The sequence below is a fragment of the Paenibacillus sp. J31R122 genome (assembly GCF_056269185.1).
This window is the reverse complement of the sequence record NZ_JBWDNM010000007.1, coordinates 1-115,343: the sequence shown is the minus strand read 5'-3', so window position 1 is coordinate 115,343 and position 115,343 is coordinate 1. Positions and strand designations below refer to the sequence as shown.

Sequence of the window (115,343 nt, the reverse complement as noted above, 5' to 3'; positions counted from 1 at the left end):
TCACCTTAGCATTGGTTCTTTCTAGCAATTCAGTCCGCATGGTGTCCTCCAGTGTACGCTCTGTAAGATTAGCTGCTTCTAACTCCTGCTTTTCTTTCAAACGTTCGGCGTCGTCTTGTATTTGATTAAGACTCGTCATTTGCGCGCCCTTATTTGTAGTCATTTCACTCCACTGCTCCATTCCCGAATCCAGCTTGGTGCTAATATCGCCTTGAATCAGTCTAAGAATCGGTGAAAGGATAGTCAGTAAAATAAATAATCCGACAACGAGCCGAGCATATCTCTGCATCGCTTTGTTCGGCAGAAGCAGTTCTACGAGCACCGCCAGCAGAATGACCGCGATGATATCCCTCAGCCAGTCGCTTAACCAAGCAACCACAGCTTACACATCTCCTTCCTTACCTCACCTAACCATTAATGACGCATTTCCCGCCGTCAAAATAATCGTTACTGCGAGGAAAAACATGAGGCTGACGGCTGCCAGTGCAGCAAATACGTAAATCATCGTCTTGCCGATCGTCTGAAGACAATTCACAATAGGCGATTCTCCGAGCGGCTGCATAACCGCGGCGGATACGTTGTATATAAGTGCTAAAGTCAATATTTTGATTACTGGAAAAGCGCTTATGAAGAGCAATACGATAACGCCAGCCAATCCAATCGCGTTTTTGGCTAACATTGAGGCTGAAATGACAGTGTCTGCTGCATCCGAAAACATTTTGCCTACAACAGGTACGAAATTGCCGGTAACGAATTTAGCTGTTCGCAGCGTTACGCCGTCTGTCACCGCTCCCGTCACCCCCTGTACGGAAATGACCCCCAGAAAGACGGTTAGAAGCACACCCAATATACCAACGCCAATATTTCTCAGCAGGTTTGCAAGCTGTGTCACTTTAAACTTTTCTGTCAATGCACTGGCTATATGGAGCACCGCTGAGAAAAACAAAAGCGGGAAGACAACGGTATAAATAGTCGTTCCAACGGCATTGATCATAAAAATAATTAACGGATGGAGAACAGATACAGTAACTACATTTCCCATCGAAGCAAGCAGGGTGAGCAGCAGCGGCACCATCGCCAGCATGAATTGGATCATGCTCTCAATTGCCCCTCTAGCATAGCCAATGGCCACATGGAAGCTGTTCACCGCAATAATGATCATTACCATGTAAGTAATGGAGTAAGCTACTTTGCTAACCGCATTTCGCTCAAAGGCATTTTGCAAGGTTTCAAGCACCATACTAAATACGGTTAGCATGACGATTGTTACGAGCAGCTTGCCGTTATAAAGCACTTCATGCAGCATGTAACGAAGCAAACCCTTCAGCATATCGGTTAGTTTTAGACCATCACCTCCAGGAAGAATCATTTCCATGAAAGTCGGAATCTTTTGTTCTGGAAAAAAACCGCCATATTCACTGCGAAGCATGTTCCAATATGACTCAACCGCTTGCGTATCCAATCCGCCCACTTGCTCTGATGTAAGCTGCTTTCTTAATTGTTCTGGGCTTAGTTGTTGTTCAATCTTGCTAGGCTCTTCTCCGCTCGCGCTTCCCGCGTAACCAATGACTGGAACATAAGTGAGCAAAAATGACGCAACAAGAAGAAACAACAATAGCTTGACCCGTTTGTGAGCAAGAGCAGTGTCTAACATATGCGTCAACTCCCGTCCGGCAGCAAGCTTATTACCGTCTCAACGATAACGCTAATTATTGGAACGGCCATGACGAGAATCAACACCTTGCCGGCAAACTCAATTTTTGAAGCCATTCCCTCTTGACCTGCATCCCTTACGATTTGCGCCCCGAACTCGGCGATGTAGGCAATACCAATTATTTTCAGTATCGTCTTTAGATAAATGGACGGGATGCCCGCTCTAGTAGCCAAATCCTCAAGCACGGATATGACGATTTCGATTTTGCCAATTACGTACAGGAATATAAACAACCCTGTAAACGCTGCGAGCAAAAAAGCAAACATCGGCTTCTGCTCTTTAATGACAAGTATGAGTATAGTAGTCATCAGTCCAAGTCCGACGATTTGAATCATTTCCAAGTGTACTCACCTACTTGCTTGCATCCATCTGTAAATATCTACTGAAATAAAAAAATCGACTTTATTTCTTGGAACAATTCATTAAGAAGACGAACGACCATAAACAGTACGACAACAAAACCGATAACAGTTACCCAATGCGCCATATCTTCCTTTCCCATCTGCTTCAGAACCGAATGGATCATTGCGATTACAATTCCGATTCCAGCAATTTGGAAAATGGCGCTCACATCCATGTTCATCTGTGCGGCACCCCATTACACCATCAAAATGACGATCAGCACAGCGATCAAAATACCGAGACTTTTCCACATTTTCTCGTAACGCCCTTGATCGTCTCTCGCTGCGTCCTCCTCTGTCTTCAACTGTATTAACGCAAGGTGCAAATGTTTGATTTGATCTTCCTTGTCACTAATGCCAAGTGTTGAACCAAGCCTTATCAGCACCGATTGCTCATTGCTTCGCATGGACGTTGTTCCCCAGTGTGATTTAACAGCCTGCTCCCAGCTCTCGCGAAAGGAAAGGCCTTCTGTCTCCCATATGCCATTCGCCGCTTTGCGAAACAAAGTAGATAGCGGCTCAGGCGTTGCATCCGCTGTTCTCACAAACGCTTCTGGGAGTGGAGTTTGTCCATAGCTTATCTCTGTTTCTAGCCGCTGAAGAGCATGAGCTAGCTGACGCAGCTGACGGGGACGAAGGGCAAGTCTTGACGCCTGCTGAAAGCCAATCATCGTTCCCGCAAACAAAATGAGTACCGCACCTAGCAGCTTAATCATGGATCATCCGCTCTTAACCGACCAGAGTATGCTGACGCCGTGTCTGCAGTTATTGGGTGCAAGGCAATTGAGGGATCACGCGCTGCTGCAGATCGTAAAGCAGAATCAGCCGATACAACACGATGCATCGTACCTTCGGCTGTTCGCTTCAGCTCCACAACGTATGTGAATGCTCCATCATCGAGCAGCTTCCGCAGAACAGGCCTGCCTCTCGCTTCTTGTAAATCATAGGCGTGAGCGGTTGCTACTACACTTATCCCAGCATGACTAGCTTCACGAATGGCTTCCCCATCCTCAGGCCGACCGATTTCATCGGCGATCAACACCTCGGGAGACATGGAACGAAGCAGCATCATCATCCCTTCCGCTTTTGGGCAAGCATCCATGACATCCGTCCGCGGACCAACATCGAATGTTGGTATCCCTCGAACACAAGCGGCGATTTCAGATCGCTCATCAACAATACCTACCTTTCTGCCTTGCCAGCCTGGCCCTTCATGCATCGGCCATAATCCATAGCTAACGGATCTTGCGATGTCGCGAACCAATGTCGTTTTCCCTTGCTGGGGCGGTGCTAAAATGAGGGTAGAATGCAAGGTTTTCCTTGCGCGATCGACCAGCTTCGGCAGTAGGAGAGCACTAGCCCCGATCACCTCTCTAGCAACCCGAATATTAAAAGCGCCGATATCGCGTATTCCTCGTACAGACCCACTGTCTAATATCGTTCTCCCGGCAAGACCAATTCGATGACCTCCCGATACGGTAATAAAGCCTCTTCGCAGCTCTTCTTCCATCGCATATAAGGAGTAGTTGGTTATCCGCTCGAGCAGCTTGCGACATACATCGGACGAGGGCTTGTATGCTCCATCAGCTGATTGACGCAAAGTACCGTCGCTAGCCATAAAACGAGACTGACTGCGAAAACCAATCTCAAGAGGTCGTCCTTCCCGAACTCGGATCTCCTCAAGCTGCTCCTGCATCTGATCAGGAAGGCGCTCCAGCAGCGTCTTCAGCTCCAATGGCAATAAGTGAATAATGCGTGCCAGCATGCTAATCTCACTCCCTGATGTTTGTCCTTCGTAGTTCCATTTGTATGCGTCCATCGTGAAAATATGACTCCATAGCTGTCAAAATACTAGAGTTGCAATCTATTATTTTTTTAGAATTCCGATCATTAAGCATATGATGCCTCCCGCGACCCAAAGAAATTTAGTAGGCGACAGCTTATCTGACAGCCCTACCAGTCCTATTGTTGTTGTTGCTATTAGAATCAGAGGCCCAACAAGGGCAAGTGATGAATTGACGACCAGAGCTTTATCAATCTGATTCAAACGCAGCATAAGCAGCGCCGCTAAAATCTCGATCGTGCCGGACATGAGTCGAAGTGATGCCATACTTAAAACAATTTTGTTTAACATAGACGAACTACCTCCCTTCAATAAAATATCATATTGTTATTCTATGCACGCTTGTCTACATTTCATGCCGTACACCTGCCTACCTATTGCCGCATATAGTGAAGAATTGAATGAAGCCAAACTTGATTAGACGCAAAATTTTATTTTTGTGATTGAATGAGGAGAAAGGCGGAAGAATAATGTTTCAAGTGCAAATCATTTCCAGTGTAAATGAAGCTAGCTCAGCCAAATTTCATCATAAAACGGCCATAATCATTGATGTATTACGAGCGACTAGCACCATAAGCACTGCACTTGCCGCAGGGGCATTGTGCGTAATACCCGCAGAAACGGTTATGGAGGCACGTGCCCTGCAACGGCCCGGAGACGTTCTAGGTGGTGAACGGTTCTGCCGAAAAATTGCCGGCTTTGATTTAGGCAATTCACCAGAGGAATATACAGAGCAAGCAGTAGGCGGACGAAGAGTCATTCTGACTACGACCAATGGCACTAGGGCCATTCATAAATCAATGCGGGCTGATTATGTGCTGACGGCCTCCTTGCTAAATGCGGCGGCTTGCGCAAAGACAGCGATTGAGCTTAAGAGGGATGTCGTCATTTTATGTGCGGGGAGCAATGATGAATTTGCGATTGAGGATGGGCTTTGCGCGGGTCTTATACTCGATAAAATGCTTTCTCTAAGCTCTCAAGCGATTGAATCGGATGATTTCGGCACAGCTATGCTGGCTCTCTATCGGAATCGTGCAGATCATTTGGGTGAAACGCTGAGCTGTGGTTTGTCTGGGAAAAAACTAATAAAGCTTGGGTTAAAGCGTGATATCGAGGTTTGCTCTATGCTAGATATTTACCAAGATGTTCCACGATTGAATGGTGAGTTGTTAACGCGATTTTAAAAGGATATTTCGATAATAGGTAATGGGATGGTCATAACTATAAATAAGTTGAACTAGAGTTCTATTTAATTTCAAATTTTGCAATTAATTGATTACACAAATGAATAATCTAAGTTTTAGTGTCATAGGATGAACCTAATTGTCCGGTTAGCATGAATGCGCCCCACTTTTTGGATATTTAAATAACTATTTTGAAACTATTTCAACTATATCTTCCTGATGACTCTCGTTAGTTTCACAATTTGAAATTATTTCACACCTAGCCTCATAGGCTCAGTTTACATCTAACCCCGTTCAAGGCGATAAAATCGACAAATGAATGGATACTCCTGTCGTGAGCGATCGTGTAACCTTGTTTTACTTAAAAAATCAAAACAAAAAAAGGCTCGTTCCAATAATTCGGAACGAGCCTTATGTTATAATTGCCTATTAACGACGATCCTGCGGTCCGCCTACAAATACTTGCTCAGCCGTATCAAGATCATAAGCTGTATGAAGCGCGCGTACAACTTCTGTTAAAAGCTCTGATGAAATGACACAGGAGCATTTAATTTCAGATGTACTAACCATTTTAATGCTAACACCAAGTGAAGAAATAGTAGCGAACATTTTCGCTGCGACGCCTGGATTACTCACCATGCCAGCTCCAACAATCGACACTTTTACCAAATCGTACTCAGAGGTTGCTTCACGGAAAGGAACTCTGCTGCGAAGGCCTTCAATTACTGCAATCGCTTTGTCCTTATCATCACGCGATATGGTGAAGGAGAAATCGGCTTTGCCGTCCAACACACCGCTTTGCACAATAATATCAACATCGATACCATTGTCTGCCAATGCGCCAAATACATCAGCAAGCACACCTGGAACATCTTCAACGCCCATAATGCTAATTCTAGCTACGTTTTTGTCAAACGCGATGCCGCGAACGACCACGCCTTGCTCCATGACCGCTTCCTCCTTTACACTCGTACCTTCGTTTTGGGTAAAGCTTGAACGAACTACAAGCCTTACATTGTTATGCTTTGCATACTCCACCGCGCGTGGATGCAATACAGCAGCACCTAAATGAGCAAGCTCAAGCATTTCGTCATACGAAATCTCATTAAGCTTACGCGCATTTTTCACTACACGAGGATCTGTCGAATAAATACCGTCCACATCCGTATAAATTTCACATACATCGGCGTTCATTGCAGCCGCAAGAGCCACAGCTGTCGTGTCGGAGCCGCCTCGACCAAGCGTCGTTATTTCTCCGTCCTCGCTCATTCCTTGAAAGCCGGCAACGATGGCAACATTACCTTCCTTTAACGCTTTAAACACGCGCTCAGGCTGAATATCTGTCATCTTCGCTTTACCATGCACCGCTTCTGTCCGAATGCCTGCCTGCCAACCGGTGAAAGAAACAGCGCCCTGACCAAGCTGGTGGATTGTCATTGAAAGCAAAGCTATCGATATTTGTTCACCTACGCTTAGCAGCATATCCATTTCCCGCGCCGGCGGGTTAAGATTAAGCTGCTTCGACTGATCGATTAAATCGTCGGTCGTATCTCCCATAGCAGAAACGACAACAACGATATCGTTGCCCTCTTTCTGCCTCTCAATTATGCGTTTTGCAACGCGCTGCATCCGCTCCGGCGTTCCCACGGAGCTGCCGCCAAACTTCATCACTATCAACGACAAAGCTGATTCACTCCCAACCTTGACATATACATACAAGTCAATATTATACCACAACTGAATTGTTTGTGGGTATATCCTTTTGTAAGTGTAAACGGCTGTCGCCGTCCTATGGCGGCATAAGCTCGTTTCACGGTGAAATATAGTCATTGGTATAAGTGTGAAACTTATACTTTCCTATATTTTAAGAAGAAACGACTTCGTCGTCCTTGTCTAAGGACAAACGGTTTCTCGTAAAAGTATAAGCCGAGTATAAGGTAATACTTATACTTTCTTATACTTCAAAAAAACCGTCCGAATTCATTCGGACGGTTCTTGAATGCTGCATATTAAGCGCGTGAAATGTATTTACCTTCACGTGTATCGACAAGCAATACGTCGCCTTCATTAATGAATAAAGGCACTTGTACGTTAAGGCCAGTTTCTACTTTAGCCATTTTCGTTGCTCCTTGAGCTGTATTGCCTTTAACGCCTGGCTCTGTTTCAACGACTTTAAGCTCTACGCTGTTTTGCATTTGAATACCAAGAATTTCGCCTTGATAGCTCGAAATATTAACATTCATGTTTTCTTTAAGGAAGTTTAACTCCCATTCGAGCTGCTTCTTATCCAAGTTGAACTGGTCGAACGTTTCATTATCCATAAACGTGTATTCAGAACCGGAATTGTACAAATATTGTACTTCACGGTTTTCAATGATTGCACGTCCAATACTTTCACCTGCACGGAATGTTTTCTCAACAACGTTACCGTTACGCAAGTTTTTAAGTTTGGAACGAACGAATGCCGCACCTTTACCTGGTTTTACGTGTTGAAAATCAAGAACGCTGAAAATATCGGAGTCTACTTGTACGGTTAAGCCTGTCTTAAAATCGTTTACTGAAATCATTACTGATTCCCTCCTGAGTGATAATTCCTTAACCCAAAATGATCAAGTCTTTCGGGGATGAGGTTAATATTTTAATACCGGTTTCCGTAATTACAATATCGTCCTCAATACGTACCCCGCCAAAGCCGGGTACATAAATGCCAGGCTCTACCGTAACAGTCATGCCGGGCGTTAAAATCGTTTCACTTAACTTTGAAAGCCTTGGCGCTTCATGAATTTCCATTCCGAGACCATGTCCCGTACCGTGTCCAAACAGATCGCCATAGCCGTATTTCGTAATAACGTCACGCGCTAGCGCGTCCGCTTCTCGTCCACTCATACCTGGCTTGATATGCTCAAGCGCATGTAGTTGTGCTTCGAGCACGATATTGTAAATCTCGTGATGCTTATCAGTAGGCGTTCCAACAACTACCGTCCGTGTAATATCCGAACAATAACCATTATAATACGCGCCAAAATCGAGCTTTACAAACTCGTTTGTGCCAATAACACGCTCGCTCGCTACACCGTGAGGCAGTGCAGATCTCTCGCCAGAAGCAACAATTGTCTCAAATGAAGACGAAGTTGCACCATGGCTGCGCATGTATACTTCCATCTCAAGCGCGATGTCAGTTTCTCGCACGCCTGGGCGGATTAGCTTCAAAATATGTTTAAAAGTGTCATCAGCTAAATCTGCAGCTTCCTGCATAATTAGCAGTTCTGCAGCATCTTTAGTCATGCGAAGCTTTTCAACAAGTCCCGATACAGGCGTAAGTGTTATACCTTGCAGCGTCTTGCCCCATGCGACAAAATCGCTATATACGACATGATCCTGCTCGAACGCAAGCTTATTAAGCTTTTGCGCCTGTAAGAGCTCTCGAATATCGTTCATAGGGTTCGGTCCATGCTCAACAATTTGAAACCCGACCGCTTGCTGTGGAGCTTGTGTGCGATAGCGGAAATCGGTTAATAAATAACAGTCACTGCTTGTAATGAGGACCATACCTGAGGAGCCAGTGAAGCCGCTAATATAACGACGGTTATACTCGCTTCCAATTACAATAGCTTCAAAGCTCTGTTCCTCAAGCAGCTGGCGAAGCCGCCTAACTCTTTCATTTGGCATAATGATCTCTCCTCTCATTGTCTCCTTACTTTGCACGCTGCAAATGACGCACTAGTGCTGTAAGACCAAGCTCGTAGCTGTGAGATCCGAAGCCAGCAATTTGACCGACCGCAATAGCCGCAATGACTGATACATGACGGAACGTTTCTCGCTGATGAATATTAGACATATGCACCTCAATTATCGGCAGTGCGATCGTGCTAAGCGCATCACGAAGCGCATAGCTGTAATGCGTCCAAGCACCCGGATTGATAACAATTCCGTCTGCTTTGCCATATGCGCTATGTATCCGATCAATCATTTCGCCCTCATGATTCGTTTGGAAAAATTCAACTTCAACACCAAGTGCCTCGGCCTTATCCTTCAAGAGCGATTCGATGAATGCAAGTGTTTCTGTCCCGTATACGCCTGGCTCGCGAATACCGAGCATATTCAGGTTCGGGCCGTTCAGAATAACAATTTTGTGCATAAACGCACCTCCCAAGCGTAAACGGCTGTCGTCCTCTGCGGCAAAAGCGCTCGTTTCGCGGAGATATATAAACATATTTATAAGGTTTAAATTTATAAATGGTTATATATCAGACAAACCAATCCTTCGTAACATCAAAGATCATTAGCCATTTTACCACAAATGTCCTCTGCTTGAGAAGTAGAAGTCATTACCCTGCTTTGATTGGCTCTCTTGTTGTTTCATCTGTGAACTCAAAGGCAATCGAATAGCCAATAAATACGCCCCATAACAGAAAGACACACAATTCTGTCCATAACGTATTCCAGCCCGCTTTTCTAATATTTTCAGTAACCCCTAGCAGCGGACCCGCAATTACGAATATAATGATCCACCATATCAGCCCGTAGCCGATTCCAGGCCATGGACCTCGCAAACGCCCCAATAAAACCTTATAGAGCACAGCTGCGATAATGGATAGAATGATGTAGCTTGCGAGACCAACAACTATGCCCCACCACGTATTCAGAAAGGCTGAACGAAAAAATGGATCAGCCGCAAAGCTGGGCAGCTCTATTGTGAATTTTATTTGATAAAAAAACCAACGAATCGAGCCCCAAATTAACCCTGCAAAAAAACCGATTTTAATTGAGTAAAGCCATGGATTTGTAATATGTTCCTGATATTCCTGTTTATTGTCTGCTTTACTCTTCTTTTTATTTGTCAACGCTGACTTCCCCTCTCTTTTATAACTTTACAAGACCAGCTTAGTATGTGAAAAAAAGCGATGCCGTAACCACTAGCTTCATAATAAGCTTATCTACAATGGCTGATGCCGAGCGTTGGCAATTGTACCCGAGATCAAGTACAATAGAATTACAAATTTATAGACCATTCGTCGCATTATCTCAGGCGATACCCCACTCAAGGAAGGTGAAAAGCTCTTGCCGCAAGATTCCCGAAGTATATATGGCGGACAAGCGGTTATAGAAGGCGTTATGTTTGCAGGCAAACATGTTAACGTAACCGCGGTCCGACGCAAAAATGATGAAATCGTATTTTATGAGGTGCCCCGCACCACTCAGAGCTGGGTTCAACACTTAAAAAAAATCCCGCTCATTCGCGGTGTTGTTGGTATCGTTGAATCAAGCGCAAAAGGCTCTCAGCATTTAAACTTCTCTGTGGAAGCCTATGCTGAAGATGAGTCAGCCGAGGACAAGGATTCGACAAAGGAATCCCAGGCGTTGGAAAAGGAAGAGAAAAAGTCCGGAGGCTTTAGTCTCAGTATGATCGTTGGCGTTGCAGTTGCAGGCGTATTGTCATTTATTTTCGGAAAGCTTATATTTACAGCAGTTCCGGCTGCTTTGGAAGAATTACTGTTCTCAGGGGTATTTGAGAACAAGATCGGTCATAATCTTTTAGAAGGACTAATAAAAATTATATTGCTGCTTGCTTATTTGTACTTTATGTCGATGACGCCGATTATTAAACGGCTGTTTCAATATCATGGCGCAGAGCATAAAGTAATTAGCGCCTACGAAGCGGGAGCAGAATTAACGGTCAAGAATGTACAGAAATATAGCAGACTTCACTACCGCTGCGGTTCCAGCTTTATTATTTTTACTGTTATTGTAGGAGTTATAATCTACTCATTGCCTATCTTTACATGGGATTCCATTTGGGAACGGATCTACATCCGAATATTGCTGTTACCTCTTGTTCTTGGCCTATCATATGAGGTACTTCGCTGGACTAATGCATTGCGCGACACACCTGTGCTTAGTTATCTTGGCTACCCGGGTTTATGGCTTCAGCTGCTAACAACGAAAGAGCCGCTTGATGATCAAGTTGCTGTATCGATAGCTTCCTTTAATCGGATGCATGAGCTGGATCAACAAATGTCAAAATCTTAACGAAATTAGGAAAGGCGGAAGCTGCAATGAGCAAAATGCCACGCAGATGGAACGGCATTACAATCGCGATCTTGGCATTAATGTGTATTGGTCTTGTATACGGCTTTATTTCAAGCCCTCTTACATTTCTTATTCCAATCATTGTGCTGGGAGGGATTTATCTCTTATACAAGTATCCGCCCTCCTTTCTTGGTGGTGCACGTTCAAATGCAAGCCGAACGCAGGTAAAGCAAAGCCGTTTTACCGCTGCTAAAGGTAAAACAAAAAGGCCTCGTTCGAAGACATCGCCTTTTCGCGTGATCGAAGGTGGCAAGGACGACGACGATTTACCGAAATACCACTAGTATTTAGATTCATATGAATTAACAAAGAAAAGGTCTGCCGGCAAATGTGCCGGCAGACCTTTTCTTTGTTGATAGATTCAATATCTATTATTCACTTTCCATATCCGCTCGCACTGCTCGCAGCTCGTCCAATCTTTGACCGTCACGCTTGAAGTATTCAACCAGCGTCTCAATGCATGTAATTGAATCCCAGCTCAGATGATGCTCGATTCCCTCAACATCGCGATAAATGTTATCATCGTGAACACCAATCGTTGTCAGAAAGGACTCTAGCAATTGGTGACGATCAACAAGTCTTTTCCCCATTTTCTTGCCTTTATTTGTAAGGACAAGCCCGCGGTACTTTTCATAAATCAAATAATTATCTTTGTCGAGCTTCTGAATCATCTTCGTGACCGATGAAGGATGTACCTCAAGTCCTTCCGCTATATCCGAGACACGCGCATATCCTTTTTCATCAATGAGCTTATAAATTCTTTCCAAGTAGTCTTCCATGCTCGGCGTCGGCATTGAAGAACCCCCTAACCTTACTTCTTCACCCAGTTTCCTCGGCGTTACTCTATGTATCATACACTTTTCGTTACGGTCACTGCAACCCGTAGTAAATAGACGAAGTTTTCGCTCTTTTCTTAAAACTTCAGCCATTCAGGCGTAATGACATTCAACCAGATTGTAATTTTGACCATCTGATCGGTAAACAAAAGTAAACCCATCACAATCATAACTCCCCCGCCAATTTTCATAACAAGCGTGGAATATTTTAAAATCCATCTTGCAGTTCCTAGGAAAAAGGCTAGCACAAAAAATGGAATAGCAAAGCCTAACGCATACGCAGTCGTTAATTGAAACCATGTTCCTGGTGAGGTTGCGGCCAAACCCAATATCGCGGTCAATGCCGGGCCTATGCATGGCGTCCAGCCAGCAGAAAACCCAATCCCAAAAATAAAGGAGCTGATATAGTTCGCTTTTTTCGGAATAAGATTCATCCGTCGTTCCTTCATAAGCAGTTGCGGTTTAAACAGCCCAATAAGAAAGAGTCCCATTAATATGATCAAAATAGCCGAAAGCTGACGAATGAGCTCCCTGTATTCACTAAAGAACTCTGCAAAAACGTTTGTGCTGTAACCAAGCGCGTAATATACGGTACAAAAACCCAAAATAAAAAACAAGGTGTGCGACATGGTTCGCATCCTTATTTGTCTTGAAGGTTGATTTTGCTTTAGATCAGTTACTGAAATACCCGTTATGTACGATAGGTATGATGGATATAATGGCAAGCAGCAGGGAGAAATAAATGATGCAAAGCCTGCGCCAAACGCCAGCCAAATATTAATATCTGTCAAACTCATTCCCCCCAAATCAAATTAATTTCCTGTACCCACCCCGCGACGAATGCCAAGCAGCAAAAGAAGAATCGCAATAAGTAGCATTACGATTGTACCACCAGGCGCTAGGTTCCAAATACCGGCAATGAGTAATCCTGCTACAACAGCAAGCTCACCAATAATGATCACCGTAATTATACTTTGACGAAAGCTGCGCGCCACTACCAAGCTGCAGGCGGCTGGAATCGTAAGTAATGCTGACACAAGCAAAGCACCTACAATTTTAATGGATACGCTAATTACAAGTGCGGTAAGCACGCTAATCATAACATTATAAAATTTGACGGGCAAGCCGCTAACTGCTGCTGCATCCTCATCAAATGTTAACAGGAATAGTTCTTTTATCTGGGAACGTATCGCAATCAGAATGATAATGGTCACAACGCCTATTACATACAAGTCAGTGTTGTTTAATGTATAGATGCTTCCGAATAAATAGCTGTTCACATTGACATTAAAGCCTTTTCCCATCGTAAAAAGAATAGAAGCCAATGCGACGCCGCCAGACATTATTATCGCGATCGACAACTCCGCGTACGATTTATACGCTTTGCGGAGCTTCTCTATCGCAAATGATGCTGCAATCGCAAATATAAAACCTACTGCAATCGGATATACGCCAATTAGAAAGCCTAGCGCGACACCTGCAATTGATACATGGGATAACGTGTCTCCAATCATAGACAGCCTTCGCAGCACAAGAAATAAGCCCATCAGCGGGGCAGTTATGCCAATAAGCAGTCCGCCGATAAGAGCTCGTTGAAAAAATTCACTAGTTACGATCTCCAATCAAAACAACCTCTTTCCTGCTCTCCATTTGCTCCCTTAGCCCTTTTAAACTGTGAGCTAAGTTATTTTCCACGCAATCCTGCGTTTCGTGAGAATGTTTAATGTGAAACTTTAGCTTCCCGTTCTCGGCGGCAGGCTGTTGTCCCAAATAGGAACGAATTCTATCCAAATCATGAGAAACCATCAAAAACGTCATGTTATGATGCTGATGCATATGCTCAATCATATGGAAAAAGCTATCCTGCGTCTCCGTATCTATGCCAACAGTTGGTTCATCCAATATGAGCAAGGATGGATTATTAATAAGCGCTCTAGCGAGAAACACGCGCTGTTGTTGTCCACCTGAGAGCTGACCAATACGTTTATCGCTTAAATCCTCAATTCCCATAGCGTGAAGCGCATCTTCGCATTTCGTATAATCTGCCTGGGTCACTTTTTTAAATATTTTATTCCGTCCAAAAACCCCTGATAAGACAACCTCGCGAACAGTAGCTGGAAATAATGGATTAAAGGAGTTCTTCTGCGGTACATAGCCTATCCGATCCCACTGCTTAAACTTGCCAACTGGCTCTCCAAACAAACGGATTGTCCCGCTGGTAGGCTTTAGCAATCCAACGATCATTCGAAGCAGCGTTGTTTTGCCCGCGCCATTCGTACCGATTAACCCGATAAAGTCACGTTCCTTTACCGCGAAGCTAAGATCCGAAATAACGGTCTGCTGCTGATAAGAAAATGAGACATTCGACAATGAAATAACCTCTTGGTGACAACTCACATCGGCGCTTGGTATTTTATTTGGTTGTTGCATATTCTTTCTCCTCACAGCAATACGGAGCTGAGACCAGCTCCGTATTCACGCCTTTTGTCTCTATTGTAATGCTTGCAGCAGATTTTGCAAGTTTCGTTCCATTAGTGTAAGGTAGGTTTCTCCTGCTTTCTCCTGATCCGGTGTCAATCCTTCAAGCGGGTTCAGAACCATTGTATCGACATCGGCCTCGTCAGCCAATGTCTTTGCAAGCTGATCCGATACGAGCTCTTCAAAGAAGATATATTTTACATCATTCTTCTTAACAAACTTCGTGATTTTTAATAAGTCCTGACCGCGAGGCTCCGCATCTGGATTAAGGCCCATGATTGCAATCTGGTTTAACCCGTAGTCTCTTGCTAAATAACCGAAAGCATGGTGAGAGACGACAATGTCTTTACGCTTTGTCTGAGCAAGCTTAGTCGTGTAATCAGAATCTATTGCTTCCAGCTTCAACTTAAGTGCATTATAGTTTTTCTCGTATACCGCTTGGTTGGCTGCATCAGCCTCTATTAAGCTTTTTTTCACATTTTCAGCTAATATGAGTGCAGATTTAGGACTAACCCATGTGTGGGGATCCACCCCTACTTCATGTTCATGCTCATGGCTTTCTTCTTCGGCATGCTCTTCTTCTGTCCCGGTAATCAGTGGAATGCCATCGCTAATTTCTTTCGTAACCACCTCGCTATCCTTAGACAAGCCTTTAAGGAAGCCATCAACCCATCCCTCTAGTCCTGCTCCATGATAGAGAAACAATTGAGCCTTCGAAGCTGTGTCCAAATCACGACTCTTTGGTGTCCAATCATGTGGTTCAACACCGGAAGCTACTAAATTAACGACCTTCACATGATCCCCGCCAATTTCTGAAGCCAAATAATATAAGGGATAAAAGCTAGTCACAACGCTTAGCTGTTGCTTCTTTGCCGGACTATCGACATCATTGCTTACATTAGATTCAGCTGGGTCTTTAACATTATTAGTAGTATTATTTCCGCATGCGGCTGTGAAAATTAGAGTTGCTGCTATGAGCAAACTAAGCGCTGAAAAACGGAAGGTCTGGCTTGAACCTCTCATTTGGTATACTCTCCATTTCTTCTTACTAGTCTTGTTCGTAATCGTTATGATTACGCTTTGTATTATACGATGCGAGTTATGGGCTGTCAATATAAACAATTATTCTAATTTGAATGTATTCATAAGTATGGACTAAGAAGTTTGAAATATGACCTATCCCAGCAAAAAAAGGTACAAATGATGGAGGTGTCATTTGCTATTCACTTTTGAAAGTCCATCCCATTTGTTGCAGCTAGCCATAGTATTATTAAAAAAAAGCTGTAAGCACCATTAAGTGCTTACAGCTCATTTTCTTGTTAATTTGCACCTTTAAACTGCTTTCCCGCTAGCAGCTACTACTGTTGCCGTAGTTACTCTGCTATTTCACGATAGCACCATTCGGCATCTCTTCTGGCACAGTTGCAAGCGTTAGCTGGTCTCCGTGCGACGCTGCCAGAATCATTCCTTGTGACCATTCACCGCGCAGCTTAACAGGCTTCAGATTCGTTACGCAAATCACCTTGCGTCCAACCATTTGTTCTGGCGTATAAAACTTCGCAATACCGGATACAACTTGTCGCTGCTCATATCCAAGATCAAGCTGCAGCTTAAGCAGTTTATCTGCCTTATTTACCGGCTCTGCTGCTATAACCTGCGCCACTCTAAGCTCTACCTTAGCAAAGTCGTCTATCGCAATCTCTTCTTTACTTTCCGGCTCGGGCTGTTTAGCCGCACTGGTTGAGTTATTCTCTGTACTCGCAGCCTCCGTTATCTGAGGCTGCGCACCTCCGCTCATTTCAGCGGCAATAAAAGCAACCTCGTCTGCTGTTTCCAGGCGCGGGAACAAAGGCAAGCCCTTGCTCACTTTAGTACCCTCAGCTAACCGTCCAAACTGCTTCATACTCTCCCAAGCTGTCAGTTCGCCTTGCTCTAAACCAAGCTGCTTCCACATTTCGCGAGGCGCGTGCGTCAAGAACGGCTGCAAAGCAATAGAAATGATACGGAGTGACTCTGCCAAATGGTACATAACTGACGCAAGCTCTCCGCGCTTTGATTCATCCTTAGCAAGTGTCCAAGGCTGAGTTTCATCAATATATTTATTCGTACGGCTAACAAGCTGCCATAATGAAGCCAAAGCTACGGAGAACTCCATCCGCTCCATAGAAGCTTCTACTTGGATAATGGTTTCTCCCGCAAGTGTCTGCAAAGACTCATCGAATGCCGTAACCGAGCCTGCAAATGCTGGAATAACACCGTCAAAATATTTATCGATCATCGCAACTGTACGATTCAGCAAATTGCCAAGATCATTAGCTAAATCAAAGTTAATGCGCTCTACAAAATTTTCCGGCGTGAACGTACCATCTGCTCCAAACGGTACTTCTCTCAACAAGTAATAACGAAGTGCATCCAGCCCGTAACGGTCAATCAGCATAACCGGATCAACGACATTGCCTTTAGACTTCGACATCTTGCCATCTTTCATTAACAGCCAGCCGTGCGCGAACACCTTCTTCGGTAGAGGCAAGTCCAACGCCATCAGCATAATAGGCCAATAGATCGTATGGAAGCGTACTATCTCTTTACCAACCAAATGGACATCAGCCGGCCAGAAATTGCGGTATTTCTCATCAGAACCATCTTTGCCGTAGCCGAGTGCCGTAATATAGTTTGACAATGCATCGATCCATACATATATGACATGCTTAGGATCACCAGGCACTTTAATTCCCCAATCGAATGTCGTACGTGAGACTGCAAGATCCTCCAGACCTGGCTTAATGAAATTATTGATCATCTCATTTTTACGTGATTCAGGTTGTATGAATCCCGCATTGTCCTCATAATGCTTCAGCAATCGATCCGCGTACTTGCTCATGCGGAAGAAATAGCTTTCTTCTTTAACGAGCTCAACCGGACGGCCGCAGTCTGGACAATTACCGTTTTCCAGCTGACGCTCCAAGAAAAACGACTCACAAGGCGTACAATACCAGCCCTCATATTCACCCTTATAAATGTCATCCTGCTTCAAAAGCTGATCAAAAATTCGCTCAACAGACAGCTTGTGTCGCTCTTCTGTCGTACGAATGAAATCATCATTAGATATTTCAAGCTTCGCCCACAGCTCTTTAATTCCGACGACGATATCGTCAACGAATTGCTGCGGTGTTAGATCCTTCTCCTTCGCCTTACGTTCAATTTTTTGTCCATGCTCATCCGTACCGGTCAAGTACCATACATCGTAGCCGCGAAGTCTCTTATAGCGAGCCATCGCATCGCCGGCAACTGTCGTATAAGCATGACCAATATGCAGCTTATCGCTTGGATAATAGATCGGTGTTGTAATATAAAACGTATCTTTTTTTGTCATCCCAAAAGACCTCCCAAAGTTTAGTGAAGCAAAACACATTTCGATAGTATAAGTCGTCACCCGCAAAACTCAATCGTAAACGGCTGTCTCCGACCATTTTTTACGGGAAAAGCATTCGTTTCGTTGAAATATATAAGCACATTTATAGGTAAAAACCTATAAATTCTTATATATAAAAAAACGCAAAAAACTCCCGTCCATCATGGGACGAGAGCTAATACTCACGCGGTACCACCCAAATTTCTATCATGACATTCGCAAAGATATTATCCGAACGAGCCATGAAAGCTTCGTGTGCCGCCCTTATTGGCGGCAGTCGCCGTTAACGCAGCGCTGCGTCGCTCCCTTACTCAGTCGTAAAAACACTAAGCTTGAAAGTGAATCCTCCCGGACCATTTTCCAATCGTATCCCTTGCCGGATTTCAGCAACTTTACCGGCTCTCTGCTAAGGGCATTCCATTGTACTTATCCGTTCATCAGATATATGGATGTATCTATGACAAAATATACCGAAACAACGCCCTAGTTGTCAAGCTAATAAGCGCCTAGCTGTCTTTAATCGGGGGAACTGGATCAAACCCCCCGGGGTTAAAAGGATGGCAACGAGCAATCCGCTTAGCCGCGAGCCAGGAACCTCTTGCCGCCCCATGCATCTCAATTGCTTCAAGCGCGTACATCGAGCATGTCGGATAAAAACGACAAGTGGGCGGTTTAAGCGGCGATATTACTTTTCTATAAAAATGGATCGGTGACTGCAAAACCCGTCGTATTACAAGCTTTTTATCCATTACGGCTGACTTGTAGCCGGTTCATCCTGCACGCACTCCTTGCAGTATCCGAACACCTCGAATTTATGTTTCACAACACGGAATTCCTCTGGAACAACGGTCTGCTCCATCGGGCAAAATGTAATCGGATAAGTGCGACCGCATTGCAAGCAAATCATATGATGGTGATGATCATTCTCTTTGCAGTGCAGCTTGAACTTGCCGCCCTCCTCGAAGATAACCTGTTCGAGCACACCAAGCTCTTCCATCACTCGCAAATTACGATATACCGTATCAAAGCTTAGTCCTGTATATGATCTACCCATATACTCGTAAACCTCTTTTGGAGCTAAATATCCCGTAGTTTCCGAAAATAGCTTGGCCAGCGTCTTTCGTTGATCTGTTATTCTTAGTCCTTGACTAGCCAACCGTCGTATAATGTCTTCCATCGTATGCAATTGTCTAACCCCCGAGCCTAAAAGTTTCTATCTCCATAATGACGAAAAAAAAAGCTCTCGTCAATGAGAGCTTACTAGCCATTTACTTTCATATTGATAACAAAGCTAGCCGCCATCGCCGCGAACATGATGATGGATAACAAACCAACTAGCTTCCGCCTGCGATTTAAACGCGAAATGTGCTCTGCATTATTCAATTTGCCCTTCGCTACCGAATAAGAACGATGTATAAACAGGAAGATAATAATCGAAACAACAAATCCTATATTAAATAAAAACCACATGAGCGTCCAGATCAAGCTAATTCCCCCGGTCTTATTCGACTACAAATTTACTATAAAAACCACTTGTTTAATATAAGCATGAAAGCGACAAAACTAATAACCGCAGCTCCGAAACAAAACCAGCCTGCGCGAAACCGTTGCTGAAACATCCGCAAAATACCAAAGCTGAGCAAACCGAAAATAACTAAAATAAAAATGGCACCTAGTATGAATAACGAAGCAGACACGCTGCTTACATCGACTAACGACACCTCATACACTCCCTTTTTTTGCAATATGTACACGTCAATAGACATTATAAAGGATTATAGACGCATTAGCCAGTTGCAAGAACAGTCAATTTCGTGACAAAAGAGAGTACATATCGTCAGATACGCACCCTTCTTAACCCAAGAACCGCCTCTACCATCTAATGATCGCTTCATGATAGGAACGAAGTGGCGGTCTTTTTTTCAGCTTGACCTTTAACACATCATCCTTGATAAGGGTTTGACAAACTCGCGGCTTAACCAACTTAGGAAGCTTGATCGTTTCTGTCTTCCCATCGGGTAGCCCCTCTAGTCGTAGTTGGTCCTCACGCACAAATAATTTCAATTGCTCCCGCTCAAAGCCGTCCGGTAAATTTATTTTCACATGGACAAAATGGCGAGTCTCCGTAAAGCTCGCAGAACCTGAGCCGATCATTGCACCCGCAGCTTCCGGTAAGGCCTTGGTCATCATTTTGCGCACATATTGTTCCACCCAATTCGGCTCTCGCAGCAGCTCAAACCCCTTTGGCAGCTGTTGCCTCTCCATCCACCGTTCCAGATCATCCCATTTTGATGCCACAAGTAAACACCCGCCTTCCAGCACTCCTGCCAGTATATGCGCCTGCATTCATTTGGGCTACTTCTATCCGCGGAACCTCTAGGCGAATGCCGCATAAGATGTAACAAGTAATACTTACGCATTCAATCATCATGTACTCATCAAAATAAAGGGGGATGCTTATGCCAGCTGTCGTCGGTTTTGTCAAAATTATTAGCATTGGCTCCGGCTCAATCGTCCAATTCGGTGATGCTCTAGAGGTCTCACCATCCAGCAACTCTAAGACGTACGCGGGATCTGGTTCATTCTTAACGGGAAGCTTAACAAACTCTAATAGCGCTGTCAGCGCTACAAATACGCTTGATCCGGATTTGCAAGATAACGCGGTAAATGAAGCAAGTGTGCTATGAGTTGGACCATTCATCAGCAAATAACCATTCACGTGCTCCGCGTAGACAGTGTGGCCAATAGCTCCGTCCTTCAAGTCGGCAGCGCTGGTTCAATCCGTTCGTTATCTCAGCTCTATAATACAGGCGGGTTCCAAGGTCCTGCCCCACAGCTTGGAGTAGAAAATCCGCTTTCCTTCGTACCTCTTCCAAATCCGACATAGTCAGAACAATAGTCGTATAACCGTAGAAGGAGGAATGCCATTATGCAGCAGCCAGCACCCTTATCGCCGTGGCAAGCCTGGTCGCTTGAAATACAGCAGAAAGTGACATCACAGCAAGAACAAATTGACAATTTACAAAATCAAGTTTCTGTATTGTGCGATAAGCTGAAGCAATTTGAAAATCGCCCTACTTATCACATAGATAAAATTGAATATAGTTTTGACCAATTAAAAGTAGAAAAACTTGACGGCACGCTCAATATCGGAATGACTGCACCTGGTGCTGGGGCCGGCGGGGGTGACTCTTTTCCAGATAACATCGAGCAGTTATCTTTACCAACGCAGCAAGCATACCCTATCGCCAGTCCGGCCATAACACCAGCATCCGGCCCTTACAATGATATTCATGCCAAAATGAATCAGTATTTAGATATGCGGGCTCCGCAGAAGCTGCTTACCTATGAGAAGGAGCTTGGCATTCCTTTAGACCCCTATCATCGCCGCATCGTTATCGAGGATATCCGCAAGCAAGTGCCTTCGCGTATTCAATATTATATGCAGCGAACCAATGACCCAAATGATCAACAAGTTTCACATGAAGGCGAAGAGTTAGTTGATTTTGTACTTAACAAAACAACCAGAGATACCGATTCAGCTTTACTTGCTTATATGCGACAGCTGCAAAACGGTAATCAGCAATAAGCAATGCCCCGCTATTGAAGAGTTACAACTTTTTCTGAGGAGTGCAGCTAATGTTCCATTTCCACGTCGTTAACCACTCATTATCTGTTGGACAGATTGACATACTCGGCGTATCAAGCGCCTCGATGCTGCAGGTTGGAGACACCGATTGCGTTAATTTATACTCGATGTTTGATACACCCCCTGAATCTGTCATTATCGGTCCTTTAGCGCCGTTTCCACTGCCCGAGGACGAGAGTGTTGTAGTTGAGGAAACGTAACATGACAATCTGTGTTCGTACGGCGAGTATAGGTTCTATTTACGTAATAAGCTTAGCTCAGTCTGGAATTTTACAGATCGGTGACCGTTATGAAACGAATGCCAAACTGCGAGCTTTAGCCGTTCAGCGTCAAGAGAGTCATGCAACCGCAGGCGAAGTTTTTTTTGAATCCTATCGAATGTTCTCTCTTGATCTTCCCGAATTGACAAAAATGAATGTCGGAGAAGGTGAGGTCGTTCGAATGATCCGCACCTTATGCGATCCAAGAATTATCGTCGGATCAATTCATGTCACTGCAGCTGGTTCTTCAGCAAGCATTCTAGCAGGCAACGGCAAATGTTATCATGCTGATTCTCGTATTAAGCATATTCGGCAATATCCGAAGCCTCAACCAACTCCAACTATCGGTTGTTAGGGGACTATCATGTCCCCCTCCCTCCTCGATATTTCCTCACAATTGACACGATCATCTAGAAAAAAAACAACAAAACTCATTTTTTTGAGTTCATTATACCGGGACAAGCTATATCTCCGACTTTCAATCCCCTATTCAGCATATACATGAAGCAACTACTGAAGCAAAGGATGGACGCTGCTTATGGATATGAAACGGATCCACGAACAAATCGAACGTTTGACTGCTGACTTAGAGCGGCAGCAGTCACCTGACGGAGCATGGCGAATGTGCTTGGATTCTGGGACGATGACCGATAGCTATTTCATCATTATTTTAAGACTGCTTGGCCGAACAGATGAATCGTTCATTCATATGCTCGCTTCCCGCATTGCTTCTAAACAACAGCCAAATGGTTCTTGGAAAATATACCCTGATGAAATGGATGGAAACCTTGAGGCTACTTCTGAGGCTTGCTTCGCACTCTTGTATGCCGGATATTATGCGGCGTCTGATCCGCGAATACTGCTAGCTAAGCAATTTATAAAAGACAAAGGCGGCTTATCCGAAATACGCAACCTATTTACGCAAGTATTGTTTTCCGCAACAGGACAGGCAGAATGGCCCTATTTACTGCGTATACCATTAGAAGCGTTTTTTTCAAATCTAGGTATTGGCCTGGATCTGTTCTCTCTCTCCGGTCACGCGCGCGTACATCTTATTCCAATCCTTATCATGTCAAACAAATCATTCAAACTTCGAACTCAATCGATGCCCGATCTATCTGATCTGTTCCTTGGCAGTACTCATACGTTCACGAATGACACGACATGGATTTCCGCTCTTAGTGAAATTATTGGTTCTTTGCCATTGAACAGCCTTCTCCCTTTAAACTCTCCCTCTGCAGTAGAGCAAGCAGAAACGTTCCTTTTCGAGAGAATCGAACCTAACGGTACTTTACTTACTTATACTACGGCAACAATGCTCATGATACTAGCGCTGCTAGCATTAAACTATGATAACAACTCCTCTGTCATTAATCGTTTAGTACTTGGTGTTCGCTCGCTCCTTTGCAGTGATAGGTTCCATATTCAGATTGCTTCATCCGAAATTTGGGATACAGGCATGCTCAGTTATGCGCTAAGTGAGTCAGGGGTTTCTCCTCAGAGTCCTGCTTTGGAACGCGCTGGGGGCTATTTAATGTCGAAGCAGCAAAATCGTTCAGGAGACTGGGCCATTCGAAATCCAAACACGCCTCCAGGAGGCTGGGGTTTTTCCGATGTGAATACGATATATCCCGACGTCGATTGCAGCGCGTCCGCTCTGCGAGCAATAAAACCTTACGTATCACACTCCGACAGCTCCTATGCGGACTGGCAAAGAGGATTGAACTGGGTGTTGTCATTGCGCAATGATGACGGAGGATGGCCTGCATTTGAACGCAAAGGAAAGCAGCTGCCTGCAAGCTTTTTCACATTTGAAGGAGCGGCAGATATTGCGACAGACCCTTCGACAGTCGATCTAACCGGGCGAGTATTAAACTTTCTAGGAAATGAACTCGAAATGACCATCGCACACCGATGGATTGATGAATGTGTGCAGTGGATACTATCTCAGCAGACTAAAGATGGGAGCTGGTATGGACGCTGGGGAATTTCTTACATTCATGGAACAGGTGCAGCCGTTCAAGGAATGATAGCTGTCGGAGTGGCCGAAGACCATCCAGCGATCGTGAAGGCGGTCAATTGGCTGCTCGATATTCAAAACGAGGATGGGGGTTGGGGAGAATCTTGTCTCAGCGATCAAGTGAAACGATACGTCCCTCTTCACTACAGCACACCCTCTCAGACCGCATGGGCGCTTGATGCGCTGATCGCAGTACACTCGAAGCCAATTTCTGCGCTAGAAAAAGGCGTAGACGCACTGCTGCAAGCACTTGACAGGAGAGATTGGACTTATACTTATCCCACAGGAGCCGGCCTGCCTGGCAGTGTATATGTACATTATCCAAGCAATAACTACATTTGGCCGATGCTTACTTTGGCCGATGCTGTGAAGAAATACGGCAATTAAATATGACATCCAAAAAAAAAGAAACAACCATTTCCAGGCTGTTTCTTTTGTTATGAATACTTACTATCAAAACCAATCGACTAGCAGTTGTCTCTAAGCTGCTTATACTTCTCCGCATACTTGCTTACACTGTGTACGACCGTAGCATGCGACCAGGTAAGCGGCGCTACTGACATCGGCGTACCATCGTAAGGATTAAGCTGCTCAGGTAGTAAACCGCTTTGCAGCGCATGGTCAGAAACCCATTGCAAAGTGCGACGAGGTCCTTCCAGCTCTTCCAAGGTTTTCGCTGAATCGATCTCGAAATTAGCGACCCATAGGGTACAAATGATCCATGGATTACCGGGAATTTTATCGATGTCTCCGGATTGCTGGAAGTAATAATCGTTCGTGTAACGCGCGATGCCCCCGATATCGGTTTTAATTTGCAAGCCTTCCTTAATAGAAAGCATGGTCTGTATAACACGATAGTCATCGACAGGAAGCACGCCAAACTCAAGAACACCGAACACGCTGCTTTCAAGCGTCATATCCTTGACCCAACGATTGTCTTTCTGGATAAGACCTCGTGCGAATCGACCCGAGTCTTCGTCCCACAAGTGAGTAATGATACCGTGCTTAATCGCTTCTGCTGTATTTTTGTAATGATCGCTTCGCTCGTAATCACCAAATAATTCAGTGAAGTAAGATGCTGCCATTAGACCGCCATAGACTGAAGCAGCCGTATACGTCCAAATCCCGTAACGCTCCTCCCAGAGGTCGTAGCTGGGTTTTGGCAGCGAAAGGGAATGCTCCATGTATGAGCTGAGAAAGGTTGCAGCTTTGCGAATTAAGTTGCTGTACAAGGACTGCGGAAGCTCTATTACCTGATTGCGCGAATAATCCTTCCATAACGCGAACAGAACTAGCGCCGTTTCATCCTCCTGAATAGGCAGTCTTCTACTTCCTTGTACAATATATGGGTGCCAGCTAGAACCTACTGTTCCATCCGGATTGTACTTGTGATAGAGATATCCTTCCGGCGAGAGGGCTTGAGCACAGAACTGGAAGAAAGGCGCAATTACGCTCTGATAACCAGCCATCGACATGGCATCCGCAATTAGCGCACCATCGCGCGGCCACATATAGCTGTAATGATCGCGATTATATTGCAAAATATCTGTATCATTCGCTGCCAGTATCGCACCGCGCTCATCAACTTGAGTTCGTACAAGCAGAAGACTTTGCTTGAACATTTTCACCACATCATGCGGCAAATCGCCTAAGTCCGTCTCCGCTCTGCGCAGCCAGTGCTTCCAGTAAACGACCACGCGACTAAGAAGCTTCTCCGGATGATTCTCGTGCACATATTGATTCAATTCTTTCACTTCTTCTAAGTTTTTGCCGATTGACATCCAATAGTAAATAGTCTTTTCCTTGCCAGCTGGGATAATCGTACGAAAGCTGATCGTGCTGTCCACGGAGCCTTGAGCAATTGAATTACCCATAAGTACCCCGTCCTCTGCATCACGCCATGTCCCTTCAGCAGATTGAAATCTCTTAATCCCTGTCGAATACTGCATCATGCCGCCTTCATCAGAGAAACCATTAAACATAAAGTAATTAGACCGTTTATAATGATACAGCGTATGATTCTCAGGATAATATACCGCTGTATCTCCAACCTCTGAGCCGTCAATCATTAGGTCCTGATGGAAAAACAGCCTTACTTCTTTTTGCTCATAACCTTTGTTCCTAATCGCGACGCTTTTAATATAGATGCATTCCCGCTGATGGATACCGTCATTCATGTGAAGCTCAATACCTAGACCGTCGTGAGTAGCCGTTATATTCGTTACCAATGAATCCTCGATATAATCGAGATCAAATCTCCATGCCGGGTCATCAAGCCATGAAAAGACACCTTCTACCCACACGCCTAGACGACAATAATGACCTCCTACATGGTTCAATTGACCAACATAGGGATAATAGATATCTCGGATATAACAATGCTGATCTAAATTCAGAAGCATTTTGCCGTTGCCGATTACAAGATGACGGGCCATGGCTGTTTCTCCTTTCGATCCGGCAGAAGTTGAGAATACACCGAGAGATAGGCTTTTGCGGAACGATTCCAACTGTAATCTTCTTTGGATCCGTTCATCACAATTTGTTTCCATGCTTCTTCGTTCCGGTATACAGCTAACGCTCTCTGGACTGTATACAAATATTCATGCGCATTGTAATTGGTGAAGCTAAAGCCGTTGCCTTCGCCTGTATATTCGTTGTACGACTGCACGGTGTCCTTAAGACCTCCGGTCTCACGAACGATCGGAACTGAACGATACCGCAGCGCTAGAAGCTGACTGAGGCCGCATGGCTCGAACTTAGAGGGCATCGCGAACATATCCGAACCCGCATAAATTCGGCGTGCCATTCGGTCACTATAGCCGAGCCAAATCGCCACTTTTTCAGGATGCCTACTCGCTGCATCCTGAAAAAATTGCTCGTATTGCGGCTCGCCTGCTCCTAGTATAACGAGCTGTACATCTTCAGCAAGCAGTTCTTCCAACGTAGCCGCAATAAGATCAAAGCCCTTCTGCTCTACAAGCCGTGATACGACTCCAATGAGTGGAATCTCTTCCGACTCCGGCAAGCCCAACTCACGCTGCAGCTCCAGCTTGTTTTTCCTTTTACGGCTCAGAGAATTACGATATGGCGTATAGAGCGCCAAATCATTCATTGGATCAAAGAGCTCATCGTCGATACCGTTAACAATACCGATTAAATCGCCAGATCGGTAGCGAAGTAAGGAATCAAGCCGCTCTCCAAAATATTCACTTTGAATTTCTTGCGCATAAGTACCGCTTACTGTCGTCAGCTTGTCTGCATAGACGAGTCCACCTTTCATACAGCTGGCCGCACCATAAAACTCAAGACTATCCGCCGCAAACATTTCATCGCCCGCACCAATTAATTCTTTTAGCAAATCAATGCCGAACAATCCTTGATATTTTAAATTATGGATTGTAAAAACGGATTTCGCATAGGACCATGCTGGATCAAAGGCATACCTCGTCTTCAGAAGAAACGGTATAAGCCCGGTTTGCCAATCATGGCAATGTACTAAATCCGGTTTGAAGCCCATATAACGAACAGCCTCCATGACTGCAAAGCAGAAAAATACGAATCGCTCAGCGTCATCGCCATAGCCATAGAGCCCTTTTCTCTTAAAATATAATTCGTTATCGATCAAATAATAAGTGACACCGTCCAATTCACCCTTAAATAATCCGCAATATTGATTACGCCATCCAAATGACACCGTAAATGTCGCTATCAGTTCAAACTGTTGTGAAAGCTCCACTGGAATTTCTTCATACTTCGGCAGCACAATTCTTGTATCAACGCCTCGTTTATTCAGTGCTTTCGGCAATGCCCCAGCTACATCTGCAAGACCGCCCGTCTTAGCAAGCGGAACCGCTTCAGAGGTTGCGAACAAAATATTCATAGGCTCTTCCTCTCCTAATTACATTCTCTATCTCCATCTTTATTAAATGATTTTGCGTTTAGCCGCCAAGAAAGGCGAGCTCGTAGCACCGCGGATATCTCGATCCTCTTCAACTCTTACATCTTTATCAAGAATGCTATGTTGAATAAAGCTATTTTCACCGATGATTCCATTTTGCATAATAATGCTGTTTTTTACGATCGCACCCTTCTGTACATGCACCCCGCGGAACAAAATACTGTTCTCCACAGTTCCTTCGATACGGCAGCCGTTTGCAATTAGTGAGTTTGTCGCTTTGGAGCCAATCAAATATCGAGCGGGCGGCTCATCCTTTACCTTTGTATATATTGGACCAGGCTGATAAAACAATTCTTTCCATACTTCCGGCTTAAGTAGATTCATATTATTTTGATAATAGCTGCTCATTGTATTAACAACACCTAAATAGCCTTCATACATGTAGCCATATATATTCAGCTTATCCAGCCTTGAGAAAATAGCATGCCGCACAAGATGATCTTGACCCTGCGCCAACGAGGTTTCTACCAGTTCAAGCAACAGCTCCTTGCGCATAATATACATTTCCATAGAATTGATGTCGCTTGCCATACGACCGTAATGATCCTGTATGGCAGTGATTCTTCCGTCATCATCCATCTTCACCTTACGAGCTTTGCCCGTCAGCAAATTTTCCTGCTGCTTGCAAACTATCGTAATATCTGCTTCGCGATCAATATGAAATTGAATAACCGGCTCAAAGTCAATATTGCAAACCATATGACTGCGTGTAATGACTACATAGTCCAGCGTAGAGCGATTAAAGTAATCACGCTGCTGATAGAAGTGATAAAGATCACCGCGGCTAACTTCTTGAATATCATCCGATGCTGGCGGCAGGACAAACAATCCGCCTTGACGATGATGCAAATCCCAATTTTTACCGGATCCAAGATGATCCATTAATGATCGATATTTCGTATGAGCAAATACGGCAACCTTTGAAATGCCAGAATTGACCATACTTGACAATACAAAATCAATTAATCGATATCTTGCGCCAAACGGCACGGTTGCAAGGCAGCGTCCTTGTGTGAGACTCTCAAGTTCGTCAGTCTCATGAATCAGATTAATAACGCCCATTACTTTATGCTTCATGAGTGCTCCACCTCCCGCAGCAAATGATCATTTGTAACAAACTGATCCACGGCAACGATTGTAATTGCTTCGTCATCCGGATTTCCAATCGTAACTCCAGCCTGAATGACAGCACCTTCACCAATAATGGCTCTATATATGCGCGCGCCCTCTCCGATACGAACATTCGGCATAATAACAGACTCCGATATGTAGCTGTTTCTTGCAGCCTGCACACCATAGAACAATACGGATCGATTAACCCCGCCTTCCAGCATGCAGCCTTCATTTACTAATGAAGAGGTAACTACAGCATCCGCGCCAATATGCTGAGCCGGACGATTAGGACTAACGGAATAAATTCGCCAATCCGGATCTGATAAATCAAGCGGCGGCTCTTCCTCAAGTAAATCCATATTGGCTTCCCATAAGCTTTCAATGGTCCCAACATCCTTCCAATAAGCCTTGAATGGATAGGAATGCAGCCGTTTTCCATCTCTCATCATCGCGGGTATAATATCTTTGCCAAAGTCATGACTAGAGTTTCTGTTTGCTTCATCGTATATCAAATACTTTTGCAAGACAGACCAAGTGAAAATATACACACCCATGGACGCAATATTGCTCGTAGGCGTCTTTGGTTTTTCTTCGAAGGCTGTAATTCGATCCTCATCGTCGATATGCATAACGCCAAATCTGCTCGCTTCTTTCCATTCCACCTCAATGCCAGCGACCGTAACGTCAGCCCCACTCTTCTTGTGGTGGTTTAACATCAGCTCATAATCCATCTTATAAATATGATCACCTGAAATAATGAGTACATATTCCGGGTTATACGGCTCTATGAAAGACATATTTTGATAGATTGCATTTGCTGTCCCCTTATACCAGACACCGCCCTTCTGTTTTACAAAAGGAGGTAAAATCGTCATTCCGCCGTCACGGCGGTCAAGTCCCCAAGGACTACCGATGCCAAGATACCGATTTAACTCGAGCGGCTGATACTGGGTCAAAACACCAACAGTATCAATACCCGAATGAGCGCAATTGCTAAGTGTAAAATCTATAATGCGGTATTTACCTCCGAAGTAGACAGCAGGCTTAGCTAAATCTTTCGTAAGCACGCCAAGTCTCTTTCCTTCACCTCCGGCGAGTAGCATTGCAATCATTTCTTTTCGGCCCATGGACACCAACTCCTTCTCAATGTGTGTCCCCCGGTTCTAGGATGATCATTAGGAATGTGAAGGGGGCAAGATGAAACGAGATACTTTGATTGTGACCGTGCCAAGCTACATTTTCGCTGCTGAATTCAAGCGGCGATTGTTTAGCTGTTCCTCCATATTGCGAGTCATTGCTATGAATGAAAGAGCGGTAAACACCTGGCTCTGGTACACCAACACGATATTGCGAATAGTCATTTCTAGAGAAATTAGCAATTATGATAGAGGAATCTGAATTTCCACAACGGATAAAGGATATGACAGATTGCTCTGCATTATGAACATCAATCCATTTAAAGCATTCTGGATCGCGATCTCGCTCCCATAGTGATGGCTGATTTCTATACACGAAATTGAGGTTTTTCACATAAAGGTGCATGCTTCGATGCAAATCATATTCCAGCAGCATCCAGTCCAGCATATCGCTGTCCTTCCATTCATCGAATTGCCCCCATTCACTGCCCATAAAGAGCAGCTTCTTGCCGGGATGAGTCATCCAGAAACCATATAACAGACGTAACTGAGCAAATTTTTCTTCATAAGACCCTGGCATCTTGTTCAATAAGGAACGTTTGCCGTGAACAACTTCATCATGTGAGAGAGGTAGAATGTAGTTTTCTGAAAAAGCGTACAGGAGTGAGAAAGTAATCAAATGGTGATGGTGCGAGCGTTCGGGCGGATCAAGCGCCATATAGCGCAAAATATCGTTCATCCAGCCCATATTCCATTTAAAATTAAATCCGAGGCCGCCTTTGTAGGTAGGCGATGTGACTGCAGGCCATGCGGAAGAATCTTCTGCTAGCATAAGTGTGTCGGGGTAGTAATGAAACACTGTTTCATTGAGCTTTTTAAGAAAGTGGAGTGCGTCTAAGTTATCAGATCCGCCCATTGAATTATATGTAAACATGTCGGGCGGTTTATCCATATGCAAATTAATCATACTGGCAACGGCATCAACGCGTAAGCCGTCAATATGAAACATCTCCATCCAATAGATGGCATTCGAGATAAGAAAGCTGATGACTTCATTCCTGCTGAAATCAAACGCTAACGTTCCCCAGAGGGGCTTCTCGGCGTACTTTGGATCATTTCCCTCGAAAATTGGCGTACCGTCAAACAGCCGCAAGCCATGATCGTCTTTGCAGAAGTGACCAGGCACCCAGTCCAAAATAACTCCAATGCCAAACTGATGGCTGAGGTCTACAAAACGCATCAGCTGCTTGGGCGAGCCATAACGACTCGTTACTCCGTAAAATCCAGTAATTTGATAGCCCCAGGATTGATCGAGAGGATGCTCTAATATGGGCATTAATTCAATATGCGTATAGCCCATGTCCGAGACATACGGAATCAAATCCTCGGCCAGCTCCTCATACGTGTAAAAATCCTCTTTCCCTTTGATTTTCCAAGAGCCTGCGTGAACCTCATAAATGAGCAGAGAATTAGTATACGCGGGTTTATCCCGCTTTTCCTTTAACCAGTTCTCATCTTCCCATTGATAGCCGTTTAGATCAGCTACAATAGACGCTGTTTCAGGTCTCCTCTCGGAATAAAAAGCATAAGGGTCTGCTTTCCGAATCACCTTTCCTTCGGCCGTAACAATCTCGTATTTGTACAAATCACCTTCTCCGATATACGCGATAAACAAGGTGTATATACCAGTTGAACCTACCTTTTCCATCCGGTGTCTCTCGCCATTCCAGCTATTGAAGCTGCCAATGACTCGAATCTCGACCGCATTTGGGGCCCATAATGTGAATCGGACACCATCAATTCCATCCCTTTGAATGAGGTGTGCGCCCATAAAACGGTAGCTGTGATACGAGCTTCCTTCATTGAACAAATATAAATCCTTATTCGATAATTCGTTATACTTGGTTTGAACCATCCTTGTTATCACCCCCATCGGATGAATTATGTTTTGTCAAAACCAGCTTAACCTAAACACTTAAACCATATTATACATGTTTTGTTGAAAAAAACACCATTGATTTTCATAGATTATAACAGATCCAATTCTTTAAATGTCAGATTAGGTGACAGCACTATTATTCGACATCATAACTCTATGAATATAGTAATGTTTTGCGCAAAATCCTTTTGTAATCGACATGTTTGTACATTTTACCCATTTGCAACCTACTTGCTTCTTCAAACGGTTCGGTCGAACAATATGCGGATCACCATGACGCAAAAGTCGTTGATGATGCATGGCGCACAAGCCCTTTGCTTTTATCGGTTTAATGCAGTTTTCAATGATGCAATAATTCATGTATGTCTCTCCCTGTATGTAAACTGCAAAAGCACCCATCCACTTCAATATGGTTGTTTACAATCATCTTATCGATAATAGGTAGCATAAGAAAGCTGACTGTGCGTTGATTACAGCTTGTTTAATGTATATAAAGCATCATTTGCACACTTTTTGTGTGGATTTGGCTACTAAGTTTAATTAATTAAACCCATTTTTAAACTGCAATGAAATCATCACAACACTACTTGAACGCCCTTCCTCAATATTTTATACTTTACTAGGTCGTCTAATAGACGACTAGGAATTAGGGGAGGCTAGCGTTTGTCTATTTATCATCAAATCTTTAAAATTATGGAACAGCCTATGATTATCCTTCAAATAAATAATGGTCTGCCTCAAATAGAAGATGCAAATGTTGCTTTTTTAAGCTTAACGGGTTATACGCTTAATGAGGTTCGGTCAAAATCAAGCCATTATTTGCTGCAAATATATGAGTTGAGTTCTCATAAAAATCAGCAATTCATTAATAGCGAGAATCTGCTGTATACAAAATTGAAACGTCCCATTCCGGTTAGAATTACGCAACAGCCATTACCTGGAAACGAGCACGATGAATCAAATAGATCTTGTATCATCTTCCAGGATTTATCTGCTTACAAGTGGATTGAGCAGCAAACGGAGAAAAACAAAGTATTGATAAGCGGAATTGTTGACTCTCATCAAAATATTCGATTTTTGCGTGACAGCTTTGCTCCCCTCATGTTCGAGCCGGATGTCAAGATGGAAGATGAATCCGTATTGAATTTCATAGCGTGTAGAGAGCATGAAAGGTTTAAAGAAGCAATAGCTGAAGCTGGTGAATTAAAGAAAGAAAGAAGCTTGATCATTCAGACTAGTAAGCTGAGCGGGATTAAGCTTGAACTATCCATTACCTTCACTCCAATACTCGACGGCTTTGAAAATAGCAAGGAGTTCGCCTTTGTCATTTGGGACGTCAAGCCGCTAGATGATAAAATCGATGCAGCTATGAAGCTGAAAATTTGGATGGCAAAGCGAGATATAACAGCCGGCCAGCTATCTGATAGCACGGGCATCTCCATTCAAACCATTTCCAAGCTCCGCAACGGAAAAATAGTAAAGCCCCAAAGGCTCACAGCAGAGCTGATCGCCTCGGAGCTTCAAGTGGATGTCCAGGATATATGGACAAGCGTTAGAAAATAAACTTAAGGTATGAAAACAGTTAAGTCATTCGTGTAAAACAAATGAAGCTCGTGCATCGCTCTCGTACAAGCAGTATAGAAGAGCTTTCTCTCGCTCTCACGTCCGTAGTATTGATGAGATGCATTGCTAATAACAACAGCGTCAAACTCCACCCCTTTGGCTAGATAGGATGGAATTACAACCAAGCCCTTCTCAAAGGTTACCGTCTCTTTCTCAATCAATCGAAGGCTGGCAAAATGCGTGAGCAGATTCATATACATGAATTTGCTCTCTTCTGCTGTTTTACAAATTATTGCAATGGAAGGATAGCGCTCTCCCTGTAACTTTTCAATCCGTTTTGTTATCAGGTGAAGCAAATCAGCTTCAGATTCAGCTTTCGTAACTGTAGGCTCTGCTCCATCACGATTGAACGGTTCTATCAAATGGCCGCTTTCAATCATCTTGCTAGTAAAAGCAACAATCGGACGAGTTGAACGATAGCTTCTTGTTAAAACAATCTTCTCAGTCTCCTCCTCGCTGTACAACTGCGACAAAGGCTCGAAGCCGTCACCCGCAAAAGAGTGTGAAAATATCGACTGATTGATATCTCCAAGAACAGTCATTTTACAGCTTGGGAATATGCGCTTCAAATAATGATATTGAAAGGGTGAATAGTCCTGAGCTTCATCAATGAATAAATGCTTGACGGACGTATTGGTATGGAAGCCTTCCAGTTTTTCCTTTAAGTATAAGTAGGGCGTCGCATCCTCATAATACATGTCGGATTTGTCTAACATTGAAATCGTAAGCTCGCTAATTTGCGGCCACAGCTCAGGCAGACTAAGCTCCTCCGATGTTAAGTGACTCAGCAACGATAGATCATCCTTAAACAACCGCTTATAAATAGCCGGGACATCCAAAAACCGAAGCCGCTTAACTCTTCTGCGTAATTTTTTGAATTGCTTCTGAACTACCATCGCTGCCAAAAAATCCCGTTCAGCATCAAAATCATCAAACGATTCGACAGTGAACCGTTGCTTTCGTTGCAGCTCTTCGTAGGCATGCGCGTACGCTTCCTGGTCCAGCAGTTCTATTTCCTCATCCACCCACTCATTACTGCGTTCTTCTCGGCCTAGCCTAGTCAACTCCTTCAGCATCCAGTCCGCTGTTAAGCGCATCCGATTGCCAATTGAAATCGAGCGATTGAGCTTATAGAACTGCTCCGAAATGACTTCCTCAGATAATAACGTCCTGCCACGAAATGTAACCGGAATAAATATTAGGCCCGCTTCCCCAAGCTCTGAGACGTATTTCTCAATCAAATGCATAAAGGATAGACCAGATTTGTATATAATCGATGCGATCCTAGTATCGTAGTTAGGCTCATCTACAGCTGCCAACGTATACTCCATTTGAGTGAAAGGGTCCTCAAGCGCAAAGGATCGACCGAGACGATGCTCCAAGTATTGCTGATACGTCGTCTGCTGCATATTTTGTTCGCCCAGCTCAGGCAACACCGTTGCCACATAGCTGTTAAACATCGGGTTTGGCGAAAATAATACAATTTGATCCGCGTTTAACATACCACGATAGCGATATAGCAAAAAAGCGACCCGCTGTAGTGCCGCAGATGTTTTGCCGCTTCCCGCGGCGCCTTGAACGATGAGGAGTCTTGCCTTCTCATTTCGGATAATCCGATTTTGCTCTCGTTGAATGGTCGCGACGATGCTCTTCATCTGAGCGTCAGATTGTTTGCCAAGTACTTCCTGCAGCAGCTCGTCTCCTATCGTGACACCAGTATCGAACATACTGCGAATTTGTCCCTCGCGAATCATAAATTGACGCTTCAACGTCATTTCTCCGCTAATATGACCGCTTGGCGTATCATAGCGGACAGGTCCGGGACTGTAATCATAGTACAAGCTTGAAACAGGAGCACGCCAGTCATAGATTAGATAGGTTTGACCGCTCTCGTCAAGTAAAGAGCCTACTCCCAAATAAATGCGATCCGCTTCTGAAAATCCTTGCTCTATTAAATCAATTCTGCCGAAATAAGGGGTCTGCTCCAGCTTTGTAAGCGTGACTAGCTGCTGCTCAGCATGCCTATGACTCCGTTCTCGCTCAGAAAGCACTTCAGCTTGCTGCTTCATACTAGCATGCGATTCAGCTGACTCAGCAGCATCCTCAAAATTGAGTGTTACATCATCCCAGAAATTGCGGCGAATATCTACGATATCTGCCCTCATACTGCCGACTATTTTACGAAATTCTTCTATACGCGCGCGAATAATTTTCGTTACGTCGTCTACTCGCAGTTGTTCTTGCTGCAACTGTTCATTTTGAGTATCCATGAAAACACTCCTTCTTGTTTGTGAAGCCAAATTGCTTCGTAATCGCGTGCTCAATGACATTTATTTTACCATCTCTAACCGTTAAATAAAACGACATGGGTTAAGTATTGCCGCTCTTCCTAGAACCGTTTATAATGACAAAGGCAGAAAAGTAGTTCTACGTCATAATTTATACAAGCAAGCCGCGGTTCGAAAACTCCCGCGTCATCAAAACTAGGAGGCTGTAATCCATATGTTTAATTTGTGGTTTGGCGCGATTTTTATGCTCGTGCATTTCTTGCTATTTCTACTTTCCTATCGTTTTTTTGGTCGTCTAGGCATTTATGCTTGGATTGGAATGGCGACAGTACTAGCCAATATTCAAGTTGTAAAGACGATTGATATCCATGTCTTTGGTATTGCGATTGCCATTACACTTGGTAATACAATGTACGGCACCATATACCTCGCTTCGGACCTATTAAACGAAAAATACGGTGAAAAGGCAGCGAAAAAAGCGGTTTGGTTCGGATTTTTCACTTTAATCGCCACAACTATTATTATGCAAATGGCTTTGTTGTTTAATCCGCATAATGATGAATTCCCTCTGCAGGTTCAAGGAGCATTAAACACTCTTTTTGGCTTAATGCCTAGAATAGCGTTAGGAAGCTTGTGCGCTTATTTGGTCAGCCAGTTTCTCGACGTTAAGATCTATACGTTATTGAAGCGCTTGTGTCCCGCTCCCAATCAGCTCTGGATTCGAAATAATGGAAGCACAGCTGTCAGTCAGCTTGTTGATACCCTTATTTTCTGCACAATAGCATTTGCTGGAGCAGAAGGGTATGACAGCGCTCTGTGGTTTTCGATTTTCCTCTCCACATACGTAATTAAGTTTATCGTATCGCTCTGCTCTACACCATTTCTATATGCGGCTCGGAGCTTCACATTCAAGGAAAATCAAGTTAACTAGAGGTACACGAACAACGAACAAGAGCGGGATTGCCAACTGCCTGGCCTCCCGCTCTTGTTATACCCATTAAGACATAAAACCAATATCGTCAAGCATAACCTTACCCGGTCCATTTATGAACTGGAACGTTATACGGCTTATATCTTCAACGGCAAGCGTTGTATCCATTGATCCAAATTTGTTGATCGGAAGCACATAGGTTTGAAATACCGGCTCATTGGCTTGTTTATACTTTTCATCCTTTATCCGCTGCTCTAGCCATGAAAACGACATGAACGCCGTGTAGATTGATGGCTGAACCGGCATGATATCGTCAAGCTCTATTTCCCTCTTCGTACCGTCGAATGTTGTCAATTCTATTTCTACTTGCGGTAATGGAGGAAGCTCAAGCAATCCTTCACCATCACTATCCGCAACCTTTTCTTCGTTCTCAGTTTCGCCTTCTTCATCTTCTTCTTTTACAGCCATCAAATCCCGCTCTAGGTTCGCCATTGAGAAAACTAGATTAGCTTCTGGAATCGACTCTAATTGCTCCATTTTCTCAGCGGAAAGCTTCAGCTCATAGCTAGCGCCAGATTCACTCCATTCCAGCTCGATGCCTTTCGTTCCTTTATTATGGCCATCGCGATCTTTGGCGTAAGTTTCTTGCCAGGCCACCATACCTTTGGCTGAAGCAGCGCCGCCAGTCTTTAATGTCGTTTTGCTGCTATCTTCTTCATACCTCGCAATTTCAGTAAAGCTGGCTTCTTCATAACGATTCATATATTCCGTATCAGGCAGCCAGTTTAAACCGCTGCGATAATCACGGAACAAGGCTATATAATCAGTTTCCCCAAGCAGCGTGGCTTGAAGAAAAGCCGAAATGTATACCTTGGATATCTGACGCTGCTCCTCACCTTCCAACATTCCTTTACGGTTAAGAAATAGACCGCCCGGAGGTCGTTCATCCATCTTGCCCCAATCCGTATTAAATTGACTATGGTTGGCATCAGCTATATATAAAGCCGCTTTAAACTTGTCTGACTCCGGTGTAAAGGTCGTACGGCTGTATTGTCGATCTCCATAAAAATTGTTTACATCACTGTCTCTTGCACCTTGCAGCGTTAAATAATTGACATCTCGCAAACGGGCGGATTTATCATCTACCTCCTTATCGGTAGGCGCAATTGCGACAACCGATTTAACCTGTACCTCACTCAAACTCGCGAGTGTCTTATCCTCTTTAAACCATCGGTCAGCATCCGCGGCCATCGCAACAGCTTGCCCACCACGTGAATGACCTACGAGTGCGACATTTTCGAAGTCGACATGACCTGTAAAAGGATTGTCAGCCTGTTCATTTAACATTTGAATTTGCTGAAGGTGCTTGAGCAGCACCCAAGCCCGCATCTTCATATCGTGATTGGGAATGCCAGACCAAACCGAATAATTCAGAAAATTCTCGTCAACCGATACAGCAATAATCCCTTTGCTTGCGAGCAGTTCACCCAAATAAGCATACCCGCCATCTGAAAAGCTCTCCATTAAATGATTGCCATGCACGATAAGCGCAAGCGGATAGACCCCATCTCCCTTCGGCATCCACACACGGCCATTTAACGGCAATTCATGTTCATCGAAACCCCAAAATCTAGTTTTCAATCCTGACCACTTCGTTATATAGGCTGAAGCATCTACTGAATCTGTCTCTAAGTCAACCTCATTACCAAACAAATCACGATGTTTATCTTTACCACTGCCGTACGTAAATGACGAAATTTCAAAACGGCCTAGTTCAGCCGGATTCAATTCTTTTATAGCATCTACTGCTACTCGATCAGCAGCTCCTTCATCCTGTAAGCTAGCTCTGACAGGAACAGAGGCGACATTATTCCAGTCAACTGTTACAAATACAGCAGCGGTGGTACAAGCTAATACAAATGCTATAACTGCTTTACTTCCGCTCTTAATCTTCATTCTTAAGAGCAAGCCTAGCAAACAGCCCGCTATTGAGCCTATGAGTATGAATATTATTGAAACTATAATTGACATCCATATTCCGAATTCGGAAAAAAATAAAATAATATAGGTTTCTACAGCTGCGTATAGCCAAACAGCGGCAAAACGACGCGGTATCGGCAAATATGCCATAGAGAATAAAAAGGAAACAATAATAGCCGCAATTCCCATAGCCGCTGCATTCGCACTAAGAAATAAAATAATATCGATAACGGTGCCTAAACCGGTTGGCATACCAAAAACAGCAGCGAGCATGGAGAGTGAACCAAAAAAAGCCGTACTTCCGGTAGCAATTCGCCACATAAAATGATCATGCTCGCTGCGAACACTATACCGTTCATATAACCATGCTTTTAATTTTCGCCTTCTTCTCTCAGGCTGTTGCTCTTGCCTCTGTAATACTAATTCCATAAAGCCCCCCTTACAGCAAGCCAGCTTCTCCCCTCACGCCATTCAATAGCTACTGGAACACCGAAAAACTCACTCATAGTATTCGAGGTCAAAACATTTGCTGTGTCTTCTGCCGCAAATACCTGTCCTTCTTTAATTAGAAGTGTTTTTGAGAAGCAAGGCAATATTTCCTCAACATGGTGAGTAACATACACAAGGGTTGGAGCGTTCTCCTGAACGGCGACTGCTGCTATCATTTGAAGCAGCTGTTCTCTGGCAAATACATCTAGACCTGTACAAGGCTCATCCAAAATAAGCAGCTTGGGAGAAGCCATCAACGCTCTCGCAATAAGAACACGCTGCCTTTCCCCTTGTGATAAAGTATCATAGATGGAATTAATTAATGCCGAGCAGCCGAGCGATTGCATTAAGTCTTTCGCTTTTATAAGATCTTCATCATCTGTTTGATCATATAATCCGATCGTGGCGAACTTGCCGCTCAATACAATTTTCAATGCAGTCTCACTGCCATATAGCATTTGCTGCAATGATGTGCTTACCCAGCCGATGCTCTTGCGAAGCTCACGCAAATCAAATTCACCGAACGTCTTACCAAGAACGGACATGCTGCCCTCCGTTGGCCATATATATCCGTTGATCATATTTAAAAGTGTCGTTTTACCAGAACCGTTAAGGCCGAGCAAACACCAATGTTCTCCCTCTTGCACTTCCCAATTTACATTTCGCAATATCGATTTATTTTCACGATCCCATGAAACGTTTTTTATATTAATAATCATAATATCTCTCCTGCCCTATGCGTTCTCCAAAAATCGATAAATTTGACTTCATATATTTTATCGACCATTATAATAATACAACGAATCTTGTCTATATAGTAACGTTCTTGTAAACATTCCCACAATACTTATATTTCTGACAGGAGTGATTAACTTATGAAAACCGACCAATTTAAGCAATGGGCTCATTTTTTCCTCACCTACAAATTTGCCTTAGATGAAGTAGAAACTAAACTTAACATCTTAAATGAGGAATTTCAGTTCATTCACGATTATAATCCGATTGAGCATATGAAAACTAGAATTAAAACACCAGAGAGCGTCATGCTGAAGCTTCAACGAAAGCATTTAGATATTAACCTAGAAAATGCCAAGTCGTTTATCCGAGACATCGCAGGCGTAAGAGTTATTTGCTCCTTTTCGAATGATATTTATCACATTGTCGATATGATCAGCAAGCAGAGTGACGTTAAAGTCGTTGAAGTAAAAGACTATGTGAAACAACCTAAGCCAAACGGTTATCAGAGTATCCATTTAATTATTGAAATTCCGGTATTTTTAACGAATCGAACAGAGCATGTGCTTGTTGAAATTCAAATCAGAACGATAGCGATGGATTTCTGGGCAAGCCTGGAACATAAAATCTATTATAAATTTAATGAACAAGTTCCGCCACATATACAGCAGCAGCTAAAAGGCTCCGCTTCAATGATCGACCTGCTTGACAGGCAAATGCTTGCTCTAAATGAAGAGGTTCAAAGACATCGTGAACAAGCGTCGAGCATAAACGGATAAAAATGTGTATGTAATAAAGAAGCTCCTTCCCGCTTAAACAGGAAGGAGCTTTTTTCCTTTAGGTTATCGCGTAATAAAAAGGAACAATAATTAAATTTAATGCTAAGGCTATAATTCCGATTGCCATAGTCCAACCACCGAGTACTTTTGAACCTTGTCGATAGGCAATAAAGCCAAGTACTATCGCAGTTGCTCCAAGTAATACCGGCCATATAAACCATGATGCTATAGCAAATGCAAGCGATACCCATCCTAACGCGTTCGCCGCGCTTTCGGTTTCTGTTCGCTCGAATCTGTCTACGTCTCCATCCTCTCTCCGCTCCGTATACAAGCCTGGAGACTCTACAGCAAAGTCTGCACCCATCTCTTCATTCACATTCAGCATGCTGCCTGTCCCAGCAACAGAAGTTGCCGCAAGCGTTGTTCGATCAAGCTCATCTAAATTCTGATCATCAGAACCCTCTTCAAACTTGTCCATAAGGCGTCACTCCTTTGGTTTAAAGGTTTGGCAGCAAGTCGCAGCAGACTGTTTAGCATGATCCTCATGGAATAAGCCTAAATTGTCACTTGCAAATTCATGGTTGAAATTAGCCACTGCATGCTGATCGATATCAACTTTAATTTGATCAGCCGCACAGTTATTGCCTTCCTTCCAAAAGGTGCAATTGGCTACACTACATGACACGCCACTCGGCATAAAAAAATCACCCCCGTTATCAAGTTACCCTGACCGGAAGTGATTCATACTGCCTTATTTTTGTCCTTGCATACGGCGCTGTGTCATGTAGTCATTTTCATAATAGGCCAATTCGTCACGCAGCTCCTCAAAAATCTTCGATAAGCCAAGCACAACCTCGCGCGAATGGCGAATCGGCTTGTAACGGAAACGGATGGCATCTTGACCAGTATAAGCATAACGCCCATCTTCGGAATAACATTCATTTTTCGGATAATAAAACGCGTTTATGCATTGGTGGTACACTTCATACAGCACGCGTTCCGCATAATCTGTATCAAAATTGGGCCGTCTGAGCAATACTCCCAGCTTTTCAACTGAGACTTCAGAAAATACCAATAAATGTCTCAAATCGGATAACAGACCTTTATAAAAGGTTTGGGCTTCTTCTCCATTGTCCTCACTGGTCAATTGGAGCAAAGCGTTGCTGTTCAGAAACGGTTCCAATTGGTTAACCGCATCTTTGAGCTTTGTGCGTGTTGATTCACTGAGCGCTTTGACGTTAGCAGATGGCATATAGGTAGATCCCCTTTCATATTCCCGACAACAATCATTTATTTCGTAAAAAAATACAGTCAACTTAATCGTACCACAAATTGCATAGAAGTGGTACTGGCGTTTAATGCTTTAGTTCGCATAATTTCAACTTAAAAACCCGAAGCTATATTTTAGACTTATCGATTCAGAGATGATGATTACAGGAGGTTGCATGTATGGAAAAAAAATGGATCGGAGCACTAACAATTATCGCGATTGCGGCTTTACTTATACCTTCAACGAATTGGTTTGCTCCAAAAAAAACAGAAAAAGCACCTCAAACTCAAACCTTTTCGGCCAAGCATGAGAAAACCCTTAAGCTCACCGCTCTTCAGAACGATATGAATGCAACTGCTATGCTTTGTTCAACGGAATGCACAAAGGATTTCCAAAAAATGATGACAGCAACAGGTGATTCTAAAGCCACAGCGGAAGAAAAGATTAAACATCTTATGCATGAACATATGCATATGAGCTACGTCAGCTGGATATCCGGTGAACGAAGTGTTGACCGAGGTACTATCCCTCAAGCGAATGAGAAAGCAAAGAACTTTGTTGCTAATGCTAAAGCGCAAGTAAGAAAAGGAGTCAAATTTCAATCTCCCCCTTTTGAAGATAGTAAAGGGTCACGTTATATCGTACTCGGCGTTCCCGATTCTAAACATGCTGGCATAGGTGTTGTAGGTGTAATCAAACAAGATATTGTGAAGTCAGTTGAAAAGCATCAATTACGCAATTTACGTCTTACTCCTTACCCTTCAGAAGGTAATTACAAAATTGAATCGGTAGTGCCGAACTCCACGATCGATACAACTGTACGTAATGGCGAAGATAACGGGAATGCCAGTCACTATCACATTAAAGATGTTGTCGTCCATTTTGCGAAACCAATTTCTGAATCCGAAATGAATCGAATCAAAAATGAGATCCATGCAGAAGCCACTCAACAAATTGGCGATACATTCGTGTTCCGTTCCAAAAATATCGAAACGGAGCAGCTAATCAAATATTTCAAACAATCGTGGAACACAGAATATGCAGAGCCTCATTATTTATATATGACGAATGAAACAGCTGATGCCGACGTGATCACACCGAATGATGCTTTATATTCGGAATATCAATGGAATTTGCCTTCCATTGAGGCAGAAAAAGGGTGGAAGCTGTCTAAAGGCAATGATCAGGTCATTGTCGCTGTCTTAGATACAGGCGTACAAAGTAATCATCCCGATCTTCAAGGAAAATTGATCGCCGGAACAAATATCGTGGACACCGCTGCTCAACCCGACGATGATGTCGGTCACGGTACTCATGTATCAGGAATTATTGGAGCAACCGTCAATAATGGAGAAGGCGTGGCTGGAGTGTCCTGGTATAACAAGATCATGCCAGTAAAGGTACTTGACAGCAGCGGCGCAGGGTCTACCTATTCTGTTGCCAAAGGTATAATATGGGCCGTCGATCACGGCGCAAAAGTCATTAATATGAGTCTTGGCAACTATGCGCAAGCAGACTTTCTACATGATGCCATTAAATATGCTTATGAACGAGATGTTGTTTTGATTGCAGCCAGCGGAAATGATAATACAGATCGTCCCGGTTACCCTGCGGCTTATCCAGAGGTGTTCGCAGTTGCTTCAACGAACAGTAATAAAGAGAAGTCCTCCTTCTCTAATTATGGCGATTATATTGACGTAGCAGCTCCTGGTGACAGCATTGCAAGCACCTATCCAGGCAGTCAATATGCGGCCTTGTCGGGAACATCGATGGCTAGTCCTCATGTCGCTGCACTTGCAGGCTTGATTCGTTCAGTCAATCCTGATCTGACCAATGTCGAAGTGATGGAAATTATGCGAACATCGGCTATTGATCTTGGGGAGAAAGGCAAAGATATTTATTTCGGATATGGTGAAATTGACGTAGATAAGGCACTGCAGTCAGCTTCTACTTTTAGCAGTGCGCTTCAATCCTATCCCGAACTAGTAAAACGCAGACTGGATCGAATTCAATCGCGGTTTCAAAAATAATCGGTATTAATAAACAGATTGCGTATAATTAGTCTACATTACATTTCTATCCATCATCTCAATAAAAAAAGCGTGAATCAGATAACTGATCACGCTTTTTTTCTGCTTATTTCAACTGTGAGCAGATGCTCTACAGTATATCTCAATTATATAGCTACTTATCACAGCGAACGGGCTTTTGCCATCAATGTAGGGCACCAGCCCTAATCGCTTAGAGATAGTCGTGCGGAAAGTTTGCCGTAAGCCGGGTCCTGTACTTCTGGTGGTTCAAACGGGAACGACCCTCCCACGATGAAGCGACAATCATCTATCTAGGCCGCACATTACTGAGCGGCTCAAGCAACCAACCCGGGTGCGCCTCAGGCTAAGGCTGCAGCCTTGCGGCTGCTGCACCCTCTCGGTCTTGCTCCAGATGGGGTTTACCAGGAACGTAGTCACCTATGCTCCTCGTGGTCTCTTACACCACGGTTCCACCCTTACCTGTGCCGGCTAAAAGCCGGCCATCGGCGGTCCATTTCTGTGGCACTATCCTTCAGCTCGCGCTGACTGGACGTTATCCAGCATCCTGCCTTGCGGAGCCCGGACTTTCCTCTCGCGGCAACAAGGCCGCCAGCGATTGTCTGTCAAACTTTCCGTAGCATCGTTAAGTATACAAGTAATTGCTTCAAAGCTCAACCCTTAAGAAGAAACAAATTCTTCCTCCTTCTATAAGGACAAAGCGTTTCTCGCAAAATATAAGCATTTTATAAGTGTAAAACTTATAAATTCTTATATTTCAAAAAAATGTAAATCCTCCTAGACAAATACAAACGGCTCGGTATTAAGAGTAGAAGCAACAGCTTTCGTATCGGATTTGCTAGTAAGAAGCTGTTCATTTAGCCAGTCTGCAACGCGTTGCTTCATAACCTTCTCGATGTTATGACCAGGATCAATGATCGTCATGCCAGCTGCCAGCGCATCATGTGCAGTATGGTAATCGATATCACCTGTTATGAGCACGTCAGCTCCAGCAAACATCGCGTGCCGGACATATTTGGAGCCAGCTCCGCCAAGGACTGCTGCCTTGCGTATATTACGGTCTAATGGACCTATTACTCTAACAACTGGTACATCAAATACCGTCTTCATCCGTTCAGCAAGCTCACCTAAGCTTGTCGGCTCAGTTAGTTTGCCTGCTCGACCAAGACCAAAGGATCTCCCCTTCAAATCAATCGAGTACAAATCGTAAGCTACTTCTTCATAAGGATGAGCCTTCAGCATAGCTTGAACCACTTTTCGGTGAACACTGGATGGAACAATCGTTTCGATTCTTACTTCATCCGTCCTCTCCAGCTTGCCTTGAATACCTATAAAAGGATTCGTTTCAGGCCCGGGTACAAAAGTACCTGTTCCTTTACTATTGAAGCTGCAGTTGCTGTAGTTGCCGATTTCTCCAGCACCAGCCCTCCACATAGCCTGCAGCACCTGCTCGTGATGACTTTCTGGAACAAATACTACAAGCTTATACAGCTTGTCTGTATGAACCTCCTCCAAGCTTTGACGACCATTCGGCGCGATTCCAACCATATCCGCAAGCCAGTCATTGATTCCACCATCAGCTACATCCAAATTGGTATGTGAGATATATACAGCAATATCATTCTTAATAAGCTTTTCATACAATTGTCCCGCTGGCGTCGAAGTGTCCAGCTTCGCCAATGGCCGATAAATAATAGCATGATGCGCGATGATAAGCTCCGCACCTGCTTCAATCGCTTCATCAACAACCGCATCCGTTACATCCAATGCAATCATTAGTTTTTTTATCGGTTTATTCAACGTGCCTAGCTGTAGTCCAATTTTATCATTCTCAACCGCATAATGCTTAGGAGCTAACTGCTCCATTAGCTGTATTACGGTTTGTCCGTTTGCAAACATTCCAAGACCTCCTCCAGCACATTCATCTCTGCTTTGAATTGTACCAGCTTCATTGCTGATTCGGGCAATTCTGACTCAGAAAGCTGCTCGCAAATACGTGCAAGCTTATCCAGCTCATGCCGCCATTTTTTTAATAAAACAGGCTGGGGCGCACGGAGCAGATGAGGTCCCATCTGCTTCAACACACTAAACAATACAGCTTTATCCAGCTTCAGCCCTAGAAAACCAGTGTCATACAGCTTTTCATTAAGTGAATCTGCCTGATCCGATTTTACTGCATGCATAATTTCATATATTTTACCATCTTCTTCAATAATACATTCTTCCACTAAATACCATCCATGCTGCAACAGCCAACTACGCACAATGGCTTCACCAACATTGGGCTGAAGCACAAGCTCCATAACACCCTCAAGCTTACCTTTTAAGTATCCAGCTTCCAGAATGTCACTCATTAGACTGCCGCCCATGCCAGCGATGGTAATCGTATCTGCTTCTCCAGATTGCAGCACATTTAAACCGTCACCTTGTCTGACCGTTAATCGCTCAGACAGTCCTGCATCCGCTGCTTGTTTTCGTGCCGCTTCAAACGGACCTTTATTTAATTCGCCAGCGATTGCTGATGGACATTTACCAATTTGCAATAAATATACCGGCAGCATGGCATGATCAGACCCTATGTCAGCAATACGCGACCCCGTTGTTACATAGTCTGCAATGAGCTGCAGTCGTCTAGATAATTTCACCATTATACAACCCACACCATCCATTTTTTTCGCATTGTGAAGAGGAGCCCTCCACCAATGCCGATTTTGACGAGCAGCTGAAGCTGCAATCCTATCGCTCCATTAACTCCATTTACGCCATCAATGAACATCATAGAATAACACTCCGGCATAAACCAAACGAGTGTACCAATAAGAAACAACACCGCAGAGACAGGCTTAGACCAGCGATGTACAAACCAACTACTCCAGCCGAACAAACAGGCAAGCGGTAGCCAATAGATTTGAATCTCATACCAATTGGGAGTCGGCTTGTACTGCGAAAGAAGCCAAGCATACACAAGAATAGCCGCAATCCATCCGCAAAGATGCAACACATGTATACGAGCAGCTATTCCATAAATGACCCAGAACAACGAACATAATGTCAGTAATGCCGCTTTCCAGCCCCACTGGTCAAGCCCGTGCAAATTTAACATATACAATCCGCCGCCAAGCAGCAGCAGCATTCCGATACTTATTAAGGAGAGACCCATCGCTTCATTTCTCTTGCGCTGACGTCCGCCAATCCATAAAAAAACAGTCACCGCGCCTGCTACAACAGCCATTTGCAATAACGGATGAAAACCGTTAAAATAAAGCACAACAAAGGAAATTAAGGTAAAAGTTCCAAATGTAAGGAGCCACTGCAAGCCAGTTGCGCGTTGTATAGCATCAAATGCTTTCCCAACCGAGTTATGCTGTACAGCAGTATCTCGAACCGTTTCCTGATCCGCATATAAGTTCAACAGAAAATCGCAATACTGATCGGGAAGCAGCCTGCTTCTTCGCCAGTGATCAATTTCTCTAACAATAATTTGCCGTCGGTCCTGATCCATTAAAGTTCGCTGTCCTTTCGGTCTCGACTTTGATCGTACAACTTATTATGTATAAAGTCATATAATTTCTTATTCTTTCTTATATATGAGAAAAAAAGACCTCGCTGCACGAGCAGAAAGGTCATAGCTTTAACGAATATCAATTATTCTAGGAAATCCTTTAATCGTTTACTGCGGCTTGGATGACGCAGCTTACGAAGCGCTTTAGCCTCGATCTGACGAATACGCTCACGCGTAACGCCAAACACCTTGCCTACTTCTTCGAGGGTTCTAGTACGGCCGTCATCAAGACCAAAACGCAGACGTAGTACATTTTCTTCACGTTCAGTTAATGTGTCCAGTACATCCTCAAGCTGTTCTTTCAAAAGCTCATATGCGGCTGCATCTGCAGGAGCAAGCGCCTCTTGATCCTCGATGAAATCACCAAGGTGTGAATCGTCCTCTTCACCAATCGGAGTTTCGAGTGATACAGGCTCTTGAGCAATTTTCATAATCTCTCGAACCTTCTCCGTACTAAGCTCCATCTCTTCGGCAATTTCTTCAGGTGTTGGTTCGCGTCCAAGTTCTTGCAACAATTGACGAGAAACACGGATCAATTTGTTTATAGTTTCAACCATATGAACGGGTATACGAATCGTGCGTGCTTGGTCAGCAATCGCACGAGTAATCGCTTGACGAATCCACCATGTTGCATACGTACTGAACTTAAAGCCTTTGAGGTGGTCGAATTTCTCAACCGCTTTAATGAGACCCATGTTACCTTCTTGGATTAAGTCAAGAAACAGCATTCCTCTGCCCACATACCGCTTTGCGATACTGACAACAAGACGAAGGTTCGCTTCTGCAAGTCTCCGCTTTGCTTCTTCATCGCCATTCTCTATTCGTTGTGCAAGCTCAATTTCATCATCCGCAGAAAGAAGCGGAACTCGCCCGATTTCCTTCAAGTACATCCGCACCGGATCATTAATCTTTATGCCTGGCGGCAATGCTAAGTCATCATCAAAATTGAATTCATCCGTTTCCCGCTGCTCTCGATCATCACCTGAAGCTGCGAGTGGATTATGTTCATCGTTTTCGTTCAGTACCTCAATACCAAAATCATCGAGCTGCTCGAAAAATTCATCAATTTGTTCTGGATCTTGATCAAATGGAGACAGTTTCTCCATTATTTCTTTATACGTCAAGGAAGACCTCTTCTTGCCTTGCTCGATCAATTGATCTTTTACATGATCCAGTTTTTGTTCGGTATCTAGTTCAGTATGTTGATCATTCGCCATATTCCGACTCCCTCCTCCCTAGAAACGATTGTCCGTCAACCTTTAAGCTGTCTCTCTAGGGTTATAATCTCACTTGCAATTTGTGCTGCTTTCAAAAAATCGCCGATACGCTCAGCACGTACCATCTCTTCTTTTTTTCGCTCGATATCCCGAAATTGCGGAACTTTTATAATATCCTGGATATAAGAGTCCATTATTGTCTCGTCGAACGGGAAGTCACCGTCCATCATCAGGATGGATGCAGCCGCGCGCTCTAGTCGATCGTCATGAAGTGTTGCAATAAAACGGCTGGCATCAGGATCATAGCCCTGTGCATAGTAAGCGTATAAATAAGCAGCAAGCGCTGCGTGATCCTCAACATTAAACGCATCGCCGATTTGCCCATGAACCGCTTGTGCAACCCCGTTGTCCCGCATCATGACATGCAGCAATCTTCGTTCCGCATGGGTGTATGCTGGCTGAAGTGTTGGCGGTCCGGACGCACGGCGCTTTTCATTCCTACCATTATTCCACGAAATGTCGTTATTATCCCCTTGTGGTTTCTTTTTTTGCAGCTCTACCCGTATTTCATGACAGTCCTGCTTCAAGGAATCAAGTGATATTTCAAACTCTCGTGATAATTCTTTTAAGTAGACTTCGCGTTCCGTTGAAGAATCTAGATCTGCTACAATTTGTACTGCCTCGAGCAAATAATTTTTTTTACCTTCTTCTTTTAGCAGTATATGGTTTTTCCTTAAATATATAAGCTTAAATTTTGTAACTGAAACCGGTTGGTCCATTGTTTCACGCAAGAAAGCTTCCGGCCCATACTCGCTTATATAATCATCGGGATCCTTGCCCTTAGGAAGCATAGCTACCATTACCTTAAGGCCTGCACTCTCCAGCATCGGAATTGACTTCGAAGCTGCAGCTTGTCCAGCGTCATCACCATCATAGCAAATGATAACTTCCTCGGCCTGCCTTCTAAGCATGGCGCAATGCTCATCTGTCAACGCTGTACCCATTGTGGCCACACCGTTCTTCACACCTGCGTTCCATGATTTTATGACATCCATATACCCTTCAAATAATACGACCTGCTTGCTCTTACGGATTGCCGGCCGTGCGAAATGCAAGTTATACAAGGTTCTGCTCTTCGTAAACAACATCGTCTCCGAGGTGTTCAAGTATTTCGGCTGTCCTTCGCCTATAATGCGACCCGCAAACGCGGTAGCTTTGCCGTCTCGATCCCAAATCGGAAACATGATGCGATTGCGAAACCGATCCACATACCCGCTCCCGTCCGTCTTCGCCGATAATAATCCGCCTTTCTCCATTAATGCCAGATCAAATCCGCGATTTGTTAAAAATCGAACCAACAAGTCCCAATCATCAGGAACATAGCCAAGCATAAAATGATCGATGAGCTTATCGCTAAGTCCGCGTTCTCTCAAATAATGCTTTGCTGCTTGACCTTGCTTCGTGTTGTTTAACACGTGGTGATAGAACTTGACTGTCAATTCATGCGCTTCAATAATCTTGGAACGATCTGCGTCATGAGGAGTGGACTTAGTCCCATCAGAAGAGGCCCATGTTACAGGCATCCCTGCATCCTCAGCGAGTAATCGAACGGCTTCAGGAAATGAATAACCTTCCATCTCCTCGACGAACCGTATGACGTTTCCGCCTTTGCCGCACCCGTAGCAATGGTAAATTTGGAGCTCCGGCGTAACTGTAAACGAGGGAGTCTTCTCCGAATGGAACGGACATAACCCCTTCATATATTTGCCGTGCTTCGTGAGATGAACATATTTCCCGACCGTCTCAACGATGTCATGATGCTTGCGTACAGCATCAATAATCTCTTCCGGTATTTTATTACCGTATGTCATCGTTCATCACCTTCATCCTAAGTAACACGTAAATAGTATTCGCTAAACGTTATGGTTCTCCTGCTCAATTCGCAAAACTTTTGTCAGCTTTTGTTGAAAACGATCGCGATCTTCATGATTCATCGCTTTTGGGCCTCTCGTTTTACCACCGCTTCGACGCCTCTTGGCAAGCTCGTGCCGACGTTCCATCAAGTAATCAATGTTGTCATTTGTATATTGCTCTCCTCGCGGAGATATGACGACAGCACGTTTTCCGATGGCTATACACGCTAATCCAAAGTCCTGGGTGACAACAATGTCACCTGCCTTAATGTGATTAACAATATACAGATCTACCGATTGGTCACTGATATCTACTTGAACAACTTCGATACCCGCCTGCGGCTCCAGTCGATGATCATGAGAGGCAACCATTAGTACGGGTACCGAAAATTGTCGTGCCGTTTCAACAATTTCCGATTTAACCGGACAAGCATCAGCATCTACAACAATTGTTGGTTGGCTTGGTCTAATATGAAATCACCGCTCAATTTAAATTTCTTATACTGTATTATTATATACGGCAAAAGTATAAAAAATCCTGCCTTATGCCACTATGTCGTTCGCACATATTCCATAATTAAGCTCGCTGTCTCTTCAACAGCTCGATGTGATACGTCGATGACAACACAATCAAGCTTTTTCATAATCGTTTCGGCATAAAGCAGCTCTTTCTCTATACGATCTGTAGTCGCATAGGATGCATTATTCGGCAATCCGAGCGCCTTTAGCCTTTCCTTGCGTATAATATTCAAATAGGGGACTCCAATTGTTAACCCGATTATTTTTCTCTTAGAGAGCTTAAACAATTCATCCGGCGGCTTCAATTCAGGTACGAGCGGAACGTTTGCTACCTTAAATTTCTGATGAGCTAAGTACATCGACAATGGTGTCTTAGAGGTGCGGGATACACCCACTAGAACAATATCTGCCTTCAGCACCCCTGATGTATCTCTTGCGTCATCATATTTAACGGCAAATTCGACTGCCTCCACCCTACGGAAGTAATCCTCATCAAGCACATGATTTAGTCCGGGCTCTTGACGTGATTTTCGTCCAGTCCGCACTTCTAGCGTTTCGATAAAGGAACCCAGCAAATCAATCGCAACAACTCCGCTGGCTTCAGCAAGCTTCTTCATGCTGTCCCGTAGATGCGGGATTACTAGCGTATATAATACGATAGCTTCGTTTTGCATCGCTTGCATTACAATACGCTGCAGCCCTTCTTCTTCGGTAATAAATGGTGCTCTGCGAATTTCAGTATTTATCGGGTGAAACTGTGCGATTGCAGCTCGTACAACAAGCTCCCCAGTATCTCCTGCTGCATCCGATACAACATACACCACTACTTCTGGATTAACGCTTGACATGCTCGATCAACCTCCTGACGCATAATGTTCGAAGACAGTTGAATGCTCTTATAATCCAATTAACCCAATTACCATACTAGCTTCGAGAAATCAGCGATTATCGCTAAATCATTTGCAATACCGGCTAGCGTAGCTAAGCGGTTAGCTCTTACAGCCTCATCAGGCGCCATTACCATAACCTTCTCAAAATACATATGAATATACGGCTTCAAAGCAGATAGCGTTTGTAATGCTTTTTCCATATTGCCAACTTCAATTGCTTGTGTAAATGTTGGTCGCTGCAGCTGCCATTGCTTATACAATTCTGCCTCCGCTTCTTCAGCGAACAAGGTGGAATCTACAGCAGTTCCTTCAGCTTTCGAACCTAAATTACTTACACGATTAAATTGCTCCACCGTCAATTTGAATTCAGCACGATCAACTCCAGCAGCAAGAGCTTGGATAACTGTCGCACGCTCGATTGTAGAGCTCAGATCAGTGAACCCTGCAGCCATTACAGCATCTACCACATCGTAGCGAACACCTTGCTCAGACAATACGTTTTTAACACGAAGCGCGAAGAAATCAGCTAAATCTTTACGAATTTCTGCGGCATCCTTCTTCAGTCCACGCTTCTCGTGAACAGATAACGCTAGCTCATACAGCTCGTTCAACTGAAGCTTGAGTCCATGAGCCAGTATAATTTGCACAATACCTGCCGCTTGTCTCCGCAGCGCATAAGGATCCTGAGAGCCTGTCGGTATAATGCCGATTGAGAAGCAGCCTACAATCGTATCCATTTTGTCCGCTAAGCTAACAATTGCTCCTGTCCATTCTGAAGGGGCGTGATCTCCCGCGAAGCGTGGCTGGTAATGTTCATTAACAGCTTTGGCAACTGTATCGCGCTCTCCTGCTTTTCGAGCGTAGTCTTCGCCCATAATGCCTTGAAGCTCTGGGAATTCGTAAACCATTTGGGATACCAAATCAAATTTGCAAATATCAGCTGCTCGGCTTACATCCTGAGCCATTTGCTCGCTCGCCTTCAAACGCTGGCTTATTAGGTCCGCAGTGCTACGAATACGTCTTACTTTGTCGGCTACCGATCCAAGCTCTTCATGGTAAACGATATTTTCAAGCTTTGTCAGCGCATAGTCAATCGTAAGCTTGTGATCCTCTTCATAGAAAAATTTAGCATCCGAAAGTCTGGCGCGTAAAACCTTTTCATTCCCTTTTGCAACGAGCTCAATCGATTTAAGATCACCATTTCGCACCGTTACAAAATAAGGCTGTAGTTGACCGTCACTGTTAAACACTGGGAAATAACGCTGATGCTCACGCATAGAAGTAATAAGCACCTCTTGAGGAATTTGCAAGAAGGCTGGATCAAATCCGCCAAACAATACATTGGGATACTCGACTAGGAAAAGAACTTCTTCAAGCAAATCTTCCTTAATTGCAATTTCCCAATCTTTCTCCTTAGCAAGCTTATTAATCTGTGCAACGATTAGCTGCTCACGCTCAGTCACATCCACGAGAACATGCTGCTCACGTAATTTCGCTACGTATTGCGATGGTTCTGACACAACCGCATCTTGACCTAGAAAACGATGTCCGCGTGATACATTGCCAGTTTGTACGCCAGTAATTTCGAACGGAATAACCTCTTGGCCAAACAGCGCTACCAGCCAACGAATCGGTCTTACAAAACGCAGGTCATAGCTGCCCCAGCGCATATTTTTTGGAAAAGACATAGAAGTGATAAGGGAAACGAGACCTTCTGGCAATACGGAAGCAGTCTTTGCACCAATACTGCTTTTCTTCGCATAAACATACTCCACGCCCGCCAGCTCCTGGAAGTAGAGCTGCTCTGGCTCAACACCTTGACTGCGCGCAAATCCGAGAGCCGCCTTGCTCCAATTGCCTTGATCATCCTGCGCAATTTTACGTGAAGGACCTTTTGCTTCTTCATTCATATCCGACTGTTTCTCTGCTACATCGCGGATACATAAAGCAAGACGTCTAGGAGTTGCAAAAACGTCAACTTTACCATGCTCAATACGAGAGTCTGCGAGGAATTTCACCGTTTTGTCCTTAAGCTGATTCATAGCGCCCCGCACAAAGCGAGCTGGCACTTCCTCCAGACCAATTTCCAATAAGAAATCTTTAGTCATGCTGCTCCACTCCTTTCTTAAGCATTGGGAATCCGAGACGTTCTCTCTCCTCGTAATAGGTCGAAGCGCATTGGCGCGCTAAATTTCTTACACGAGTTATATAGCCCGTTCTTTCTGTTACACTGATCGCACCGCGCGCATCAAGTAAATTGAAAGTGTGCGAGCATTTCAATACATAATCATAACCTGGAAATACGAGGTTGTTGTTCAGTGTTTTGTTCGCTTCTTCCTCATACATATTAAACAAGGAGAATAGCATCGCTGAATCCGAAGTCTCGAATGTATATTTTGAATGCTCGAATTCTGGCTGCTTGAAGATGTCTCCGTATGTTACACCTTCTACCCATTCCAAATCGAACACATTTTCTTTTTGTTGAATGTAAGACGCCAGTCTTTCCATTCCATAAGTAATTTCGACAGCAACTGGATTTGCATCAATACCGCCGACCTGCTGGAAGTAGGTAAATTGCGTAATTTCCATACCATCAAGCCATACTTCCCAACCTAAGCCCCAAGCGCCTAGAGTAGGTGATTCCCAGTTATCCTCAACAAAACGAATATCATGGTCATTCGCGTCGATACCGAGCTGCTTTAAGCTTTCCAAATAAAGCTCTTGAATGTTGTCTGGGGAAGGCTTCAGCACAACCTGAAACTGATGGTGCTGATAAAGCCGATTCGGATTTTCACCATAGCGGCCGTCAGCTGGACGGCGTGAAGGCTCAACATAGGCTACATTCCAAGGCTCCGGACCGATTGAACGCAAAAAAGTCATCGGGTTCATCGTACCTGCGCCCTTTTCTACATCGTACGGCTGGACCAGGATGCAATTTTGTTCCGCCCAGAATTTTTGCAGCGTCAAAATCATATTTTGAAAATTCATCACAAAATCTCTCCTTCTACCTCATTTTTCTATTCGGTACTGCAATATTTCTTCTGGTTCAGCTGAGCGTTGACACAAGTATAAACGGCTGTCGCCGTCCAGGAGATCTATAAGCCTATTTATAAGTGAAAACTTATAAAGCCTTATACATACAAAAAACTCCCGTCTCTACGCCTGCTGCCAGACGTAGGGACGAGAGTTGTTATCCCGCGGTTCCACCCTACTTGGTTCACTCATTACAGTAAACCCTCTTTGCTTCATACGACTCCGGAGTGCCTATTCATCGATTTTGTCCATCTAGGCTTTCACTGTTCCCAGATCGCTATATTTGTCGACATATCTCGATTACTTTCTCCATCACTGCCCAATATTCATAATATGTTATTGTAAGTTATACTAAGCCATTTGTCAAATGATCTCTTAATACGAGTGATCTCTTAATGCGAGTTAACAGGCTTTTCTTTGCTTTTGTCGATAATATCCTTCATGCTTGCGTTACCCATCATGAGAACACAGAGGAGTGACAATTTTAATTTTTAAAGAAGCTTATCCAATTGATCAAGGAAGTTTCTAGATTTTAGCTGCAGGCCAAGATGTGTGTCCAATAGCTTACGCATACAAATTTTAAGCTCTGCTTTTGTCTCGGGCTTTACTTGAATTGTTCCAAGTCTTCGCATATCCATTCTTCTAAAGAGCTTTAACAGTCGGTAGGCACCATCGCCAAGCGCGATCGCCCCTGGATCCTTGCTCGTACATCTAGAACATAATATTCCGCCAGCATGAGGTGACAGCCTAAAGGGTCCCACAACATTGCCGCAGCTTACACATTCATCTAATTCGGGAGCATAGCCAGACAAATCTAAAATACGCATCTCATACAAATGTACGACGACCTGCGCGTCCTTTCCTTCCTGTAGAGCCGCAAAACAAGCCTTCAGCTGTTCAAAATGAAAGCCCGTCGCTTCATCATCCTGCAAAGACCGATCAGTAAGCTCAGCCGCATAGGCAGCATAGGCCGTCATATCCAGCTGTTCACGCAAAAGATGGTGAGATTCGATAATCTCACCATAGTTAAGCGTTCCGAGTCCACTGCTTCGAAAATAAACGAACTCTCCATATGTAAACGGCTGCGCGAGAGAAGCATGCTTGCTCTTCACTTTTTTCGCGCCGCGGATGAGAACACCCGCTTTACCGTTTGTTTTTGTGAGCAATGTCACAATTTTATTGCCTTCTCCGTAATCCATACTGCGAATAACGATTCCCTCGACACGATACAGCATACCGGTAACTCTCCCCCACACCCCATAACGGTTTTACGCCGTCCATGTCGGCGTATCCGTTTGTGCTAGCCACTCATCAGTTACATGAACGATGTGCTAGCTTGTCGTATCGTCTAAATCGATCCCCGTACTCTCTTCATCAGCTCCAGCTAACGTATCAGAACTATTTACCGAGCCTAGCTGATGCATTTCCTTGTAAAGCATGAATGATTCAACATCGCCGGTCAACGTAAAATACTTCCACGAAAAATCTCGCATTCGTATTCATCCTTTCCGCTCCCTGAAATGCTTCTCCAGACAACAATAGGATGCGATAAAAGACGAATGTCTATCCTTAACAATTTACGTCAGTTGCGGTTAATCATGTCTAAATCCTAGATCCTTAAGGACGCGATCTTGATTACGCCAATCTTTTTTCACCTTTACCCATAGCTCCAAAAATATGCGGGAGCCTAACAGCGCTTCAATATCATGTCTCGCTTTTTTACCGACTTCCTTCAGCAGCTCACCCTTTTTACCGATAATAATTCCTTTTTGGGAATCACGCTCAACAAAAATGACTGCTCCAATATAAACGATGCCATTTTCCTGAACCTTCATATCTTCAATCGTTACCGCAATGGAATGTGGTATTTCTTCACGAGTCAGATGCAGTATTTTCTCGCGAATAAGCTCTGAGCATACAAATTGCTCCGGGTGATCCGTAATTTGGTCAGCCGGGTAATATTGCGGGCCTTCAGGCAAATAACGTGAAAGCTGCTCCAGCAGTCTATCGATATTATTGCCTTTAAGCGCTGATATTGGAATAATCTCAGCAAAATCATGTAACGCGTTATATTGTGTAATCATCGGAAGCAGCTGTTCCGGCTCTACTTTATCAATTTTGTTCATAACCAGAAACACTGGCGTTTTAACTTTTTTGAGCTGCTCAATGATGTAGCGATCGCCACCTCCGAGGCCCTCTGAAGCATCAATCAAAAATAGAGCAGCTTCAACCTCTCTCAACGCGCTCTCAGCCGTTTGCATCATGTAATTGCCTAGCTTAGACTGCGGCTTATGAATACCAGGCGTATCTAGAAATACGATTTGGGTATCATCTGTTGTATACACTCCGTGAATTTTGTTACGAGTAGTTTGCGGCTTGTCCGACATAATCGCAATTTTCTGTCCGATTAGGTGGTTCATTAGTGTCGATTTCCCTACATTTGGTCTACCGACGATTGCCACAAAACCTGATTTAAATTTTTTGCTTCCACGATCATTTGCTTTAGTTTGATTCATTAGTTTGTTTAACGCTCCCCATTATCTAGTGACGCCGGAGTAAAAGCCCCCGGCAATATTGCTGATACAGTCGAGATTGACCATTGACCGCTCAAGTTGCCCATAATAACCGGCATGTCCGGCGCACAAAGCTCCACCAACACCTGCCGACAAACACCGCAAGGCGTTATCGGACCTTCTGTATCTCCTATAACTGCAATCGCCTGGAATTGTCCAGGGCGTTTACCATCAGCTATGGCACGGAATAAAGCGGTGCGTTCCGCGCAATTGGTTGGTCCGTAAGCTGCATTTTCTACATTGCAGCCATAATGAACATGTCCTTCATCGTCAAGCAGCGCGGCTCCCACTCGGAAATTTGAATAAGGAACATATGCATTAGCCATCGCATCTTTTGCGGCATTTAACAAGGTTGAGTATTGTGACGATAGTCCTTCATGAAGCATCCTTATCATCCCTCCAGCTTCTTAATATGACCTGCTTAGAACAATAAATGCCATAAGGGCGGCCCAATGATGAGCAGCCCGATGACAGCAGCCATTATAGCTGCAATTAAAACAGCGCCAGCCGCAACATCCTTTGCCGTTTTCGCAATTGGATGAATCCCCGGACTAGCGAGATTTACAACTTGTTCAAGTGATGTATTGATCATCTCTGCACAGATGACTACTCCTATTACAAGTAGAATAATCGCCCATTCCAGCAGTTCAAGCGATACGATCAGTCCAACTGCGCATACAACTAGGGAGGCGATAAAGTGAAATCGCATATGCCCCTGAGTACGCAGAGCAAAGGCGATGCCGGATAGGGCTACCGAAACACTTTGCATAAACTTACTCATTAGCGAGCCAATCCCGCCTTCTGTAATATTGCTTCCTGCTTCGTTGTCATTTCAGCTTCTGTCGCGTCATCCTGATGATCATATCCGATCAAGTGCAGAAACCCATGAACGAATAAAAATCCAATTTCTCGTTCTAATGAATGACCGTACTCCTCGCTTTGCGAAGCTGCCGTTTCAACTGAAATAATAATGTCTCCGAGCATACCGGAGATCGGATCCAGCTCATCCTCGCTCTCCACCTCAAAGAAGATGTCAAGCTCGTCTGTTCCATCCTCTTGCATCGCGAATGACAGCACGTCTGTCGGTCGATCTATGCCGCGATAATCTCGATTTAACTGATGAATTTCCTCATCATCAGTAAAGGTTAACGACACATCCCCCTCCGTAATTCCCTCTGCTTCGCCTGCCAGCTGAAGAAGCTGCTCGATTCTCGTTATCCAAGCCTCCGGAATTTCTATTTTTTGCTGGTCATTGCTCCATTCCAAACGTAAACTCATGCCAAACGCTCCTTTGTTTTCACATCATCGGGATATTCAATGCGAGAGTGAAAAATTCCGATGACACTTTCCTTAAGTGAATGTGCTATTTTATCAAGTTCCTTCATCGTCAAATCACATTCATTAAACTGATTGTCATCCAGTCTGCCTTTAATGATTTTGTGTATCATCGCTTCTACCTGTTCAACAGTCGGATTGTGCAAGCTGCGCACCGCCGCTTCCACACAATCGGCTATGCCCACAACAGCAGCTTCCTTCGATTGCGCTTTTGGACCGGGATACCTGAAATCATCTTCAGTAAAAGCAGGCTCCAATTCTTGCTCTTCTGCTTGTTTCTTAGCTTTATAATAAAAGAACTTAAGGGAAGTTGTACCATGATGCTGCTCTGCAATATCACGTATTGGCTTCGGTATATTATGTGCTTTCAGCATATCCACACCGTCTCTTGCATGAGCAACGATAATAGACGTGCTTAGCTTTGGATCAATCGTATCATGCGGATTTTCAATATTAGTCTGATTCTCGATAAAATAATTCGGCCGTTTCGTCTTCCCGATATCATGATAGAACGAACCGACACGGCATAACAAGCCGTCTGCTCCGATTACTTCTGCCGCTGCCTCAGACAAATTGCCGACCATGACACTATGGTGATAAGTGCCAGGCGTTTCAGTTAACAGCTTGCGCAGCAATGGATGATTAGGATTTGACAGCTCTACGAGCTTTAATGCGGACAAAATGCCAAATGTAACTTCGAAAAACGGCATCAAGCCGATAACGAGCACCGCTGTAAGCAATCCACTGGCAAATGCAAATCCAACGGAATAAAGAAACGGTATACGATCAAGATGTTCGGATAACATCAACAACGCTATTACCGCCAACGTCCCAAACAAGCTTACCATAATACCCGCTTTAAGTATCGTCGATCGCTGACTCGCTCTATGAATTGAGAAGATAGCCGCGAATGATACGACAATGATTACAAACCCATACTGAAAATCAAATATTTGATTTTGCCCGGTATTTAATATAATACTTCCCATAATCGCAAACAAAAATGAACTGATAATGGCAAGATGCATATCAAGCAACAAAGTAATCAACATTGTACCAAGTGCCGCTGGAGCCAAAAAGCCAGCATAAGGAGCCGCATCCGTTTGCGTAAATGAAATAATTTGAATCGTAATTGTGTTTATCAGAAATATAAGCCATAACATCAGTAATGAAGCATTGTTATATTTCGGCTTCACTCCATTAATGCTTCCCGATTGATGCAAATATGCATACAGTACGCTAATAAACATGATCGACAAAATAAGCAAGCCGGTTTGCGGCCAGTAATTTTTCTTATCCTGCAAAAGTGAAGAATCAACCAACAGCTGATAAAGATCGGCTGTTATGATTTGACCGCGCTTAACAATGAGCTCGCCTTCTTTAATGACAACGGGTGCCGTATTTTGCTTAGCTTGTACTTTAGCCTCATCAGTCAATTCCTTATCCATAAACTTATTCGGCATAATAGCAAATCTCGCAAGCTCCTGTACGATTTCCCTGCTTGTCCGGTTAGACAATGAGCTTGCATTCACGAGCTCTGCTACCTGCGTCCGAGCTGTCTCGGCCTCACGAAGCTGCTCTCCAGACAATTTTTTCACAATATCCCGAGCTACGATGCGCATCTCAGTAAGTGATTCAGCTGAAATTTTAGGAATTTTATAAAAAGTTTCTTCCGGGATCGTATATTGCTGCTCTTTGGCTACAATGGTCATTTCTTCAAGCAATGAATCGCTATATGTTCCTTTGCCTTTGTTAACCTTAACAAAATTATCAATATATTCCGAATAACGCCCTGGGATTTCATTGCGGTAAATATCGATTTTATTTTGAGTAGTCACCTGATCATCTTGATTTAATTGTTCAATCCGAACGAATATTTGGTCGATCAAAGCTTCATTGCGAAGAGCTACGATCGAATAGATCGGATCGATCCGATTCGCAGCATCTTCCTCCGCTTGTCTCGTAGCTTTCTCGTCTTTAATTTGAAAAGGCGCTTTGATATCCTTCTCGCTTGCCGTGCCTTCCTGGATATCATAGGTTTCTGGAACAAGATGCGGAGCTAAGCTGAAATAGAATAACAGCACAAACATAAACATCAGCACCCATCGAACGGCTGAGCTCTGCCTCCAACCCGCCTTAGACGGTCGCAAGTTCCCCTGTTTATCGGTCTGATTTTGGTTCATGCAGCAGACATTCCTCTCTAGGCTTTGTTTTCAGCATCCCAGTTATAGGCAACAATTATTTTTTGAACTAATGAATGGCGTACCACATCCTGCTCGGAAAATAAAATGATGCCTATCTCCTCTATGCTTCTCAAAATGCGCTGTGCTTCAATTAGCCCAGAATTTTTGCCGCGAGGCAAATCGATTTGAGTGATATCGCCCGTAATAACCATTTTCGAACCGAAACCAAGTCTCGTTAAAAACATTTTCATTTGCTCGGGCGTTGTATTTTGCGCTTCATCCAAAATAATAAACGCATCGTCGAGCGTTCGACCGCGCATATAGGCAAGCGGAGCGATCTCTATCAAGCCGCGTTCAAGCGCCTTAGCCGTTTGCTCCGGCCCTAACACATCATGCAGCGCATCGTATAAAGGACGCAAATACGGATCAACCTTCTCCTGTAAATCACCTGGCAAAAAGCCCAGATTTTCACCTGCTTCAACCGCCGGTCTAGTCAGCACAATACGTTTAACTGATCCTTCCTTAAGCGCGGCAACAGCTAAGACAACAGCTAAGTACGTTTTCCCTGTTCCTGCAGGACCAATTCCAAACACTATATCTTTTTTACGAATCGTTTGCACATAGTGACGCTGTCCAATCGTTTTCACGCGGATTGGCTTACCTCTAAAAGTTGTCGTTATGACCTTGCTAAAAAGATCGAGCAGTTCTTCAGCCTGCATAGACCTTGCTAATTCAAGCGCGTATACGACATCACGCTCCGATGGATTATATCCTCCTCGAACGAGCTGCAGCAGCACGTTATAGAGCTGCTCAAGTGATTCCACCTCAGATGTCGGGCCTGTAATTACAATTTCCGCTTCGCGTGACGTAATGGATGACTCTATCTGCTCCTGAATCAATCGTAAATATTTATCCTGCGGGCCAAGAACAGCAAGTCCCTCCACAGCGTTGCCAAGCGGTATCCTTACAACTTTCGTCTCAATTTGCAACAAACCTCAATCTCCCTGCATCTGGACTAGTGGCAATTCCTTAGTAATGGACTGCTCGACTTCAAAAAGAACTTTCATATAAACTTTACCATTGTCCGTCTTTTCATGCAAAACTTTTTCATCCCGTATAACAGAGTCCACACCTGCTTTTACTAATAGATCCGCTTTCGCTTGCAGTATCCCTATGTTCTTCGCCTCGGTTTCGGTCAGTGCTCGCTCTTCCAGCCGCATTTCCATAATCGTCTCTTTCATTCTGCCGATTGGAAGTGACCAATTGCGCCAAGCAACTTGCTCTTCATGCTGAATTAACTCCGAAGCTTCATAAGGGTTATCACCATAACCGCTGACTTGAAGCGCGCGCGAGCCTACAACTGCGTACCATTTCGTTTTTTTCTCGCCAGTATATACTTTTATCTTTTGCGTTAACGGTGAAGCTATGTTGAATTCGTACCAAACAAGTCCTCTTACGGATCCTTTAGCCACTACGGTTTTGGTATAAGCGTCCGCTCCGATCATACCCGATATTAATACTTGACCCTTCTTCACCCTCATATTCTTCCTTACTGCAGGATTGCCTGCTTCGGCAATAATATGGGTTACGACTGCATCCGTGGATGCTACTAAATGACGTGGGGTGTTTAAAGGCAGCTGATCGGGAACATTCATTTCAACGACTTGTATCGTAACCTTAGTGCCCTTTTTCTCAACGCCTACCCACGTAGCCCCCGGCAGCTTTTGCACAAGCCGTTTAGAGAGCACATCTGCATCCGTTAACCGGAATGACCACTGCATCGGATATAAGCCCTCTTGCTTGGCGACTAAGTGAATTTGCTCCTCTGTAAGCTTCACATTGCCTTGGACGTCCACTGTCCAAACAAGCGATGACAACATAAATATAAGGGCAAAAAACAAGACAATTCCTCCGGCAAAAAAAATCCGACGCTCCGCCTTTACAAGCATGAAAGGAAATCCGTTCCGCTTAACAACATGTACACGACAGCCTGTCTCCTTTAAATACGCGCGAAGCTCGAAAAAGTCGCTAACAGAAAGCTCGCACTCAAGCAAGCCATTGCTCGTCCATCGTATAGAAGACAGCTGCAAACCGCCAGCAAGCGCGCGGTTGACGAACTGCTCAGGTTGTCCACCGCGTATATGCACGGTAACAATACCTTTTAACCATTGTGCTCCTTGTACCTTCAAAACGTTCCCCTCCTGTACATGTCATTTCCTAATATCCCGCTCAATCCCTTGCTATGGCAGCAATTGAATGTTTGTTATTTGTCCCTCTATGAAAACTTCCTCTGTCCAAATCGTCCTTATAACTAGATCAAGACCCGTTACCTCTAACTGACCCTTGCTCAATGCTAGCCGTAGACTTTCGCTTGAAAAGTGTACGACTCCCCGGTGGTTTTCAATATAAAGCTGACGGTCGCCAATCATCGTTAATCGAGGCAAATCATACACGACATCATGCGGCATATCCAAAAGGTCAGCGGTTACTTTGCGGAATTTTCTTTTTATACGTCGCATACTCGTTTGTATGTCCCCCCTAAAAGTTTGCGAAGCAAACTTACTTCGAAAGCGTAAACCTAAAAGTTTGCGAAGCAAACTTACTTCGAAAGCATAAACCTAAAAGTTTGCGAAGCAAACTTACTTCGAAAGCATTAATGCATGAAATGCGTAATCCGAAATATTTGCTATTCAAAATAATCGTACTGTAACAAAGTATGCGCGACAGAGCGGTTTTATGAGGGACGGTTTATGTGGAAGCTTCGGAAAACAAAAAAAGAGCCGCCCTATAAGGTCGTAGACCTTTAGGGACAGCTCTGTTCATTTATCACCTGCGATACGGTCTCTTAGACCGAGGAGGTCCTAAAATTTCAGACCATATAATTGCTTTTCGCATTTCATCAGCTGTTACTTTATTTACTATACGATCCATCTCTGGCTTTAACGCTCTCTCACGAGCCGTAGACTGCGCTGCTGCTCTAGAGCTGTTATCCGGCTGTCTATCCGACAGAACTTCCCGTGGCGTCTCTATCTGCCGCTCAGGCTCTGTACGTACTTTGTAAACCACCTGAGGTTCAGCTCGTTCGGGAATTCGGTCCTCTTCATCGTATTCCCGATTAGTTGGGCTCTGAGACGGGGTCCTTGGCTGGCCACTCCCTCCGCCAAAGTCAGGCATCTGACTCGGCTTATTCTTTGCGCTTGCTTTGCTGTACAGAGAGGCCAACGCACCAATTATGATGATTACGATATAGATATTGTCCATCAAAAATTCAATGATTTTCAAATTGCCTTCACCTCCAAGGCGCAGCCACGCTGAACATAGTCAGCTGACTGAACATTCTCATTAGCGACCGTCTTTATGGTCGATCGAGCTATCAGTCTTGCCAATGGAGCTGCGCATTTGCGTATCAGCTTCAACATTTTTAAGGTTCAAGTAGTCCATTACACCGATTTTACCGCTTTTTAGCGCTTCAGCCATCGCAAGTGGCACCTGTGATTCTGACTCTACAACACGCGCTTCCATCTCAACAACCTTCGCTTTCATTTCCTGCTCATGAGCAACCGCCATGGCACGGCGTTCTTCCGCTTTCGCTTGAGCGATCTTCTTGTCCGCTTCGGCTTGCTCTGTTTGCAAATGCGCGCCGATGTTTTTACCTACATCAACGTCCGCGATATCGATCGATAATATTTCAAACGCTGTACCTGCATCCAGCCCTTTGCCTAGTACTGTACGAGAGATCATATCTGGATTTTCAAGAACATCTTTATGTGAGTTAGCTGAACCTACCGTAGTTACGATACCTTCACCTACACGCGCAATAATCGTTTCTTCACCGGCACCGCCGACCAGACGTTCAATATTCGCTCGAACCGTTACACGGGCCTTAACCTTCACCTCAATACCGTCTTTTGCCACTGCAGCAACGATTGGTGTTTCAATTACACGCGGGTTTACGCTCATTTGCACCGCTTGCAATACATCACGACCTGCTAGATCAATAGCAGCCGCGCGTTCGAAAATAAGGGGAATATTAGCTCGTTGAGCAGCAATCAAAGCATTAACTACACGGTCAACATTACCGCCCGCCAAGAAATGACTCTCAAGCTGATTGATATTCACGCCGAGACCTGCTTTTGTCGCTTTAATCAATGGATTAACGATCCGACTAGGAACTACGCGACGTAAGCGCATCGCTACCAGCGTAATAATTCCTACTCTAACACCTGATGCCAATGCGGATATCCATAGCATAATTGGGAAGAAGCTTAAAAATACAGACAGAACAATAATTGCTACAACAGCTATTATTAATACAGAAACCAACGGATCTAAATGCATAAATATAACCCTCCAGAGTTTATAATGGTTGTTTCTATTTTATTATTTCTTTCACAACAACCCAAGTTCCTTCTGCTTTGATCACCTTAACTGGACGTTTCGCATCCACAAACTCGCCTGATGTTACAACATCAATGCGCTCATCGCCAATTTGAACAGTTCCAGCCGGCCGCAGCGCAGTAATCGTTACTCCTTCTAAGCCAAGCAAAGAGTCTTTAACTTCCGCTGACAAATAACCTTCCTCTGTAGTCAGCTTATCTCTAAGAATAAATTTGTTCCAAATACCTCTCATTCGATTCATCCTCACAAAGATCGTTATTATAATTACGGCTGCAACAAGCGCAACCACAATGGAGATAAATGCGGTCTTAGGGTCGGAAGCTGCAATTACGACACCTGTAATCAATGATGCGCTCCCAAGGAGGCCCAATATTCCAAAGCTCGGCACAAACAACTCTATAATTAACAGACCTAAACCAAGTACAAACAGTACTACCGATTCTATTTCAGCAAATCCTGCCACATAGTGACCGAAGAAATAAAGGCCAAATGACAAGAAACCTATAATACCAGGGAAGCTAGTGCCCGGTACCAGCATTTCAATTACAATGCCAGCGATACCAAGTATGAGCAATATCGTTTTTACTATTGGATCTACAAGCCATCTTGCCACATTTTCCGCAATAGAGGGATTTATTTCGATTTGCGTGCGACCATCCAGGCCCAGCCAAGATACAACCTCGTCCACTGATTTCGCCGTATGGTCCGAATAACCAACCTTTTCAGCCTCGCTTGCAGAGAGCGTTAGAATTTCACCTTTCTGCTTATCTCTTCCAATCTTATCTTTAAGCTCTAGGGTTATACTCGGATCAACCATGGCTGCAGCAATTCGTTCATCACGCCCGTTTTCCTTAGCGGCATCCATCATTCTTGATACCCAATAAGAAATCGTCTTCGGATTGTCCGTTAATGTGCCAAAGCTGTCAACAACCGCAGCAGCTCCGATAGTGCTCCCAGGCTGCATAACAATCTGATCAGCGTTAAGCGCGATATAAGTACCAGCCGACACAGCCTTGTTTTCCACAAACGCAGTTGTTGGAATATCACTCGAGCGTATCAGGTCACCTATATCTGCCGCATTAATCACTTTACCGCCTAATGTGTTAACGACAAGTATAATATGCTCTGCGTTCGCTTCACCCGCTTCTTTAAAAGCTCTTTCCAAAAATGATTGAAGTCCCGACTCCACCGTTTGTTTGACGGGTACGATGTAGACGGCCGGTCCAATATCGGAAGCCGCGTTTGTTCGATCCGTTGATGTGCCGAAAAATCCTGCAAAAGTAACCAGAATTAATGCGACTGCGACCAGCAGCGAAGCAACAGAAAATTTATTTCGCCATCGTTTTATGAGCAAGAAGTGTCCTCCTTATTTCATGAATTATTCCTTAGTACGAATAATGGAATAAAATGTTTCACATTTTACTTCCTCCAGCTTAGTTGCTTGTACAGCATTATGTAAAAAAAACACCCCTATTACGGGGTGTTTTGTTAGTCCGAATGGTTAGTTATTGCAGAAGTTGCTGTACAAACTGATTTACTAGTTTACCGTCAGCACGACCCTTTGTTTTAGGCAATAGGGCACTCATGACTTTTCCCATATCGGCTTTGGAAGAAGCACCGAGTTCATGGATGGTCTGTGTTACTATCTCTTGAATCTCTTCTTCAGTCAGCTGTTCGGGAAGGTATTGACTAATAATATCAATTTCCGTTGCAAGACCCGCAACTAAATCATCACGGCCGGCTTTATTAAATTCTTGGAGGGAATCTTTACGTATTTTGACCTCTCGACTTAGAATATCAAGCACTTCCTTGTCGTCCAATGGACGCTTGAGTTCAATTTCCAAGTTTTTCGCTGCCGCGCGCATCATACGAATTACGGATAGCTTGAACTTGTCCTGACTCTTCATGGCTTGCTTCATATCGTCGATTAATCGTTCGCTCAGGTTCATTATGGAAGGATCCTCCTAAAACTTTCTTTTGCGCGCAGCCTCAGACTTCATCTTGCGCTTCACACTTGGCTTTTCATAATGCTTGCGTTTTTTCACCTCTGCTAGAACACCATCTTTAGCGATGGAACGTTTAAAGCGGCGAAGAGCAGCATCAATAGTTTCGTTTTTGCGAACTTTAGTTTCAGACACCAGTTTTCCCTCCCTCCGAAACAGACCGTCCAGAGCTATATCACGGTTTATCAAATTTTATTATATGTCAAACCAAAAGGCAGTGTCAACTTAGGTTATCTACCAATATAGGAGAAAGTTTTTTGCCGCCTAGCAAATGGATATGCAAGTGATACACAATCTGCCCTCCATCTGCATTTACATTGTTGATTAAACGATAGCCGGATTCAGCAATTCCTAGCTCCTTCGCAATCTGACGAGCAGCTGCAAACAAATCTGCCATTACGGCATCATCCGCGTCAGTGACGTCATTCATCGTTGCTATATGCTTCTTAGGTATAATGAGAATATGTACCGGTGCGGCAGGCTGTATATCGTGAAAGGCTACCACGGTATCGTTCTCAAACACCTTCTTCGATGGAATTGCGCCTTCGACAATTTTACAAAAAATACAGTCCATAAGGTTCACCCCCTATTATTTCGACTGTCTTTATCATATCGAAATTTATGACGCGCGTCCAATGCAAATACGCCGAATGGAAGGATCGACTCTTTTTTAATCGTCTTTTATCAGGAAGCAGTGAGCTTTGCAGATTGCTCGCTCATAACTTGCTGTACTTGATGAACGAGCTTCGTCCAATCCAGACCGCTCGATAAACGAATGATCGCGACACGGTTGTCTTTAATATTTGTGCTGAACTCGCTCATGATTTTTGCCATTTTCTCAAAGGAGCTTTTCAAAGCAGTTAAATATTCGCGTTCTTCGGCCTCTAACGAACCTGCATGGCTTCCAATCGCTTGCAAGGCATTTTGAGCATCGGTGACATACGCCAATACGAAGTCAGCTGATTGCATTTCAGAGCTCGTGGAAAACGGCTCCGCAAAAGCTGCTAGATCAGCGACTGCCTGTCCTTTTTGAACAATAGAGCCAATTAGAAACTTTGCTACTATGCGCTCCTCTGCCTGCTCACTTTGAAGCAATGCATCCAGCTGTGGAATCATTTCCTGAAAATATTGCTGAGATCCCACTGCCGCCTTAAAAATCTGTTCTCCCGCTTCAAAATTGTTCTGCTGCTTATTTTGCAAGTATTGCGAGTATAAAAATACATTACCAATTAAGCTAAATACCAGCACCAGCAAAGTAATAGGCAATGCAATCGAGCGTTTAACCGGTTGTATTCGATCCATTTTCACAGCATCCTTTTTAGCATTTTTTTACTTGGGAAGATCCTTATTCAACGGAACTGACTGTCCTCCATCAAAGAAGAAGACATGACATTCATTTACTTTTCGCCCAAGAATCGATTCAATCGCTTCCGCGTACAGCTCTAATTGGAAACGGTGCTTCTCTGCCGCGGCCGCCCATCCCTGCATAATTATTCGATCTGTCTTGTAATCGAGCAAAACGACACCATGCTCATCCTCAAACAAGCAGTCAATGACACCTTGAATAAGAATGGGTTCCGTCGCTAGCGTCTCATCAGCATCAGGGTATACTCGGCTTGCTTTGAACATACAGCTGAACGGAACTTCACGTCGAACCCAATTCGAACGCAGCAGTCTCTGTCCAAGCTCACTTTGGAAAAAAGCTGCGACAGCGGGAACATTTATAGCTTCAGACTGCTTTACCGTCAGCATTTGCGCGCCGATCATATTCTCTACCGTTCGTTTCAGCATAGCCTCATCAATATCAAGCGTTAGCGGAACATGCTGCATAAGCAAGTGGTTTACCGAGCCTTTTTCAGCAGCAGTGAGAGATACCTCTTCCATGAATGCAGGCCGCCTTAAGCGGAAAGTGAAGTTTTCTGAAAGGGTATTAAGTACAACATCCGTCGCGTTAATTACTCTATTTTCAAGAGGAGGCTCATCCATAGAAAACGCATCCTCGATAGCCTCGGCATGAAGTCTTTTCATTTCTGTTACCGATGTTTTCGCGGCAATTGACGCAGCCGCCTTATGCGGATACTGCCATTCTAAACGCGTACGAAGCTTCTCATCGACTTCCACATCATCGAGCAGTGATAAGGAGGTCACGGCTTGCAGACGCTCTGCCATGGCGTCACTGAACGCCTCATCCGTTTCCGCTGCAGCCGCAGCCTCTGTTGCGAACAAAGACGCCGCCACAATGCCTGCTTGCCATTCTGGCATTGTCTCATCATCAAGATTAAACGATTGCTGCAAAGAGAGTTGACGAGCTGCCATCGGGCCCAGCCAATCTATAAACGAACGCGCGGAAGCAACTCGGAAATCCGGAAGTATTCCGTTCGCGTCAACCGATGACAGCCACCTTTTGAGCTTGGCCTCGGCATCCGAAACCGTAGCGACAAGAAACATTTTCTCCTTTGGTCTTGTGAGCGCAACGTATAAAATACGCATTTCTTCCGCCAGCATTTCCATACGCATCGCTCGGCGTATCGCAAGATAGGGTAAAGTCGGGTAGCTAATACGGAGCACGGGATCAACAAAACGTGGCCCAAAGCCAAGCTGCTTATGCTTTAAGAAGGCGCTTCGTATATCTTGTTGATTAAAGAGCTTGCCAAGTCCAGCAACAAACACAACTGGGAACTCAAGTCCTTTACTCTTGTGAATCGACATGATTCTTACGACATCTTCTTGTTCTCCTAATGCTCTTGCCGTACCTAGATCGCCGCCGCTATCACGCATTCGTTCAATGAACCGCAAAAAACGAAATAGTCCGCGAAATGAAGTCGCTTCGTATTGACGCGCGCGATCATGAAGCGCGCGCAAATTGGCTTGTCGCTGAGAACCGCCAGGAAGACCGCCAACAAAGTCATAATAGCCCGTTTCTCTATAAATTTCCCATAATAAATCAGCAAGAGAGCCTTGTCTCGCTTCCCCGCGCCAGCGATCCAAGCTGTCTAAAAACAGAGACAGCTTGCGACGAGACTCTTCCTCCAAATACAAATCACCGGCAGCATGCAGAACGGCGTCATAATAAGTGGACTTTGCGGATTTAATTCGAATTCGCGCCAGCTCCTCCGCATCAAGACCAAACAGAGGTGAGCGCAGCGCGGCAGCAAGCGGTATATCCTGATAAGGATTATCGATTACTCGAAGCAGTGACAGCATCGTTTCTACCTCTACCGCATCGAAATATCCGCTGCTCAGCTCCGCATAAGCGGGAACACCGCTAGCTTGAAGCTCCTCAATGATGATGGGTGACCATTGCTGTGTAGCTCGCAGCAAGATGACAACATCCCGCCATTGCATCGGCCGACTCTCGCGACGCTTCCCGTCGTATATCCGATAGCCTTCCTGAATAAGCACTCTGAGCTGCTCGGCTATCCAGCGGGCTTCCAACTGAGCCACCTTCAGATCGGAATCGGATTGTGCTGCTGAAGCAGCATCCGCTGGATCCGCCTCATCACTTTGCTCTATAGCATCCGCGCTTTCGCTACCCTCATCAGTCTCATCATCCATGTCCGCTTTATTTAGTACGGCAAACTGTATCTTGTTGGCATCAGCTGTCTCTGATTCCGGATACGCAGCACCACACACTAGCTCAGCACGTTTATCATAGTTCATCTCAGCCACGTTCTCCCGCATAATAGCTCGGAATACAGCGTTCACGCCATCAACGACTTCAGAACGACTGCGAAAATTACGTGCTAAGTCGATTCGCAAGCCTCGATTTGAATCCAAAGGCGGAGAATGGATTACATCGTTACGAGAATAATAGGATTTATATTTTTGCAAAAAAAGCTTCGGTTCGGCGAGCCGGAATCGGTAGATGCTCTGCTTCACATCTCCGACCATAAATCGGTTGCCGCTCCCTTGGCGCTCGATCAGAGAAATGATCGCCTCTTGAACCATATTCGTATCCTGATACTCATCGAGTAAAATTTCATCAAATTGCTGCTGGAATTCAAGCGCCGCTATGGAAGGTTTCATGCTGGCCGGTGTTGAAGACGAATCACGCAATATGCGTAAGCAATAGTGCTCTAAGTCGCCAAAATCCAACAAGCCTTTTCCTCGCTTAGCTGCTTCATATAGCTGTCCGAACTCTATTACGAGCTCTGATAAAGCACTCATAAGAGGCCCTAGCTCCTGAAGCTCTTCCAAAAACTGCTCCGCAGAGCGTCCGAATAGCTCATCTGCTAATGTGCTGATCCCCTTTTTGGCGTTATCTCGTAAATCCTTTGCTTGCTCCTGCAGCGACTTATCGTATTCATCTCCGCGCATCGCCTTAAGTTTTCCGAATTGAATCGTTTGAAATGACTCCATCCACTGCTCCCACGGAGTCGTATGGATAAGCTCGTTTAAACGGTTCACGAGATTCAAATCCTCTTCAAACGTCGCCGCGTAAGGAGCTGGACCCGCGGGCTCCCGCGTTAGATCAAGCGCTTGGTGCAAAAGTGTCGCAGCACCTTCGAGTGCAAGCTGGATATCGCCTTGCAAGCTTTGAACCCATTCACTGTCTTGAAGCTCAGCTACTGTAGTTACGGCAAAAGCTTCTGCTGTTTGCCGCAGCCAATAATCAGGCCATGGATGGCTTTGCGCAAAATCATAGAGCTGCTGGACAAGTCGATATAGCGGTTCATCACCGCGCTCACCGCCATACCGATCCGCAAGTCGAAGAAAAGCGCCGTCATCGCCAGCACCCTCGTACTTTTGCTCAAAGAGCTGATCCAGCACATCAAGACGCATCAGCTCACTTTCGGTTTCATTTGCAATCCGGAAGCCCGGATCTAGTCCGATAAGCGGGTAATAGCGTCGTATAACATCAAGACAGAAAGAATGCAAAGTAGTGATGGACGCACGATTCATTAGAGCTAATTGTCGGCGCAAATGCTCGGATTCCGGCTGCCGCTCCAGCTCCTTCTCCAATGCCAGCCGTATGCGATCCTTCATTTCCGCGGCGGCTGCTTTCGTAAAAGTAGCCACGAGCAAACGATCGACATCGGAATTCGCTGAAATTTTACGAATAATTCGTTCAACCAGTACCGCTGTTTTACCAGAACCTGCTGCTGCCGCAACAAGTATGTTCGATCCGCTTGTAACGATGGCATCCCACTGATCGTCGGTCCATGTGCTATTTTCCGGCTTTGGTGTATCCTTTGCAGTATGCATCGTTAACTACTCCTTCTCCAGCTGCTGCCAAATGTCTTCCTTCGCCGGCTTATTCAGCTTCTTATATTCATTTCCGTCAAATTGCGAATCAAACTGGCATACCGCTTTGTAATCGCAATACTGACAAGGTGTTTTCGCGCCTAACCGATAGGGCTCGACAGACACCTCACCCGCTTGTATGGAGCTTCCGATACGTCCAATGGTCCTTCTGACAGATGAACGAAGCACATCCCATTGTTCATTCGAGACGACCGAGGAGCTGCTATAAAATGTACCGTCTCGCTTCAAAGCTAACGGCAATAAGTCGGAATAACCTGTGTCCAGCTCGTCATCCATTAGTCTTACCGTCTCAGCCTTCGCTGTAACGAGACCGCGCATTTTGAACCGCTTTAGTACTCGACCGCTAACCTCTTCAGCACTCATCCCATTGGAGAGCGCCAGCAAAGGATTGTGGACGTGGAAATATAAAACACCAGCCGGAGACGCTTGCTGACCTAGCCACTCAGTGCCATGTGTAATTATCACGTCCAAATACGTAAGCATCTGCAACGACAATCCAAACGCGACCTCCTCCAGCCTTAGCTGTGTGGAGCTTGATTTGTAATCGAGCACGCGAAGCAGCAAGCCCTGTTCTGATTGAGCCGCATCCACGCGGTCAATACGACCGATAATTTCAATTTCTCCACCATCCTGCAGCGGGATGATTAAGGACGGAAGAGTACCGCTCGGTCCAAAATCAACCTCCGTACCGACCATCTGAAATTGAGCCCTTCTTGCGTGTTCTCCTAACATAACAGCAGCTTGTCCAACTATTTCCTTCAGCTTGCGGGCTATATATTGAAATCTGCTGCTGCTGAGCAGGATCTGAGACTGAAGCTTAGGAGCAAGCTCATCAACCGTCTGTGCGGCTGCTGCCTTCAGTTCGGATGCCGGCATCGATCCCCATCGTTGACCAAGCCCGCTTGCAAGCCGGCTCAATGCCGCATGAAACAGCTGCCCAACATCAGGAGCGTCAAGACGATAAAGCTTCCGCTCCCGCAGCTTCAAGCCGTGAATGGCAAAATGCTGGAAGGGACATGAAACGAATCTTTCCATACGGGACACACTGACCTGCAGCCGATCTCCGTATAGCTTTCTAGCCGTATCCTTCGTCAGAAAATTTTCTTGATTCACATAGTTCAATGAGCCTGTAAGCAGCTGCAGCTTATGCTGCCATTCCGGTCTTACAACGTACCAATTGTATAAATCCCACCAAAAAGGCGCTATAGTAGAACCTTGCCGCCATTTACGCAATGCCGCAATCAAGTAAGACAACGTTCGCTGTGGATGAGCAACGAACATCCTCTGCTCGGATATCGACAAGCTCGGGAGCGGTTCCGCCGCTGTACTGCGAACAGGAATCCCCGGAAACAGCTGGCGCACATGACGTATGATTTCCGATGGCAGCAAGCTCTTTCCTTCCTCATCAGCCTGTGCCCAGCTCAGCCACAAATGACCGCTCGGCGTCGTTAACGCGTTATATATCATAAATCTCTCGTCGAGCAATCGCCTTCTAACACCTGGCGCCATCGCCATGCCGTCCTCTGCCAAGCGTTCCCGCTCCGGCTCGGTTAATATCCCGTCTTCCTTAACTCGCATCGGCATAACGCCATCATTGGCGCCTAATACGTAGCAGACTTTCACATGTCCCGATCTTGTTCGATCCATGCTGCCAATCAATACTTGATCGAGAGCCGGTGGAACGGATGCCAGCTTTAAGCTGTCCAGCCCCGCCTCCACCATACCTGCGAACAATTCTGGCGTCGCCGTTTGTTGTCCTGCCAGTTCAACAAGCTGATCAAGTAGCGTCATGACACTGTCCCAAAGCTGTCGATGACTGCGAGCCCGCTGCGCTTTGCCTGCATCAATGTCCTGCTTGCTCCAGAACTCTAGGCGATCTGCTGCATTTGTTTGATCGAGCAAACGATATAGCGCTTCACACATGCCTTGAATGTTGTCTGCCTTCTTCAGCTTTTCGCCGAAACGGCGCAACGGCGGCACGACAGCCTCTCTGGCAGCCATCACAATATCGAATTCGCGCTGCGCTTTATCACTTATTTTCGTTTCTATGTCAGTGTCATCATCAAGTGACACAGGAACTAATGGATACCATCGTTTGAGGTCTAGCCATTTCCAGCCGTCAATTCCAGCGGCCAAAACATAGTTTTCTAGTAAATCGAACCACTCGCGCAGTAAGCTGCTGTCCATAGGAAATAACATTTCCGTTTTAACGCAGCGAAACACCGCATCATACCGCCAGCCGAACAATACCGTCTCCATAGCGGATCGGATAAATTCAACAAGCGGATGGTTTACGGCCTTTTGTTTCTGATCCACGAAAAACGGGATGCCGTAGTCGGCAAATACAAGTGAGATATAATCGGAGTAATCTTCAGCGTTGCGAACCATGACCGCGATATCTCGCCAGCGAATGTGTTCTGATTGAGCTCTGCGAACAATGTCACGTGCAACTGCCTCTACCTCTGCACGCCGATTGGCTGCTGCATGAAGGGAAACCCCGCATTGCGAGCTCTCCGGTTCCAGCATCGTTTTATTAGAAATAAGCATTGGAATTCGTTCGCTGTAGTGCTTTTCCAAATGGGCTAGCATCGGACTGTGTTGAAATCGAATCGGCGGCTCGTCACCAAGTACAGTTGGAGGGAGAATCGTTACATCGTGCTTAGCAGCAAGCTCTAATAGCTTGCTGTAAGTCTCCGCCGTAGGATGAAACAGCTCTAACTCATGCGGCTGCTCCCCTAGCTCGTATGTCCGATTTAAGGTTAGGGTAACCGTTATTTGAGCAGAAGATGCCATTAGAGCGCCTAGAGCTTCATACTCAGTCGGGGTGAATCCATAAAACCCATCTACCCAAATCTCAGCTCCTTGCATGGAAGCTGCTCCTGCAAACCCATTTTGCAAATAACGCAAATAATCCTCGGCGTCTATATATAAACCTGCGAGCTCTTGTTCCATTTGCGAATAGATCAGCTGCAAATCATGCAGCTTACGCTTTAGCAAGGTAGAATGGCCGACACCGTACTCTGCCGCATCTCGTTTATGCTGCAGAAGCTCCGCATCTATGCCATATCGTTTCCACTCCGTTAGCAGCTCAGCAAGACGATCAATAAAACCGGGCTGCTCCGCTCCGCTTTGAAACAACTCAAGCTGCTGACCGAGCCGATGGACAATTTTGTACAACAGCATATGCTTTCCCGTATCGCCTATCGGTACGAGCGCTGTTCCGCCTGTTTCCTGCATAACACGAAAAGCGAGCCTGCGGAAGCTGAGAGCTTGCGCTCTTATCGTACCGCTTAAACTGCCATTCTGAAGCAGCGCATACTCCGTCTGAAACGTAGCTTGCTCCGGAACGAGCATAATGAGCGGTGGTCCGTCAGGAGTGACTTGAAGCTGCTGCCTCATTTCTTTTAAGCATAAAGCTGTTTTACCGGTTCCCGAGCGGCCGATGACAAATCGAAGCGACATGTGCAACCCTCCCGTCTCTGCAATCTATAAACTTGTCTTTTATTTGCTTCTTACTTCAAAGATGGCAAACTTCAAATAATGACCTTCATTCACGCCGAGCAATTGCGGATGATCCTTGCCCGCTGCACGCCATTCGATTAACCGAAGCAGCTTGCCCGCATCAGTTGCCGCTTCCTGGATCGCTTCAAGAAACAATTCAGGACGCATGTGATAGGAACAGCTTGCTGTAACCAAATAACCACCCTCATTTACTAGCTTCAAGCCTTGTAAATTTATATCTTTATAGCCGCGGCTTGCACCAGGCACCGCGCTTTTTGTTTTTGCAAAAGCAGGAGGATCAAGAATAACGACATCCCATGTCCTGCCTGCCGATCCATCCTGCTTCTTCGATGTGTCAACCCCGCCGAGACCGCGCTGCTTCCGTTCCTCGTTACCCTTCACTTGTGCGCGCAAGTACTCAAACGCATCAGCTACGACAAATTCAACTCGATCTGTGAAACCGTTACGATCTACATTGCGCTTAGCCGTTTCAATGGCATGTTCCGATACATCCAAGCAGGTAACCTTCTTGGCGCCGTACTTGCAAGCATGCAACGTAAAGCTGCCTGTATGTGCGAAACATTCAAGCACCGTTGCGCCATCCCAGTAAGGGAATGTAACGATTTTTCCATTTGAATTGACTGGAACAAGATCTTTAACAGCTGTCTCTGTCTGAATGATATCACCGGCTGAGCGGCCCTCTGCTTCGGCTCTATCCATCAATTGGATTCCGCTGCGGCCGCCCCAGCCAGTCATTAGCGGAGCGATCGAAGCGCGATTCTCACGTTGGTCGAAGAAATAACCGGTTTTCTGTCCTTGGGCGATATCAACCTCAAGCTTTATACCGTTCTCCTCAATATCGATAATAGACGGACAGTCCCCGTATAAAACACCTGTACGCTCCTCTAAGCCTTCAAGCGATCGAACACTAACATCACTCCGCTCATAGATGCCGCGAGGCTTGAATACATCAATCAGCGCGTCAAGTAAGGCTTGACGCCTAATATCCATGCCAAGTGTCAATAGTTGAAGCACTAGCACATCGTTGAAACGATCAACTACGAGCCCTGGCATAAAATCCGCTTCTCCATATACCAATCGACAATCTTTGTCCGTTATGAAACGCTGACGGTAATCTAAACATTGTTGCAGTCTTGCACGGAAAAAATCAACGTCCATCTCCGCTATAGGCTTATGTGATACAATTCGAACCGTAATCTGTGATTTAGGATTCCAATAGCCGGTTGCTAAATAACGTCCTTGATGTGTAACCACATCAACCAAATCACCCGGCTTCGCTTCTCCTTCCAATCGTTCGATTTCACTAGCGAATATCCAAGGATGTCCTTGTTCTATACGTTTCTTACGTGCTTTTATTAACCATATTTTTGGATTGCTCATGTCGTGTTTCATCCCCTCAAGGTAACTGCTTGGCATGCTTGTCTTGCTATTAGCATATGTATACATACGCAACGAATCTTTTGCCATTCAAGAAGGAGAGCATCAAATGATTCATTCTATACTCATTCCTATGCTGCTTGGATTCGCTGTTTTTATGTGCGGTATGAAGCTGATGGAGCTTGCGTTATATCGCCTAGGCGGACCCTACCTGACCCGAATATTACAGCGTTCAACCGCAACTCCCCTGCATGGTATGGCCATAGGCACGGTAACAACCGCATTTCTTCAAAGCAGCACCGCCGTTACCGTCATAACAATCGGAATGGTAAATGCGGGTTTGCTTACGTTCCCTCGCACGCTTGGCATTGTTCTTGGCACCAATATTGGCACTTGTATAACAACCGAGCTAATTGGTCTCAATTTGAATAAGCTAGCTATGCCACTGCTGCAATTGTCTCTCGCGTTATGGCTAGTAACTGTACTGCTTGGAGAACTGAAGCTGATCCCCGCGCTTGAAAAAGCTCATTGGTTAGAAACTCTACGCTCTGTTGCTGTCGCTTTGTTTGGCTTTGGTCTGCTTCTGACCGGTATGACGATGATGCAGAGCGTCGGTCCCGCTGTACAAGAAAGCGATATGTTCGGCTGGTTTCTCACGAAGGCTCAAGATAGCTTATGGTGGGGGCTTGCCGCAGGCGCAATTCTTACTGCAGCCGTTCACAGCAGCGCAGCCGTTATTGTAATTATTATGGGTTTCGTTTCCATTGGTGCGATGCCCATAGAGCTAGGCATCGCTGTCGTCTTGGGATCTAATATCGGTACATGCGCCACTGCATTGCTAGCCTCGATTGGAGGTTCTAAGGCTGGACAGCTTGTCGCTATTTCTCACATTATTTTGAACGTCGGAGGAGCATTATTGTTTATGCCTTTCACTGGAGAGCTATCCGCCTTATCCAGCTGGATTTCATCGTCTCCTGCCGGACAAATCGCTCACGCTCAAACCATATTCAATGTATTTAGCTCCTTATTTGCACTTCCGTTTTGTTACTTAAAAACATTTCGCAAGCTAGATCCTGCAACCAATCTCAAACTCTAATCCGCTTGCAAGCCAAGCAATTGAAAGGCTCCTGCAACGATACGATGATTATTTTCATAGCCGGACTGCTTCTGCCGTCTCCAAGCTTCCCCAGGCTCAAACCAATCAACACCGCGAATCTCCTCTACCTGAGCCTGCAAGGAGCCGCCAACGGCTTCAACCAAATAATAATGAACCTCTTTGTTGATTATTCCGAGCGTATCGTGCTTATATTGGTATTTAATTTGGTCAATTGGAGCAATGATGACTCCTTCTAAACCGGTTTCTTCGACTATTTCCCGTAAAGCGGTTTGTTCAATCGTTTCGCCTGGCTCCATCTTGCCTTTCGGCAGTGAGACTTTACCATAACGGTCCTGGATGAGTTGAATTTGCAGCTTCCCTTGCTCGGTCCGACGGTACACAACACCGCCTGCAGAAATCTCCTTCATGTCCGTTTCCCCCTTGCAACGTTTCATACATAGTATATGCAGCAAAGGATTCCTCTATCTTTTCCTCAAGCGTAAACGGCTGTCGCCGTCCTTGCGGCAAAAGCTCGTTTCGCGATGAATTATAAGCCTATTATAAGTATGAAACTTATAAATTCTTATAATTTAAAGGAATCGATAATTAAAGGAATCCTTGCATTCGTAAAACTTTGGTTATCAGGCTCTAATCGCTTCTGGACGCTCCAACACAAACGTATGTGTATTCTCATCTAAAGCTTGCGGGCTATACTCATCAAGTACACGGACAAGCGTACCGCGGCATTCATTAACTCCAGCTTCAGTGATTTTAACGCGGCATAGTTTACCTATCAGTTCTACGGTACCATCAAATACTACTTGAATGTAGTTATCTGTATACCCCATTACTAATCCCGTTCCCGGTGCTCCCTTATAATCGCGTTCGGGAATAACATCAAGCACTTCACCGACATATTGCTTTGCATACTCCAGCTGCATCTTCTCAGATAAATCAATCAGCTTGTGGACACGCTCGTTTTTCACTTCTTCATCCACCTGCTCCTCCATCCGAGCTGCCGGCGTACCTGTCCGTTTCGAATATGGGAATACATGCATTTCCGCAAATTTAAGCTCCTCCATGAAGTGGAAGCCGCTCTCGAACATTTCTTCGGTTTCACCCGGGAAACCAACGATAACATCGGTAGTAATCGCTACGCCTGGCATCGCTTCATGCAGACGTTTAATCTTAGCTGCAAATTCTTCCGTTGTATATTTACGACGCATCCGCTTCAAGACAGAATTTTCGCCTGCTTGCAGCGGGATATGAAGGTGGCGGCACATTTTGCTGGAACGGTTCAAAACCTCAATCATAGCATCATCAATTTGGCTTGCTTCGATAGAGCTGATTCGAATTCGCTCAAGGCCTTCGATTTTGTCCAAATCCCACAGCAAGCTGGTTAGATTATAGTTTTCCATATCATCGCCATATCCGCCTGTATGAATTCCTGTCAGTACAATTTCCTTATAGCCCGAAGCTACAAGCTGTTTTGCCTGCTCAAGAACACTTTCCGACGCGCGACTACGTGATAAACCCCGTGACCATGGAATAATACAGAAGGTACAAAAATTGTTGCAGCCCTCTTGAATTTTCAAGAAAGCGCGGGTCCGTTCGGAAAAATCAGGCACGTCAAGCTCTTCAAAGTCGCGTGTCTTCATAATATTACGAACCGCGTTAACCGGTTGGCGGTCATCTTGAATTTGATTGACAAATGTCATTATTTTCTCACGATCCTGTGTACCGATCACAAGATCAACACCTTCAATCGCCATAATTTCCGCGGGTGACGTTTGAGCATAGCAGCCAGTTACGGCAATTACAGCATCCGGGTTGCGCCTAACAGCGCGTCGAATAATTTGACGGCTTTTCTTGTCTCCTGTATTTGTAACCGTGCAAGTATTTATTAAATAAACATCCGCATTCGATTCGAAATCGACCTGCTCATAACCTTCGTTTTTGAACAACTGCCAAATCGCTTCTGTGTCATAGAAGTTTACTTTGCAGCCTAATGTATAAAATGCGACCGTTGGCATAGTGGTCACTCTCCTCCCATTTCTCCGGATTCATATAATAGGCAGGTTAATGCTACGATACCTGCGGTTTCCGTTCTTAAAATTCTTTTGCCTAAACCAACTAATACTGCTCCAGCCGCTTCAGCCTCAGAGGCCTCACGCTCTGTAAAGCCTCCTTCAGACCCCACAATGAGCAATATGCGAGGAGAGTTTACAGTCTCCGATATGTTGCTCTTCGCAAGCCATTCTCGAACAGCGTCACGTATTCCTTTGCCATGAGCGGCGTCACCCTCGCGTTCGTAACAAAAAAGCGCCAAATCGAAAGCACCAATCGTCTGCATAAGCTCACGCCAGCTGCGCAACGGCTCAATACCAGGAATACGATTGCGATGCGATTGCTCCGCTGCTTCCTTCGCAATCTTACTCCAGCGATCTATACGTTTTGCTTCCTTCTTGCTGTCATACTGAACGATCATTCGCTCGGACTCAAACGGCGCGAACGCATAAGCGCCTATCTCCGTGCCCTTCTGAATAACCAGCTCCATCTTATCGCCCTTAGGCAAGCTTTGCGCAATTGTAATCGACCAGCTAGGCTCGCAGTCCGCGTTCATGCTCTCAGCAATATCTGCTGTTATTTTCGTAGGAAGAACTTCCCTTACTATAGCTAATACTGTACGCGACTGACCGTCACTTACAATAATCTTATCACCAGGTTTCATTCGCATAACCCGCTGCGCGTGATGGGCATCTTCACCAACTAAACGGACATCGGACTTGCCAAACTGCTCAGCAGCTACAAAATATCGTTGCATTGTGTATGTTCAACCACCCTTAAACAAATTCCATCCTTCATAATAGCATGTTTTAGGAAGAAAAATCTATGAGAAACCGTTCCCAGTCAAGTGGCGAAAACACAGCTTCACACATCTCGATCATAGAGAACATCGTCTTTGTTGAAAGATTTAAAATAGGATCCAGTGTCACTTCGCGAAGTGGCGGAATGAACACGAGCAGTAAAAAAATAAACATGCCCCATTGCACATTTTGATCCAGTTTGTAACGAATCTTGAGCGGCAATAGATCCGCAATAATTCTATAACCATCCAATGGCGGCAAAGGAATCAAGTTAAAAACAAAGAGCAGTAAATTAATCGTAATTAAATAATAGAAAAAATGAACATAAGCGGAATAGACTCCTACAGAACCCGCGTAGAGAACACCGGTTTCATTAAGCACATATAGGACGATCATCCCTACGAAGGCAACCAACAAATTGCTTAAAGGACCTACCGCAGATACAACAATCCCCATTAACCTAGGTCTCTTAAATTTGCTAGCCATTACTGGCACCGGCTTCGCCCAGCCAAATCCTGCAATAAGAAGCAGAATCGTACCAAATACATCTAAGTGCACACGAGGATTCAGTGTCACCCTGCCTGCTTTATACGCGGTATCATCACCGAACTTATACGCGCTGAATGCATGCGCAAACTCATGTACAGTAAATGCGATAATAAGCACTAAAAATATAAACGGTAAGTCCTCTAAAGGATACCATAAAAAATTACTCATTCACTCACCTGCGGCTTTCTAGCAACGAATGCAATCCAATCCTCGTCGCGGCGTTTTTCAACAATTTCAAAGCCAGAATCAATTAGTCCCGCTTCAACAATATCCTCTTTATTTTTGTATACGCCTGAAGCGATATAAATACCATTCGGCTTCAATGCCGCGTACACATCATCAACAAACATTAATATAACTTCCGCCAAAATATTGGCCACAACCAAATCTACAGGGAGCGTTACACGAAGAACCTGACTATCTCCAGTGTCGTTACTCGTTTCTCCTTCTTTAAGCACTCCTAGCAAATCACTTAGCTTCACTTCGATTCTCTCCGATAGTTGATTAAGTGACGTATTTTCCTTTGCGCTGGATACAGCTACTGGATCTAAGTCAAGTGCAAGAACACTCTTTACACCTAGCAGACAAGCACCAATTGCCAAAATACCAGATCCCGTTCCCACATCAATCATTTCTTCACCGCCGCGAACGACAGATTCTAAAGTTTGCAGGCATAAGGAAGTTGTAGGATGCGCTCCCGTACCAAAGGCCATACCCGGATCAAGCTCAATTATACGCTCGTTCGGCGCAGACTCATATTGTTCCCATGTTGGTTTAATAGTCAGCGTATCGGTAATGCGTAATGGCTTGAAATATTGCTTCCATGCATCCGCCCAATCATCGTCATCAACAACAACTGCCGAATAAACAACGTCACCTGGATCAATGTCAAATTCGCGAAGCTGTTCAACACGTGGCTTCAAAGCTGCAATCATTGCATCGTTATCCGTATCGTCCGTAAAATATCCTTTAATAATAGCCATTCCTTCAGGTATATCGTTAAAAGGAATTTCATACCATTGTCCAAAAGATGTATCACGCTGTTTATTCATCGTACCCGATTCTTCAATGGATACGCCGCCAGCTCCCATTTCATGCAAAAAGTTCGATATCATCTCTTGCGCTTCTTCCGTAGTTGTAATCGTTAGTTCATGCCATTTCATAAGTAGAGCCCTCCAGTGTTAAAAACCTAACAACTATTGTACACCAGAGTGGCACCTTTGCACAAAAAAATGAGAGTCCGCAGGCATAATGCCAGCAGACTCTCTTCATTTTAAGTAACTGATGTATGTCCGCCTACCTGGTGAATAAGATGAATGGCTCGTTCAGCTACCTCTTCATCCACGGTCGCGGTCAACATTCCACTCTCAGATAGACCATTCACATCAAACGCGCGTAACGCTTGTAATTTATGAAGAGCTTCTTGGGCAGCACTCTCTTCACTAAAAGTAGCTCGAATTTCAATAGGACTCAAAACAAATCCTCCTAAAAAGTTCAAAAATCCCAAACTATAAATAAGCCTGGATTGCCTTTATTGCTGCTTCGCTCTAGCATCTGCAGCAGCAGCGCGCGCTTGCGCTTCGCGGTCAGCTTCATCAGCAAATTCTTCTGAAAATTCAACATCTTCATTTTCAGCTATAGGTAAATTCGCGAAATTCACTTTCTCCATGCTGTTGTTGGCATTGTCATTATTGTTTTTGAAAGTCATTTTTTATAGCCTCCTATTGGTAGTTGAATGTTTTACTACCTGCATAGGATTCCTTTGCAATGCAGAAACTATACGAGTTGTGAAAAAAAAAAAACGTACCGGGTTATTCACCGCGGAACGCCTTTTTCATTTTATCAAAAATAGATTCATGATGCTCTTGATCGACATTGGAATTTTTGCTTAGTCCGCCGAATTGCTTTAGTAGATCTTTCTGTTCATCAGTCAGGCTAGTTGGTGTAACGATCGTTACCTTCACATGCTGATCGCCTTGACCATATCCACGCAGCTTAGGAACTCCTTTGCCTTTAAGACGGAAATAGGTTCCCGTTTGAGTTCCCGCTGGAATTTTCAGCTTCACTTTTTCTGTTAAAGTTGGTATTTCAACTTCATCTCCAAGCGCCGCTTGTACGAATGTGAGTGGAACCTCACAATAAATGTCATCATTCTCCCGCTCGAAAAACTCATGCGGCTTCACGCGGATAACAATATAAAGGTCACCTGCAGGCCCGCCGCGAAGACCGCCTTCACCTTCGCCAGTCATACGGATTTGCGCGCCATCATCTACGCCTGCTGGGATTTTGATATTAATTTTACGTTGACGCTTCACTTTACCTGCGCCGTGACAAGTTCCGCATTTTTCTTTAATGACACGTCCAGTACCGCTGCAATTTGTACATGCCCGGCGGTTAACCATACGACCAAACGGTGTGTTCTGTACTACCTCTTGCTGTCCGCTTCCTTTACACGTCGAACAAGCTTCAGGCTTCGTTCCTGGCTTAGCACCGTTACCATGACAAGTATCACAGGATTCCGTACGTGGAATTGTGATTTCGGTTTCTTTGCCAAATACCGCTTCCTTAAACTCTACAGTCATCGTATATTGTAAGTCATTTCCGCGCTGTGGAGCATTCGGATCACGTCGTCCGCCTCCGCCGCCGCCGAAAAACATATCAAAAATATCACCGAAGCCACCGCCAAAGTCTTGACCGCCTCCCCCCATGCCTTGATTCGGATCTACATGTCCGAAACGGTCATAGGTTGAGCGTTTACCGTCATCACTTAGTACGTCATAAGCCTCTTTGACTTCTTTGAACTTTGTTTCTGCATCAACCGCCTTATTAACGTCCGGATGATACTGACGAGCTAGCTGACGGTAAGACTTTTTAATTTCATCAGCCGATGCATCCTTGCCAACACCCAGCACATCATAATAATCACGTTTATCTGCCACCTGTTCTCACCTCCGCTGTTATTCTAAATTATAAGAATTTATAAGTTTCACACTTATAATATGCTTATAATTCACCGCGAAACTTTGCTTATGCCGCCAAGGACGGCAACAGCCGTTTACGCTTGTGATTTTATACGTATTTACGCGCAAAAGAGAGGTCAAAACCCAGGCAGCGCCTGTTTTTGACCTCTCCCCTCTACTTCTTATTTATTGTCGTCAACCACTTCATATTCAGCATCTACAACATTGTCTTTACCTTTTGCTGAAGCTGCATCCGGGCCTTCGCCTTCTGCACCTTGCTCAGCTTGGGCAGCTTGCTCATAAAGCTTAACAGATAGCTGTTGTACGATTTGAGTAAGCTCTTCTGTAGCTGCATTAATTTGCTCAAGATCGTCAGTCGCAAGTGCGGCAACTACTTTTTCTTTCGCTGCATTTGCTTTTTCAACCTCAGAAGGGTCTACTTTATCACCAAGGTCTTTGATCGTTTTGTCAGCGGAATAAACCAATTGGTCAGCGTTGTTTTTCGCTTCTACAAGATCACGACGCTTGCGATCTTCTTCTGCGTTTAGCTCAGCATCCTTCATCATTTGTTCAATTTCTTCAGGGCTTAAGCCGCTGGATGATGTGATGGTGATCTTTTGGCTTTTGCCTGTACCTTTATCTAGAGCCGACACGTTCACGATTCCGTTAGCATCGATATCGAAAGTTACTTCGATTTGCGGAACACCGCGCGGCGCTAGAGGAATATCATTCAAAGTGAAACGGCCAAGTGTTTTGTTGCCTGCTGCCATCGAACGCTCACCCTGCAAGACGTGAATTTCTACGCCTGGCTGATTATCAGCGTAAGTGGAGTACACTTGTGATTTGCTTGTAGGAATAGTCGTGTTGCGTTCGATCATTTTCGTGAACACACCACCAGCAGTTTCGATACCAAGAGACAATGGAGTAACGTCAAGCAATACAACGTCTTTCACTTCGCCTGTCAATACGCCTGCTTGAACTGCTGCACCAAGAGCAACTACCTCATCTGGGTTAACGCCTTTGTGTGGGTCTTTGCCGATCAATTTTTTTACAGCTTCTTGTACAGCTGGAATACGAGTCGATCCGCCGACTAATACAACTTTATCAATATCGCTGGAAGTCATGCCAGCATCGCTAAGCGCTTGACGAGTAGGTCCAAGCGTACGCTCTACAAGAGCAGCTGTAAGCTCTTCGAACTTAGCGCGAGTAAGGCTGAGCTCCAAATGCTGAGGAACGCCGTCAACCATTGTAATAAATGGAAGAGAAATAGCAGAAGTTAACGTACCAGAAAGCTCTTTCTTCGCTTTTTCTGCCGCATCCTTCAGACGTTGAACAGCAGCTTTATCTTTGGAAAGATCAATGCCTTGATCCTTTTTAAATTCAGCAACAAGGTGATCGATAATGACTTGGTCAAAATCATCGCCACCAAGCTTGTTGTCTCCGCTAGTAGCTTTTACTTCAAAGAAACCATCGCCAAGCTCAAGGATGGATACGTCGAATGTACCGCCACCAAGGTCATAAACGAGGATCGTTTGATCTTCAGTTTTCTCAAGACCGTAAGCAAGTGCAGCTGCAGTCGGCTCATTGACGATACGAAGAACCTCAAGACCTGCAATTTTACCAGCATCTTTAGTAGCTTGACGCTGGCTGTCGTTAAAGTATGCCGGAACTGTAATAACCGCTTGTGTTACAGTCTGTCCCAAGTATGCTTCAGCATCAGCTTTCAGCTTCTGCAAAATAATTGCGGAAATTTCTTGAGCAGTGTAATCTTTGCCATCAATCGTTTCTTTGTGGTTTGTACCAATATGACGCTTAATCGAGCTGATGGTACGATCCGGGTTTGTAATAGCTTGACGTCTTGCTGTCTCACCAATTACACGCTCGCCATCTTTCTTAAAGCCGACAACTGAAGGCGTTGTGCGGTTGCCTTCCGGGTTTGGTATAACGACAGCTTCGCCGCCTTCCATTACTGCAACGCAAGAGTTTGTTGTACCAAGGTCAATACCGATTACTTTACTCATCGTTTAAGTTCCTCCTATATCGTTCTTATCATTTTATTCTTATATAATAAAATTAGCCGCTTACTTTAACCATTGCGGGACGCAGAACTTTATCTTTCAAGACATAGCCCTTTTGTACTTCCTCCACAACAATGCCTTCCTCATGCTCATCGGATTCGACTTGCATAATTGCTTGATGGTACTCAGGGTTAAAAGGCTCACCGACAACATTCATCACTTTAAGGCCTTCCTGTTCCAAAATTTGCATCAGCTGACGTAAAATCATATCAACACCCTTAGCTAGTGATTCAAAATCACCATTAACCGATGCCGCAGCTACCGCTCGATCGAAATTATCAACAATCGGAAGCAGTTGATCAATTAGCTTCATTGAAGCGTATTGACCCAGTTCTTCCTTTTCCTTCATCGTACGACGACGGAAATTATCGAAATCCGCTTGCGCGCGTAGGTAACGCTGCTGGCTCTCATCCGCTTGCTTCACAAGTTCCGCATAACGTGGATCTTCGCCTGCTTCATCTATTACAGCTTCTTCAACGGATTGCTCCATTTGCTCAGCCGCCACTACTTCTTCAACCGCTTCAGCTGCTTCATTGTGCTGTTCTTTCGTACTCATGAATTCACCTCCTTAAAAATAAAAACTTAGCAATCTAAGCAATACTTAAAGTTTACAAATGCAAACTGAACAAAAAATAAGTTTATTTGTACCATCGTCCCAGGAAAGTCGCCATATCCTTGGATATGAGGTCAAGGAGACTGATTACTTTGCCGTATTCCATTCGTGTTGGTCCCAAAATACCAATCGTTCCTAGCGAATGACCGTCAATCGCATAAGTTGCTGTAATTAAACTGCAATCGCTAATTGCCTTATGGTCATTTTCTGTTCCAATGCGTACTTGTATACCCGAAGGAAGACCGGAAAACATTTTCATTATTGTCGGTGTTTCATCAAGCAAATCCAATATCGTTTTTACTTTGTCAACATCCTTAAATTCAGGCTGTGTCAGCATGTTAGTCGTACCGCCCAGAAAAATGCGATGCTCATCCTCACTCTGGAGAGCGTGATCAAGCACCTGCAATAGCTGCTCGTAATGCTCCACATGCCTTTCAAGCTCTTGCCCAATTTCGGTGTAAAGCTTCGCCCTCAAACGAATTAATGGAACACCTGCCAGTTTAGCGTTCAAAATATTTACGACTTTTTCCATGTCGTCCATTTTTAGCCCTTCTGGAATAGATATGGTTCGGTTCTCTACATGTCCGGTGTTAGTCACAATAATGGCAACTGCCGATGTTTGATCAAGCGGAACAATCCCGAAATGCTTCAATGAAGTGCTAAACATTTCTGGTCCCAGTAAAATGGATGTGTAGTTCGTCAAATTGGATAGTATCATAGCTGTTTGCTGTATGACCTGCTCCATTTGATTCATTTTATCTGTTACGAACGAGCGAACCATTCCCAGATCGTTCTCATCCACTTCGTTAAGCTTCACTAAATGGTCAACGTAGTAACGATAGCCTTTAGTTGAAGGTATACGTCCTGCCGACGTATGCGGCTGCTCCAAAAAGCCTAGCTCCTCAAGATCCGCCATTTCATTGCGAATTGTAGCCGGACTAAAGGCAACGTCACCGCGCTTCGAAATACTTCTTGAACCGACCGGTTCAGCTGAGCGAATATAATCATCCACAATCGCGTTTAAAATCATCCGTTGTCGATCTGTCAGCATTCGAATTCCCCCTCAAAAATGTGTGCATCGCTATTTCGGCTTTCCATCGTTAGCACTCAATCGGATCGAGTGCTAATCATTAATACAAAAATACCAAACCAGCTTAACGATTGTCAAGTCAGTTAGGCATTTTTAATGCTAATATAGAAAAATCACTCTCCCATTAGTCAAGTTTTTGCGCTAATGGGACAATGATTTGCAATTTAATAGGATCATTTCTGTTTGGTCAGCTCAACATTCTAAGAACAGCAATTTCATCGCACGCATGCTGCTTCGGGCAGTTGACGCAATCTTTCCACACTTTTTCAGGGAAAATTTCCTTTTCAACTACGGTGAAGCCGTTTTTTTCAAAAAAGGCCACTTCGTATGTTAATGCCATTACTTTCGGAATTTGCTGTTCTCTTGCTTGGTCAATCAATGCATCGACAATTTTACTGCCGATACCGAGTCCCTTAAAACCCTCCGACATCCCAAGCGAGCGAATTTCTACTAATTCCGTACCTAATCTTGTAAGAGCACCACAGCCAACAACCTCGTCCCCAACTTCTGCGACGATAAACGAATCGATCATATAATCGAGTGCCTCCCGGGTGCGAGGGAGCATGATACCTTTCTCAGCATAACCCTTAATCAATAGAAATAAAGTTTCAACATCCGCAGATGTTGCTTTTCTGCATACAACCTGTACGGTCTGCATGATCGCCTTCGCCTCCACCCGGTGCATGTAAATAAATCCAATGCATAATATATGAATAAATATACAACATGACGAATTAATTCTCAATAGTTTTTTATACAGTAAAGCCTATAAAAGATCCAAATACCTCATTGCCGAGCAAGACACCCTTATCGGTTAGTCGATAAATAGTGTCCTCGTCTGTTTGAATCCGTTCGAGCAGCCCATCTTTCAGCAATTTATCAATAACCGTTCCGAATTTACTTTCAAGTGTCTGTCCACCGAATTGCGCCTCAAAGCGCGATACAGGCACACCCTCAAGCAATCTTAGTCCTACCATCATGAAATCTTCCATCGCTTCATTTTCAGCCACTTCGAACGTTTCAAGACGCGGCAATCTGCCGGCAGCTGCTTCTATATACGGTGTAATGCCTTTTAAATTCACATGACGTGTACGATTGGCATAACCATGCGCTCCCGCACCTAGACCGTAATACGCCTCATTGCGCCAATACGTAGAGTTATGACGGCTTTCAAAGCCCGGCTTAGCAAAGTTGCTAATTTCATAATGAGTGTAGCCATTTTGCTTAAGCATGTCCAAAAGCAACATGAACATATTAAACTCCTCGTCCTCAGTAGGCAATGGCAGCTCATTTTTTTCGTATAGCTTATGGAACAATGTATTTTCTTCGACCTTCAAGCTGTAGATGGAATAATGCGGGAGTCCGAGCTCCATAGCCCGATCAACGCTGTCAGCTAGATGCTTTAAGGTTTGACCAGGCAGTCCAAACATCAAATCGATCGACATATTCGTAAAGCCGACCGCTCGCGCATTTTCAAGACTGCGATAAACATCCTCTACACTATGAATACGTCCGATGCGCTCAAGTAATTCGTTATCAAATGACTGAACGCCAAAGCTGATCCGATTCACGCCGCCTTCACGCATAGCTGTCAACTTATCGATATCCGTCGTTCCGGGATTTGCCTCCATAGTAAACTCCACATCTGCCGCAAGTGGAAAATAGGTGCGAACCGACTTCAGAAACCGTTCCATTTGAACAGGTGTCAGAACCGTTGGCGTACCGCCACCGACAAATACAGTATCGATTTCTACTGGAGGCAGTTCACTAACCGATCGTTGCATCTCCATCTCAAGAGCATCCAAATACTGATCAACTGGCTGTCCCTTCAGCACGTAGGACGTAAAGTCACAATAATGACATTTATTTGTGCAAAATGGGATGTGTATATATAAAGCGCGTGGTGATTGCTTTACGATCATCAATGATTCCTCCTTTAAGCGTATTGAAAAGCAAGCGCAAACGATCTTTACGCTCTGTTATAGTGAAAACTAATAAATCTTTATATAGGAAAAAGGGAGAGCAGCGCCCTCCCTCATCCTCGTCCGTTTTAATCCTCGTCGATTTTGAGTACCGCCATGAACGCTTCCTGCGGCACCTCTACGTTACCAACCTGCTTCATACGCTTCTTGCCTTCCTTCTGCTTCTCAAGCAGCTTACGCTTCCGGCTAATATCACCGCCGTAGCATTTGGCAAGCACGTTTTTACGCATAGCTTTTACTGTTTCACGCGCAATAATTTTATTGCCGATTGATGCTTGAATCGGCACCTCGAACATTTGCCGAGGAATTAGCTCTTTCAGCTTCTCGCATATAATTTTCCCGCGATGATACGCACGATCGCGATGGACAATAACAGATAGAGCATCCACTTGTTCGCCGTTAAGCATAATATCCATTTTAACAAGACTGGATTTGCGGTAGCCTGAAATTTCGTAATCGAACGAAGCATATCCCTTCGTGCTCGACTTTAGCTGATCAAAGAAATCATAAACGATTTCAGATAACGGCACTTGATAAGTCAGAGTTACTCGATTCGTATCCAAATATTCCATATTAACGAATTCACCGCGTTTGCCTTGGCATAGCTCCATTATAGTACCTACATATTGATTGGGTACAATGACACCCGCTTTTACATAAGGCTCTTCTACATAATCAAGCTTGCCTGCCTCAGGATAGTTCGAAGGATTATCAATTTCAATTGTTTCGCCGCTTGTCAGCGTTACTTTATAAATAACGCTCGGCGCTGTAGTAATGAGCGGTATATTAAACTCACGTTCAATACGCTCCTGTATGATCTCCATATGCAGCAAGCCTAGGAATCCGCAACGGAAGCCAAACCCTAGCGCTGTTGAGGATTCAGGCTCATAACGGAGAGACGCATCGTTAAGCTCGAGCTTTCCAAGCGCTTCTCGAAGATCGTTATAGTCCTGTGTTTCAATTGGGTACAATCCGCAATATACCATCGGATTAATCCGGCGATAACCTGGCAATGGCTCCAAAGCAGGTTTCTTCGCTTCAGTAATGGTATCCCCTACACGCGTATCCTTCACGTTCTTAATTCCGGCTACGACAAACCCTACATCACCTATAGTAAGCTCATCTACGATCGTCATGCTCGGTCTAAACACGCCGACTTCAATAACCTCGAATTCAGCCTCTGTTGCCATGAAACGAATTTTTTTGCCAGCGCGAATGCTGCCGTCCATAACCCGCACATATACGATAACACCTTTGTACGGATCATAATGCGAGTCAAAAATAAGTGCTTTAAGCGGTTGGTCTGGATCACCGACTGGTGCCGGTACTTTTGCAACAACCTGCTCTAAAATTTCCTTAATCCCGATACCTGCTTTGGCCGATGCAAGCACCGCGTCACTCGAATCAATCCCGATAACATCTTCAATTTCCTGCTTCACCCGTTCAGGCTCCGCGCTCGGCAAATCAATTTTGTTAATAACCGGTATGACTTCAAGATTGTTGTCTAGCGCTAAATAGACGTTAGCAAGCGTTTGTGCTTCAATCCCTTGCGCAGCATCTACTACGAGTAACGCTCCCTCACAAGCTGCCAAGCTCCGTGAAACCTCGTATGTAAAATCGACATGCCCCGGGGTATCAATCAAATTAAGAAGGTATTCAATACCATCATCTGCAACATAGGAAAGTCTTACAGCTTGCAATTTTATCGTAATGCCGCGCTCGCGCTCTAGATCCATTTTGTCTAGAACCTGCTCTTGCATCTCACGAGATGACAAAGCTCCTGTAAATTCTAATATCCTATCTGCTAAGGTCGATTTTCCATGGTCTATATGCGCGATAATGGAAAAATTTCGAATTCTTTTTTGTCGGTCACGTACGTCAGCCATGCCTAACCCCCACAAGTTCCAATAATGCTATTCATTCCTAGTATTATACCAGTTAAGGGGTCGCCCAGCAATGTGCATTCTTATTTCGTTAATCCATCAAACAGAGACACGACAAAACGGATCCCTTCACTTGAAACATTTTGCAGCATTCCAGAAGTGGAATCGGCGATTTTATTGACTGCAGGCTGCTCCCCCTCGAACGGTATACCATTCAAACGCTCGTCCTCCTTCGCTAATTCAGCAAGCCTCGCCAGACGCTTTATTTCTTCTAATTCCTTTTCCAGCTCTGCGATCTTCGCTTGCTGCTTGAGAGCCAGCCTTGTCGAGGTGTCGTTCGTTTGTCTCGGAGGCTCCATTTCCACATAGGCTTCACCGCCCTCGATCGGACCATATATGCGTTCAATGCCCGTAGAGGACATCTCAATTCCGTACAAAATAATAAATACTAGCGCCCCGCCCACCGCTGTCCATTTCAGCGCATTTCGTTTCATAACATCATTCCCCCTCGCTAATGATTCGCAATTGTAAGCAATCTTTCTGTTCCATCCCTATGCCTTTTCATCGGCCCAGTATAATTCAGCAATGACCTTAGCAAGCGCATCAGCAGTTCGGTAAGATTCCACCAACGTGTTATCTACGCCGCCGATCTCTACAAGCACGCTATCTTCTGCTAGCGATTGATTATATTCCCCATTGCCAGTCGCGGCCGTTTTGCCCCAGATTCCTCTTGAAATGCCTGGGTAATCTTTTTCTAAAGCCTGATGGATCTTGGTAGCGAATGCTTCATTTTTCTCCCAATTCGGATTTTTATGGCCGATAATAAAATAAACCTGGGCATAGCTTTTACCGCCAATATCGATAGTCGTATATTTCCGTTTTTGAGAATCACGATGAATGTCGAAGAAGAATTTCAAGTCCTTGCTGCTCGCGATAGCTTCCTTCACTGTCTTCATCGAATATTTATAAGACAGCTCCCATCGATATTTTTCAATCGTTGTTGGATAATCCATGTTCGAATGAAGAGAGCCTACACCTCGCTCCTCCAGTTTCTTTGCAAGCCGCTTTCCTACAAGCGTAATATTTTTGGTATCGGAATTAGGATCCTTCGATTTGTCTTTCAGTTCTGGATACCAGGATTCTCGATTGTGTGAATGATAAATGAAAGCGATTTTCGTTTTTGAAATTGTTGGCTTAGCTGTGCTCTCAGGCTTGACAACCTCTTCTCCATTATCTTCAGGCAAAGCTGCCTCTTCGGTTGGCGGTTTCACCGAACCATCATTCCCTGGATCAGTAGTACCCGCTCCGTCTTCTGTGCCTGACCCATCGTTAGAGTCATGCGGGATGGGCGCGTTATCCTCAGGCCCAACAGCCGTGTCTGTACCTATTCCTTTTCGAATAAGAAAAGCGTCATTCACACTCATCCCTGGCAATTCACCCGCCAGCAGACTCTTCGGATCACTTGGATTTATATCGGTTAGCGCCCGCATGAGAAAAGCGCTCATTTGCTTTGTGCTAAACGAATCCGTCTCAATGCTGCTCTGAAACGAAGGCATCTCCATCTCTAGCATATCCCCAAAAAAACCACTCGATACAGCAGCCGCAAAACCTTTCATAGAATTAACAGGAACGGTTGTTGATTGCTGATGAATTAAGCCTGCCAATCCGAGAACAACAAAAAATATCATAGAACTAAAAGAAAGCAGCGCAAATGTTCTCCCAGTAGACAGTATTTGCCTCATCCGCTTACTTTCTCTCCCGAAATCCAACAGCATAATAGTACGTTTCATTGATTTATTACCTCCCGATTCTCTATGCCTTCGGCTAAGTTACTATTAATTTATGAGAGTAAGAGAGTTCATAGAACCTGCTTGAACTGAAAGATTCAGAATTGCTAGATTTCACCAATCGAGAGAATGGTTGAAAATGAATATATGCAAAAGAAGCCGCCTCTTCAAACTGAGACGACTTCTTATTCAGGAATGCGCTGAGCTTTAATGCGTATAAGCTGCTACATTATCGGTATCAACCGCCTCATGAAGTGACGCGTTTAGTCCGCTCGCGATAATATTAGCTATGTCCTCAATGAACTCATCGATTTCCTTTGGTGTTACAAGCAAATCATGACCAAGCGGGTTCAGAACCTCCTTGACCAACTGCAGACGTTCGTTTTCGGCCATCTGATTCATTAAGCCAAAAATTTGATCAGTGTTGCCTTTTTGCGTTTCCATATGAGTTCGCATCATATCAATTGCGTTATTAACAATCGTTGAAGCGTATACTACCGTCGGCACACCGATTGCTATAACAGGCACACCTAATATTTCTTTCGTTAGTCCTTTTCGCTTGTTGCCAATACCCGACCCTGGATGAATGCCCGTGTCTGCTATTTGAATCGTTGTATTCACACGTTCAAGCGCTTTGGAGGCAAGCGCGTCTATCGCAATTACAACCTCTGGCTTCGTGCGCTCTACAATCCCTTGTACGATTTCACTTGATTCAATGCCCGTAATACCAAGCACACCTGGCGCAACAGCGCTGACCGGCCGATAACCAGGCGCCACCTGATCAGGCATCAGCTCAAAAAAATGTCTCGTCACCATAATGTTCTCTACTACGATTGGACCTAGCGCATCCGGAGTTACGTTCCAGTTACCCAGTCCAACGATCAGCACACGCGCCGTTTTGCTTATGGACAGACTCTCTAAAAACGTCTCAAAATGCTTAGCGAACTGGGTGGCAACCCGATCCTGCAATACGGTATCCTGATTGCGCAAAGCCGGCACCTCGATCGTTACATAACGACCCTGCATTTTACCGATCGCTTGGGAGCCTTGTTCATTTTGCACATGCAGCTGCGTTATTGTAATGCCATCATCCTCGGTCGTTTCGGATTGAATGCCCGGTATATTTCCGCCAAGCGGCTGTTCTGCTATCTCCTTCGCTTCAAGTGCCAGATCGGTTCTCACATTGTATAACTGCAGGTCAAGCTCGTTCACTGCTGTTCATTCTCCCTTCATGCAAATGTACTTTCGTTATTGTTTGCAAGAGCGCCCATTTCATACCTAAAATCAAACGATGAATTCCAATTGAGACAACAGGTGGTACTATTGCTTTTTGGGCAGGGGCATGATAATATATTTTAAGTTGTGTTGTCTAGCATTAAACTGAATGTGTACCGCTGTAACCAGTTTAGGAGGTGAATTCCATGCCAAACATTAAATCCGCGATTAAACGCGTTAAGACAAACGAAAAGCGTCGTGCTTTGAATGCTTCACAAAAATCCGCACTTCGTTCGGCCGTAAAGATTGCAGACCAAGCTGTCGCTGGCACTGATATTGATGCTGCTAAAGCAGCTCTAATCGCTGCAACGAAAAAATTGGACAAAGCAGTAACTAAGGGCCTGATTCATAAAAATGCGGCTTCCCGCAAAAAATCTCGTCTTGCTAAAAGGCTGAATGCTATTTCCGCACAAGCTTAAGATGGATTCAAAAAACGGCTTCACCGCTCTTAACAGAGCAGTGAAGCCGTTTTTTTGTATGCAGGAGAAAATCTAAGCACGCTGCTCTACTCCAAGAGACAGTAAATAAAGCTCTAGGCCGAGCGTTTTTTCGATAGCGCCTGTTTTCATTTTATAATCCAGTTCGGCTAACGAGGCAAGGAGCTTGCCCAGCCTAGGTACAGCGAACTTGCGGCTCTTCTCTGCCGCTAGCTTAACCGCATAGGGATGCAATCCCAGTTGTCCCGCCATTTGCTGGGGTGAATAATGCTGCTGCTCCAGCTCTTTAATTTGAAGCATAATACGTAACTGCCTGGCGATCAGCGCCGCTATTTTAATAGGCTCTTCTTTTCGTACGAGAAGCTCCCTATACAACCGTAAAGCACGATCAATACGCAGTTCTGCTATAGAATCAATTAATGCAAACACATCTTCCTCGACAGTTGCTGCTGTAAGTAAGGAAGCTTGCTCCAAATCAATGACGCCGCCTACACCAGCATGAAGACATAGCTTATCCACTTCTTGTGCAAGCTGCTGCATATTTGTTCCCGCGCGAACGAGCAGCAAATCAGCGGCTTCTGCGCTCATCGTACGCTTTTGCTCTGCCGCCCGCTTCATCATCCACTGCTTGAGCTGGGCAGCATCCAGCTCTGGAAAGGCCACAAGCGAATTACGCTCCTTCAGCACCTTCACCAACTTGCGCCGCTCATCAAGCTTCTCAGCAAACACAGCAAACACAATTACTGACGTTTCTGATGGATATTCCATATACTGGAGAAGCTTCTCCGGTTGATGCTGGATCTTCCCGCTTTCTTTGATACTTGCCGCAAGGACAGCAGCATCTCGAATGAGTACAAGCTTGCGCGGCACGAAAAATGGCAGCGTCTCCGCTTCCAATACAGCTTCTTCAAGAGCTGTTTCTGCTGTATCGAACTTTACAATGCCTAGCTCTCGTTCCTCTGCTGTAAACATGGCGTCTGTTAAGCTATCTATAAAATGCTGCAAGCGATAACGATCCTTGCCATATAATACGTAGATCGGTCGAAACCTTCCGCCTTTTATTTCCTTCAACGCTTCCTTTGAATCCATTTCATCACCTCATCATGACTATGTACAAATAAACGGCAATAAAGGGATGAGCCATTTGAAGGCATCATCCCTTTGTTCAAAGATCAGCTCGCACATGCCTCGCATGTTACGTTTCTTATCTTTTCTTCACGAAGCAAAGTCGCCCAAAGCATTTGGACGACTTGCTCGTTTCCACTTGCCGAGCATCTATATAAACATCAACAAGCAGGTCCATGGTACCTCCCTATTGATGGTCATACGACGTCAAGGCTTCGTCGCAGACATTCTCGCTACTTATACTATACGCGAAGCATAAGAATTGTGTGCGAATATCTTATTATTAATGCGCAGTCTTCTCGTTCTCGTCATTCCCGCTTGCAATATCAAGAACATATTTCTCAATTGCGCCTTGCTCCAGTTTGACCTCATAAAACAATTGCTTACTATCGTCTGACCAGACTAGATTGTCCAGCGTCCCATTCTTCCGAGAAGATTGGAGTACAGCGGTTTGATCGTCAGCTGTAAATATTATAACCTTGTAGTCTGCTACTTGTGCGATATACTTCCCATCCGGGGATGCAGCTTGAAGTTGATTTTTTTCAATCGTAAATCCCGTTAAGGGTGGATCTACCTGACCATTGCTAGTTCCTGATCCATTATTCCCTAAGGCTGGCAAATCATTAGATCCGCCTGAATTTTTCCCTGTATCGAGACCTTTTGTTGGGTCACTAAGAGCATCAAACTTTGAAATCCCAGCTTTTTCATCCGAGCTTTTATTTTGACTTGAGGTCATTTCCGGCTCTTGCGCCACGCTTTTACGTTTATCCATATTATCTGATTGACTTTCTGTTGATACCTCATTTTCCAATTCTAAGTTAGCTGATATTTTCATCTGTGCTTGTGGAGATGAAGAAGTATCCGCGTCATTTTTTGCTCCACTTGCACTAAACAACCCCGCTCTTCCTAAGTCCGGTCCATTACCCGATCCATAGGTTACAAGGAAAAGTCCTGCTACGATTCCAGCTGCTATCACTCCGCTCATCACTCGCATTGAAGGCCATCGGCGATTTTGAGTCTTGCGGCGGCGTGATAGAACTTCCGTCGCTTTAACGTCGGATTGCGGGGAATCCGTTCCTGCTTGCGACTGTTTAAGCAGCTCCAACCGCTCTAGCTGCGGCATAATGGCATCAACCAAGCTATAGCTGGGAATAACTTTAGGTAAACTAGTCAGTTCCGCGGATAGAAGCTTAAGCCGTTCGAACATGGCTGCACAGTCCGGACAATGTCTAGTATGATTTATCAAGACTTCTTTCTCGTGTTCATCGAGATCGTCGTCAAGCTGTCTTTGCATATACTCCATCACCTCTTGACAATTCATCCCCGGACACCACCTTTCTGATAATCATGAAGTAAAGTATGCAGCTGTTGCCTAGCTCTGAATAAATAAGACTTTACCGTGTTAAGCGGCAAATCCAGTGAATCAGCAATTTCATTGTATGAAAAATCTTGTAAATACCTAAGTACGACTACCGCGCGATGATGCTCAGGCAGCTTATCAATAGCGGTCCGAATATCTTGTACGGCATAGGCGGTCATCACCTCGTCCTCCACGTTCTGTTTCTCATGGAAAACCATGTCATGCTCATCTATTGATACTGTCGGCTTATTTCTCCGGAATTTATCAATGCAAATATTCGTTACAATACGTTGAATCCATGTTTTGAATTGTGCTTTCTCTTCATACGAGCCTATTTTAGTATAAATTCGGATTAGCGCTTCCTGAGCTGCATCAAGTGCATCCTGTTCGTTATTTAATATATAATAGGCTGTCCGATAAACATGCGTTTCAATCTCTCGCAATAGAGTAATTAATGCATCGCGATCTCCCGACTGAGCGGCTCGAATAATGCCCGGCTCCACCACGAAGGATCCCCCTCTCTTGCAACCATTCTGACGAACTGGTTACTATAAATGTTGCAGATAAAAGATAAGTTTCACTTAATTTTTTTTAGCGGAAATAGTTTCCTGCAAATACGTGCATTCAGTTCTGTGCAGATGCTTCTCATAACATATATTCATTGAGTTAATAAATGGATAATCCACTATTTTTTTAGAGGAGATAAAAAACGAACTCCACATTAAAGAATACCAAATTAATGATATTCCGTATATAGAAATCGTTTTATTCTCTTAAGTACAACCCTCTATTTGTCACTGTAAAACGCACCTCTCCATCCTTATCCGTTCGCCAATTAAGAACGCCTGCTTCCTTGATTCGCGCTAAAACATCTGGATGAGGATGACCGTAGCTGTTCGTAGCACTCACAGATGTTACCGCGCCAAGCGGTCTCCAATATCGCAGCCATTCCTCGCTTGTTGAGAAGCGGCTTCCATGATGAGCTACTTTCATAATGGAAATGGCAGACTCAGTTTGGCTCCCGTCTTTATCCTGCAGCTTCCTGACTAACGCTTGTTCCGTTTCACTTCCTATATCACCCGAAAATAAGAAGAGCTTTCCATATATATCAACGTTTAAGACAACGCTGCTTTCATTCTGATCCTCTACTGTATTGATAACTTCGTTCTGAGGAGCCTCAGGCCATAATACTTTCATACGCGAATCTGTATCCATCTCGAATTCCAAGCCTTCGTAAGCCTTATATAACGGAATGCGTAAATCATTCACTTGCCTGAGCAGCTCCTTCGCGTCACCTGCATCCTTTATTGTGCCGTTCCACCATACGCCGCGAACAGGAATCGTATCCAGCACCGCTTGCAGCCCTTTAATATGGTCGCTATCCAAATGAGAAATGACAAGAAGATCAATTTGCTGCACCCCTCTTTTCATAAGCAGAGGAACGATAACCTTTCGACCGACCTCAAAAGGGTCACTGCGTTCCTTCCATTCCTCGCCTGGCTTACGAAAGGAAATCGCCCCTCCTCCATCGATTAATATATGCTTGCCTCTTGGAGTCCGAATATGGATGGTATCCCCTTGACCAACATCCAGAAAGCTGACGATTGCCGTCCTATTCCATAAGTTAGGCTGATAAGCGTAAAAGAGCAACCCGAATGTGCCAATAGCGAGCATTGAGAACCCAAGTGCGAAGCTCCTTTTACTTCCATTTGCCTCTAAATAAAAGATAGCTTCCCCCATAGATGCTGTTGGCGCGGCTTCGACGAACCCAGGCTCAAGCGGCAAGGTCTCGTCAGCTATTATCGATTGATCTGAATATACAGCTAGAGAGTGCTGTGACCATTTTTTAAGCGTATAAAAAGCAGCTCCGAGCAGTACGAACCATGCAGCCACCCACCATAAAGGCGGAGAGGGCCATATGGAACGCAGCGAATCGACCTGTGACAGCCTATCAACTAATAAGAATGTCCAGTCATTCGCATAATGCGATGCGTAAGCGAGCAATTTGCCGCCTGGTTCCCAAGGGACCGCAATCATTAACGATACCGCCCCAAACGGCATAACCACGAAACTTATAAACGGAACTAGCACGAAATTCGCGAGCATAGATAAAGCGTGAAATTGATTGAAATAATAGATCGATACCGGAAAAGAAACAAGCTGGGCAACTATCGTAACAGCAGCCAGATCAAAAAGCGCCTTCCCTTTTTTCCATTGCGGCATCGCTCTCCTAACCGGTGGAACGCCAATAATTAATCCAATCGTAACGATAAAGGATAACTGAAAGCTAACATTTTCGATAAAGAAAGGGTCCACTGCCAGCATAAGTACTGCCGCCGCAGCAAGCAGATGCAAGCCATCCTTCAATTTCCCGAACCGTGCAGCAAGCAAGCCGAGAACGGCCATCACACCAGCCCGTACAACGGAAGGAGATCCGCCAGAGAGCAGCACATAGAGTGGAACAGAAAACATGAGGATAAGCAGTATTCTTTCGCGAGTCATACGCAGCAATCGAAGCAAACCGCTTAAGACGTAAATAAACACGGCGACATGCAAGCCTGATATAGCCAATATATGCGTGAGGCCAAGCCGCGAAAATTGCTGGAACTGCTCGGGGTCGAGGTCTTCGCGAATACCGAGGACGAGGCCCTTCATGTATCCGGACTGATCGGACGGATACAGTCTGTCGAAGCGCGCACCAAGCGCAGCGCGCGCTTGATCTACGCGGCCGAGCAGCGCGGCCGCGGTGAGCTTTTGGCCCGGCGCCGATTTTACGGCGGCGGTGCCCTTAGCTTTGAGCAGCCAATGTATGCGCTGGCTGCTCAGGTAGCGGCGGTAGTCGAAGCCGCCGCTATTGGTTGCACCAGCCGGCCGCGTTAGCTCGCCGGCAACGCGCACAAGGTCGCCGCGCTGCCACTTCGCGGCGACAGCCTGCTCCGGCTGCTCCGCAAGCCGGACATGCACGACCAAGCGCTCGCGGAGCTCTCGCGGCGCTGCTTCACCCTTGACGTGGACGCTATTCGCCGCCACGCGAAACATAACGCGGTCGCCGTCGACCTCCACCGCGGACACAATAGTGCCGACCGCTTCCGCCGCGTACGCAGCTTGCGGGCCATCCGCCTCAGCGGCGGCTAGCAGAGCCTGCAGCGCGGTCACATTGCGGGCATCCGCCCACATCCGTTCCCCTGCGGCGAGCCCTGCCGCAACCACGCAGGCAGCCGCCAGCGGCCAGGACGCCTGCCTGCACAGCGCAGCGGCCAGCGCCAGCAAAGCCAGCGCACCCGTCATAAGCACAGCGCCGCGACTGCTCAGACCCGCAGCCGCGGCGCTGCCGCAAACCCAACTAATTACGAACCAGATCAAAGGACGCCGGTTCATCCTTAACATATATTGCCCTCCTTTATTTCACTCTAGCGTCTCAAGACTGCCCTCACGCTCACTCAAACACTAAATCGAATTTTTTAACATTACCCCTATACAAAAAAAGAACCTCCAGCCGCATCAACCGATGCAGCTAGAGGTTCCTCCTCTGTTAGCTTTATTCATTATTAAAGAGCAATCAACACTAGGAAGTTATTTCCATATGATCTCCAGCGGAAGGCTCAAAAGACACCAAACAACGGAAAACAATACCCTTCTGCTCCATTAGCCTCTCGACCTTGTCGCTGTCCTTTTGATAGGTACGATGGTACACGATTTCAGTGACGCCGCTGTTAGCAAGCATATTGGCGCATGTCCAGCAGGGCTGGTCGGTTACGTATACGATTGAGCCTTCGCGGTCTGCTCGGTCAGTGAACATCAGCAGGTTTTGTTCAGCATGTATCGTTCGAATACATCGCTGCTTCTTAATCACCTGCTCCACTCCGTCGACAACCTTCACCTCAGCCTCCTCAGTCATCATGCATCCTGCCTCAAGGCAGTCCTGCACGCCCATAGGAGCTCCGTTATAAGCGGTGCCAAGCAGCTTTTTCCCTTGTACGAGCACAGCTCCGACATGTCTGCGAGGGCAGCGTGAACGAGTCGATACCATATAAGCGATATCCATAAAATACGTATCCCAATCCTTACGAAGGGTATCCTTAGTTTGGGTAGTCATTGCTTAAACTTCCTTTCTCGTGATGCATCTGTATTTCTAGTTGTCATTGTCATTTAAGGTAGCAAATCCATTATTATTGGCTTGCGGCCAATGCTTGCCCCAGATCCGCTAAAATATCATCGATTCCTTCTGTTCCAATCGATATACGAATCATTCCCGGTGAAACGCCAGCCGCTGACTGCTGCTCAGCAGTTAGCTGCTGATGCGTCGTGCTTGCGGGATGAATAATAAGTGACTTCGAGTCGCCGACATTCGCAAGATGCGAGAACAGCTGCACTGAATTGATGACCTTCTTGCCTGCTTCCACGCCGCCTTTAATACCAAAAGTCATAATCGCGCCTTGACCCTTAGGTAAATATTTCTTAGCGAGCTCGTAGGAAGAATGACTCGGCAATCCGGAATAATTAACCCACTCAACTGCTTCATGCCCTTCCAAATACTCAGCAACCTTCTGAGCATTTGAGCTATGACGCTCCATACGCAAATGAAGAGTTTCAAGTCCTTGCAGCAGCAAGAATGAATTAAATGGTGACAATGCCGCGCCCATATCACGAAGCAATTGCACACGCGCTTTAATAATATACGCAATCGGACCAACAGCATCCGTATATACTACACCATTATAGCTCGGATCCGGTTCAGTCAAGCCAGGAAATTTACCGCTTGCCTTCCAATCGAACTTGCCCGCGTCTACAATCACGCCGCCAATAGATGTACCATGACCGCCAATAAACTTTGTAGCGGAATGAATGACAATATCTACGCCATGTTCAATCGGACGGCATAAGTATGGGCTTGGGAATGTGTTATCGACAATAAACGGAACTCCGTTCTCATGAGCGATAGCAGCAACCGCTTCCAAATCAATAACGTCTCCCTTTGGATTACCGATCGTTTCCGCGAACACCGCTTTCGTGCGTTCTGTAATCGCTGCGCGGAAATTTTCCGGATTGGATGGATCAACGAATTTAACAGTAATGCCTAGTTTCTTAAGCGTAATCGCGAACAAATTATACGTTCCGCCATAGATGCTGGAGGAGGATACGATTTCATCACCGGCACCTGCGATATTAAGAATCGCGTATGTAGTTGCAGCTTGTCCGGACGCAACCGCCAAGGCTGCAGGGGCACCTTCAAGCTCTGCTACCCGCTTCTCGAATACATCCGATGTCGGATTCATAATACGTGAATAGATATTACCGAATTCAGACAGTGAAAAAAGATTCGCAGCATGATCTGTATCTTTGAATCCGAATGAGCTCGTTTGGTAAATAGGTACCGCGCGCGACATCGTAGTCGGATCGATTTGTTGGCCTCCGTGGACGGATAGCGTTTCTAGAGAGAGCTTGCGTTGTTCTGACATGTTTTAACTCCTCCTATACATTTTGCCTATCAAAACTAGTAATATAAGCGGAATCTATCAAAAGTCCGCTTCCTTCCATTCTCTCACAATTATGGACGAACGACAATATTTTCTTCGATACCTGCCAGTAATTTATTACCAATCCCTTTTACCCGCAGCAACTCATCAATTGAGTTAAAATAACCATTTTCCTCTCGATCGGCAACAATAGCCTCCGCCTTTGCAGGTCCAATTCCTTTTAGCAGATCCAGCTCAGCAGCCGTAGCTCTATTGATGTCCAGCTTCCCGTTTACGGTGGTCGCTAATTCTTCTTTCGAGCTAGAATCTTCAATTAAATCTTTAGTCTTCTCGCTTGCTGGTTCAACAGATTCTTGATCTCCAGCCCCGCCACCGCTCTCTGCTTCTTTTGAATCTTTTACATTCCCTTCCTTTCCCGAATCGTTTGCATCATTTGCATCTTTGTCTTTGACAATCTTCAGCTCGCTCGAAACGCCACTATCGTCAACATTCTCCATTGCAACAAGGGCTCTTTCCACCTCATCGTTTAAAGGAACCCATCGTTCTCCTTGAAGTCGCTTTGGTTCCATCAACGCGAGAGACAATAAGCTGACAGCTGCTAAAATACAAACTGTCGCTAGCAGAATGCGTTTTGCTGATAATCCCCATGCCGGTTCCCTCATGAAAGAGCAGCTCCTTTCAAATCGAAATATTCATTAACAATTTATTGACATATGAAACAAGTCCTATTGAATAAGGTAAGAGAGCATACAAATCGCTTCCTAATTTAAGGGAATGACCATGCTTCACATATGCGTTTCTCTTTTAGGTGACACTGGTTTTGCATGTGCAAAACCATATAGGAGGGTTCAGCATGAATGTCGGGTTTATCGGGACGGGCACGATGGGAAGCCTGCTCATAGAAGCTTTAATCGCATCAGGCGCTCTTTCGCCTGCTCAAATTACTGTCAGCAACCGCACTTTTGCAAAAGCGCAAGCATTGGCCGACCGTTATTCCGGCATAAGAGCCGAATATACGAACGCCGGAGCTGCTTGCGGCAACGATATCATCTTTCTATGCGTCAAACCGCATGAATTCAAAAAAGTCGTTGACGATTTAAAGCCTGTTATTACCTCGGACCAAATTATCGTATCCATTACAAGTCCGGTTCTGATTGCCCACTTAGAAGGAGAATTAGACTGCAAAATAGCAAAGGTCATACCAAGCATTACAAATTATGTATGGAGCGGAGCTTCACTCTGTATTTATGGACAAAGAATGCAAGAAGAAGATATGACTACGCTGGAGTCATTGTTATCTTACATTAGCGAGCCGCTGCGAATTGATGAGAGCTATACTCGCATAGTGTCGGATTTATCAAGCTGTGGACCTGCTTTCATTTCGTTCTTTCTCGAACAATTTGTAGAGGCAGCAGTAGATGAAACAGGAATTGGTCGCGAAGAAGCTCTCCAGGTAGCAAGCGCCATGCTGCTTGGAACCGGTTTGCTGCTCACACAAGGAGGACTGACACCGGCACAAGTGCAAGAAAGAGTCGCTGTTCCAGGCGGTATTACAGCCCAAGCACTCGCCTTGTTGCAGCGTGAAACCAGCGGTGTATTCAACCAGCTTATTCGGACGACACATTCCAAATTTAATGAAGATTTAACGAAGGTTTCAACTGCCTTTATCGTCGAAGAGGTGAACGGACAATAGCTGTTCTTCAGCTAGAGCCCGCTCACCTCTTCGGTTTGCGTTAATTCGCTACTATATTGACAAGCTTGCCTTTTACCGCAACAACTTTACGAATCGTTTTGTCAGCAATGAGCTCTTGCACTTTCTCTAGCTCCTTCGCCATGCTTTCCATTTCCGCAACATCCATGTCAGCCGCAATCGAAACACGATCAACAATTTTTCCATTTACTTGCACGACGATCTCTACTTCCTGATCGATAGTCCAAGCTTCTTCATACGTTGGCCAAGCCGCATAGGAGATAGAATCTTTTCGTCCCAGCTTCTCCCAAAGCTCTTCCGCAATATGAGGAGCGATTGGCGAGATCATTTGAACAAAGTCTTCCATCGCGCGTTGTGGAAGCACATCCGTTTTGTAAGCTTCATTGACAAAAATCATCAGCTGGCTAATAACCGTATTAAAGCGCAGGTTATCATAATCCTCGGTAATTTTTTTGATCGAGCGATGCCATGTGCGCTTGAAAGCCTCGCTGGTTTCGCTATCGCCAATTTTGGCATTCAAGCTGCCGTCCTCATTAATAAACAAACGCCATACACGGCTTAGGAAACGGTATGTTCCTTCAACACCGTTCGTGTTCCACGGCTTAGTCGCCTCAAGGGGCCCCATAAACATTTCGTACATGCGAAGTGTATCCGCGCCGAACTCGTTTACGATATCATCTGGATTAATAACGTTGCCGCGTGACTTCGACATTTTCTCGTTATTGTTACCAAGAATCATCCCTTGGTTGACTAGCTTATGGAATGGCTCCTTCGTTTGAACAACACCGATATCATAAAGTACTTTATGCCAAAAACGAGCGTACAGCAAATGAAGTACAGCATGCTCCGCACCGCCAATGTACAAATCAACCGGCAACCATTCCTTTTGCTTTTCTGGGGAACAAATTTCTTTATCGTTTTTCGGATCAATAAACCGCAAGTAATACCAGCAGCTGCCCGCCCATTGCGGCATCGTGTTCGTTTCGCGACGCGCTTTCATTCCGGTCTCTGGATCAATCGTGTTTACCCATTCCGTTACGTTCGCAAGAGGTGACTCTCCCGTACCCGAAGGCTTGATCGCATCAACATCCGGAAGCAGCAATGGAAGCTGATCCTCTGGTACAGGCTTCATGGAGCCGTCTTCCAGGTGAAGAATTGGAATCGGCTCGCCCCAGTAGCGTTGACGGCTGAACAGCCAGTCGCGAAGTCTGTAGGTTATTTTGCCTTTACCTTTGCCGGAAGCATCCAAATGCTCGATCATAGCAGCAATTGCATCTACATTTGTTAGTCCATTCAAGAAATCGGAATTCACATGCGGTCCATCCCCAGCATACGCTTCTTTTGAAATGTCTCCGCCTTGAACTACCTCGACAATCGGAAGATCAAATTGCTTTGCGAATTCCCAGTCGCGAGCATCATGGCCCGGGACGGCCATAATGGCACCAGTTCCGTACCCCGCTAGTACGTAGTCCGCAATCCAAATCGGTGTTTTCACGCCGTTCACAGGATTAATGGCATACGCGCCTGTAAAGACGCCTGATTTATCTTTTGCTAGATCGGTACGCTCCAGGTCACTCTTACGTGCTGCTGCAACCTGATAGGCTTCTACTGCTGCTTTCTGATCATCTGTTACTATTTTGGCAACAAGCTCATGCTCAGGGGCCAATACGCAATATGTCGCTCCGAACAATGTATCCGGACGAGTTGTAAATACAACCAAAGAGGCTTCATGACCATCAATCTCGAAAGTTACTTCTGCGCCCTTTGATTTACCAATCCAGTTGCGCTGCATATCTTTTATGCTCTCTGACCAGTCCAGCTCTTCCAAATCGTCAAGCAAGCGATCCGCATATTCCGTAATTCTAAGAATCCACTGGCGCATCGGCTTACGAACTACCGGATGATTGCCACGCTCGCTTAAACCGTTTATGACCTCTTCATTCGCAAGCACTGTGCCAAGCGCCTCACACCAGTTCACTGACACTTCAGCTACGTATGCAAGTCCTCTATTGTACAATTGTATAAAAATCCATTGTGTCCATTTGTAGTACTCAGGGTCCGTTGTACTAATTTCGCGATCCCAGTCGTATGAGAAGCCGAGTGATTTAATTTGTCTGCGGAAGTTGTCAATATTTTTGAACGTAATATCACGCGGATGCTGACCTGTATCTAACGCGTGCTGCTCCGCAGGCAAGCCGAATGCATCCCAGCCCATCGGATGAAGAACGTTGTAGCCTTTCATTCTTTTGTAACGAGATACGATATCTGTTGCCGTGTAACCTTCTGGATGACCAACATGCAGTCCCGCTCCTGAAGGGTAAGGAAACATGTCCAGCGCGTAAAATTTCGGTTTGCTTGCATCCTCTGTTGTTTCAAATGTTTTGTTTTGATCCCAATATTGCTGCCACTTCGGCTCGATAGCAAGCGGGTTATAGCCTTGAATTTGCTGTTCCTGACTCATGTGAATCCTCCTCAAAATATTTCACGCATTTAAACAAATAAAGCCTCTCGTCCCTAGCGATTAACGCTAGGGACGAGAGGCTTTTCTCCCGTGGTACCACCCTAGTTAGCAATAGGCATGCTTTGCCCATCACTCACTTGTCGCCTTTAACGCAGGCCAAACGGTACGTTTCATTATCGATGATCAACATTCGACAGTATTATCGCACAGCTCCAAGGCGAGATTCATTCCGCAGCAGGTCCGGCTTGCACCAATATCACCGGCTCTCTAGGCCTTGCTCACGAAACTACTGTTCCTCTTCAACGCTTATTATACATTAAACATGGTTATTCACGATTATAAAGATCCAGCCGCGCCATGTCAAGAGATCGGGTTAGGACGTACTCCTTCAATTCCCGTGTCCTGCCGCTCACCTAACGTAACAATTCTAACGATAATTAGAAGCAGAACGCTATGCAGTATAAGTCCAACAATGCCGTCTGAATATCCAAGAATAACAACAAGCAGCCATAATGCGATAGGAGGCAGTTGAATGATAAATAAAAGGATCAATATTAAAATATGCAATCCAACATTAACTTGCTCTTTCATTCTAGCAGGGCTAAGGGTAGTAACAAGCAGTGTGAGCCCTAGTCCCATCGATATTTTTCCCCAAAATTGAACGACTTCTCGTTCAGATCCCGCTTCAGGTCCGAGAAATTGAAATCCCAACAGAGCTCCATTTCCATATAAATATAGCACACCCGCTAAAATAGACGATAAACAAGCAGCTAATATGAGCCACTTTTTACTTCTCATGAGGTAGTTATAAAGCATCGGACACCTCCAAAAAATAATAGCTGTATCCACTATTACGAATCATTCCCATTATTTGTTGCGATCTTGTATGCTTTTATTCGCACCTGCGTTCCAACCTACGACTGCAAATACTATCGTTAAGCCAACCAGCATGACTAGTGATAGAGTCCACTCCTTCGTAAGGTCATGGAATAGACCAAATAAAAACGGTCCGGCAGCCGCTAATAAATAACCCATCGATTGTGCCATCCCCGACAGCTCGGCAGATTGTGTTGTGCTGCTTGTCCGAAGAACAAAAAACATAACCGCCAAGCTAAATCCTGAACCTCCAGCAATACCAAGCAGTATCATCCATACCGGTATAAGAGCTGCACTTCCGCCACTCAGCAGACCCACGTACGCAATGACGAGCAGCAATGCGGTCATTAGCGCTAGCCCGCGCTGACTCGCTTTACGACCAGCCAGCACAGGAATAATAAACGTAGCCGGTAAACTTACGAATTGCAGCAAGGAAAGCATCCAGCCTGCATCGACAGGACTCATGCCGCGATCATGCAGTATTTCTGGCAGCCAAGAAATATTTACATAAAAGAAAAAGGACTGAATCCCCATAAATAACGACACATACCAGGCCAATCCTGAAGTCCACAGATTAGTTTTATTTTTATAATTCATAATATGGATTGACTGATTACGACCAAGCCTGCGCACTTGGGGAAGCCAAGCGACTGTGGCAATAAGGGCAAGTATCGACCAGCAAGCAAGCATCCCCTGCCAACCAAAGCCAAGCTGCTCAGTAATCGGAATGCTAAAGCCAGAAGCAATAGCTGCTCCTAAATTCATAACTACAGAATATAAACCTGTCACAAGACCCACTTTTATCGGAAAATCACGCTTAATCAAGCTCGGCAGCAGCACATTGCCTATCGCGATTGCCATGCCAAGCAAAACCGTGCCTACTAGCAAAGCCGCAATGGAAGGCAATGATCGCATTAAGATGGCTCCTGTAAGTACAATCATAGCGATAAACAACGTGTTCTCCGTACTAATACGTTGTGCTATCCGCGGTGCTAAAGGCGATATAAAAGCAAAAGCAAGAAGCGGCAGCGTTGTAAGTAAGCCCGTTGTTGTGCTTGAAATACCTAATGATTGCTGAATATCAGACACAATAGGTCCGACAGCTGTAATCGGTGCTCTAAGATTAGCCGCAATTAGCAAAATACCGAGCATTAACAGCCAAGAGCTTGTTAAGACTTGTGGTGATGAGGTTGATGATGAAGCCGAAGTCAAATCTGATCTGTACTTTTTCACAAAAAAATCCTTCTTTCTCATGCTGGTTAGAATTCTAAGATGTGTTTTATTGAAAATAATATGATTAATTTTTCAATCAGTTTTAACTCTGTACCAATAGTCGTATCGCTGCGTGTAGCCAATTTTATCGTACAATCGGTTCGCAGGAGCATTATCCTTCACTACTAGCAGGTAGCCTTCTGTTGCGCCTTGTTTCTTGCCCCAATCTAAAATATTCAATACAAGCTGCTCTCCATAGCCGCGGCCCCTACTGTCTGGATCAGTCACGATATCATATAAGCCGATCCAGCCCTGTTCAATTACGGCTAGCCCGCAAGCAACTGGCACTCCATTATCGTGCAGCACAGCAAAACATTTAAGGAGCGGAGAGAGCTCCATCATTTTGCGGGTAACTATTTTTTGCTGCTCGGTTAATTGGTTAAAAGCAGTGACCGCATCTATCCATGACTCGGTTAAATGCTCTTCGATCTGGATGTCCGAGTGAACAGGTTTGTTTACAACTTCTAGATGAATGGTCTTAACAAGTGTATGATCGATTTTTTCATAGGCAAGAGCATGCAGCTTTTCATCAAGATTCGATGGGTATACAAAGGGCGTTATTTTAAAAACAGTACGTAATTGCTGATTTGTATATAACTTTTCACATTCACTTATTTTCAAATCAAGCTCCAATTGATGGCCATAGATCGGATTGATTGAATTCGAGCGCTTCGTATAGCCTTCAGCAAATCGAAGCAGCCACCCGTCATAAGTAATAGTTTGCAAAGCTGGCCAACCATTGAGACTCATTTCTTCTATTCGAAAATGAAGCCGATTTTTGATTTGCCAGATATGATGCTGATCATGCCAAATAAAATCTTTGACGTATTGAGCAGCCTGAAAAGTGTGCCCGTCCGCATCTCTAAGAAGAGCTTCGAATTGCTCATCAGTCAGCTTCCATAGTTCATCTATGATTTGATTGCGAATCTGAACAGCTTGTTGAACGAGATCTGATACTGAAACGCTTTTACTGTATATTTTGGCAGCATCATTAAATTCATCATAATCCATATGCTTAAGCGTCAACGGCATATTTGATCCTAATTTAGAAACAGCGGTCTCATAGAAATAGCGATCCCACTGCAAAATATGTGCGGTTACCTCGCGAACAGACCACTTTCCCGGTGCAATACTTTGATTCCATACTTGTTCGTTGAACTTTCCTAGATCTGCTATAAAAGCTGTCCATTCACCAAACTCCCTCAGAAGCTCATCCCTGTTTATGACCATATGCCTATCCCCTTAATTATAAAATAGGATTATAATACAGACCTTTTAATAAGCCTTTTTAAGCAAAAAAACCGCTCATTGAGCGTTCAGCTCGAAGGCGGACAGTTTTCACTTGATGCCAAATCTCTCAAGTTGCTCCAGATGGTTCGCTCGAAGCAATACCTCACGCTGCTTAGGTCCGAATAAATCAAAGTGCGGATACTGTGATCTCTTATGAATATATCGAGGGTTTAAGTCGTTATCTAGACACCAACGGGACAGCTTATCCAAATCGGCACAGCCGACTTTCGTCACGGTTCTCATTCCAGGAAAGCGAGGATCAATCCAGAAATGTGTTAAAAAAGCAATTTCACGGCTTGCGACACTCGCCTTCCATTGCTCCATTTCCTTTCTTGTAATGCCAAATGCCATTGCGCCGCCACTCCTTAAAGTTTTGCATAGCAAAACTATCTTCGAAAGCATTAACTTTGGTTTTGCATAGCAAAACTATCTTCGAAAGCATTAACTTTGGTTTCGCTTAGCAAACTAACCTCGAAAGCACTATATTTGGTTTCTCGCTCCCCTATGGTTGTGCAACGATTTGTTTTACTCTGCCTACCTGACCATCTGTTAGACGAACCTTAATTCCATGGGGATGCTTTGGTGAGTTGGTCAAAATATCTTTTACGATGCCCTGTGTCAGCTTTCCCGTACGTTGATCTTGCTTTAACACGATATGCACTGCAAGACCTGCTTTGATCGCCGAACGTTCTGTTCCGTTCATATTTTATCATTCCTTTGCTGCTACTGATGTCGGTTTTAGCATATCATATATAAGGTTATGATGCACAATAAGGGGACAACTGTTATACTTAACGTCAAACGATGTAAACGAAATGAGGAAATGTACTAATGTCTACCGCATTCAGCGCTCTGGGTATATCGCCCAAGTTATGTGAATTGCTTCATCAGGATGGTATCACTGAACCTACTCCGGTTCAGAAGCAAGCCATTCCTCTGCTCATGAACGGGCAGGATGTCATTGCGCAAGCACAAACAGGAACAGGTAAAACCATTGCATTTGTGTTGCCAATATTGCAACGCATCAATGTAGAAAAAGAACAGGTTCAAGCTCTGATTTTAACACCGACAAGAGAGCTTGCCATTCAAATAACTAGCGAGCTAAAAAAACTGGCTCCGTCTGTTGGAGCAGATGTTCTAGCTGCATACGGCGGCCAAGATGTCGAAGCTCAAAATCGTAAGCTGAAGCGTTCGCCGCATATCGTAGTTGCTACACCTGGACGACTTCTGGATCATATGAGACGTGAGACAATCAGCCTCGGCAAGCTTCAAATGCTTGTTCTTGATGAAGCTGATCAAATGCTTCATATGGGCTTCTTGCCTGATGTCGAGAGCGTTATTACACAAACGCCAAAAGCGCGTCAAACGATGCTCTTCTCAGCGACGATGCCAGATGCCATTCGTAAATTAGCAGCTGACTATATGAAATCACCTGTTGATATTCGAGTTCGCAGCACGAACGTAACGCTTGATAGCATCAAGCAGGTTGTAATTGAAACAACAGATCGCGGCAAGCAGCAGGCGCTCGTACACTTGCTTGAGCGTCACCAGCCTTATTTGGCGGTTATTTTTTGCAGGACAAAGGTTCGCGCCAAAAAATTAAATGAAGCATTGCAAGATCTTGGCATTGAGTCTGACGAACTCCATGGCGATTTGACACAGGCTAAGCGTGAGCAAGTTATGAAACGGTTCAGAGACGCGCGTCTTCAAGTTCTTGTTGCAACGGATGTTGCTGCACGCGGCCTGGATGTCGAAGGTGTAACGCATGTTTATAACTATGATGTGCCACAAGATGGAGAGCTATATATTCACCGCATCGGCAGAACTGGCCGTGCTGGTCAAGAAGGTATGGCGGTTACACTTGCAACGCCTTACGATAAAAACACAATAATCCTTATTGAAGAAAGTATTAACGCTAGACTTCTTCGTCGCGCAATTGACAGTGAAGGTGTAGAGTCCGCAGGCAGCGTTCAACTGGGAACCTATAAAGCCAAAGCTCGCACTTCAGGCAATAATGATCGCCCTCGAAGCGGTAGTGGAGGACAGCGTTCCGACGCGCGACGCGGCGGTGGAGGCCGTTCTGGACAACAGGATCGCAATTCTAAGCCTGGCGGTCGCAGAGGCCAACGTGAAAACGTACGTCCTGCATCCGGCAGACGAAATGAACGAAATACCGATACTATCGGACAAGCAACCGACAGCTTAACCGAGAACACAGGTTGGGGTGCGAGTCGCGATGGCGCTGGTCGTCGCGGTGAAGGCTCTGAAAATCGCAACAGCACCGGTCGCGGTGGCGAACGCTCCGGTAATCGCGGCAGCGCTGGTCGCGGCGGAGAACGCTCTGAGAATCGCAGCAGCGCTGGTCGCGGTGGAGAACGCTCCGGTAATCGCAGCAGCGCTGGTCGCGGCGGAGAACGCTCTGAGAATCGTAGCAGCGCCAGTCGCAGCGGAGTCTCCGTTGACAGTCCTTGGACTGCAGCAAAAGGGAAAGCGAATATTAGCCCAGGAAGCGAGCGCAGCAGCTCTCGCGGTGCTGGTCGCGGCGGCAATTCACGTGGTGGTTCGCAGACTAGCGGACGTGGCAACACACGCGGCAGTGGCGGCAGCGGAAGTTCTTTTGGCAAGCCACGCGGTCGTAAGTAATTACCCTATAAATCGGGTACATCACATACACTCAAGCAGGCAAAAAAACAAAAATGGAGTATCAACTGACAACAGTTCGATACTCCATTTTTGTTTTGCTTGTGCTTGGTCTACGTTACTGACAGCACTATTTTCACAACGTTTGCATTAGATTCAATATACTCATGAGCCTGAGCCGCATCTTTCCAATCATAGACCGGGTCGATCACAGAAATCATTCTTCTATCATTTACGTGTTTCCTCAACACTTTTTCCATCATTTCAATCTCGTTGATGGTTGCTTCTTCTAGTTTAAAGCTTAATTTGTGGCTATAAGCTTGATTTTCACGCTTACAGATCATTTTCGGATTAGTTTTCGGGCTGTAAGCTCGATTTTCATGCTTAGAGCTCATTTTCCGATAACCAAATCGAGAAAATGGACGCTTTAAGCATCATTTTGGACCTCTGTCAAGAAAGTAGACACTCCTTAAGGGTATCAAACTAGTGCTTTATAGTATTGTAATTCGAATTGCACTGGCGATAAGTAATCCAAAGAACCATGGATT

General features: G+C 44.9%; 111 protein-coding genes, 1 other RNA gene and 2 other annotated features (1 of these 114 running past the window's edge). Of the genes, 17 read left to right on the top strand and 95 right to left on the bottom strand.

Annotation, left to right across the window (positions count from 1 at the left end; translation table 11 throughout):
• The 7 genes from spoIIIAF to AC0YN7_RS13295 all read right to left on the bottom strand — a co-directional run.
• Positions 1-379: the 5' end (the start) of a stage III sporulation protein AF gene (spoIIIAF, locus tag AC0YN7_RS13325; protein WP_475810494.1), read on the bottom strand. 413 nt of this gene lie to the left of the window's left edge; only the first 379 of its 792 coding nucleotides appear in the window; the start codon lies at positions 377-379; its stop codon lies off the left edge, out of view.
• A 24-nt stretch (positions 380-403) separates the two neighbouring features.
• Positions 404-1,654: a stage III sporulation protein AE gene (spoIIIAE, locus tag AC0YN7_RS13320; RefSeq protein WP_475810493.1), complete on the bottom strand. Its 1,251-nt coding sequence runs from the start codon at positions 1,652-1,654 to the stop codon at positions 404-406.
• Positions 1,655-1,659: 5 nt separating this feature from the next.
• Positions 1,660-2,055 carry a stage III sporulation protein AD gene (gene spoIIIAD, locus AC0YN7_RS13315; protein ID WP_475810492.1) on the bottom strand — a complete coding sequence of 132 codons (396 nt, stop codon included), beginning with the start codon at positions 2,053-2,055 and terminating at the stop codon, positions 1,660-1,662.
• 38 nt (positions 2,056-2,093) lie between these two features.
• The gene (gene spoIIIAC, locus AC0YN7_RS13310; RefSeq protein WP_475810491.1) at positions 2,094-2,297 is read right to left on the bottom strand and encodes a stage III sporulation protein AC; all 204 of its coding nucleotides are present in this window, start codon (positions 2,295-2,297) and stop codon (positions 2,094-2,096) included.
• Between the two features lie 15 nt (positions 2,298-2,312).
• On the bottom strand, positions 2,313-2,831 hold the full coding sequence (gene spoIIIAB / locus AC0YN7_RS13305) for a stage III sporulation protein SpoIIIAB (RefSeq protein ID WP_475810490.1): 519 nt from the start codon (positions 2,829-2,831) through the stop codon (positions 2,313-2,315).
• Positions 2,828-3,880 carry a stage III sporulation protein AA gene (spoIIIAA, locus tag AC0YN7_RS13300; protein ID WP_475810706.1) on the bottom strand — a complete coding sequence of 351 codons (1,053 nt, stop codon included), beginning with the start codon at positions 3,878-3,880 and terminating at the stop codon, positions 2,828-2,830. The genes spoIIIAB and spoIIIAA overlap by 4 nt, the downstream gene beginning before the upstream one ends.
• Before the next feature lie 102 nt (positions 3,881-3,982).
• Positions 3,983-4,249, bottom strand: a complete 267-nt coding sequence (locus tag AC0YN7_RS13295; RefSeq protein ID WP_475810489.1) for a YqhV family protein — start codon at positions 4,247-4,249, stop codon at positions 3,983-3,985.
• A gap of 179 nt (positions 4,250-4,428) precedes the next feature.
• Between AC0YN7_RS13295 and AC0YN7_RS13290 the strand changes: the two genes are divergently transcribed.
• On the top strand, positions 4,429-5,142 hold the full coding sequence (locus AC0YN7_RS13290) for a 2-phosphosulfolactate phosphatase (protein WP_475810488.1): 714 nt from the start codon (positions 4,429-4,431) through the stop codon (positions 5,140-5,142).
• A gap of 429 nt (positions 5,143-5,571) precedes the next feature.
• On the opposite strand, the gene AC0YN7_RS13285 is transcribed toward AC0YN7_RS13290, so the two are convergent.
• From AC0YN7_RS13285 to AC0YN7_RS13265, 5 genes are all read right to left on the bottom strand, one after another.
• Entirely contained in the window at positions 5,572-6,825 is a 1,254-nt protein-coding gene (locus AC0YN7_RS13285; protein WP_475810487.1) for an aspartate kinase, read from the bottom strand.
• 326 nt (positions 6,826-7,151) lie between these two features.
• Positions 7,152-7,709 (bottom strand): elongation factor P, encoded by a 558-nt coding sequence (efp, locus tag AC0YN7_RS13280; RefSeq protein ID WP_475810486.1) that lies wholly within the window; start codon positions 7,707-7,709, stop codon positions 7,152-7,154.
• Positions 7,710-7,737: 28 nt separating this feature from the next.
• A complete protein-coding gene (locus AC0YN7_RS13275) occupies positions 7,738-8,811 on the bottom strand; it encodes a M24 family metallopeptidase (RefSeq protein WP_475810485.1) in 1,074 nt (357 codons plus the stop codon).
• 25 nt (positions 8,812-8,836) lie between these two features.
• Positions 8,837-9,280 (bottom strand): type II 3-dehydroquinate dehydratase, encoded by a 444-nt coding sequence (gene aroQ, locus AC0YN7_RS13270; RefSeq protein WP_475810484.1) that lies wholly within the window; start codon positions 9,278-9,280, stop codon positions 8,837-8,839.
• A gap of 190 nt (positions 9,281-9,470) precedes the next feature.
• Positions 9,471-9,986: a YqhR family membrane protein gene (locus AC0YN7_RS13265; protein ID WP_475810483.1), complete on the bottom strand. Its 516-nt coding sequence runs from the start codon at positions 9,984-9,986 to the stop codon at positions 9,471-9,473.
• Between the two features lie 217 nt (positions 9,987-10,203).
• On the opposite strand from AC0YN7_RS13265, the gene AC0YN7_RS13260 reads away from it, so the two are divergent.
• Positions 10,204-11,172 carry a DUF1385 domain-containing protein gene (locus AC0YN7_RS13260; protein WP_475810482.1) on the top strand — a complete coding sequence of 323 codons (969 nt, stop codon included), beginning with the start codon at positions 10,204-10,206 and terminating at the stop codon, positions 11,170-11,172.
• Positions 11,173-11,198: 26 nt separating this feature from the next.
• Entirely contained in the window at positions 11,199-11,516 is a 318-nt protein-coding gene (locus tag AC0YN7_RS13255; RefSeq protein WP_475810481.1) for a hypothetical protein, read from the top strand.
• An 87-nt stretch (positions 11,517-11,603) separates the two neighbouring features.
• Here the strand turns inward: AC0YN7_RS13255 and mntR are convergent, their stop codons facing one another.
• The 11 genes from mntR to AC0YN7_RS13200 all read right to left on the bottom strand — a co-directional run bounded on the left by mntR (position 11,604) and on the right by AC0YN7_RS13200 (position 20,304).
• A complete protein-coding gene (gene mntR / locus AC0YN7_RS13250) occupies positions 11,604-12,026 on the bottom strand; it encodes a transcriptional regulator MntR (RefSeq protein WP_475810480.1) in 423 nt (140 codons plus the stop codon).
• 119 nt (positions 12,027-12,145) lie between these two features.
• The gene (locus tag AC0YN7_RS13245; RefSeq protein ID WP_475810479.1) at positions 12,146-12,859 is read right to left on the bottom strand and encodes a cytochrome c biogenesis CcdA family protein; all 714 of its coding nucleotides are present in this window, start codon (positions 12,857-12,859) and stop codon (positions 12,146-12,148) included.
• 21 nt (positions 12,860-12,880) lie between these two features.
• Positions 12,881-13,690, bottom strand: coding sequence for a metal ABC transporter permease (locus tag AC0YN7_RS13240; protein WP_475810478.1), 810 nt, complete (start codon positions 13,688-13,690; stop codon positions 12,881-12,883).
• A complete protein-coding gene (locus AC0YN7_RS13235) occupies positions 13,674-14,498 on the bottom strand; it encodes a metal ABC transporter ATP-binding protein (RefSeq protein ID WP_475810477.1) in 825 nt (274 codons plus the stop codon). The genes AC0YN7_RS13240 and AC0YN7_RS13235 overlap by 17 nt, the downstream gene beginning before the upstream one ends.
• Positions 14,499-14,558: 60 nt before the next feature.
• Positions 14,559-15,569 (bottom strand): metal ABC transporter solute-binding protein, Zn/Mn family, encoded by a 1,011-nt coding sequence (locus tag AC0YN7_RS13230; RefSeq protein WP_475810476.1) that lies wholly within the window; start codon positions 15,567-15,569, stop codon positions 14,559-14,561.
• Positions 15,570-15,927: 358 nt separating this feature from the next.
• Complete coding sequence (gene metG, locus AC0YN7_RS13225) at positions 15,928-17,919, bottom strand: methionine--tRNA ligase (RefSeq protein WP_475810475.1); 1,992 nt, start codon at positions 17,917-17,919, stop codon at positions 15,928-15,930.
• A gap of 200 nt (positions 17,920-18,119) precedes the next feature.
• Positions 18,120-18,405, bottom strand: a binding site (T-box leader).
• A 59-nt stretch (positions 18,406-18,464) separates the two neighbouring features.
• Entirely contained in the window at positions 18,465-18,707 is a 243-nt protein-coding gene (yidD, locus tag AC0YN7_RS13220) for a membrane protein insertion efficiency factor YidD (protein ID WP_475810474.1), read from the bottom strand.
• Positions 18,707-19,144, bottom strand: a complete 438-nt coding sequence (locus tag AC0YN7_RS13215) for a Fur family transcriptional regulator (RefSeq protein WP_475810473.1) — start codon at positions 19,142-19,144, stop codon at positions 18,707-18,709. Before AC0YN7_RS13215 ends, yidD begins: the two co-directional genes overlap by 1 nt.
• A 74-nt stretch (positions 19,145-19,218) precedes the next feature.
• The gene (locus tag AC0YN7_RS13210; protein ID WP_475810472.1) at positions 19,219-19,443 is read right to left on the bottom strand and encodes a hypothetical protein; all 225 of its coding nucleotides are present in this window, start codon (positions 19,441-19,443) and stop codon (positions 19,219-19,221) included.
• Between the two features lie 35 nt (positions 19,444-19,478).
• Complete coding sequence (locus AC0YN7_RS13205) at positions 19,479-19,679, bottom strand: hypothetical protein (protein WP_475810471.1); 201 nt, start codon at positions 19,677-19,679, stop codon at positions 19,479-19,481.
• Between the two features lie 151 nt (positions 19,680-19,830).
• Positions 19,831-20,304 carry an Hsp20/alpha crystallin family protein gene (locus AC0YN7_RS13200; RefSeq protein ID WP_475810470.1) on the bottom strand — a complete coding sequence of 158 codons (474 nt, stop codon included), beginning with the start codon at positions 20,302-20,304 and terminating at the stop codon, positions 19,831-19,833.
• 113 nt (positions 20,305-20,417) lie between these two features.
• Here AC0YN7_RS13200 and AC0YN7_RS13195 point away from each other — a divergent pair, with 113 nt between their 5' ends.
• The 6 genes from AC0YN7_RS13195 (at position 20,418) to AC0YN7_RS13170 (ending at position 24,274) form a co-directional block, all read left to right on the top strand.
• Positions 20,418-20,645 (top strand): spore germination protein, encoded by a 228-nt coding sequence (locus tag AC0YN7_RS13195; RefSeq protein WP_475810469.1) that lies wholly within the window; start codon positions 20,418-20,420, stop codon positions 20,643-20,645.
• On the top strand, positions 20,642-20,845 hold the full coding sequence (locus AC0YN7_RS13190) for a spore germination protein GerPB (protein ID WP_475810468.1): 204 nt from the start codon (positions 20,642-20,644) through the stop codon (positions 20,843-20,845). The genes AC0YN7_RS13195 and AC0YN7_RS13190 overlap by 4 nt, the downstream gene beginning before the upstream one ends.
• A 42-nt stretch (positions 20,846-20,887) precedes the next feature.
• On the top strand, positions 20,888-21,547 hold the full coding sequence (gene gerPC / locus AC0YN7_RS13185) for a spore germination protein GerPC (protein WP_475810467.1): 660 nt from the start codon (positions 20,888-20,890) through the stop codon (positions 21,545-21,547).
• Positions 21,548-21,597: 50 nt separating this feature from the next.
• Positions 21,598-21,807 carry a spore gernimation protein GerPD gene (locus AC0YN7_RS13180; RefSeq protein ID WP_475810466.1) on the top strand — a complete coding sequence of 70 codons (210 nt, stop codon included), beginning with the start codon at positions 21,598-21,600 and terminating at the stop codon, positions 21,805-21,807.
• Positions 21,794-22,222 (top strand): spore germination protein GerPE, encoded by a 429-nt coding sequence (locus AC0YN7_RS13175; protein WP_475810465.1) that lies wholly within the window; start codon positions 21,794-21,796, stop codon positions 22,220-22,222. Before AC0YN7_RS13180 ends, AC0YN7_RS13175 begins: the two co-directional genes overlap by 14 nt.
• A gap of 183 nt (positions 22,223-22,405) precedes the next feature.
• The gene (locus AC0YN7_RS13170) at positions 22,406-24,274 is read left to right on the top strand and encodes a prenyltransferase/squalene oxidase repeat-containing protein (RefSeq protein ID WP_475810464.1); all 1,869 of its coding nucleotides are present in this window, start codon (positions 22,406-22,408) and stop codon (positions 24,272-24,274) included.
• 80 nt (positions 24,275-24,354) lie between these two features.
• Here the strand turns inward: AC0YN7_RS13170 and AC0YN7_RS13165 are convergent, their stop codons facing one another.
• Genes AC0YN7_RS13165 through glgB form a run of 5 tightly spaced genes read right to left on the bottom strand, consistent with a single transcriptional unit; the run spans position 24,355 to position 32,009 of the window.
• Positions 24,355-26,322: a glycoside hydrolase family 15 protein gene (locus AC0YN7_RS13165; RefSeq protein ID WP_475810463.1), complete on the bottom strand. Its 1,968-nt coding sequence runs from the start codon at positions 26,320-26,322 to the stop codon at positions 24,355-24,357.
• Complete coding sequence (gene glgA, locus AC0YN7_RS13160; RefSeq protein ID WP_475810462.1) at positions 26,304-27,767, bottom strand: glycogen synthase GlgA; 1,464 nt, start codon at positions 27,765-27,767, stop codon at positions 26,304-26,306. The genes AC0YN7_RS13165 and glgA overlap by 19 nt, the downstream gene beginning before the upstream one ends.
• A gap of 42 nt (positions 27,768-27,809) precedes the next feature.
• Positions 27,810-28,922, bottom strand: a complete 1,113-nt coding sequence (glgD, locus tag AC0YN7_RS13155; RefSeq protein ID WP_475810461.1) for a glucose-1-phosphate adenylyltransferase subunit GlgD — start codon at positions 28,920-28,922, stop codon at positions 27,810-27,812.
• Positions 28,919-30,085 carry a glucose-1-phosphate adenylyltransferase gene (locus AC0YN7_RS13150; protein ID WP_475810460.1) on the bottom strand — a complete coding sequence of 389 codons (1,167 nt, stop codon included), beginning with the start codon at positions 30,083-30,085 and terminating at the stop codon, positions 28,919-28,921. The genes glgD and AC0YN7_RS13150 overlap by 4 nt, the downstream gene beginning before the upstream one ends.
• Positions 30,086-30,101: 16 nt before the next feature.
• Positions 30,102-32,009 carry a 1,4-alpha-glucan branching protein GlgB gene (gene glgB, locus AC0YN7_RS13145; protein WP_475810459.1) on the bottom strand — a complete coding sequence of 636 codons (1,908 nt, stop codon included), beginning with the start codon at positions 32,007-32,009 and terminating at the stop codon, positions 30,102-30,104.
• Between the two features lie 687 nt (positions 32,010-32,696).
• Between glgB and AC0YN7_RS13140 the strand changes: the two genes are divergently transcribed.
• Positions 32,697-33,596 (top strand): helix-turn-helix domain-containing protein, encoded by a 900-nt coding sequence (locus AC0YN7_RS13140; RefSeq protein WP_475810458.1) that lies wholly within the window; start codon positions 32,697-32,699, stop codon positions 33,594-33,596.
• Between the two features lie 2 nt (positions 33,597-33,598).
• On the opposite strand, the gene helD is transcribed toward AC0YN7_RS13140, so the two are convergent.
• Positions 33,599-35,926, bottom strand: coding sequence for an RNA polymerase recycling motor HelD (gene helD / locus AC0YN7_RS13135; RefSeq protein WP_475810457.1), 2,328 nt, complete (start codon positions 35,924-35,926; stop codon positions 33,599-33,601).
• 232 nt (positions 35,927-36,158) lie between these two features.
• Here helD and AC0YN7_RS13130 point away from each other — a divergent pair, with 232 nt between their 5' ends.
• Positions 36,159-36,875, top strand: coding sequence for a queuosine precursor transporter (locus tag AC0YN7_RS13130; RefSeq protein ID WP_475810456.1), 717 nt, complete (start codon positions 36,159-36,161; stop codon positions 36,873-36,875).
• A gap of 66 nt (positions 36,876-36,941) precedes the next feature.
• Here AC0YN7_RS13130 and AC0YN7_RS13125 read toward each other — a convergent pair whose 3' ends face one another.
• Both AC0YN7_RS13125 and AC0YN7_RS13120 read right to left on the bottom strand, forming a co-directional pair.
• The gene (locus AC0YN7_RS13125; RefSeq protein WP_475810455.1) at positions 36,942-39,284 is read right to left on the bottom strand and encodes an alpha/beta hydrolase family protein; all 2,343 of its coding nucleotides are present in this window, start codon (positions 39,282-39,284) and stop codon (positions 36,942-36,944) included.
• Positions 39,275-40,063: an ABC transporter ATP-binding protein gene (locus tag AC0YN7_RS13120; RefSeq protein ID WP_475810454.1), complete on the bottom strand. Its 789-nt coding sequence runs from the start codon at positions 40,061-40,063 to the stop codon at positions 39,275-39,277. Before AC0YN7_RS13120 ends, AC0YN7_RS13125 begins: the two co-directional genes overlap by 10 nt.
• A gap of 156 nt (positions 40,064-40,219) precedes the next feature.
• Between AC0YN7_RS13120 and AC0YN7_RS13115 the strand changes: the two genes are divergently transcribed.
• Entirely contained in the window at positions 40,220-40,858 is a 639-nt protein-coding gene (locus AC0YN7_RS13115; RefSeq protein WP_475810453.1) for a GTP pyrophosphokinase, read from the top strand.
• Positions 40,859-40,916: 58 nt separating this feature from the next.
• Here the strand turns inward: AC0YN7_RS13115 and AC0YN7_RS13110 are convergent, their stop codons facing one another.
• Genes AC0YN7_RS13110 through AC0YN7_RS13100 form a run of 3 tightly spaced genes read right to left on the bottom strand, consistent with a single transcriptional unit; the run spans position 40,917 to position 42,110 of the window.
• Positions 40,917-41,336, bottom strand: a complete 420-nt coding sequence (locus AC0YN7_RS13110) for a hypothetical protein (protein ID WP_475810452.1) — start codon at positions 41,334-41,336, stop codon at positions 40,917-40,919.
• A 6-nt stretch (positions 41,337-41,342) separates the two neighbouring features.
• Entirely contained in the window at positions 41,343-41,555 is a 213-nt protein-coding gene (locus AC0YN7_RS13105; protein ID WP_475810451.1) for a DUF1540 domain-containing protein, read from the bottom strand.
• A gap of 54 nt (positions 41,556-41,609) precedes the next feature.
• Positions 41,610-42,110 (bottom strand): YpuI family protein, encoded by a 501-nt coding sequence (locus AC0YN7_RS13100; RefSeq protein ID WP_475810450.1) that lies wholly within the window; start codon positions 42,108-42,110, stop codon positions 41,610-41,612.
• 197 nt (positions 42,111-42,307) lie between these two features.
• On the opposite strand from AC0YN7_RS13100, the gene AC0YN7_RS13095 reads away from it, so the two are divergent.
• The gene (locus tag AC0YN7_RS13095) at positions 42,308-44,158 is read left to right on the top strand and encodes a S8 family peptidase (RefSeq protein WP_475810449.1); all 1,851 of its coding nucleotides are present in this window, start codon (positions 42,308-42,310) and stop codon (positions 44,156-44,158) included.
• A gap of 225 nt (positions 44,159-44,383) precedes the next feature.
• Here the strand turns inward: AC0YN7_RS13095 and rnpB are convergent.
• The 30 genes from rnpB to AC0YN7_RS12945 all read right to left on the bottom strand — a co-directional run bounded on the left by rnpB (position 44,384) and on the right by AC0YN7_RS12945 (position 77,969).
• Positions 44,384-44,790, bottom strand: an RNA gene (gene rnpB, locus AC0YN7_RS13090) — RNase P RNA component class A.
• Between the two features lie 163 nt (positions 44,791-44,953).
• Positions 44,954-46,075 (bottom strand): Nif3-like dinuclear metal center hexameric protein, encoded by a 1,122-nt coding sequence (locus tag AC0YN7_RS13085; RefSeq protein ID WP_475810448.1) that lies wholly within the window; start codon positions 46,073-46,075, stop codon positions 44,954-44,956.
• Positions 46,051-46,824 (bottom strand): tRNA (adenine(22)-N(1))-methyltransferase, encoded by a 774-nt coding sequence (locus AC0YN7_RS13080; protein ID WP_475810447.1) that lies wholly within the window; start codon positions 46,822-46,824, stop codon positions 46,051-46,053. Before AC0YN7_RS13080 ends, AC0YN7_RS13085 begins: the two co-directional genes overlap by 25 nt.
• Entirely contained in the window at positions 46,824-47,678 is an 855-nt protein-coding gene (locus AC0YN7_RS13075) for a hypothetical protein (protein WP_475810446.1), read from the bottom strand. Before AC0YN7_RS13075 ends, AC0YN7_RS13080 begins: the two co-directional genes overlap by 1 nt.
• Before the next feature lie 143 nt (positions 47,679-47,821).
• Positions 47,822-48,955 carry an RNA polymerase sigma factor RpoD gene (rpoD, locus tag AC0YN7_RS13070; RefSeq protein ID WP_475810445.1) on the bottom strand — a complete coding sequence of 378 codons (1,134 nt, stop codon included), beginning with the start codon at positions 48,953-48,955 and terminating at the stop codon, positions 47,822-47,824.
• A 35-nt stretch (positions 48,956-48,990) separates the two neighbouring features.
• Positions 48,991-50,826 carry a DNA primase gene (gene dnaG, locus AC0YN7_RS13065; protein WP_475810444.1) on the bottom strand — a complete coding sequence of 612 codons (1,836 nt, stop codon included), beginning with the start codon at positions 50,824-50,826 and terminating at the stop codon, positions 48,991-48,993.
• Positions 50,827-50,868: 42 nt separating this feature from the next.
• Positions 50,869-51,339 (bottom strand): YaiI/YqxD family protein, encoded by a 471-nt coding sequence (locus AC0YN7_RS13060; RefSeq protein WP_475810705.1) that lies wholly within the window; start codon positions 51,337-51,339, stop codon positions 50,869-50,871.
• Positions 51,340-51,419: 80 nt separating this feature from the next.
• Positions 51,420-52,235 (bottom strand): pyruvate, water dikinase regulatory protein, encoded by an 816-nt coding sequence (locus AC0YN7_RS13055; RefSeq protein ID WP_475810443.1) that lies wholly within the window; start codon positions 52,233-52,235, stop codon positions 51,420-51,422.
• Positions 52,236-52,303: 68 nt separating this feature from the next.
• The gene (gene glyS / locus AC0YN7_RS13050; RefSeq protein WP_475810442.1) at positions 52,304-54,385 is read right to left on the bottom strand and encodes a glycine--tRNA ligase subunit beta; all 2,082 of its coding nucleotides are present in this window, start codon (positions 54,383-54,385) and stop codon (positions 52,304-52,306) included.
• The gene (glyQ, locus tag AC0YN7_RS13045; RefSeq protein WP_475810441.1) at positions 54,378-55,265 is read right to left on the bottom strand and encodes a glycine--tRNA ligase subunit alpha; all 888 of its coding nucleotides are present in this window, start codon (positions 55,263-55,265) and stop codon (positions 54,378-54,380) included. Before glyQ ends, glyS begins: the two co-directional genes overlap by 8 nt.
• Positions 55,266-55,801: 536 nt before the next feature.
• Positions 55,802-56,545: a DNA repair protein RecO gene (gene recO / locus AC0YN7_RS13040; RefSeq protein ID WP_475810440.1), complete on the bottom strand. Its 744-nt coding sequence runs from the start codon at positions 56,543-56,545 to the stop codon at positions 55,802-55,804.
• Positions 56,546-56,641: 96 nt separating this feature from the next.
• Positions 56,642-56,803, bottom strand: a complete 162-nt coding sequence (locus tag AC0YN7_RS13035; protein ID WP_475810439.1) for a YqzL family protein — start codon at positions 56,801-56,803, stop codon at positions 56,642-56,644.
• Between the two features lie 99 nt (positions 56,804-56,902).
• Positions 56,903-57,826 (bottom strand): GTPase Era, encoded by a 924-nt coding sequence (gene era / locus AC0YN7_RS13030; protein ID WP_475810438.1) that lies wholly within the window; start codon positions 57,824-57,826, stop codon positions 56,903-56,905.
• Positions 57,827-57,834: 8 nt separating this feature from the next.
• Complete coding sequence (cdd, locus tag AC0YN7_RS13025) at positions 57,835-58,269, bottom strand: cytidine deaminase (protein WP_475810437.1); 435 nt, start codon at positions 58,267-58,269, stop codon at positions 57,835-57,837.
• 35 nt (positions 58,270-58,304) lie between these two features.
• Positions 58,305-58,664, bottom strand: a complete 360-nt coding sequence (locus AC0YN7_RS13020; protein WP_475810436.1) for a diacylglycerol kinase family protein — start codon at positions 58,662-58,664, stop codon at positions 58,305-58,307.
• Complete coding sequence (gene ybeY, locus AC0YN7_RS13015) at positions 58,664-59,161, bottom strand: rRNA maturation RNase YbeY (protein WP_475810435.1); 498 nt, start codon at positions 59,159-59,161, stop codon at positions 58,664-58,666. The genes AC0YN7_RS13020 and ybeY overlap by 1 nt, the downstream gene beginning before the upstream one ends.
• Positions 59,158-61,401, bottom strand: coding sequence for an HD family phosphohydrolase (locus tag AC0YN7_RS13010; protein ID WP_475810434.1), 2,244 nt, complete (start codon positions 61,399-61,401; stop codon positions 59,158-59,160). The genes ybeY and AC0YN7_RS13010 overlap by 4 nt, the downstream gene beginning before the upstream one ends.
• Before the next feature lie 17 nt (positions 61,402-61,418).
• A complete protein-coding gene (locus AC0YN7_RS13005) occupies positions 61,419-62,390 on the bottom strand; it encodes a PhoH family protein (protein ID WP_475810704.1) in 972 nt (323 codons plus the stop codon).
• Positions 62,391-62,396: 6 nt separating this feature from the next.
• The gene (gene yqfD / locus AC0YN7_RS13000; RefSeq protein WP_475810433.1) at positions 62,397-63,590 is read right to left on the bottom strand and encodes a sporulation protein YqfD; all 1,194 of its coding nucleotides are present in this window, start codon (positions 63,588-63,590) and stop codon (positions 62,397-62,399) included.
• Between the two features lie 51 nt (positions 63,591-63,641).
• Positions 63,642-63,920, bottom strand: coding sequence for a sporulation protein YqfC (gene yqfC / locus AC0YN7_RS12995; protein ID WP_475810432.1), 279 nt, complete (start codon positions 63,918-63,920; stop codon positions 63,642-63,644).
• Positions 63,921-64,227: 307 nt separating this feature from the next.
• Positions 64,228-64,683, bottom strand: a complete 456-nt coding sequence (locus AC0YN7_RS12990; RefSeq protein WP_475810431.1) for a hypothetical protein — start codon at positions 64,681-64,683, stop codon at positions 64,228-64,230.
• A gap of 60 nt (positions 64,684-64,743) precedes the next feature.
• Positions 64,744-65,739 (bottom strand): flotillin-like protein FloA, encoded by a 996-nt coding sequence (gene floA / locus AC0YN7_RS12985; protein WP_475810430.1) that lies wholly within the window; start codon positions 65,737-65,739, stop codon positions 64,744-64,746.
• Positions 65,740-65,773: 34 nt separating this feature from the next.
• Positions 65,774-67,153, bottom strand: a complete 1,380-nt coding sequence (locus AC0YN7_RS12980; RefSeq protein WP_475810429.1) for an NfeD family protein — start codon at positions 67,151-67,153, stop codon at positions 65,774-65,776.
• A gap of 151 nt (positions 67,154-67,304) precedes the next feature.
• Complete coding sequence (locus AC0YN7_RS12975) at positions 67,305-67,748, bottom strand: GatB/YqeY domain-containing protein (protein WP_475810428.1); 444 nt, start codon at positions 67,746-67,748, stop codon at positions 67,305-67,307.
• Positions 67,749-67,763: 15 nt separating this feature from the next.
• Positions 67,764-67,937, bottom strand: a complete 174-nt coding sequence (rpsU, locus tag AC0YN7_RS12970) for a 30S ribosomal protein S21 (protein WP_475810427.1) — start codon at positions 67,935-67,937, stop codon at positions 67,764-67,766.
• A gap of 85 nt (positions 67,938-68,022) precedes the next feature.
• Positions 68,023-68,376 carry a histidine triad nucleotide-binding protein gene (locus AC0YN7_RS12965; RefSeq protein ID WP_475810426.1) on the bottom strand — a complete coding sequence of 118 codons (354 nt, stop codon included), beginning with the start codon at positions 68,374-68,376 and terminating at the stop codon, positions 68,023-68,025.
• 110 nt (positions 68,377-68,486) lie between these two features.
• Entirely contained in the window at positions 68,487-69,104 is a 618-nt protein-coding gene (locus AC0YN7_RS12960) for a hypothetical protein (RefSeq protein WP_475810425.1), read from the bottom strand.
• Positions 69,105-69,131: 27 nt separating this feature from the next.
• Positions 69,132-73,007 carry a helicase-exonuclease AddAB subunit AddA gene (gene addA, locus AC0YN7_RS12955; RefSeq protein WP_475810424.1) on the bottom strand — a complete coding sequence of 1,292 codons (3,876 nt, stop codon included), beginning with the start codon at positions 73,005-73,007 and terminating at the stop codon, positions 69,132-69,134.
• A 6-nt stretch (positions 73,008-73,013) separates the two neighbouring features.
• Entirely contained in the window at positions 73,014-76,529 is a 3,516-nt protein-coding gene (addB, locus tag AC0YN7_RS12950; RefSeq protein ID WP_475810423.1) for a helicase-exonuclease AddAB subunit AddB, read from the bottom strand.
• A 39-nt stretch (positions 76,530-76,568) separates the two neighbouring features.
• The gene (locus tag AC0YN7_RS12945; protein ID WP_475810422.1) at positions 76,569-77,969 is read right to left on the bottom strand and encodes a class I SAM-dependent rRNA methyltransferase; all 1,401 of its coding nucleotides are present in this window, start codon (positions 77,967-77,969) and stop codon (positions 76,569-76,571) included.
• Between the two features lie 106 nt (positions 77,970-78,075).
• Between AC0YN7_RS12945 and AC0YN7_RS12940 the strand changes: the two genes are divergently transcribed.
• A complete protein-coding gene (locus AC0YN7_RS12940) occupies positions 78,076-79,062 on the top strand; it encodes a Na/Pi cotransporter family protein (RefSeq protein WP_475810421.1) in 987 nt (328 codons plus the stop codon).
• Here AC0YN7_RS12940 and AC0YN7_RS12935 read toward each other — a convergent pair.
• The 17 genes from AC0YN7_RS12935 to gpr all read right to left on the bottom strand — a co-directional run bounded on the left by AC0YN7_RS12935 (position 79,059) and on the right by gpr (position 96,083).
• Positions 79,059-79,490 (bottom strand): NUDIX hydrolase, encoded by a 432-nt coding sequence (locus AC0YN7_RS12935; RefSeq protein ID WP_475810420.1) that lies wholly within the window; start codon positions 79,488-79,490, stop codon positions 79,059-79,061. The two genes, AC0YN7_RS12940 and AC0YN7_RS12935, sit on opposite strands and share 4 nt — an antisense overlap.
• Before the next feature lie 213 nt (positions 79,491-79,703).
• Positions 79,704-81,095: a tRNA (N(6)-L-threonylcarbamoyladenosine(37)-C(2))-methylthiotransferase MtaB gene (mtaB, locus tag AC0YN7_RS12930; RefSeq protein ID WP_475810419.1), complete on the bottom strand. Its 1,392-nt coding sequence runs from the start codon at positions 81,093-81,095 to the stop codon at positions 79,704-79,706.
• A gap of 5 nt (positions 81,096-81,100) precedes the next feature.
• Positions 81,101-81,886, bottom strand: coding sequence for an RsmE family RNA methyltransferase (locus AC0YN7_RS12925; RefSeq protein WP_475810418.1), 786 nt, complete (start codon positions 81,884-81,886; stop codon positions 81,101-81,103).
• Positions 81,887-81,938: 52 nt separating this feature from the next.
• On the bottom strand, positions 81,939-82,646 hold the full coding sequence (locus tag AC0YN7_RS12920; RefSeq protein ID WP_475810417.1) for a site-2 protease family protein: 708 nt from the start codon (positions 82,644-82,646) through the stop codon (positions 81,939-81,941).
• Complete coding sequence (gene prmA, locus AC0YN7_RS12915) at positions 82,643-83,641, bottom strand: 50S ribosomal protein L11 methyltransferase (RefSeq protein ID WP_475810416.1); 999 nt, start codon at positions 83,639-83,641, stop codon at positions 82,643-82,645. The genes AC0YN7_RS12920 and prmA overlap by 4 nt, the downstream gene beginning before the upstream one ends.
• A 110-nt stretch (positions 83,642-83,751) precedes the next feature.
• Positions 83,752-83,952, bottom strand: a complete 201-nt coding sequence (locus AC0YN7_RS12910) for a hypothetical protein (protein ID WP_475810415.1) — start codon at positions 83,950-83,952, stop codon at positions 83,752-83,754.
• A gap of 57 nt (positions 83,953-84,009) precedes the next feature.
• Complete coding sequence (locus AC0YN7_RS12905) at positions 84,010-84,186, bottom strand: YfhD family protein (protein ID WP_475810414.1); 177 nt, start codon at positions 84,184-84,186, stop codon at positions 84,010-84,012.
• 103 nt (positions 84,187-84,289) lie between these two features.
• Positions 84,290-85,417, bottom strand: coding sequence for a molecular chaperone DnaJ (dnaJ, locus tag AC0YN7_RS12900; RefSeq protein ID WP_475810413.1), 1,128 nt, complete (start codon positions 85,415-85,417; stop codon positions 84,290-84,292).
• 203 nt (positions 85,418-85,620) lie between these two features.
• A complete protein-coding gene (dnaK, locus tag AC0YN7_RS12895) occupies positions 85,621-87,459 on the bottom strand; it encodes a molecular chaperone DnaK (RefSeq protein ID WP_475810412.1) in 1,839 nt (612 codons plus the stop codon).
• 52 nt (positions 87,460-87,511) lie between these two features.
• Complete coding sequence (gene grpE, locus AC0YN7_RS12890; RefSeq protein ID WP_475810411.1) at positions 87,512-88,072, bottom strand: nucleotide exchange factor GrpE; 561 nt, start codon at positions 88,070-88,072, stop codon at positions 87,512-87,514.
• An 82-nt stretch (positions 88,073-88,154) separates the two neighbouring features.
• Positions 88,155-89,180, bottom strand: a complete 1,026-nt coding sequence (gene hrcA, locus AC0YN7_RS12885; protein WP_475810410.1) for a heat-inducible transcriptional repressor HrcA — start codon at positions 89,178-89,180, stop codon at positions 88,155-88,157.
• Between the two features lie 226 nt (positions 89,181-89,406).
• Positions 89,407-89,904: an N-acetyltransferase gene (locus tag AC0YN7_RS12880; RefSeq protein WP_475810409.1), complete on the bottom strand. Its 498-nt coding sequence runs from the start codon at positions 89,902-89,904 to the stop codon at positions 89,407-89,409.
• A 67-nt stretch (positions 89,905-89,971) separates the two neighbouring features.
• Entirely contained in the window at positions 89,972-91,141 is a 1,170-nt protein-coding gene (gene hemW / locus AC0YN7_RS12875) for a radical SAM family heme chaperone HemW (RefSeq protein WP_475810408.1), read from the bottom strand.
• Positions 91,142-91,269: 128 nt separating this feature from the next.
• Positions 91,270-93,087 carry a translation elongation factor 4 gene (gene lepA / locus AC0YN7_RS12870; RefSeq protein WP_475810407.1) on the bottom strand — a complete coding sequence of 606 codons (1,818 nt, stop codon included), beginning with the start codon at positions 93,085-93,087 and terminating at the stop codon, positions 91,270-91,272.
• An 80-nt stretch (positions 93,088-93,167) separates the two neighbouring features.
• Positions 93,168-93,578, bottom strand: a complete 411-nt coding sequence (locus AC0YN7_RS12865) for a DUF3679 domain-containing protein (RefSeq protein WP_475810406.1) — start codon at positions 93,576-93,578, stop codon at positions 93,168-93,170.
• Positions 93,579-93,635: 57 nt separating this feature from the next.
• Positions 93,636-94,874: a stage II sporulation protein P gene (spoIIP, locus tag AC0YN7_RS12860; RefSeq protein ID WP_475810405.1), complete on the bottom strand. Its 1,239-nt coding sequence runs from the start codon at positions 94,872-94,874 to the stop codon at positions 93,636-93,638.
• A 204-nt stretch (positions 94,875-95,078) separates the two neighbouring features.
• Positions 95,079-96,083 (bottom strand): GPR endopeptidase, encoded by a 1,005-nt coding sequence (gene gpr, locus AC0YN7_RS12855; protein WP_475810404.1) that lies wholly within the window; start codon positions 96,081-96,083, stop codon positions 95,079-95,081.
• Positions 96,084-96,292: 209 nt separating this feature from the next.
• Here gpr and rpsT point away from each other — a divergent pair, with 209 nt between their 5' ends.
• A complete protein-coding gene (gene rpsT, locus AC0YN7_RS12850; protein ID WP_475810403.1) occupies positions 96,293-96,565 on the top strand; it encodes a 30S ribosomal protein S20 in 273 nt (90 codons plus the stop codon).
• Between the two features lie 72 nt (positions 96,566-96,637).
• Here the strand turns inward: rpsT and holA are convergent, their stop codons facing one another.
• The 7 genes from holA to AC0YN7_RS12815 form a co-directional block, all read right to left on the bottom strand.
• On the bottom strand, positions 96,638-97,672 hold the full coding sequence (gene holA / locus AC0YN7_RS12845; RefSeq protein WP_475810402.1) for a DNA polymerase III subunit delta: 1,035 nt from the start codon (positions 97,670-97,672) through the stop codon (positions 96,638-96,640).
• Positions 97,673-97,991: 319 nt separating this feature from the next.
• Positions 97,992-99,029, bottom strand: a complete 1,038-nt coding sequence (locus tag AC0YN7_RS12840) for an anti-sigma factor family protein (protein WP_475810401.1) — start codon at positions 99,027-99,029, stop codon at positions 97,992-97,994.
• Positions 99,026-99,574, bottom strand: coding sequence for an RNA polymerase sigma factor (locus tag AC0YN7_RS12835; protein ID WP_475810400.1), 549 nt, complete (start codon positions 99,572-99,574; stop codon positions 99,026-99,028). Before AC0YN7_RS12835 ends, AC0YN7_RS12840 begins: the two co-directional genes overlap by 4 nt.
• Positions 99,575-99,833: 259 nt before the next feature.
• Entirely contained in the window at positions 99,834-102,455 is a 2,622-nt protein-coding gene (locus AC0YN7_RS12830; RefSeq protein ID WP_475810399.1) for a DNA internalization-related competence protein ComEC/Rec2, read from the bottom strand.
• A gap of 178 nt (positions 102,456-102,633) precedes the next feature.
• Positions 102,634-103,164: a deoxycytidylate deaminase gene (locus tag AC0YN7_RS12825; RefSeq protein ID WP_475810398.1), complete on the bottom strand. Its 531-nt coding sequence runs from the start codon at positions 103,162-103,164 to the stop codon at positions 102,634-102,636.
• Between the two features lie 73 nt (positions 103,165-103,237).
• Positions 103,238-104,527, bottom strand: a complete 1,290-nt coding sequence (locus AC0YN7_RS12820; protein ID WP_475810397.1) for a homocysteine synthase — start codon at positions 104,525-104,527, stop codon at positions 103,238-103,240.
• 89 nt (positions 104,528-104,616) lie between these two features.
• Entirely contained in the window at positions 104,617-105,207 is a 591-nt protein-coding gene (locus tag AC0YN7_RS12815; protein WP_475810396.1) for a ComEA family DNA-binding protein, read from the bottom strand.
• Between the two features lie 191 nt (positions 105,208-105,398).
• Here AC0YN7_RS12815 and comER point away from each other — a divergent pair, with 191 nt between their 5' ends.
• Complete coding sequence (gene comER, locus AC0YN7_RS12810) at positions 105,399-106,238, top strand: late competence protein ComER (protein WP_475810395.1); 840 nt, start codon at positions 105,399-105,401, stop codon at positions 106,236-106,238.
• 40 nt (positions 106,239-106,278) lie between these two features.
• Here the strand turns inward: comER and leuS are convergent, their stop codons facing one another.
• The 6 genes from leuS to AC0YN7_RS12780 form a co-directional block, all read right to left on the bottom strand.
• Positions 106,279-108,717, bottom strand: a complete 2,439-nt coding sequence (gene leuS, locus AC0YN7_RS12805; protein ID WP_475810394.1) for a leucine--tRNA ligase — start codon at positions 108,715-108,717, stop codon at positions 106,279-106,281.
• A 65-nt stretch (positions 108,718-108,782) separates the two neighbouring features.
• Positions 108,783-109,029 (bottom strand) — a binding site (T-box leader).
• Positions 109,030-109,077: 48 nt separating this feature from the next.
• On the bottom strand, positions 109,078-109,533 hold the full coding sequence (locus tag AC0YN7_RS12800; protein ID WP_475810393.1) for a hypothetical protein: 456 nt from the start codon (positions 109,531-109,533) through the stop codon (positions 109,078-109,080).
• Positions 109,534-109,584: 51 nt separating this feature from the next.
• Complete coding sequence (locus AC0YN7_RS12795; protein WP_475810392.1) at positions 109,585-110,826, bottom strand: CynX/NimT family MFS transporter; 1,242 nt, start codon at positions 110,824-110,826, stop codon at positions 109,585-109,587.
• Between the two features lie 72 nt (positions 110,827-110,898).
• Complete coding sequence (locus tag AC0YN7_RS12790; protein WP_475810391.1) at positions 110,899-112,095, bottom strand: GNAT family N-acetyltransferase; 1,197 nt, start codon at positions 112,093-112,095, stop codon at positions 110,899-110,901.
• A 108-nt stretch (positions 112,096-112,203) separates the two neighbouring features.
• The gene (locus AC0YN7_RS12785; protein WP_475810390.1) at positions 112,204-112,506 is read right to left on the bottom strand and encodes a hypothetical protein; all 303 of its coding nucleotides are present in this window, start codon (positions 112,504-112,506) and stop codon (positions 112,204-112,206) included.
• Positions 112,507-112,657: 151 nt separating this feature from the next.
• Entirely contained in the window at positions 112,658-112,858 is a 201-nt protein-coding gene (locus AC0YN7_RS12780) for a YwbE family protein (protein WP_475810389.1), read from the bottom strand.
• Positions 112,859-112,986: 128 nt separating this feature from the next.
• On the opposite strand from AC0YN7_RS12780, the gene AC0YN7_RS12775 reads away from it, so the two are divergent.
• Positions 112,987-114,798 (top strand): DEAD/DEAH box helicase, encoded by a 1,812-nt coding sequence (locus AC0YN7_RS12775; RefSeq protein ID WP_475810388.1) that lies wholly within the window; start codon positions 112,987-112,989, stop codon positions 114,796-114,798.
• 110 nt (positions 114,799-114,908) lie between these two features.
• Here the strand turns inward: AC0YN7_RS12775 and AC0YN7_RS12770 are convergent, their stop codons facing one another.
• Positions 114,909-115,190 carry a hypothetical protein gene (locus AC0YN7_RS12770; RefSeq protein WP_475810387.1) on the bottom strand — a complete coding sequence of 94 codons (282 nt, stop codon included), beginning with the start codon at positions 115,188-115,190 and terminating at the stop codon, positions 114,909-114,911.
• Positions 115,191-115,343 lie beyond the last annotated feature (153 nt).

Bases quoted from the DNA above. Each gene is read 5' to 3' on its own strand.
- spoIIIAE (WP_475810493.1), bottom strand. From the start codon at position 1,654: ATGTTAGACACTGCTCTTGCTCACAAACGGGTCAAGCTATTGTTGTTT.
- spoIIIAC (WP_475810491.1), bottom strand. From the start codon at position 2,297: ATGAACATGGATGTGAGCGCCATTTTCCAAATTGCTGGAATCGGAATT.
- spoIIIAB (WP_475810490.1), bottom strand. From the start codon at position 2,831: ATGATTAAGCTGCTAGGTGCGGTACTCATTTTGTTTGCGGGAACGATG.
- spoIIIAA (WP_475810706.1), bottom strand. From the start codon at position 3,880: ATGCTGGCACGCATTATTCACTTATTGCCATTGGAGCTGAAGACGCTG.
- AC0YN7_RS13295 (WP_475810489.1), bottom strand. From the start codon at position 4,249: ATGTTAAACAAAATTGTTTTAAGTATGGCATCACTTCGACTCATGTCC.
- AC0YN7_RS13290 (WP_475810488.1), top strand. From the start codon at position 4,429: ATGTTTCAAGTGCAAATCATTTCCAGTGTAAATGAAGCTAGCTCAGCC.
- efp (WP_475810486.1), bottom strand. From the start codon at position 7,709: ATGATTTCAGTAAACGATTTTAAGACAGGCTTAACCGTACAAGTAGAC.
- AC0YN7_RS13275 (WP_475810485.1), bottom strand. From the start codon at position 8,811: ATGCCAAATGAAAGAGTTAGGCGGCTTCGCCAGCTGCTTGAGGAACAG.
- aroQ (WP_475810484.1), bottom strand. From the start codon at position 9,280: ATGCACAAAATTGTTATTCTGAACGGCCCGAACCTGAATATGCTCGGT.
- AC0YN7_RS13255 (WP_475810481.1), top strand. From the start codon at position 11,199: ATGAGCAAAATGCCACGCAGATGGAACGGCATTACAATCGCGATCTTG.
- mntR (WP_475810480.1), bottom strand. From the start codon at position 12,026: ATGCCGACGCCGAGCATGGAAGACTACTTGGAAAGAATTTATAAGCTC.
- AC0YN7_RS13235 (WP_475810477.1), bottom strand. From the start codon at position 14,498: ATGCAACAACCAAATAAAATACCAAGCGCCGATGTGAGTTGTCACCAA.
- AC0YN7_RS13230 (WP_475810476.1), bottom strand. From the start codon at position 15,569: ATGAGAGGTTCAAGCCAGACCTTCCGTTTTTCAGCGCTTAGTTTGCTC.
- metG (WP_475810475.1), bottom strand. From the start codon at position 17,919: ATGACAAAAAAAGATACGTTTTATATTACAACACCGATCTATTATCCA.
- yidD (WP_475810474.1), bottom strand. From the start codon at position 18,707: ATGGATAAAAAGCTTGTAATACGACGGGTTTTGCAGTCACCGATCCAT.
- AC0YN7_RS13200 (WP_475810470.1), bottom strand. From the start codon at position 20,304: ATGCAGGCGCATATACTGGCAGGAGTGCTGGAAGGCGGGTGTTTACTT.
- AC0YN7_RS13195 (WP_475810469.1), top strand. From the start codon at position 20,418: ATGCCAGCTGTCGTCGGTTTTGTCAAAATTATTAGCATTGGCTCCGGC.
- AC0YN7_RS13190 (WP_475810468.1), top strand. From the start codon at position 20,642: ATGAGTTGGACCATTCATCAGCAAATAACCATTCACGTGCTCCGCGTA.
- gerPC (WP_475810467.1), top strand. From the start codon at position 20,888: ATGCAGCAGCCAGCACCCTTATCGCCGTGGCAAGCCTGGTCGCTTGAA.
- AC0YN7_RS13180 (WP_475810466.1), top strand. From the start codon at position 21,598: ATGTTCCATTTCCACGTCGTTAACCACTCATTATCTGTTGGACAGATT.
- AC0YN7_RS13170 (WP_475810464.1), top strand. From the start codon at position 22,406: ATGGATATGAAACGGATCCACGAACAAATCGAACGTTTGACTGCTGAC.
- AC0YN7_RS13165 (WP_475810463.1), bottom strand. From the start codon at position 26,322: ATGGCCCGTCATCTTGTAATCGGCAACGGCAAAATGCTTCTGAATTTA.
- glgA (WP_475810462.1), bottom strand. From the start codon at position 27,767: ATGAATATTTTGTTCGCAACCTCTGAAGCGGTTCCGCTTGCTAAGACG.
- glgD (WP_475810461.1), bottom strand. From the start codon at position 28,922: ATGAAGCATAAAGTAATGGGCGTTATTAATCTGATTCATGAGACTGAC.
- AC0YN7_RS13150 (WP_475810460.1), bottom strand. From the start codon at position 30,085: ATGGGCCGAAAAGAAATGATTGCAATGCTACTCGCCGGAGGTGAAGGA.
- glgB (WP_475810459.1), bottom strand. From the start codon at position 32,009: ATGGTTCAAACCAAGTATAACGAATTATCGAATAAGGATTTATATTTG.
- helD (WP_475810457.1), bottom strand. From the start codon at position 35,926: ATGGATACTCAAAATGAACAGTTGCAGCAAGAACAACTGCGAGTAGAC.
- AC0YN7_RS13130 (WP_475810456.1), top strand. From the start codon at position 36,159: ATGTTTAATTTGTGGTTTGGCGCGATTTTTATGCTCGTGCATTTCTTG.
- AC0YN7_RS13125 (WP_475810455.1), bottom strand. From the start codon at position 39,284: ATGGAATTAGTATTACAGAGGCAAGAGCAACAGCCTGAGAGAAGAAGG.
- AC0YN7_RS13120 (WP_475810454.1), bottom strand. From the start codon at position 40,063: ATGATTATTAATATAAAAAACGTTTCATGGGATCGTGAAAATAAATCG.
- AC0YN7_RS13115 (WP_475810453.1), top strand. From the start codon at position 40,220: ATGAAAACCGACCAATTTAAGCAATGGGCTCATTTTTTCCTCACCTAC.
- AC0YN7_RS13110 (WP_475810452.1), bottom strand. From the start codon at position 41,336: ATGGACAAGTTTGAAGAGGGTTCTGATGATCAGAATTTAGATGAGCTT.
- AC0YN7_RS13105 (WP_475810451.1), bottom strand. From the start codon at position 41,555: ATGCCGAGTGGCGTGTCATGTAGTGTAGCCAATTGCACCTTTTGGAAG.
- AC0YN7_RS13100 (WP_475810450.1), bottom strand. From the start codon at position 42,110: ATGCCATCTGCTAACGTCAAAGCGCTCAGTGAATCAACACGCACAAAG.
- AC0YN7_RS13095 (WP_475810449.1), top strand. From the start codon at position 42,308: ATGGAAAAAAAATGGATCGGAGCACTAACAATTATCGCGATTGCGGCT.
- AC0YN7_RS13085 (WP_475810448.1), bottom strand. From the start codon at position 46,075: ATGTTTGCAAACGGACAAACCGTAATACAGCTAATGGAGCAGTTAGCT.
- AC0YN7_RS13080 (WP_475810447.1), bottom strand. From the start codon at position 46,824: ATGGTGAAATTATCTAGACGACTGCAGCTCATTGCAGACTATGTAACA.
- AC0YN7_RS13075 (WP_475810446.1), bottom strand. From the start codon at position 47,678: ATGGATCAGGACCGACGGCAAATTATTGTTAGAGAAATTGATCACTGG.
- rpoD (WP_475810445.1), bottom strand. From the start codon at position 48,955: ATGGCGAATGATCAACATACTGAACTAGATACCGAACAAAAACTGGAT.
- dnaG (WP_475810444.1), bottom strand. From the start codon at position 50,826: ATGACATACGGTAATAAAATACCGGAAGAGATTATTGATGCTGTACGC.
- AC0YN7_RS13055 (WP_475810443.1), bottom strand. From the start codon at position 52,235: ATGTCAAGCGTTAATCCAGAAGTAGTGGTGTATGTTGTATCGGATGCA.
- glyS (WP_475810442.1), bottom strand. From the start codon at position 54,385: ATGACTAAAGATTTCTTATTGGAAATTGGTCTGGAGGAAGTGCCAGCT.
- glyQ (WP_475810441.1), bottom strand. From the start codon at position 55,265: ATGAATTTTCAAAATATGATTTTGACGCTGCAAAAATTCTGGGCGGAA.
- recO (WP_475810440.1), bottom strand. From the start codon at position 56,545: ATGCTGTATCGTGTCGAGGGAATCGTTATTCGCAGTATGGATTACGGA.
- AC0YN7_RS13035 (WP_475810439.1), bottom strand. From the start codon at position 56,803: ATGCGAGATTTTTCGTGGAAGTATTTTACGTTGACCGGCGATGTTGAA.
- era (WP_475810438.1), bottom strand. From the start codon at position 57,826: ATGAATCAAACTAAAGCAAATGATCGTGGAAGCAAAAAATTTAAATCA.
- cdd (WP_475810437.1), bottom strand. From the start codon at position 58,269: ATGCTTCATGAAGGACTATCGTCACAATACTCAACCTTGTTAAATGCC.
- AC0YN7_RS13020 (WP_475810436.1), bottom strand. From the start codon at position 58,664: ATGAGTAAGTTTATGCAAAGTGTTTCGGTAGCCCTATCCGGCATCGCC.
- ybeY (WP_475810435.1), bottom strand. From the start codon at position 59,161: ATGAGTTTACGTTTGGAATGGAGCAATGACCAGCAAAAAATAGAAATT.
- AC0YN7_RS13010 (WP_475810434.1), bottom strand. From the start codon at position 61,401: ATGAACCAAAATCAGACCGATAAACAGGGGAACTTGCGACCGTCTAAG.
- yqfC (WP_475810432.1), bottom strand. From the start codon at position 63,920: ATGCGACGTATAAAAAGAAAATTCCGCAAAGTAACCGCTGACCTTTTG.
- floA (WP_475810430.1), bottom strand. From the start codon at position 65,739: ATGCATTTAGATCCGTTGGTTTCTGTATTAATAATAGCTGTTGTAGCA.
- AC0YN7_RS12975 (WP_475810428.1), bottom strand. From the start codon at position 67,748: ATGAACCTGAGCGAACGATTAATCGACGATATGAAGCAAGCCATGAAG.
- AC0YN7_RS12965 (WP_475810426.1), bottom strand. From the start codon at position 68,376: ATGGACTGTATTTTTTGTAAAATTGTCGAAGGCGCAATTCCATCGAAG.
- AC0YN7_RS12960 (WP_475810425.1), bottom strand. From the start codon at position 69,104: ATGGATCGAATACAACCGGTTAAACGCTCGATTGCATTGCCTATTACT.
- addA (WP_475810424.1), bottom strand. From the start codon at position 73,007: ATGCATACTGCAAAGGATACACCAAAGCCGGAAAATAGCACATGGACC.
- addB (WP_475810423.1), bottom strand. From the start codon at position 76,529: ATGTCGCTTCGATTTGTCATCGGCCGCTCGGGAACCGGTAAAACAGCT.
- AC0YN7_RS12945 (WP_475810422.1), bottom strand. From the start codon at position 77,969: ATGAGCAATCCAAAAATATGGTTAATAAAAGCACGTAAGAAACGTATA.
- AC0YN7_RS12940 (WP_475810421.1), top strand. From the start codon at position 78,076: ATGATTCATTCTATACTCATTCCTATGCTGCTTGGATTCGCTGTTTTT.
- AC0YN7_RS12935 (WP_475810420.1), bottom strand. From the start codon at position 79,490: ATGAAGGAGATTTCTGCAGGCGGTGTTGTGTACCGTCGGACCGAGCAA.
- mtaB (WP_475810419.1), bottom strand. From the start codon at position 81,095: ATGCCAACGGTCGCATTTTATACATTAGGCTGCAAAGTAAACTTCTAT.
- AC0YN7_RS12925 (WP_475810418.1), bottom strand. From the start codon at position 81,886: ATGCAACGATATTTTGTAGCTGCTGAGCAGTTTGGCAAGTCCGATGTC.
- AC0YN7_RS12920 (WP_475810417.1), bottom strand. From the start codon at position 82,646: ATGAGTAATTTTTTATGGTATCCTTTAGAGGACTTACCGTTTATATTT.
- prmA (WP_475810416.1), bottom strand. From the start codon at position 83,641: ATGAAATGGCATGAACTAACGATTACAACTACGGAAGAAGCGCAAGAG.
- AC0YN7_RS12905 (WP_475810414.1), bottom strand. From the start codon at position 84,186: ATGACTTTCAAAAACAATAATGACAATGCCAACAACAGCATGGAGAAA.
- dnaK (WP_475810412.1), bottom strand. From the start codon at position 87,459: ATGAGTAAAGTAATCGGTATTGACCTTGGTACAACAAACTCTTGCGTT.
- grpE (WP_475810411.1), bottom strand. From the start codon at position 88,072: ATGAGTACGAAAGAACAGCACAATGAAGCAGCTGAAGCGGTTGAAGAA.
- hrcA (WP_475810410.1), bottom strand. From the start codon at position 89,180: ATGCTGACAGATCGACAACGGATGATTTTAAACGCGATTGTGGATGAT.
- AC0YN7_RS12880 (WP_475810409.1), bottom strand. From the start codon at position 89,904: ATGCACCGGGTGGAGGCGAAGGCGATCATGCAGACCGTACAGGTTGTA.
- hemW (WP_475810408.1), bottom strand. From the start codon at position 91,141: ATGATCGTAAAGCAATCACCACGCGCTTTATATATACACATCCCATTT.
- lepA (WP_475810407.1), bottom strand. From the start codon at position 93,087: ATGGCTGACGTACGTGACCGACAAAAAAGAATTCGAAATTTTTCCATT.
- AC0YN7_RS12865 (WP_475810406.1), bottom strand. From the start codon at position 93,578: ATGAAACGAAATGCGCTGAAATGGACAGCGGTGGGCGGGGCGCTAGTA.
- spoIIP (WP_475810405.1), bottom strand. From the start codon at position 94,874: ATGAAACGTACTATTATGCTGTTGGATTTCGGGAGAGAAAGTAAGCGG.
- rpsT (WP_475810403.1), top strand. From the start codon at position 96,293: ATGCCAAACATTAAATCCGCGATTAAACGCGTTAAGACAAACGAAAAG.
- holA (WP_475810402.1), bottom strand. From the start codon at position 97,672: ATGGATTCAAAGGAAGCGTTGAAGGAAATAAAAGGCGGAAGGTTTCGA.
- AC0YN7_RS12840 (WP_475810401.1), bottom strand. From the start codon at position 99,029: ATGAATTGTCAAGAGGTGATGGAGTATATGCAAAGACAGCTTGACGAC.
- AC0YN7_RS12830 (WP_475810399.1), bottom strand. From the start codon at position 102,455: ATGTTAAGGATGAACCGGCGTCCTTTGATCTGGTTCGTAATTAGTTGG.
- AC0YN7_RS12825 (WP_475810398.1), bottom strand. From the start codon at position 103,164: ATGACTACCCAAACTAAGGATACCCTTCGTAAGGATTGGGATACGTAT.
- AC0YN7_RS12820 (WP_475810397.1), bottom strand. From the start codon at position 104,527: ATGTCAGAACAACGCAAGCTCTCTCTAGAAACGCTATCCGTCCACGGA.
- AC0YN7_RS12815 (WP_475810396.1), bottom strand. From the start codon at position 105,207: ATGAGGGAACCGGCATGGGGATTATCAGCAAAACGCATTCTGCTAGCG.
- comER (WP_475810395.1), top strand. From the start codon at position 105,399: ATGAATGTCGGGTTTATCGGGACGGGCACGATGGGAAGCCTGCTCATA.
- leuS (WP_475810394.1), bottom strand. From the start codon at position 108,717: ATGAGTCAGGAACAGCAAATTCAAGGCTATAACCCGCTTGCTATCGAG.
- AC0YN7_RS12800 (WP_475810393.1), bottom strand. From the start codon at position 109,533: ATGCTTTATAACTACCTCATGAGAAGTAAAAAGTGGCTCATATTAGCT.
- AC0YN7_RS12790 (WP_475810391.1), bottom strand. From the start codon at position 112,095: ATGGTCATAAACAGGGATGAGCTTCTGAGGGAGTTTGGTGAATGGACA.
- AC0YN7_RS12785 (WP_475810390.1), bottom strand. From the start codon at position 112,506: ATGGCATTTGGCATTACAAGAAAGGAAATGGAGCAATGGAAGGCGAGT.
- AC0YN7_RS12780 (WP_475810389.1), bottom strand. From the start codon at position 112,858: ATGAACGGAACAGAACGTTCGGCGATCAAAGCAGGTCTTGCAGTGCAT.
- AC0YN7_RS12775 (WP_475810388.1), top strand. From the start codon at position 112,987: ATGTCTACCGCATTCAGCGCTCTGGGTATATCGCCCAAGTTATGTGAA.
- AC0YN7_RS12770 (WP_475810387.1), bottom strand. From the start codon at position 115,190: ATGAGCTCTAAGCATGAAAATCGAGCTTACAGCCCGAAAACTAATCCG.